Annotated in this window: 94 protein-coding genes, 3 tRNA genes and 1 riboswitch (2 of these 98 only partly in view); of the genes, 64 read left to right on the forward strand and 33 right to left on the reverse strand. The window is 72.4% G+C overall.

Going from position 1 to position 115,343, the window contains the following annotated elements; translation table 11 throughout:
- Positions 1-500: the 3' end of a penicillin acylase family protein gene (locus ACZ6JS_RS16800; RefSeq protein ID WP_469298567.1), read on the forward strand. It extends 2,365 nt beyond the left edge of the window; the window shows 500 of its 2,865 coding nt (coding positions 2,366-2,865); the start codon falls outside the window, past its left edge; the stop codon is at positions 498-500.
- Between the two features lie 6 nt (positions 501-506).
- Here ACZ6JS_RS16800 and ACZ6JS_RS16805 read toward each other — a convergent pair whose 3' ends face one another.
- Positions 507-1,121, reverse strand: coding sequence for a 5-formyltetrahydrofolate cyclo-ligase (locus ACZ6JS_RS16805; protein ID WP_469298569.1), 615 nt, complete (start codon positions 1,119-1,121; stop codon positions 507-509).
- 91 nt (positions 1,122-1,212) lie between these two features.
- Between ACZ6JS_RS16805 and galU the strand changes: the two genes are divergently transcribed.
- The 9 genes from galU to ACZ6JS_RS16850 all read left to right on the forward strand — a co-directional run bounded on the left by galU (position 1,213) and on the right by ACZ6JS_RS16850 (position 10,478).
- Positions 1,213-2,115, forward strand: coding sequence for a UTP--glucose-1-phosphate uridylyltransferase GalU (gene galU / locus ACZ6JS_RS16810; RefSeq protein WP_469298571.1), 903 nt, complete (start codon positions 1,213-1,215; stop codon positions 2,113-2,115).
- A gap of 4 nt (positions 2,116-2,119) precedes the next feature.
- Complete coding sequence (glp, locus tag ACZ6JS_RS16815; protein ID WP_469298572.1) at positions 2,120-3,490, forward strand: molybdotransferase-like divisome protein Glp; 1,371 nt, start codon at positions 2,120-2,122, stop codon at positions 3,488-3,490.
- Between the two features lie 123 nt (positions 3,491-3,613).
- Positions 3,614-4,093: a cyclic pyranopterin monophosphate synthase MoaC gene (gene moaC / locus ACZ6JS_RS16820; RefSeq protein ID WP_030662516.1), complete on the forward strand. Its 480-nt coding sequence runs from the start codon at positions 3,614-3,616 to the stop codon at positions 4,091-4,093.
- On the forward strand, positions 4,090-4,677 hold the full coding sequence (locus ACZ6JS_RS16825) for a MogA/MoaB family molybdenum cofactor biosynthesis protein (protein WP_469298574.1): 588 nt from the start codon (positions 4,090-4,092) through the stop codon (positions 4,675-4,677). The genes moaC and ACZ6JS_RS16825 overlap by 4 nt, the downstream gene beginning before the upstream one ends.
- A 17-nt stretch (positions 4,678-4,694) precedes the next feature.
- The gene (locus ACZ6JS_RS16830) at positions 4,695-5,303 is read left to right on the forward strand and encodes a GNAT family N-acetyltransferase (protein ID WP_469298576.1); all 609 of its coding nucleotides are present in this window, start codon (positions 4,695-4,697) and stop codon (positions 5,301-5,303) included.
- A 186-nt stretch (positions 5,304-5,489) separates the two neighbouring features.
- Positions 5,490-6,533 carry a divisome protein SepX/GlpR gene (gene sepX / locus ACZ6JS_RS16835; protein WP_469298578.1) on the forward strand — a complete coding sequence of 348 codons (1,044 nt, stop codon included), beginning with the start codon at positions 5,490-5,492 and terminating at the stop codon, positions 6,531-6,533.
- A 78-nt stretch (positions 6,534-6,611) separates the two neighbouring features.
- Positions 6,612-6,685: transfer RNA gene (locus ACZ6JS_RS16840), tRNA-Ala, on the forward strand.
- A gap of 733 nt (positions 6,686-7,418) precedes the next feature.
- The gene (locus ACZ6JS_RS16845; protein WP_469298580.1) at positions 7,419-8,918 is read left to right on the forward strand and encodes a tyrosinase family protein; all 1,500 of its coding nucleotides are present in this window, start codon (positions 7,419-7,421) and stop codon (positions 8,916-8,918) included.
- A gap of 81 nt (positions 8,919-8,999) precedes the next feature.
- Entirely contained in the window at positions 9,000-10,478 is a 1,479-nt protein-coding gene (locus ACZ6JS_RS16850) for a CoA transferase (protein WP_469298582.1), read from the forward strand.
- 54 nt (positions 10,479-10,532) lie between these two features.
- Here ACZ6JS_RS16850 and ACZ6JS_RS16855 read toward each other — a convergent pair whose 3' ends face one another.
- The gene (locus ACZ6JS_RS16855; RefSeq protein ID WP_469298584.1) at positions 10,533-11,051 is read right to left on the reverse strand and encodes a GNAT family N-acetyltransferase; all 519 of its coding nucleotides are present in this window, start codon (positions 11,049-11,051) and stop codon (positions 10,533-10,535) included.
- A gap of 38 nt (positions 11,052-11,089) precedes the next feature.
- Between ACZ6JS_RS16855 and ACZ6JS_RS16860 the strand changes: the two genes are divergently transcribed.
- Entirely contained in the window at positions 11,090-11,893 is an 804-nt protein-coding gene (locus ACZ6JS_RS16860) for an exodeoxyribonuclease III (RefSeq protein ID WP_469298585.1), read from the forward strand.
- Here ACZ6JS_RS16860 and ACZ6JS_RS16865 read toward each other — a convergent pair.
- Positions 11,875-12,558, reverse strand: coding sequence for a MerR family transcriptional regulator (locus ACZ6JS_RS16865; RefSeq protein ID WP_469298587.1), 684 nt, complete (start codon positions 12,556-12,558; stop codon positions 11,875-11,877). The two genes, ACZ6JS_RS16860 and ACZ6JS_RS16865, sit on opposite strands and share 19 nt — an antisense overlap.
- Before the next feature lie 165 nt (positions 12,559-12,723).
- On the opposite strand from ACZ6JS_RS16865, the gene ACZ6JS_RS16870 reads away from it, so the two are divergent.
- Genes ACZ6JS_RS16870 through ACZ6JS_RS16880 form a run of 3 tightly spaced genes read left to right on the forward strand, consistent with a single transcriptional unit; the run spans position 12,724 to position 16,165 of the window.
- Complete coding sequence (locus tag ACZ6JS_RS16870; RefSeq protein ID WP_469298588.1) at positions 12,724-14,352, forward strand: flavin-containing monooxygenase; 1,629 nt, start codon at positions 12,724-12,726, stop codon at positions 14,350-14,352.
- Positions 14,349-15,284 carry an alpha/beta fold hydrolase gene (locus ACZ6JS_RS16875; protein WP_469298590.1) on the forward strand — a complete coding sequence of 312 codons (936 nt, stop codon included), beginning with the start codon at positions 14,349-14,351 and terminating at the stop codon, positions 15,282-15,284. Before ACZ6JS_RS16870 ends, ACZ6JS_RS16875 begins: the two co-directional genes overlap by 4 nt.
- The gene (locus ACZ6JS_RS16880) at positions 15,281-16,165 is read left to right on the forward strand and encodes an SDR family oxidoreductase (protein WP_469298591.1); all 885 of its coding nucleotides are present in this window, start codon (positions 15,281-15,283) and stop codon (positions 16,163-16,165) included. The genes ACZ6JS_RS16875 and ACZ6JS_RS16880 overlap by 4 nt, the downstream gene beginning before the upstream one ends.
- A gap of 82 nt (positions 16,166-16,247) precedes the next feature.
- On the opposite strand, the gene ACZ6JS_RS16885 is transcribed toward ACZ6JS_RS16880, so the two are convergent.
- Positions 16,248-19,517 (reverse strand): S41 family peptidase, encoded by a 3,270-nt coding sequence (locus ACZ6JS_RS16885; RefSeq protein ID WP_469298593.1) that lies wholly within the window; start codon positions 19,515-19,517, stop codon positions 16,248-16,250.
- A 151-nt stretch (positions 19,518-19,668) separates the two neighbouring features.
- Here ACZ6JS_RS16885 and ACZ6JS_RS16890 point away from each other — a divergent pair, with 151 nt between their 5' ends.
- Together ACZ6JS_RS16890 and ACZ6JS_RS16895 are read left to right on the forward strand one after the other, a co-directional pair.
- Entirely contained in the window at positions 19,669-20,259 is a 591-nt protein-coding gene (locus ACZ6JS_RS16890) for a TetR/AcrR family transcriptional regulator (RefSeq protein ID WP_403228446.1), read from the forward strand.
- 150 nt (positions 20,260-20,409) lie between these two features.
- Positions 20,410-22,608, forward strand: coding sequence for an MMPL family transporter (locus tag ACZ6JS_RS16895; RefSeq protein WP_469298596.1), 2,199 nt, complete (start codon positions 20,410-20,412; stop codon positions 22,606-22,608).
- Positions 22,609-22,675: 67 nt separating this feature from the next.
- Here ACZ6JS_RS16895 and ACZ6JS_RS16900 read toward each other — a convergent pair whose 3' ends face one another.
- Positions 22,676-23,077, reverse strand: coding sequence for an SsgA family sporulation/cell division regulator (locus tag ACZ6JS_RS16900; RefSeq protein ID WP_469298598.1), 402 nt, complete (start codon positions 23,075-23,077; stop codon positions 22,676-22,678).
- 168 nt (positions 23,078-23,245) lie between these two features.
- Here ACZ6JS_RS16900 and ACZ6JS_RS16905 point away from each other — a divergent pair, with 168 nt between their 5' ends.
- Genes ACZ6JS_RS16905 through ACZ6JS_RS16920 form a run of 4 tightly spaced genes read left to right on the forward strand, consistent with a single transcriptional unit; the run spans position 23,246 to position 27,044 of the window.
- A complete protein-coding gene (locus ACZ6JS_RS16905; RefSeq protein ID WP_469298600.1) occupies positions 23,246-24,310 on the forward strand; it encodes an energy-coupling factor ABC transporter permease in 1,065 nt (354 codons plus the stop codon).
- 1 nt (position 24,311) lies between these two features.
- Positions 24,312-25,073, forward strand: coding sequence for a cobalt ECF transporter T component CbiQ (gene cbiQ, locus ACZ6JS_RS16910; protein ID WP_469298601.1), 762 nt, complete (start codon positions 24,312-24,314; stop codon positions 25,071-25,073).
- Positions 25,061-25,858, forward strand: a complete 798-nt coding sequence (locus ACZ6JS_RS16915) for an energy-coupling factor ABC transporter ATP-binding protein (protein WP_469298603.1) — start codon at positions 25,061-25,063, stop codon at positions 25,856-25,858. Before cbiQ ends, ACZ6JS_RS16915 begins: the two co-directional genes overlap by 13 nt.
- A 28-nt stretch (positions 25,859-25,886) precedes the next feature.
- The gene (locus ACZ6JS_RS16920) at positions 25,887-27,044 is read left to right on the forward strand and encodes a serine hydrolase domain-containing protein (protein WP_469298604.1); all 1,158 of its coding nucleotides are present in this window, start codon (positions 25,887-25,889) and stop codon (positions 27,042-27,044) included.
- Positions 27,045-27,261: 217 nt separating this feature from the next.
- Here the strand turns inward: ACZ6JS_RS16920 and ACZ6JS_RS16925 are convergent, their stop codons facing one another.
- A complete protein-coding gene (locus tag ACZ6JS_RS16925; protein ID WP_469298607.1) occupies positions 27,262-28,896 on the reverse strand; it encodes a penicillin-binding transpeptidase domain-containing protein in 1,635 nt (544 codons plus the stop codon).
- Between the two features lie 181 nt (positions 28,897-29,077).
- Between ACZ6JS_RS16925 and ACZ6JS_RS16930 the strand changes: the two genes are divergently transcribed.
- Positions 29,078-29,629, forward strand: coding sequence for a GNAT family N-acetyltransferase (locus ACZ6JS_RS16930; RefSeq protein ID WP_469298609.1), 552 nt, complete (start codon positions 29,078-29,080; stop codon positions 29,627-29,629).
- 188 nt (positions 29,630-29,817) lie between these two features.
- Positions 29,818-30,081 carry a hypothetical protein gene (locus ACZ6JS_RS16935; protein ID WP_469298611.1) on the forward strand — a complete coding sequence of 88 codons (264 nt, stop codon included), beginning with the start codon at positions 29,818-29,820 and terminating at the stop codon, positions 30,079-30,081.
- Between the two features lie 351 nt (positions 30,082-30,432).
- On the opposite strand, the gene ACZ6JS_RS16940 is transcribed toward ACZ6JS_RS16935, so the two are convergent.
- Positions 30,433-32,202 (reverse strand): dolichyl-phosphate-mannose--protein mannosyltransferase, encoded by a 1,770-nt coding sequence (locus tag ACZ6JS_RS16940; protein WP_469298613.1) that lies wholly within the window; start codon positions 32,200-32,202, stop codon positions 30,433-30,435.
- Between the two features lie 77 nt (positions 32,203-32,279).
- Here ACZ6JS_RS16940 and rsmI point away from each other — a divergent pair, with 77 nt between their 5' ends.
- The 13 genes from rsmI to ACZ6JS_RS17005 all read left to right on the forward strand — a co-directional run bounded on the left by rsmI (position 32,280) and on the right by ACZ6JS_RS17005 (position 48,536).
- Positions 32,280-33,176 (forward strand): 16S rRNA (cytidine(1402)-2'-O)-methyltransferase, encoded by an 897-nt coding sequence (rsmI, locus tag ACZ6JS_RS16945; RefSeq protein ID WP_469298615.1) that lies wholly within the window; start codon positions 32,280-32,282, stop codon positions 33,174-33,176.
- 161 nt (positions 33,177-33,337) lie between these two features.
- Entirely contained in the window at positions 33,338-33,835 is a 498-nt protein-coding gene (locus ACZ6JS_RS16950) for a hypothetical protein (RefSeq protein WP_469298616.1), read from the forward strand.
- A gap of 9 nt (positions 33,836-33,844) precedes the next feature.
- On the forward strand, positions 33,845-34,726 hold the full coding sequence (locus ACZ6JS_RS16955) for a TatD family hydrolase (protein ID WP_469298618.1): 882 nt from the start codon (positions 33,845-33,847) through the stop codon (positions 34,724-34,726).
- Positions 34,727-35,361: 635 nt separating this feature from the next.
- Entirely contained in the window at positions 35,362-36,633 is a 1,272-nt protein-coding gene (locus ACZ6JS_RS16960) for a ubiquitin-like domain-containing protein (RefSeq protein WP_469298792.1), read from the forward strand.
- 35 nt (positions 36,634-36,668) lie between these two features.
- The gene (gene rsmA / locus ACZ6JS_RS16965; protein WP_469298619.1) at positions 36,669-37,580 is read left to right on the forward strand and encodes a 16S rRNA (adenine(1518)-N(6)/adenine(1519)-N(6))-dimethyltransferase RsmA; all 912 of its coding nucleotides are present in this window, start codon (positions 36,669-36,671) and stop codon (positions 37,578-37,580) included.
- The gene (locus ACZ6JS_RS16970) at positions 37,577-38,506 is read left to right on the forward strand and encodes a 4-(cytidine 5'-diphospho)-2-C-methyl-D-erythritol kinase (RefSeq protein ID WP_469298621.1); all 930 of its coding nucleotides are present in this window, start codon (positions 37,577-37,579) and stop codon (positions 38,504-38,506) included. The genes rsmA and ACZ6JS_RS16970 overlap by 4 nt, the downstream gene beginning before the upstream one ends.
- A gap of 110 nt (positions 38,507-38,616) precedes the next feature.
- On the forward strand, positions 38,617-39,948 hold the full coding sequence (locus ACZ6JS_RS16975) for an acyltransferase family protein (RefSeq protein WP_469298623.1): 1,332 nt from the start codon (positions 38,617-38,619) through the stop codon (positions 39,946-39,948).
- 28 nt (positions 39,949-39,976) lie between these two features.
- The gene (locus ACZ6JS_RS16980; protein WP_469298624.1) at positions 39,977-41,782 is read left to right on the forward strand and encodes an ABC-F family ATP-binding cassette domain-containing protein; all 1,806 of its coding nucleotides are present in this window, start codon (positions 39,977-39,979) and stop codon (positions 41,780-41,782) included.
- 153 nt (positions 41,783-41,935) lie between these two features.
- Positions 41,936-43,567 carry an outer membrane protein assembly factor BamB family protein gene (locus ACZ6JS_RS16985; protein ID WP_469298626.1) on the forward strand — a complete coding sequence of 544 codons (1,632 nt, stop codon included), beginning with the start codon at positions 41,936-41,938 and terminating at the stop codon, positions 43,565-43,567.
- A 79-nt stretch (positions 43,568-43,646) separates the two neighbouring features.
- Positions 43,647-45,368, forward strand: a complete 1,722-nt coding sequence (locus ACZ6JS_RS16990; protein ID WP_469298628.1) for an outer membrane protein assembly factor BamB family protein — start codon at positions 43,647-43,649, stop codon at positions 45,366-45,368.
- 127 nt (positions 45,369-45,495) lie between these two features.
- Complete coding sequence (locus tag ACZ6JS_RS16995) at positions 45,496-46,188, forward strand: response regulator transcription factor (RefSeq protein WP_469298794.1); 693 nt, start codon at positions 45,496-45,498, stop codon at positions 46,186-46,188.
- Positions 46,189-46,302: 114 nt separating this feature from the next.
- Positions 46,303-47,262, forward strand: coding sequence for a UDP-glucose 4-epimerase GalE (galE, locus tag ACZ6JS_RS17000; protein ID WP_469298629.1), 960 nt, complete (start codon positions 46,303-46,305; stop codon positions 47,260-47,262).
- Between the two features lie 506 nt (positions 47,263-47,768).
- On the forward strand, positions 47,769-48,536 hold the full coding sequence (locus ACZ6JS_RS17005) for a LuxR C-terminal-related transcriptional regulator (RefSeq protein ID WP_469298630.1): 768 nt from the start codon (positions 47,769-47,771) through the stop codon (positions 48,534-48,536).
- Here the strand turns inward: ACZ6JS_RS17005 and ACZ6JS_RS17010 are convergent.
- Positions 48,495-48,992, reverse strand: coding sequence for a MarR family winged helix-turn-helix transcriptional regulator (locus tag ACZ6JS_RS17010; RefSeq protein WP_030855851.1), 498 nt, complete (start codon positions 48,990-48,992; stop codon positions 48,495-48,497). The two genes, ACZ6JS_RS17005 and ACZ6JS_RS17010, sit on opposite strands and share 42 nt — an antisense overlap.
- 161 nt (positions 48,993-49,153) lie before the next feature.
- Here ACZ6JS_RS17010 and ACZ6JS_RS17015 point away from each other — a divergent pair, with 161 nt between their 5' ends.
- Complete coding sequence (locus tag ACZ6JS_RS17015) at positions 49,154-50,011, forward strand: trans-aconitate 2-methyltransferase (RefSeq protein ID WP_469298632.1); 858 nt, start codon at positions 49,154-49,156, stop codon at positions 50,009-50,011.
- A gap of 2 nt (positions 50,012-50,013) precedes the next feature.
- Positions 50,014-50,403, forward strand: coding sequence for a VOC family protein (locus ACZ6JS_RS17020; RefSeq protein WP_469298634.1), 390 nt, complete (start codon positions 50,014-50,016; stop codon positions 50,401-50,403).
- Positions 50,404-50,525: 122 nt separating this feature from the next.
- Here ACZ6JS_RS17020 and ACZ6JS_RS17025 read toward each other — a convergent pair whose 3' ends face one another.
- Together ACZ6JS_RS17025 and ACZ6JS_RS17030 are read right to left on the reverse strand one after the other, a co-directional pair.
- Positions 50,526-51,194 (reverse strand): TetR family transcriptional regulator, encoded by a 669-nt coding sequence (locus tag ACZ6JS_RS17025; protein WP_469298795.1) that lies wholly within the window; start codon positions 51,192-51,194, stop codon positions 50,526-50,528.
- Entirely contained in the window at positions 51,194-52,174 is a 981-nt protein-coding gene (locus ACZ6JS_RS17030; RefSeq protein WP_469298636.1) for an acyl-CoA desaturase, read from the reverse strand. The genes ACZ6JS_RS17025 and ACZ6JS_RS17030 overlap by 1 nt, the downstream gene beginning before the upstream one ends.
- Positions 52,175-52,545: 371 nt before the next feature.
- On the opposite strand from ACZ6JS_RS17030, the gene ppc reads away from it, so the two are divergent.
- A complete protein-coding gene (gene ppc, locus ACZ6JS_RS17035) occupies positions 52,546-55,314 on the forward strand; it encodes a phosphoenolpyruvate carboxylase (protein ID WP_469298638.1) in 2,769 nt (922 codons plus the stop codon).
- A 92-nt stretch (positions 55,315-55,406) separates the two neighbouring features.
- On the opposite strand, the gene ACZ6JS_RS17040 is transcribed toward ppc, so the two are convergent.
- The 7 genes from ACZ6JS_RS17040 to ACZ6JS_RS17070 form a co-directional block, all read right to left on the reverse strand.
- Positions 55,407-56,177, reverse strand: a complete 771-nt coding sequence (locus ACZ6JS_RS17040) for an LPXTG cell wall anchor domain-containing protein (RefSeq protein ID WP_469298639.1) — start codon at positions 56,175-56,177, stop codon at positions 55,407-55,409.
- Positions 56,178-56,335: 158 nt separating this feature from the next.
- Positions 56,336-56,926 (reverse strand): aminoacyl-tRNA hydrolase, encoded by a 591-nt coding sequence (gene pth / locus ACZ6JS_RS17045; RefSeq protein WP_469298641.1) that lies wholly within the window; start codon positions 56,924-56,926, stop codon positions 56,336-56,338.
- Positions 56,927-57,025: 99 nt separating this feature from the next.
- The gene (locus ACZ6JS_RS17050) at positions 57,026-57,613 is read right to left on the reverse strand and encodes a 50S ribosomal protein L25/general stress protein Ctc (RefSeq protein WP_469298642.1); all 588 of its coding nucleotides are present in this window, start codon (positions 57,611-57,613) and stop codon (positions 57,026-57,028) included.
- A gap of 174 nt (positions 57,614-57,787) precedes the next feature.
- Positions 57,788-58,765: a ribose-phosphate diphosphokinase gene (locus ACZ6JS_RS17055; RefSeq protein ID WP_030027111.1), complete on the reverse strand. Its 978-nt coding sequence runs from the start codon at positions 58,763-58,765 to the stop codon at positions 57,788-57,790.
- Positions 58,766-58,898: 133 nt separating this feature from the next.
- On the reverse strand, positions 58,899-60,344 hold the full coding sequence (gene glmU, locus ACZ6JS_RS17060) for a bifunctional UDP-N-acetylglucosamine diphosphorylase/glucosamine-1-phosphate N-acetyltransferase GlmU (protein ID WP_469298644.1): 1,446 nt from the start codon (positions 60,342-60,344) through the stop codon (positions 58,899-58,901).
- A 109-nt stretch (positions 60,345-60,453) separates the two neighbouring features.
- Positions 60,454-60,524: transfer RNA gene (locus ACZ6JS_RS17065), tRNA-Gln, on the reverse strand.
- Positions 60,525-60,531: 7 nt separating this feature from the next.
- Positions 60,532-61,437, reverse strand: a complete 906-nt coding sequence (locus ACZ6JS_RS17070; RefSeq protein ID WP_469298646.1) for a hypothetical protein — start codon at positions 61,435-61,437, stop codon at positions 60,532-60,534.
- A 130-nt stretch (positions 61,438-61,567) separates the two neighbouring features.
- On the opposite strand from ACZ6JS_RS17070, the gene ACZ6JS_RS17075 reads away from it, so the two are divergent.
- A complete protein-coding gene (locus ACZ6JS_RS17075) occupies positions 61,568-62,839 on the forward strand; it encodes a sensor histidine kinase (protein WP_469298647.1) in 1,272 nt (423 codons plus the stop codon).
- A 166-nt stretch (positions 62,840-63,005) separates the two neighbouring features.
- On the opposite strand, the gene ACZ6JS_RS17080 is transcribed toward ACZ6JS_RS17075, so the two are convergent.
- Positions 63,006-63,518, reverse strand: coding sequence for an SUKH-3 domain-containing protein (locus ACZ6JS_RS17080; RefSeq protein WP_469298649.1), 513 nt, complete (start codon positions 63,516-63,518; stop codon positions 63,006-63,008).
- Between the two features lie 2 nt (positions 63,519-63,520).
- Positions 63,521-64,081, reverse strand: a complete 561-nt coding sequence (locus ACZ6JS_RS17085) for a YwqJ-related putative deaminase (RefSeq protein ID WP_469298651.1) — start codon at positions 64,079-64,081, stop codon at positions 63,521-63,523.
- A 230-nt stretch (positions 64,082-64,311) separates the two neighbouring features.
- On the opposite strand from ACZ6JS_RS17085, the gene ACZ6JS_RS17090 reads away from it, so the two are divergent.
- The 3 genes from ACZ6JS_RS17090 (at position 64,312) to ACZ6JS_RS17100 (ending at position 68,793) form a co-directional block, all read left to right on the forward strand.
- Complete coding sequence (locus tag ACZ6JS_RS17090) at positions 64,312-65,307, forward strand: SMI1/KNR4 family protein (protein WP_469298653.1); 996 nt, start codon at positions 64,312-64,314, stop codon at positions 65,305-65,307.
- Positions 65,308-65,314: 7 nt separating this feature from the next.
- Entirely contained in the window at positions 65,315-67,771 is a 2,457-nt protein-coding gene (locus tag ACZ6JS_RS17095; protein ID WP_469298655.1) for an SUKH-4 family immunity protein, read from the forward strand.
- Between the two features lie 149 nt (positions 67,772-67,920).
- Positions 67,921-68,793: a cellulose-binding protein gene (locus ACZ6JS_RS17100; RefSeq protein ID WP_469298657.1), complete on the forward strand. Its 873-nt coding sequence runs from the start codon at positions 67,921-67,923 to the stop codon at positions 68,791-68,793.
- A gap of 704 nt (positions 68,794-69,497) precedes the next feature.
- Here ACZ6JS_RS17100 and ACZ6JS_RS17105 read toward each other — a convergent pair.
- Both ACZ6JS_RS17105 and ACZ6JS_RS17110 read right to left on the reverse strand, forming a co-directional pair.
- Entirely contained in the window at positions 69,498-70,373 is an 876-nt protein-coding gene (locus ACZ6JS_RS17105) for a hypothetical protein (protein ID WP_469298659.1), read from the reverse strand.
- Positions 70,374-70,446: 73 nt separating this feature from the next.
- Entirely contained in the window at positions 70,447-72,063 is a 1,617-nt protein-coding gene (locus tag ACZ6JS_RS17110) for an MFS transporter (RefSeq protein ID WP_469298661.1), read from the reverse strand.
- Positions 72,064-72,400: 337 nt separating this feature from the next.
- Between ACZ6JS_RS17110 and ACZ6JS_RS17115 the strand changes: the two genes are divergently transcribed.
- Positions 72,401-73,177, forward strand: a complete 777-nt coding sequence (locus ACZ6JS_RS17115; protein ID WP_469298796.1) for an ABC transporter ATP-binding protein — start codon at positions 72,401-72,403, stop codon at positions 73,175-73,177.
- A complete protein-coding gene (locus ACZ6JS_RS17120; RefSeq protein WP_469298662.1) occupies positions 73,174-75,759 on the forward strand; it encodes an ABC transporter permease in 2,586 nt (861 codons plus the stop codon). The genes ACZ6JS_RS17115 and ACZ6JS_RS17120 overlap by 4 nt, the downstream gene beginning before the upstream one ends.
- Positions 75,760-75,857: 98 nt before the next feature.
- Here the strand turns inward: ACZ6JS_RS17120 and ACZ6JS_RS17125 are convergent, their stop codons facing one another.
- Entirely contained in the window at positions 75,858-77,273 is a 1,416-nt protein-coding gene (locus ACZ6JS_RS17125; RefSeq protein WP_469298664.1) for a DUF2079 domain-containing protein, read from the reverse strand.
- A 244-nt stretch (positions 77,274-77,517) separates the two neighbouring features.
- Between ACZ6JS_RS17125 and mfd the strand changes: the two genes are divergently transcribed.
- From mfd to ACZ6JS_RS17140, 3 genes are all read left to right on the forward strand, one after another.
- On the forward strand, positions 77,518-81,054 hold the full coding sequence (gene mfd / locus ACZ6JS_RS17130) for a transcription-repair coupling factor (protein WP_469298666.1): 3,537 nt from the start codon (positions 77,518-77,520) through the stop codon (positions 81,052-81,054).
- Between the two features lie 167 nt (positions 81,055-81,221).
- The gene (locus tag ACZ6JS_RS17135; RefSeq protein WP_076044654.1) at positions 81,222-81,851 is read left to right on the forward strand and encodes a hypothetical protein; all 630 of its coding nucleotides are present in this window, start codon (positions 81,222-81,224) and stop codon (positions 81,849-81,851) included.
- On the forward strand, positions 81,848-83,425 hold the full coding sequence (locus tag ACZ6JS_RS17140) for a protein kinase domain-containing protein (RefSeq protein WP_469298668.1): 1,578 nt from the start codon (positions 81,848-81,850) through the stop codon (positions 83,423-83,425). Before ACZ6JS_RS17135 ends, ACZ6JS_RS17140 begins: the two co-directional genes overlap by 4 nt.
- Before the next feature lie 28 nt (positions 83,426-83,453).
- Here ACZ6JS_RS17140 and ACZ6JS_RS17145 read toward each other — a convergent pair whose 3' ends face one another.
- The gene (locus ACZ6JS_RS17145) at positions 83,454-85,808 is read right to left on the reverse strand and encodes a YfhO family protein (protein ID WP_469298670.1); all 2,355 of its coding nucleotides are present in this window, start codon (positions 85,806-85,808) and stop codon (positions 83,454-83,456) included.
- Positions 85,809-86,001: 193 nt separating this feature from the next.
- On the opposite strand from ACZ6JS_RS17145, the gene ACZ6JS_RS17150 reads away from it, so the two are divergent.
- Positions 86,002-86,622 carry a SurA N-terminal domain-containing protein gene (locus tag ACZ6JS_RS17150; RefSeq protein ID WP_469298671.1) on the forward strand — a complete coding sequence of 207 codons (621 nt, stop codon included), beginning with the start codon at positions 86,002-86,004 and terminating at the stop codon, positions 86,620-86,622.
- Positions 86,623-86,650: 28 nt separating this feature from the next.
- Positions 86,651-87,709 (forward strand): nucleoside triphosphate pyrophosphohydrolase, encoded by a 1,059-nt coding sequence (locus ACZ6JS_RS17155; protein WP_469298673.1) that lies wholly within the window; start codon positions 86,651-86,653, stop codon positions 87,707-87,709.
- Between the two features lie 15 nt (positions 87,710-87,724).
- Here the strand turns inward: ACZ6JS_RS17155 and ACZ6JS_RS17160 are convergent, their stop codons facing one another.
- Positions 87,725-88,909 (reverse strand): globin domain-containing protein, encoded by a 1,185-nt coding sequence (locus tag ACZ6JS_RS17160; protein WP_469298675.1) that lies wholly within the window; start codon positions 88,907-88,909, stop codon positions 87,725-87,727.
- Between the two features lie 179 nt (positions 88,910-89,088).
- On the opposite strand from ACZ6JS_RS17160, the gene ACZ6JS_RS17165 reads away from it, so the two are divergent.
- From ACZ6JS_RS17165 to ACZ6JS_RS17205, 9 genes are all read left to right on the forward strand, one after another.
- Positions 89,089-90,366, forward strand: coding sequence for a cytochrome P450 family protein (locus ACZ6JS_RS17165; RefSeq protein ID WP_469298677.1), 1,278 nt, complete (start codon positions 89,089-89,091; stop codon positions 90,364-90,366).
- Positions 90,367-90,454: 88 nt separating this feature from the next.
- On the forward strand, positions 90,455-91,477 hold the full coding sequence (locus ACZ6JS_RS17170; protein WP_469298678.1) for a LysM peptidoglycan-binding domain-containing protein: 1,023 nt from the start codon (positions 90,455-90,457) through the stop codon (positions 91,475-91,477).
- A 279-nt stretch (positions 91,478-91,756) separates the two neighbouring features.
- A riboswitch (cyclic di-AMP (ydaO/yuaA leader) is annotated at positions 91,757-91,927 on the forward strand.
- A gap of 3 nt (positions 91,928-91,930) precedes the next feature.
- Positions 91,931-92,638, forward strand: a complete 708-nt coding sequence (locus ACZ6JS_RS17175) for a transglycosylase family protein (RefSeq protein WP_469298680.1) — start codon at positions 91,931-91,933, stop codon at positions 92,636-92,638.
- Between the two features lie 285 nt (positions 92,639-92,923).
- On the forward strand, positions 92,924-94,210 hold the full coding sequence (eno, locus tag ACZ6JS_RS17180; RefSeq protein ID WP_030028493.1) for a phosphopyruvate hydratase: 1,287 nt from the start codon (positions 92,924-92,926) through the stop codon (positions 94,208-94,210).
- Positions 94,211-94,300: 90 nt separating this feature from the next.
- Positions 94,301-94,789, forward strand: a complete 489-nt coding sequence (locus tag ACZ6JS_RS17185) for an FtsB family cell division protein (RefSeq protein ID WP_350994213.1) — start codon at positions 94,301-94,303, stop codon at positions 94,787-94,789.
- Positions 94,790-94,841: 52 nt separating this feature from the next.
- Positions 94,842-95,384, forward strand: a complete 543-nt coding sequence (locus tag ACZ6JS_RS17190; RefSeq protein WP_469298682.1) for a DUF501 domain-containing protein — start codon at positions 94,842-94,844, stop codon at positions 95,382-95,384.
- Positions 95,381-96,352 carry a Ppx/GppA phosphatase family protein gene (locus tag ACZ6JS_RS17195; protein ID WP_469298684.1) on the forward strand — a complete coding sequence of 324 codons (972 nt, stop codon included), beginning with the start codon at positions 95,381-95,383 and terminating at the stop codon, positions 96,350-96,352. Before ACZ6JS_RS17190 ends, ACZ6JS_RS17195 begins: the two co-directional genes overlap by 4 nt.
- An 815-nt stretch (positions 96,353-97,167) precedes the next feature.
- A complete protein-coding gene (locus tag ACZ6JS_RS17200; RefSeq protein ID WP_469298685.1) occupies positions 97,168-98,553 on the forward strand; it encodes an NAD(P)/FAD-dependent oxidoreductase in 1,386 nt (461 codons plus the stop codon).
- Positions 98,554-98,699: 146 nt separating this feature from the next.
- Positions 98,700-100,082, forward strand: a complete 1,383-nt coding sequence (locus tag ACZ6JS_RS17205; RefSeq protein ID WP_469298687.1) for a class I SAM-dependent methyltransferase — start codon at positions 98,700-98,702, stop codon at positions 100,080-100,082.
- Between the two features lie 90 nt (positions 100,083-100,172).
- Here the strand turns inward: ACZ6JS_RS17205 and ACZ6JS_RS17210 are convergent, their stop codons facing one another.
- A complete protein-coding gene (locus tag ACZ6JS_RS17210) occupies positions 100,173-102,725 on the reverse strand; it encodes an ABC transporter permease (protein WP_469298689.1) in 2,553 nt (850 codons plus the stop codon).
- A 59-nt stretch (positions 102,726-102,784) separates the two neighbouring features.
- Positions 102,785-103,549, reverse strand: coding sequence for an ABC transporter ATP-binding protein (locus ACZ6JS_RS17215; protein WP_107051929.1), 765 nt, complete (start codon positions 103,547-103,549; stop codon positions 102,785-102,787).
- A gap of 433 nt (positions 103,550-103,982) precedes the next feature.
- Here ACZ6JS_RS17215 and ACZ6JS_RS17220 point away from each other — a divergent pair.
- Positions 103,983-104,064, forward strand: a tRNA-Leu gene (locus ACZ6JS_RS17220).
- 169 nt (positions 104,065-104,233) lie between these two features.
- The gene (locus ACZ6JS_RS17225) at positions 104,234-105,082 is read left to right on the forward strand and encodes a Bax inhibitor-1/YccA family protein (RefSeq protein ID WP_469298691.1); all 849 of its coding nucleotides are present in this window, start codon (positions 104,234-104,236) and stop codon (positions 105,080-105,082) included.
- A gap of 119 nt (positions 105,083-105,201) precedes the next feature.
- Here ACZ6JS_RS17225 and ACZ6JS_RS17230 read toward each other — a convergent pair whose 3' ends face one another.
- Positions 105,202-105,432 carry a DUF4287 domain-containing protein gene (locus ACZ6JS_RS17230; RefSeq protein WP_030846530.1) on the reverse strand — a complete coding sequence of 77 codons (231 nt, stop codon included), beginning with the start codon at positions 105,430-105,432 and terminating at the stop codon, positions 105,202-105,204.
- 101 nt (positions 105,433-105,533) lie between these two features.
- Here ACZ6JS_RS17230 and ACZ6JS_RS17235 point away from each other — a divergent pair, with 101 nt between their 5' ends.
- Entirely contained in the window at positions 105,534-105,878 is a 345-nt protein-coding gene (locus tag ACZ6JS_RS17235) for a hypothetical protein (RefSeq protein WP_469298693.1), read from the forward strand.
- Here ACZ6JS_RS17235 and ACZ6JS_RS17240 read toward each other — a convergent pair.
- The 3 genes from ACZ6JS_RS17240 to ACZ6JS_RS17250 form a co-directional block, all read right to left on the reverse strand.
- Entirely contained in the window at positions 105,862-106,677 is an 816-nt protein-coding gene (locus ACZ6JS_RS17240) for a hypothetical protein (RefSeq protein WP_469298798.1), read from the reverse strand. The two genes, ACZ6JS_RS17235 and ACZ6JS_RS17240, sit on opposite strands and share 17 nt — an antisense overlap.
- 609 nt (positions 106,678-107,286) lie before the next feature.
- Complete coding sequence (locus ACZ6JS_RS17245; protein WP_469298695.1) at positions 107,287-108,507, reverse strand: acetyl-CoA C-acetyltransferase; 1,221 nt, start codon at positions 108,505-108,507, stop codon at positions 107,287-107,289.
- A gap of 171 nt (positions 108,508-108,678) precedes the next feature.
- The gene (locus tag ACZ6JS_RS17250; RefSeq protein ID WP_469298697.1) at positions 108,679-109,695 is read right to left on the reverse strand and encodes an SGNH/GDSL hydrolase family protein; all 1,017 of its coding nucleotides are present in this window, start codon (positions 109,693-109,695) and stop codon (positions 108,679-108,681) included.
- A gap of 128 nt (positions 109,696-109,823) precedes the next feature.
- Here ACZ6JS_RS17250 and ACZ6JS_RS17255 point away from each other — a divergent pair, with 128 nt between their 5' ends.
- Positions 109,824-111,209: a cystathionine beta-synthase gene (locus ACZ6JS_RS17255; protein WP_469298800.1), complete on the forward strand. Its 1,386-nt coding sequence runs from the start codon at positions 109,824-109,826 to the stop codon at positions 111,207-111,209.
- A 573-nt stretch (positions 111,210-111,782) separates the two neighbouring features.
- Here the strand turns inward: ACZ6JS_RS17255 and ACZ6JS_RS17260 are convergent.
- On the reverse strand, positions 111,783-112,160 hold the full coding sequence (locus ACZ6JS_RS17260) for a hypothetical protein (protein ID WP_469298699.1): 378 nt from the start codon (positions 112,158-112,160) through the stop codon (positions 111,783-111,785).
- A 142-nt stretch (positions 112,161-112,302) separates the two neighbouring features.
- On the opposite strand from ACZ6JS_RS17260, the gene ACZ6JS_RS17265 reads away from it, so the two are divergent.
- On the forward strand, positions 112,303-113,145 hold the full coding sequence (locus ACZ6JS_RS17265) for a MurR/RpiR family transcriptional regulator (RefSeq protein ID WP_469298700.1): 843 nt from the start codon (positions 112,303-112,305) through the stop codon (positions 113,143-113,145).
- A gap of 70 nt (positions 113,146-113,215) precedes the next feature.
- On the opposite strand, the gene ACZ6JS_RS17270 is transcribed toward ACZ6JS_RS17265, so the two are convergent.
- A complete protein-coding gene (locus ACZ6JS_RS17270) occupies positions 113,216-114,388 on the reverse strand; it encodes an FAD-dependent oxidoreductase (protein ID WP_469298702.1) in 1,173 nt (390 codons plus the stop codon).
- A 122-nt stretch (positions 114,389-114,510) separates the two neighbouring features.
- On the opposite strand from ACZ6JS_RS17270, the gene ACZ6JS_RS17275 reads away from it, so the two are divergent.
- Positions 114,511-115,068: a TetR/AcrR family transcriptional regulator gene (locus ACZ6JS_RS17275; RefSeq protein ID WP_469298801.1), complete on the forward strand. Its 558-nt coding sequence runs from the start codon at positions 114,511-114,513 to the stop codon at positions 115,066-115,068.
- Positions 115,069-115,126: 58 nt separating this feature from the next.
- Here ACZ6JS_RS17275 and ACZ6JS_RS17280 read toward each other — a convergent pair whose 3' ends face one another.
- Positions 115,127-115,343, reverse strand: partial view of a type III PLP-dependent enzyme domain-containing protein gene (locus ACZ6JS_RS17280; protein WP_469298704.1) — the 3' end only. Its footprint extends 1,136 nt past the window's final position; the window shows 217 of its 1,353 coding nt (coding positions 1,137-1,353); its start codon lies beyond the right edge, outside the window; it ends in the stop codon at positions 115,127-115,129.

The following is a 115,343-nucleotide window of genomic DNA, read 5'->3' on the forward strand; positions in this document are numbered from 1 at the left end:
CACCCGCCAAGGGCCTGAACAAGCCGGCCGCCACCACCCGCGACGAACTGTTCGCGCGGGCCATGGCGGACGCCCGCTGGGAGCTGACCGCCAAGCTCGGCAAGGACCAGTCCACCTGGAGCTGGGGCCGGCTGCACCAGCTGAACCTGAAGAACCAGACGATCGGCACCGAGGGCCCCGGCTTCATGCAGTGGCTCCTCAACCGCGGCCCGTGGAACGTGGGCGGCGGCGAGGCGACCGTCAACGCCACCGGCTGGAACGCCTCCAGCGGCTATGGGGTCACCTGGGTGCCGTCCATGCGGATGGTCGTCAACCTCAACGACCTCGACAAGTCCCGGTGGATCAACCTCACGGGTGCCTCGGGCCACGCGTACAACTCCCACTACACGGACCAGACGCAGATGTGGGCCAAGGGCGAACTGCTGGAGTGGCCCTTCGGCAAGGACGCCGTCGAGAAGGCCACCGTCGACACCCTGACCCTCAAGCCGGCCGGGTCGTGAGCCGGGTCACGAGCTGAAGCGGCGCACCCCCGACGGGGTGGCCACCGCCTGAACGGGGTGGTCGTGCGGTTCCTCCGGGACCCGCGCGACCACCTCGTCGTCGTAGAGGAGCACGACCAGCGCCGGATGCGCCCCGGCCCGCTCCAGCCGCTCCAGCACCCGGTCGTAACTGCCCCCGCCGCGCCCGAGCCGCATGCCGCGGCCGTCCACCGCGAGCCCGGGCAGCAGCACCGCGTCGGCCCCCGTCACCGCGTCCGGACCGAGCGCGGGGCCGGACGGCTCCAACAGCCGCATCCTGCCCGGGTGGGCGGCCTCGGCGAGGCTGCCGGGACCTTCGTACGCCGCCCAGTCGAGGTCGTCGTCGGGCATCAGGAGAGGGAGCAGCACCCGTTTGCCGGCTGCGCGCAGGGCGTCGAGGAGCCCACGGGTGCCGGGCTCGCCGCCGACCGAGACGTACGCCGCCACCGTGCGCGCACCGGCCAGTTCGGGAAGTTCGAGGGCGGTGACGGCGAGCGCCTCGGCCGCCGTGCGGCGGGCTTCGGGGGACAAGGCGCGACGGGCCGCGAGGAGTTCCCGGCGCAGCTCGGACTTCGCGGACGCGGTGGGCGTGTTCTCTGCCACGAGAATCAAATTTCCTTCGAATCAGGGCATATATGGACCTACCAACCTCGATCTCGTCGGGTGTTCGGCAGGACCCACTATCGTTCTGGCCATGACTATGTTGCACCCCGTGATCAAGAAGGCCGTCATTCCGGCCGCTGGCCTCGGTACCCGCTTCCTTCCGGCGACCAAGGCGACCCCGAAGGAAATGCTCCCGGTTGTGGACAAGCCGGCCATTCAGTACGTGGTCGAGGAGGCCGTGGCGGCCGGGCTCGACGACGTCCTCATGATCACTGGGCGTAACAAGCGAGCCTTGGAAGACCACTTCGACCGCAACTACGAGCTGGAGTCGGCCCTCATCGCCAAGGGCGACGACGACCGCCTGAAGAAGGTCCAGGAATCCAGCGACCTCGCGACCATGCACTACGTCCGCCAGGGCGACCCGAGGGGCCTGGGCCACGCGGTGCTGTGCGCCGAGCCGCACGTCGGCCGCGAGCCCTTCGCCGTCCTCCTCGGCGACGACCTGATCGACCCGCGCGACCCGCTGCTGCGTCAGATGGCGGACATCCACGCCCGCACCGGCGGCACCGTCATCGCCCTGATGGAGGTCGACCCGGCCAGCGTCCACCTCTACGGCTGCGCCGCCGTCGAGGCCACCGACGAGCAGGACGTCGTCCGCGTCACCGGCCTCGTCGAGAAGCCGGAGCCCCAGGACGCCCCCAGCAACTACGCGGTCATCGGACGCTACGTCCTCAACCCCGCGATCTTCGACATACTGCGGGAGACCGAGCCGGGCCGCGGTGGGGAGATCCAGCTCACCGACGCCCTGCAGAAGCTGGCCGCCGACGAGAGCGTGGGCGGTCCGGTGCACGGCGTGGTCTTCCGGGGCCGTCGCTACGACACCGGGGACCGCGGCGACTACCTGCGGGCCATCGTCCGCCTCGCGTGCGAGCGGGAGGACCTGGGCCCCGAGTTCCGCACCTGGCTTCACCGTTACGTCACGGAGGAGATGTAGGACCTTGAGCAGTTCCGCACCGCAGGACACCGGCCACCGTCTGTGGTCCGTGGACGAGCACCTCGCGGACGTCCTCGGGGCCGTCCGGCCGCTGGAGCCGATCGAGCTCCAGCTGCTGGACGCCCAGGGCTGTGTCCTCGTCGAGGACGTCACCGTGCCCGTCGCCCTTCCGCCCTTCGACAACAGCTCGATGGACGGCTACGCCGTCCGCACGGCCGACGTCCAGGGTGCGAGCGAGGAGTTTCCCGCGGTGCTGACGGTCGTCGGGGACGTCGCGGCGGGCAGCGGTGAGCTGCCCACCGTGGGCCCCGGCGAGGCCGCCCGGATCATGACCGGGGCCCCGCTGCCGCCCGGTGCGGAAGCCGTCGTACCCGTGGAGTGGACCGACGGCGGCACGGGAGGCGGTGCCGCAGCCGGGATGACCCCGGCCAGCGCCGCCCCCGAGCGGGCGGGCGGCGAGGTGCGCGTGCACCGCGCGGCCGAGGCGCGGGCGCACGTACGCGCCCGAGGCAGCGACGTCCAGGCGGGCGACCTCGCCCTCGCGGCCGGGACCGTCCTCGGCCCGCCCCAGATCGCCCTGCTGGCCGCCATCGGGCGCGGCACCGTGCGGGTGCGCCCGCGCCCCCGCGTGGTGGTCCTGTCCACCGGCAGCGAGCTGGTCCAGCCCGGCGAGCCGCTCACCGCAGGCACGATCTACGACTCCAACAGCTTCGCGCTGGCGGCGGCCGCGCGGGACGCCGGAGCCATCGCCTACCGGGTCGGCGCCGTCGCGGACGACGCCGACACCCTGCGCTCCACCATCGAGGACCAGCTGATCCGGGCCGACCTGCTGGTCACCACGGGCGGGGTCAGCGTCGGCGCCTACGACGTGGTCAAGGAGGCGCTCTCCTCGGTCGGCTCGGCAGCATCGTCCGGTTCCGCCGGCCCCGGCGAGGACGACGTGGACGTGGACGCGACCCGGATCGACTTCCGCAAGCTCGCCATGCAGCCCGGCAAGCCGCAGGGCTTCGGCACGATCGGCCCCGACCACACCCCGCTGCTGGCGCTGCCCGGCAACCCGGTCTCCTCGTACGTCTCCTTCGAGCTCTTCGTGCGCCCTGCGATCCGCGCCCTGATGGGGCTGCCGGAGTCCGAGGTGCGCCGGCCCAGCGTGCGTGCCGTGCTGAAGGCCGACAAGGCACTGGGATCCCCGGCCGGCCGGCGCCAGTTCCTGCGCGGCGCGTACGACGCCGAGAGCGGCACGGTCAGCCCGGTCGGCGGATCGGGCTCCCACCTGATCGCCGCACTGGCGCACGCCGACTCGCTGATCGTCGTACCGGAAGACGTCACCTCGGTGGAACCCGGTACCGAGCTGGAAGTGGTCCTGCTCGGCTGATCCGCGGCGTCCGCTCCCGCGCTCCCGGACCCGTTCCCCCGGCGCGCCCCTCCGGCGGCGCGTGCGGGTAGCGTGTGTCGCACCACACAGGCCCCCGGGGGCCCAGAGCGGAGCGGCACAGCAATGAGTACCGAGAGCAGGCTCACCCACATCGACGAGGCCGGTGCGGCCCGGATGGTCGACGTCTCCGCGAAGGACGTCACCACCCGGACGGCGCGCGCAAGTGGACGCGTACTCGTCTCCCCCCGGGTGATCGAGCTGCTGCGCGGCGAGGGTGTGCCCAAGGGGGACGCCCTCGCCACCGCGCGCATCGCCGGGATCATGGGGGCGAAGAAGACCCCGGACCTGATCCCGCTGTGCCACCCGCTGGCCGTCTCGGGCGTGAAGGTCGACCTGTCGGTCGCCGACGACGCCGTGGAGATCCTCGCCACCGTGAAGACGACCGACCGTACGGGCGTCGAGATGGAGGCGCTGACCGCCGTCGCGGTCGCCGGGCTCACCGTGATCGACATGGTGAAGGCGGTCGACAAGGGCGCCGTCATCACGGACGTCCGGGTGGAGGAGAAGACCGGCGGCAAGTCCGGCGACTGGGCCCGCTCGTGAACGCCCCGCGCGGCGGGGAGGTCCGCAGCCACCACGCGGCGGCGCCGCCGGAGGAGGCCGCTACGGCCCCGGGCGGGTCCCTCGGCAGGGCACTCGTCGTCACGGCCTCCAACCGGGCCTCGCAGGGCGTGTACGCCGACAAGGGCGGCCCGCTGCTGGCCGAGGCGCTGGAGAAGCTCGGCTTCGCGGTGGACGGCCCGCGGGTCGTCCCGGACGGCGATCCTGTCGAGGAGGCGCTGCGCGAGGGCGTGGCCGCCGCGTACGACGTCATCCTGACCACGGGCGGCACCGGGATCTCGCCGACCGACCGCACCCCGGACGCCACCGCCCGGGTGCTGGACTACGAGGTTCCGGGCATCCCGCAGGCCATCCGCGCCGAGGGCCTGGCGAAGGTGCCGACCGCGGCCCTGTCCCGGGGCCTGGCGGGCGTCGCGGGACGCACCCTGATCGTCAATCTGCCCGGTTCCACGGGCGGGGTGCGCGACGGCCTCGCCGTCCTGTCCCGCATCCTGCCGCACGCGGTGGACCAGATCCGGGGCGGCGACCACCCCAGACCGGCGGGACCCACCGGGAGCGCGAGCTGAACGGCCCCACCTGGCCGGTGGTCCTGACCGACGGCGATGTCACGCTCCGGCCGATAAAACTGCGCGACCAGAAGGACTGGCGCGAGGTCAACCGGCGCAACCGCGACTGGCTCCGGCCGTGGGAGGCGACCATTCCGCCGCCCGCGCCGTGGGGGCCGGTGGTCCAGCGGCCCACGTACCGCCAGATGGTCCGTCACCTGCGCGCGGAGGCGAACGCGGGCCGGATGCTCCCCTTCGTCATCGAGTACCAGGGGCGGCTGGTCGGCCAGCTGACGGTCGCCGGGATCACCTGGGGCTCCATGTGCGCGGCGCACGTCGGCTACTGGGTGGACCGCGACGTGGCCGGGCGCGGCGTGATGCCGACGGCGGTCGCGTTGGCGATCGACCACTGCTTCCGGAAGGTGGGCCTGCACCGGATCGAGGTGTGCATCCGCCCCGAGAACGGGCCGAGCCGGCGGGTCGTGGAGAAGCTGGGCCTGCGTGAGGAGGGACTGCGTCCGCGCTACCTCCACATCGACGGCGCCTGGCGCGACCACCTCGTGTACGCGATCACGGCGGAGGAGGTGCCGGAGGGGTTGCTGCGCCGCTGGCACCGCACGCGCCACTCGCAGTCCCCGCCGAAATAGGGGGTCCGCGGGCCTCCGCCCGCCCGGATAAACGAATATCTGTTCGAATTAATGGCCCGAGGTAACCGATTCGCCCATAACCTGATCCGAAGAATCACAAAAAAAGTCCGTGATATCAGCGAGATCGCGCGACACACCGGCCCAATTGGCCGATCCCCTCGCCCGCGCCCCTCTACGGTGTGAGGTGTGAGCAGCAGCGGCCTCATCTACGCAGTCATTGTCGGGGCCTGGGCCGCCTACTTGGTGCCCATGTGGCTCCGGAGGCAGGACGAGCTGAACGAGGCCCGTCCGACGGAACGCTTCTCCACCGCCATTCGGCTGCTTTCCGGCCGGGCGGGAATGGAGCGCCGTTACGCCAAGGGGCTGCGTGAGCGCGGTGACGAGGAGGCGGAGCCCCACGCGGACCCGGACGCCGCGACGGAGACGGTCAATTCCGTCGACGCCGACGCCCGGGCCCTCGGCGTGTCCCCGACCAGGGCGGAGCCGCGAGCGGCGGCCGCCGAGCGGGAGCAGCGCGCGGAGCGGGCCCGGCGCGAACAGCGCCTCCAGGTCCTCGCGCGCCGGCGGCGCACCACCGCACTGCTCTTCCTGGTCTTCACCGCCGGCGCCGTCGTCGCGGCGGTGGGAGGCCTGCGCTACCTGTGGGCGCCCGCCGTGCCCGCCCTCCTGCTGAGTGCGTACATCGCCCACCTGCGGGTCCAGGAGCGGCGGCGCTACGCGTTCACCATGGACCGGCGGCGCGCCGAGGCTGCCGCACGGCAGCTGCGCGAGAACCGCCCGCGCCGCCGCCATCCCGAAGAGGGCGCGGCCGCCGCGGGCGAACCGGATCCTGCCCCACCGGTCTCCCCCCAGGAGGCCGGCCGGCGCGCGCTGGTCGAGCAGACCGACCACGCCGAGTGGGTGGACCAGCAGCGCGAGCGCGAACGCGGCCCCGCCCGCGGTGACAGTTGGGAGCCGGTCCCGGTCCCGCTGCCGACGTACGTGACGGCCCCCGTCGCCCCCCGCGCCACGGGCCCCGTGGCCCCGGACGCCTGGAGCGCGACCCGCTCCAGCACGGCCGAGCCGACGGAACCCCGCCTGCGCGCCCAGCCCGCGGTCCCCGCCCCGGCCCCCGCCGAGGACGACGCGCAGGACCGGACCGCCCAGCGCCCCCGCGGTCAGGGGCGCGGCCGCACCCCGCTGTTCGACCAGTACGAGAGCGATGACCGCCCGCGCGCCGCGAACGAGTGATCGGTGACCTGCGCGGACCCTCGCGGGAACGCGTTTTGGAGCACCGGCGCAGGGGTGCTACTGTTTCACACGTCGCAAGGGCCTGTGGCGCAGTCTGGTAGCGCACCTCGTTCGCATCGAGGGGGTCTGGGGTTCAAATCCCCACAGGTCCACAGACGACAGTTCTTGAGTAGCTCTCAGGAATCGTCACGAGATCCCGTTCCGCCGGAAGGCGGGGCGGGATCTCGGCGTTTGTGGGTGCGTTCGAGGTGCTGTCCGCATGCGGGCGGGTCCTCGATCGGCTGCTCGGCCTGCGGGAGGGGTCCCCCCCCGGGTTCGTCGCCTCCGGGGCCCGCACGCGAGTCACTGCAGACGCCTGACGGGTCCGGGCTCGGCGTGCAGTCGGGCCGGGGCCGCCCAGCCCCGCTCGCTCCGGGCCGGAGCATCCCGGACCCGCGGCAACCGCGTCCGACGCGTCGGCCCCGACGGCAGGGGAGGCGCCGGGCCGTCTCGCCGCCGTCTCGGCCCTGAGCCCGCGCCGACGGGAACGCCGGACGGCCGACGGTGCAGGTTCGGCGGGCGGCGTGTTGCCCCCTGTGCGGAAGAAACCTTTCTTGATGCCTGTGACCCCGCTCGGATGCGCGAAATTCCGAGTAGCGGAGAAATGGGGAAACGATACTTCCCTTTGTGTGGCGTGCCGAATTCCCGCGATGCGCGCCCAGCGTAATTATATCGAATTCAACAATTGACCCGGGCGACCAACTCCCCGGCGGGTAGGGACTCCTGGAAGGGGGCCGCCGGCCGCCTGTGTCGATGATTCACATGCGCCGCGGCCTACCGCATACTTCTCGGCGACTACCGAACCCGGTCGTCGGTAATTCCTGTTCGGAGCGCAGTGGAGGAATCATGGTCCTGACCGAGAACGGTGTGACGGCTGAGCAAGTCATTGCAGCGCCGACTTACCTGGCGGATATTCGATTCTTCTTCCGGCCCCAGGACGTGGCGCACATGGCCGCCAAGGGGATCGAACTCGGCACGTACGACGGACTGAAGAGCAACGCGCTCTCGGTGCACGCGCAGACGGCGCCGCCCAACTCGCTGATGCCCCCGGACGCGGAGGGAAAGTGGAGCGCGGCGCGTTCCCAGACGTTCCGCAACTGGATCGTCAACGGATTCCCCCTCGGTACGGCCACGCCCGCCGAGCCGCCGACGGACGGGCCCGTCCCCACCCGGCTGCGCAAGGACGTGACGACGCTGAGCGAAGACGAGTTCGAGCTGCTGGCCACAGCGTTCAGGGGCCTCATGGACCGCGACCCGGAAGCTCCGGACAGCTACTTCGCCCTGGCCGGGCACCACGGCCTGCCGAACAGCTGGTGCTTGCACCATCAGGACCGCTACAACCCCTGGCATCGCGAGTACCTGCGCGTGTTCGAGGACGCCCTGCGCTCCGTCCCGGGCTGCGAGGAGGTGACGATCCCCTACTGGGACATCTCGACGGCGCTACCGGAGCGGCTGCAGCAGCCGCCGTTCGCCGAGTACGTGCTCCCGGCCGATCCCGGCGCCGCCGTGACGCCGCCCGTGACCGGCTTCTTCCCGTACACCACCGAGCGCTTCCCGGCCGCCGACATCGCACGGAACGTCAGGGACTACGAGGTCCTGGAGGACATCGAGACGTCGCTGACCCAGTCGCTGTGGGGCGCGTACAACGTGAACGGCTACCAGGACTTCTCGATCCAGGCGCACGACAGCGGCCACGGATCGATCGGGCCCACGATGCAGACCCCCGAAGTCGCTTCCTACGACCCGGTGTTCTGGTTCTTCCACTGCAATCTCGACCGACTTTGGCTGAGCTGGCAGACGCGGATTTCCGCGACCACGCTGACCGGATTCCGATCCACGCTGGGGGAGAACACCGACTGGCTGACGACGCCGTTCAACGCGCTGCCTCCGTACAGCACCACCGCGGACCAGACGATCGAAACCGAAGTCTCCTACGATCGGCTGGAACTCCTCAGTCCCGTGGAGGGGCCGCTGGAGAATCTTTCCGGAAGTATCGACGTCGCCCACGGATTTGCGTTCCGCAGTGCCAGTCCGGTCTCCGTTCGGGTCAAAGGGATTCACCGCCTCAACATTCCCGGATCGTTCGTCGTCAATCTGCTGGCCGATGGCGAGCCGGTCGCGAAGCGTTTCTTCTTCCAGCCGATCAATCCGCCGGGCTGCGCCAATTGCGTGGAGCACGGGATCGTCAACATCGACTTCAGGATGCCGCAGGAGCGTCTTCTCGACCGGACACTGTCCGTCCGCATCGATGTGCCCGGGCATGCCGGGGAGATCGGCGCGGCCTTCCCGCTCGCACGGGCCGGCAATCCCACGATCAACGCGCGGCTGCTGGTGGAGGAGGCGTAGGCGGGCGGGCGCAGGGGCCGCCCGGACCGCGGATCCCGCCCTTGCGGCCCTGCGGGGCGGCGGTTGGGCGAAGATGCGTTCATGGCGATCGGTTGTGGACGGGACGGCGGGACGGCCCAGGCCTGGAAGGCCGTCGGCGGCGCACCGGAGCTCGTGGAACGGGTCCGGTTCGCGGGAACCGGCGATCTCGGCGAGGGGCCGCTCCCGGTCGGGGAGTTGGCGCGCGCCACCGTCGCGGTCTGCGGACTGGCGGCGGCGGAGCTCGCCGCGGTGCGGGCCGCAGGCACGACGGGGCACCCCGGTCCCCTCGTGGTGCACGAGGGGGCGGTGGCGACGGCCTTCGTCAGCGAACGCCATCTGAGGATCGCGGGTCGGCCCGCGGTGACGTTCGCTCCGCTGTCCGGCTTCTGGCGGGCCGCGGACGGCTGGGTCCGCACGCACGCCAACTACCCGCACCACGAGGCCGCGCTCGTAGGCGCGCTGGGGCTGCCCTCCCCGACGCCGGAGGCACTGCGCGCCGCCGTCGCCGCACGGACGGCCGTCGAGGTACAGGAACTCGTGTACGGGGCCGGCGGTCTCGCCGTCGCCGTGGCACGGCGGTACGGGGAACCGCAGCCGCTGGTGGAGACCGTACGCACGACGGGGAAACGGGGACGGGTGCTCGGCGAGGCCCCGCCGGGTCGGCCCGTCACGGGGGTGCGGGTGTTGGACCTGACGCGCGTCATTGCCGGGCCCGTCGCCACGCGCACGCTCGGCCTGCTGGGCGCGGACGTGCTGCGGATCGACCCGCCGGCGCTGCCTGAGGCGGACGACGCGTACGCGGACACCGGCTTCGGGAAGCGGTCGGCGCTGCTGGACCTGGGGCGGGCCGCAAACCGTGCGGTCTTCGAGGGGCTGCTGGCCGAGGCCGACGTGGTGGTGACCGGCTACCGGCCGGGGGCGCTGGAGCGCTATGGGCTCGGGGCGCGGGACCTGCTGGAGCGGCGGCCGGGCCTGGTGGTGGCGGAGCTGTGTGCGTGGGGGTGGCGGGCGCCGCAGCCGTGGGCCGGGCGGCGGGGCTTCGACTCGCTGGTGCAGGCGGGCTACGGCATCGCCGCCGCGTGCGCGGGTCCGGACGGGACCCCCGGAGTGCTGCCGGCGCAGGCACTGGACCACGGGACGGGCTACCTGGTGGCGGCCGGTGTGATGCGGGCCTTGGCCGAGGGCGGCGGGCGGGGCCTGCGGTTCTCCCTGGCCGGGACGGGGTCGTGGCTGGTCCGCGGGCTGGCCGGGGCTCGGGCCGACGACGGTGCAGGGGCTCGGGCCGACGACGGTGCCGTGGCTCGGGGTCACGATGGTGCCGGGGCTCGGGCCGAGGACGGTGCCGGGGCTCGGGCCGAGGACGGTGCCGGGGCTCGGGTCCAGACCGGGGCCGGGGCTCGGGGGTATGAGGCGGAGCCGTGGCTCCGGGAGACCGGGTCGGGGTACGGGGCGCTGCGGCACGCCGCCAGCCCCCTCGGGGAATGGGCCGGGGGCCCGTCCCGGTGGGGGACGGACCGGCCCGTCTGGCTCCCGCGGTAGCGCGGCAGCGGCGCCGATGCCGCCCGGCCCGGCGCCGACCCGTGACCCCGCGCCTCAGACGCCGGCGGGGCTGGAGACCGGCGCCCCAAGGGGCTTGGCCATGCAGCGGCTGGAGTCGTAGAAGCGGTAGAAGCCGAACTTCGACGAGGGGATGTAGCCCTCGGACAGGTAGAGGGCGATCGCCTCCGGCTGCCGGTCGCCCGTTTCGAGGACCATCCGCAGGCGGCCGGCCGCGCGGGCGTCCGCCTCCAGGGCCGCGAGGATGCGGCGCGCCAGGCCCAGGCCGCGCGCCTCCGGCACGACGTACATCCGCTTGAGCTCGGCGTCGCCGTCCGAGTAGCCCTCGTCGTTCTGTTCCTGGGCGCGCCAGCCTCCGGTCGCCACCGGGGCGCCGGTCGTGTCGTACGCCACTATGTAAAGGCCCCTCGGCGGGGCGAACATCGCCGGGTCCAGGAAGGTGGCGTCGCCCTCGCCCTGGTACCGCTCCTTGTATTCGAGCTGTACCCGGTCGTTGAGTTCGACCGCGTCCGGGTGGTCGTACGGCACGGTGCGGAGCTCGATCCCATGAGACATCCGAACATCGTACGGAACCATCCCGCTATGGTGCTGGGATGCTCACTGTGACCTCCGTGAATGTGAATGGGATTCGGGCCGCCGCCAAGAAGGGCTTCGGGGCATGGCTCGCGGGATCCGACGCCGATGTGATCTGTCTGCAGGAGGTACGGGCCGAGGAGGCGCAGATCCCGGACGAGGCGCGCTCTCCCGAGGGCTGGCACACCGTCTTCGCGCCGGCCGCCGTGAGGGGCCGGGCCGGGGTCGCGCTGTACACGCGGCGCGCGCCGGAGCGGGTGCGGGTCGGGTTCGGCAGTGAGGAATTCGACACCGCCGGCCGGTATCTGGAGATCGACCTGCCCGGTGTGACCGTGGCCAGCCTCTACCTGCCGTCGGGCGAGGCGGGCACGGAGAAGCAGGACGAGAAGTACCGGTTCATGGGGGAGTTCCTGACCTACCTGGCGGAGCTGAAGGTGCGGGCCGCCGCCGACGGCCGCGAGGTCGTGGTCTGCGGCGACTGGAACATCTGCCACCAGGAGGCCGACCTCAAGAACTGGAGGACCAATCGCAAGAACGCCGGCTTCCTCCCCGAGGAGCGCGAGTGGCTGGGCAAGGTCTACACGGAGGCCGGCTACGTCGACGTGGTGCGCGAGCTGCACCCCGACACCGAGGGCCCGTACTCCTGGTGGTCCTACCGCGGCCGCGCCTTCGACAACGACGCCGGCTGGCGGATCGACCTCCAGGTGGCGACCCCGGGGCTGGCCGCGAAGGCCGTGAAGGCCTACGTCGAGCGGGCCGAGACGCACCCCGAGCGCTGGTCCGACCACGCGCCCGTGACCGTCGTCTACGAACTCGGCGTCTGACCGGAGGGCGGGGCGGTGGACGCCAGGAGGCGGTCCATCGCCATCGTCAGCTCGGCCTCGACCACGCTCTTGGCGAGCGGACGCAGCCGGGTGAGCGCCTCCGCTGAGATGTGGTCCGAGATCAGCTCGGTGAACAGCAGCGCCATCGCGTCAGCGTGCTCGCGGACACGGCGCCCCGTCTCCAGGACCGCGGCCAGCGGCACCCCTTCGCGGACCAGCGCCGAGGAGACGTCCAGCAGGCGGCGGCTGACGTGGACGATCGCGTCGCCGTCGACGGCGAGGTAGCCGAGGTCGAGGGAGGCCGCCAGGTTCTCCGGGGTGACCTCGCCCTCGAAGTAGTCGGCCAGTTCCTCCGGGGTGAGCCGGACGGGGGTCTCCTCCGACCAGCCGATGCCGAGCAGCTCACCGAGCTGGCCGACGTCGCGGCCGTTCTCGAAGGCCGCGGTCAGCTCGGCGATGCCGCCGAGGGTGTGGCCGCGTTCCAGCAGGCCGGCGATGGTGCGCAGCCGGGCCAGGTGGTGATCGTCGTACCAGGCGATGCGGCCCTCGCGGCGGGGCGGCGGCAGCAGTTTGCGCTCACGGTAGAAGCGCAGGGTGCGCACCGGTATGCCGGCCGCTTCGGCCAGCTCCTCGGTGCGGTACTCGCGCACCGGCTTCGCTTGCATCTCATCCTTCGCCACAGACGCAGCCTATGGCGTACCAGCGGTAACTTTCCGGGTCCGCCCCCTACCCATGAGTACGGAGCTGCTCTACCCTCCCGATTGTGCCAGTGATTGCTGGCAGTGTTTCGATGTTGTGTGCGTTGCGGCGTTGCGTGGCTGGAACTGCGGATGAGGCGGAAGGCGGCGGGCATGGGCGGCATGGGCGGGCGCGAGGAGCGCGAGCACGTACGGGTGGCGGTGATCGGGTCCGGGTTCGGCGGACTGGGAGCCGCCGTGCGGCTGCGGCGCGAGGGGATCACGGACTTCGTCGTACTGGAACGGGCCGCCTCGGTCGGCGGAACCTGGCGGGACAACAGCTATCCGGGATGCGCCTGCGACGTCCCGTCGCACCTGTACTCCTTCTCCTTCGCGCCGAACCCGGACTGGCCGCGGACCTTCTCCGGGCAGCCCGCCATCCGGGAGTACCTGGAGCACGTCGCGGACACCTTCGGGCTGCGCCGCCACATCCGGCTCGACGCCGAGGTCCTGATGATGCGCTGGGACGCGGACGAGCTGCGCTGGGAGATCGAGACCGCGCAGGGCGAGCTCACCGCCGACGTGGTGGTCTCGGCGACCGGGCCGCTGTCGGAGCCGAAGCTGCCGGAGGTGCCGGGACTCGCCGGTTTCCCCGGCAAGGTCTTCCACTCCGCGCGCTGGGACCACGAATACGACCTGGCCGGCAAGCGCGTCGCCATGATCGGTACGGGCGCCTCCGCGATCCAGATCGTGCCGGCCATCGCCCCCGACGTGGAGCGCCTGACGCTCTTCCAGCGGACCCCGCCGTGGGTGATGCCGCGCACCGACCGGGCGATCTCGGCGGTGGAGCGCTGGCTGCACCGGCAGCTCCCCTTCACCCGCGCCGCGCGCCGGGGGCTGCTGTGGGGCATCCGGGAGCTGCAGGTCAGTGCCTTCACCAAGCGGCCGAACCAGCTCGGGCTCGTCGAGGCGCTCGCGAAGGCCAACATGGCCCGGGCGATCAAGGACCCGGAGCTGCGCGCCAAGTTGACGCCCTCCTACCGGATCGGCTGCAAGCGGATCCTGCTCTCCAGCGACTACTACCCGGCGCTGGCACGGCCCAATGTGGACCTGGTGGCCTCCGGGCTGAAGGAGGTCCGGGGCTCGGTCCTGGTCGCGGCCGACGGGACCGAGACCGAGGTCGACGCGATCGTCTTCGGCACGGGGTTCCACGTCACGGACATGCCGATCGCCGACCGGGTGGTGGGCGCGGAGGGCAGGACCCTCGCCGACCAGTGGAAGGACGGGATGCAGTCGCTGCGCGGGGCGACCGCGGCCGGCTTCCCCAACTGGATGACGATCATCGGCCCGAACACCGGGCTCGGAAACAGCTCGATGATCCTCATGATCGAGTCGCAGCTGAACTACATGGCCGACTACCTGCGGCAGCTGGGCATGCTGGGTGGGAAGGTCGCGCTCGCCGCGCGCCCCTCCGCCGTGAACAAGTGGAACCGGCACGTACAGGCCCGGATGGAGCGGACGGTCTGGAACACCGGGGGCTGCACCAGCTGGTACCTGGACGCGAACGGCCGCAACACGACGGTCTGGCCCGGCACGACCGGGGAGTTCCGCCGGGAGACGCGCGGCGTCGACCTCGCGGAGTACGAGGTCGTCCGGGCGAGGGGACGGGCGCCGGTGGCCGTCGCGGCCGCCACCGCGCCGTCGCCGGCGGCGCCCCCGGATCCCCGCGCCTCGGTCGCGGGAGGGGCCGGGGCGGGCGCGCCCGCCGAGGGTGCCGCATGAGCCGGCTCACGCACGTCACCTCCGGCCCCTACGCCCCGCCCGCCGCCCGCCGCGAACTCGTCGCCGTCTCCGCCGACGGGGCCCGCCTGCACGTCGAGGTGCACGGGGACGAGGGCGCGCCGACCGTGGTGCTGGCCCACGGCTGGACCTGTTCCACGGCGTTCTGGGCCGCGCAGATACGGGCCCTGTCCGCCACCCACCGGGTCGTCGCCTACGACCAGCGCGGACACGGGCGCAGCCCCGCCGCCCGCGAGCACAGCACGACCGCGCTCGCCGACGACCTCGTGGCCGTGCTCGGCGCCGCTCTCGCCCCGGGCGAGCGCGCGGTCGTCGCCGGGCACTCCATGGGCGGCATGACGATCATGGCGGCCGCGGCCCGGCCGGAGTTCGCCGAGCACGCCGCGGCCGCACTGCTGTGCAGCACCGGCAGCTCCCGGCTGGTCGAGCGGGCCACGGTGCTGCCGGGGCGCGCCGGGCGGGTGCGGACGCGTATCACCGGCGCGGTCCTGGGATCGCGCGCCCCGCTCGGGCCGGTCACGCCCGTCGCCCGCACCGTCCTCAAGTACGCCACCATGGCCCCCGGCTCCGCGCCCGACCGGGTCGAGGCGTGCGCCCGTATCGTCCACGCCTGCCCGACCGGGGTGCGGCACGCCTGGTCCCAGGTGCTGGCCGGGCTGGACCTCGACGCCGACGTGGCGCGGCTGACCGTCCCCACCGCCGTGATCGGCGGCACCGCCGACCGGCTCACTCCGATCGTCCACGCACGCGGGCTCGCGGCGGCGCTGCCGAACTGCGTGGGCCTCACCGAGCTCACCGGCGTGGGGCACATGACCCCCGTCGAGGCTCCCGAAGCCGTCACCCGTGCCGTGAGCGAGCTGACTGCGCGTCATCTCGACGATCTCGACACCACCGAGAAGGAGAAGACACCGTGAGTGCTCGCAGGAGTCTGGAAGGCCAGGTCGCCGTCGTCACCGGGGCCGCCCGCGGGGTCGGCGAGCTGCTCGCCCGCAAGCTGTCGGCCCGCGGCGCGCGGATCGCCCTCGTCGGCCTGGAGCCGGAGGCCCTCAAGGAGGTCTCCGAGCGCCTGCACGCCGACAGCGAGCACTGGTACGCCGACGTCACCGACCACGAGGCGATGGCACGCGTGGCACAGGAGGTCAAGGAGCGCTTCGGGAAGGTCGACATCGTCGTCGCCAACGCGGGCGTCGCCGCGGGCGGCCCGTTCGCCCACTCCGACCCCGACGCCTGGCGCCGGGTGATCGAGGTGAACCTGATCGGAGGCGCCGTCACCGCCCGGGCCTTCCTGCCCGTGCTGACGGAGAGCCGCGGCTACTTCCTGCAGATCGCCTCGCTCGCCGCCATCACCCCGGCGCCGATGATGACCGCCTACTGCGCCTCCAAGTCCGGCGTCGAGGCCTTCGCCCACTGCCTGCGCGCCGAGGTGGGGTACAAGGGAGTGGGCGTCGGGGTGGGCTACCTCTCGTGGACCGACACGGACATGGTGCGCGGCGCCGACCAGGACGAGGTCATGCGGGAGTTGCGCCAACGGCTGCCGTGGCCGTCGAACCGCACCTACCCGCTGGGGCCCGCCGTCGACCGGATCGTCGCGGGCATCGAGCGGCGTTCGCCGCACGTGTACGCGCAGTGGTGGCTGCGCGGGATGCAGGGGATGCGCGGCTACCTGCCCGGCATCATCGCCACGGTCGGGCAGCGCGAGATGAAGCGCTTCGAGCCCCGGCTGTCCGGCGTCTCCAGGGGCCTCGTCGGGGCGGGCGGCGCCGCGGACGAGCAGGAGCGCGCGCGGAGCCGCTGACCGGGGCGCCCGTGCGGGGCGCGGCCGCACCGGCGGTCGCGCCCCTTCTCTTCCGGCCGCCGCCCCGCCGCCCCGCCGCCGCTCACTCCCTGGGCGGCAGCTTCGGACGGCGCCGATCCGGTACGTCCGTGTATCCGGGCGGCATCGCGGCCGGGTCCTGTTCGAGCAGCTCCAGCGCCAGGTGCACGGCGTCGTCCATCTGGGCGTGCCGGCCCTCCGCCCAGTCGAGCGGGGTACGCAGGATCTCGAAGTCCGGCTCCACGCCGTGGTTCTCCACCGACCAGCCGTACTCGGGGAACCAGGCGGCGTTCATCGGCACCGTGATCACCGTGCCGTCGCCGAGGGTGTGCCGGCCGGTCATCCCGACCACCCCGCCCCAGGTGCGCTGGCCCACCACCGGTCCCAGGCCCAGCAGTTTGAAGGCCGCCGTGATCATGTCGCCGTCCGAGGAGGTCGCCTCGTCGGCCAGCGCCACGATCGGGCCGCGGGGTGCGTTGGAGGCGTAGCTGACGGGCTGGGCGTCGCGTGTCAGGTCCCAGCCGAGGATGGAGCGGGTGAGCTTCTCCACCACCAGCTCGCTGATGTGGCCGCCGGCGTTGCCGCGTACGTCCACGATCAGCGCGGGCCGGGACATCTCCATGCGCAGGTCGCGGTTGAACTGCGCCCAGCCCGAGCCGCCCATGTCCGGGATGTGGAGGTAGCCGCACCGGCCGCCGCTCAGCTCCCGGACGACCTGCCGGCGCTTGGACACCCAGTCCTGGTAGCGCAGCGGCCTCTCGTCGATCAGCGGGACGACGGCGACCCGGCGGGGGCGGCCCGAGCCCTCCGCCGGCTGGAAGGTCAGTTCGACCGTGGTGCCGCCCGCTCCCGCCAGCAGCGGGTAGGGGCCGGCGACCGGGTCCACCGGCCGGCCGTCCACGTGGGTGAGCACCGCGCCCTCCCGGATGCCGGTTCCGGCGAGCGGGGAGCGGGCCTTGGAGTCGGAGGACTCGCCGGGCAGGATCTTGCTGACCACCCACGTCCCGTCCCGGGGGACCAGGTTGGCGCCGAGCAGGCCGATGGCCCGCTGGTAGTGCGGGGGTCCCTCGTTGCGGCGGGCGGGGGAGACGTAGGCGTGGGAGGTGCCGAGTTCGCCGAGGACCTCGCGCAGCAGGTCGGCGAACTCGTCGGGGGAGGCGACCCGTTCGACCAGGGGGCGGTACTGGCGCAGTACGCCGTCCCAGTCGATGCCGCACATGTTCGGCTCCCAGAAGTAGGCGCGGATGATCCGCCCGGCCTCCTCGAAGGACTGGCGCCACTCGGCCGCCGGGTCCACCTCGTGCAGGATGCGCCGCAGGTCCAGGTAGACCGTCGAGTCGCTGTCGCCCGACTCGGTGGCCGGGACCGCGCGCAGGTCGCCGTCGTCGTTGATCACGAGTCGGGTGCCGTCGCCGCTGACCGCGAACCAGTCCAGCCCCGAGGCCAGTTCACTCTTGCGGGCCTTGGTCAGGTCGAAGTGCTCCAGTGTGGGCCGGCCGCTGATGTCGTTGGGGTTGGCGAAGGTCTCGCCGAGCGCGCCCGAGATCGGCCAGCGCAGCCAGACCAGTCCGCCGCCGTGCACCGGGTACAGGGCGGAGTACTTGGACGCACTCACCGGGAACGGGGTGACCCGGCTCTCCAGCCCCTCCACCTCCACGGTGACGGCGCCGCCTTCGCCCGAGTTGTCCGACTCGCCCTCGACCGGGTCCAGGCCGCCCGCCGCGGGCCGCCCCTCGGCCGAGAGTGCGAACGGCGAGGGCGTCGCGGAGGACAGCGGCACCAGGTACGGGCGGCAGCCGAGCGGGAAGGACAGGTCGCCGGTGTGCACGTCGTAGACCGGGTCGAAACCGCGCCAGGACAGGAACGCCAGATAGCGCCCGTCCCGCGTGAAGACCGGGTTCTCGTCCGCGAAGCGGCCGTTGGTGACGTCGACGACGGTGCGCGCGCCGGGCCCGGAGATGCGGGCCATCTTGATCTGTCGCAGCGAGCGCCCGATGCCGGGATGCGACCAGGTCAGCCAGACCCCGTCGGGGGAGAAGGCCAGGTCGGTGACGGGACCGTTGATGGACCGGATCAGCTCGGTGACCTCGCCGTCGGACTCCTCCGACGCGTCGACGAGCAGCAGCCGCCCGTCGTTCGAGGCGATGGCGAGGCGCTCGCCGTCGGGGTCCGCGAGCAGTTCGGTCACGCGTCCCAGAGCACCCGAGGCCAGCCGGCGCGGCTGCCGCTCCCCCGAGGCCCGGGGCAGGTAGGCGATCTCGATCGCGTCCTCGCCCTCGGCGTCGGTGACGTAGGCGACCTGTCCGCCGCTGCCGAGCATCTCAGGCAGCCGCACCCGCACGCCGGGGGTGTCGGCGATGGTCCGGGCCGGCCCGTCGCGGTGGGTCAGCCAGTACAGGCTGCCGCGCACCACGACCGCGCTGGCCCGCCCGGTGGCGTCCACGGAAAGGGAGTCGACGTGGCTGGCGGCCGGCACCTGGTAGGTGCGCCGGCCCGCGCGCGGGCCCCCGAGGCGGACCTGGAGCTTGCGCGGGACGGCGTCGGGGGACAGGGACTCGACGAGCCAGAGGTCCCCGGCGCACTGGTAGACGACCCGTGAGCCGTCGCTGGAGGCGTGCCGGGCGTAGAACTCGTCGTGGTCGGTGTGGCGGCGCAGGTCGGTGCCGTCGGGGAGGCAGGAGTAGAGGTTGCCGATGCCCTCGTGGTCGGAGAGGAAGGCGATCCGGCCGCCCACGAACATAGCGGCGTCCAGGTGCCCTTCGAGGCCCTCCAGGAGCTGTCGCCCGTGCAGCCAGAGCCGGCCCATGGCGCCGCCCCGGTAGCGCTTCCACGCGGCGGGCTCGTGCGGGGGCTTGCCGGTGAGCAGCAGGCTGCGGTGCTCGCCGTCGATGTCGGCGACCTGGATGTCGGAGACGGGCCCCCAGGGCAGTCGCCCGCCCGGACTGCCGTCGGTGGGCAGTTTGTAGGCCCAGGAGAAGTAGGAGAACGGCTGCTCGTGCGAGGAGACGGCGAGGATGTTGCCGTCCGGGTCCCAGCCGCAGACGCGGGTGTCGGTGGCGCCCCAGTGGCTCAGCTGGCGTGCGGGGCCGCCGTCGACGGGCGCCAGGTGGATCTCGGGGTCGAGGCTGCGCCAGGTGGTGAAGGCGATGTGCCGGCCGTCGGGGGAGAAGCGGGGGTGGCCCACCCGGGTCCGGTCGACGGTGACCCGCCAGGCGCGCCCGGGGGTGTGGCCGTCGGGGACCAGCGGGGCGACCCAGAGGTCGTCCTCGGTGGCGAAGCACAGGAGGTCGTCGTGCAGGTGCGGGAAACGGAGGTACGCGACGTCGTGACTCACCCCCCAATGCTTTCCGTGTCAGGGGGCCCCGGCAACTCGTACTGGTGATCCACGCCACCCCCCTCAGCGAAACGGAACGGTTTCGTTTCGCTTGTGGGAGGGGTATCGTGTGAAGCGTACGGAACAGTTTCGTTCGGATGGAGGCCCGGAGATGACCGAGGCGATGGCGGCCCGGCGCAGCCGGATCACCCCCGAACGGCAGGCCGAACTGCACGAGGCGGTCCTCGACCTCCTGCGTGACGTCGGCTACGAGGCGCTGACCATGGACGCGGTCGCCGCCCGTACGAAATCCAGCAAGGCCACCCTCTACCGCCAGTGGGGGAGCAAGCCGGAGCTGGTCGCCAAGGCCCTGCGGTGTACGCAGCCCGTCTCGCTGCGCGAGATCGACACGGGCAGCCTGCGCGGGGACTTCGCGCTCATGGTGGAGCACTCGGACGACGCGCAGATGGCCAAGGACACCGCGCTGATGCGGGGCCTGGCCCATGCCGTCCACGAGAGCCCGGAGCTGCACAAGGCGCTTCGGGACCTGTTGGTCGACCCGGAGATCACCGGGCTGCAGGTGATGCTGCAGCGCGCGGTGGACCGGGGCGAGATCGCCCCGGGGTGCCCTGCCCTGGAGTTCGTACCGCACATGCTGATCGGGGCGTTCATCGCGCTCCCGCTGATCGAGGACCGGCCGGTCGACCGGGCGTTCCTCGGCGACTTCATCGACGCCGTGGTCTTCCCCGCCCTCGGCGTCTGAACCTCCCCGGTCCAGTCCCAGTCCCGTCCCCAGTCCACGGCAACGATGCCGCCCTGCTGCTCCTGACACGCCGCTCTCGTCGTCGGGCCGGCTCCCCACGCCCTGATCCCTGCGGATCCATCCCACGACCTGAACGGGAGAACCACCGACGTGGCCACCTTCCTCTACCGACTCGGCCGGGGCGCCTTCAGGCGCCGCGGCCTCGTCGCCCTCCTCTGGGTGGCGCTGCTGTTCGCCGCCGGATTCGGCGCCGCCACCGCAGCCGCCCCGACCTCCGGATCGTTCTCGATACCCGGCACGGAGGCCCAGAAGGCCTTCGACCTGCTGGACAAGAAGTTCCCCGGCATGGCCGCCGACGGCGCCACCGCGCGCATCGTCGTCAAGGCCCCGGCGGGCGCGAAGGTCACCGACCCCGGCCCCAAGGCCGAGGTCGAGAAGATCGTCAACGGGCTGAAGACCGGTCCGGGCGCGGAGCAGGTCGCCTCCGTGGCCAACCCGTACGAGGTGCAGGCGGTCAGCCAGGACGGCTCCACCACTTACGTCAGCGTCAAGTACGACGTCAGCGGGATGGAGCTGAAGGACGCCACCCGCGACGCGCTCAAGGAGTCCGGCGAGGACGCCAAGGCCGCGGGCCTGAACGTCCAGATCGGCGGTGACGCACTGATGGTGGCCCCCGAGACCGGCTCCGGCGAGATCATCGGCATCCTCGTCGCCGCGATCGTCCTCGTGATCACCTTCGGCTCGCTGGTCGCGGCCGGCCTGCCGCTGCTGACCGCGATCATCGGCGTGGGCATCGGCGTCTCCTCCATCACCGCGCTCGCCAACGTGCTGGACCTCGGCAACACCACCGCCACCCTCGCCACGATGATCGGCCTCGCGGTCGGCATCGACTACGCCCTCTTCATCGTCTCCCGCTACCGCGCGGAGCTCGCCGAGGGCCGCGACCGCGACGAGGCGGCGGGCCGGGCCACCGGAACCGCCGGCTCCGCCGTCGTGTTCGCCGGTCTGACCGTGGTCATCGCCCTCGTGGGCCTGGCCGTCGTCAACATCCCGATGCTGACCAAGATGGGCGTCGCGGCGGCGGGCACCGTGGTCATCGCCGTGCTCGTCGCGCTGACCCTGGTCCCGGCCATCCTCGGCTTCGCGGGCAAGAAGGTCCTGCCGGCGGGCGAGAAGAGCAAGCTGTTCGGCAAGGGCAGGCCCGCCTCCGAGAAGAAGGCCAACGGCGGCACCCGTTGGGCCCGCTTCGTCCTGCGCCGCCCCGTCATGGTGCTGCTGGCCGGTGTGATCGGCCTCGGCGTCATCGCCGTCCCGGCGGGCAAGCTGGAGATGGGGCTGCCGGACGACGGCGCCCAGCCGGTCTCCACCACCCAGCGCCAGGCGTACGACCTGCTCTCGGAGGGGTTCGGCCCGGGCTTCAACGGCCCCCTGATGGTGGTCGTCGACGGCGACAAGGCCCTCGCGGACTCCACCGTCGACAGGATCAAGGGCCTGGAGGGCGTCGCCGCGGTCACCCCGCCGACCCCCAACGAGGCCGGTGACACCTCGGTGATCACCGTCGTCCCGAAGGACCGCCCCTCCTCCACCCAGACCGAGGACCTGGTCCACGAGATCCGTGACGCCAGCGGCGACGACGTCCTCGTCACCGGCGCCACCGCGATGAACATCGACTTCTCGCAGAAGATGAACGACGCGCTGCTGCCCTACCTGGCACTCGTCGTCGGCCTCGCCTTCCTGCTGCTGATGATCGTCTTCCGCTCGATCCTGGTCCCGCTCAAGGCTGCCCTCGGCTTCCTGCTGTCGGTCGTCGCGGCCCTCGGCGCGGTCGTCGCCGTCTTCCAGTGGGGCTGGCTCGGCTCGATCTTCGGGGTGGAGCAGACCGGTCCGATCATGTCGATGATGCCGATCTTCATGGTCGGCGTGGTCTTCGGCCTGGCCATGGACTACGAGGTCTTCCTCGTCACCCGCATGCGCGAGGCGTACGTCCACGGCGAGCGCCCGGGCCAGGCGGTCGTGACCGGCTTCCAGTACAGCGCGCGGGTCGTCGTCGCCGCAGCCGTCATCATGATCGCGGTGTTCGCCGGCTTCATCGGGGCCAGCGAGCAGATGGTCAAGATGATCGGCTTCGGCCTGGCCGTCGCGGTCTTCTTCGACGCCTTCGTGGTCCGCATGGCCATCGTCCCGGCGGTACTCGCGCTGCTCGGCCACAAGGCCTGGTGGCTGCCCAAGTGGCTGGACCGGCTGCTGCCGAACGTGGACGTGGAGGGCGAGAGCCTGCGCAAGCACCTCGCCACCGAGTCCGCGGAGCGTGACGGTCCGGACAAGGACCGCGAGCTGGTCAACGCCTGACCGGCGCGCTGCGCACGGCCCGGCCCCGTCCCCCGACCACGGGGGACGGGGCCGGGCCCCGTTGCGCCTAGCGGGTGGTGGCGGCGGTGGTGGCGGCGTAGGTGCGCCGGAGGAAGCGGCGCAGCGCGGCGATGTCGAACTGGACCACCGCGACGCCCTCGGGGGAGTGGAACTCCACGACCGCCTGGACGCGGCCGCAGGGCCACACGCGCACGTCCCCCGTCCCCGTCGGCGCCTGGAGGCCTGCCTCCAGCAGGGCTCGGGGGAAGACCCACTCGTTGTCGGTGCCCTCGGGGGAGAGTTCGGCGGGGAAGACGATCCGCACGGCCAGCGGCTCGGCGGGCACGAAGCGCAGAGCGACGGGGATCGCCCGGTAGAGGGGGTCGTCCGTGATCACACGGGCGCGGACGCGCTCTTCGACGGGGGCCGCGGTCGCGGTCGCTGGGGGATTCTCGGCGGTGGCTGACATCGACCAGACTCCTCGAATCGGAACATATGAGTCCGCTTGCCCTCCAGCCTCGCACATTCCCACGAAAACGCGCGCCGCTATTTGTGATGCACTCGCTCTTGCCAACGGTTTGCAACTGGGCACTATTCTTGAACGGTTAAAGGCCGTATAAGAAGCGGAGCCCACTCCATGCATGTGCCCGACGGATTCATCAACGCACCCGTCTCGGTGGCCGCCGGAGTGGCGGCGGCCGCGGCGGTCGCGGTCAGCCTCCGCGGCGCCCGCCGCGAACTCGACGAGCGGACCGCGCCGCTCGCCGGGCTCGTCGCCGCCTTCATCTTCGCCGTGCAGATGCTGAACTTCCCGGTCGCCGCCGGGACCAGCGGCCACCTGATGGGCGGCGCGCTCGCGGCGATACTCGTCGGCCCCTACACCGGCGTGCTGTGCGTGTCCGTCGTCCTGCTCATGCAGGGCATCCTCTTCGCCGACGGAGGCCTGACCGCCCTCGGCGTGAACATCACCGTCATGGGCGTCGTCACCGTCGTCACCGCGCACCTGCTCTTCCGCGGCCTGCTCCGCGTCCTGCCGCCCACCCGCCGCTCTGTGACCGCGGCCGGCTTCGTGGCCGCCCTGATCTCGGTGCCCGCCGCGGCCGCCGCCTTCACCGCCGTCTACGCCGTCGGCGGCACCACCGACGTGCCCCTCGGCAAGGTGCTCACCGCCATGGTCGGCGTGCACCTCCTCATCGGCATCGGTGAGGCCCTCATCACGGCGGCGACCGTCGGCGCCGTGATCGCCGTACGCCCCGACCTGGTGCACGGGGCCCGCGGACTGGTCGCGCCGCTGAAGCTGCGCGTCGACGGCGTGCTCGTCGACGCGCCCGCTCCCGCCGCCCCGGCCGCCGTCCCCGCCGCCCCCGGCGGCCCGACGAAGAAGGTATGGGTGACCGGCCTGGTCACCGCCCTGGTCCTGGCCGGGTTCGTCTCCTTCTACGCCTCCGCCGACCCCGACGGCCTGGAGAAGGTCGCCGCCGACAAGGGCATCGACGAGAAGGTCGAGGAGCACGCCGCCGCCGGTTCGCCCCTCGCCGACTACAGCGTCGAGGACGTCGACGACGCCCGCCTGTCCGGCGGCCTCGCCGGAGTCATCGGCGTCGGCGTCACCGTCGCCGCGGGCACCGGCATCTTCTGGGCCGTGCGCCGCCGCACGTCGGACGAGCCGACCGCCGCCTCCACCTCCGCCCCGGTCGCCTGACATGGGTGCCGGCCACGCCCACAGGCTCCACCGCCCTGGCAGCTCGCCGGTCCACGCCCTGCCCCCGCACTGCAAGCTCGCCGCGACCTTCGGCTTCGTCGTGGTCGTCGTGTCCACACCGCGGGAGGCGGTGTGGGCCTTCGGCCTGTACGCACTGCTCCTCGCCGGGGTCGCGGCCGTGGCCCGGATCCCGGCCGGCTTCCTGCTGCGCAGGCTGCTGATCGAGATACCCTTCGTCGCCTTCGCCGCGCTCATGCCCTTCGTGGCGGAGGGCGAGCGGGTCGAGGTCCTCGGCATGTCGCTCAGCGTCTCGGGCCTCTGGGGCGCCTGGAACGTCCTCGCCAAAGGAACCCTCGGCGTGGCCGCGTCCGTCCTGCTCGCCTCGACCACCGAGCTGCGGGCCCTCCTGCTGGGCCTCCAGCGGCTCAAGCTGCCGCCGCTGCTCGTGCAGATCGCCTCCTTCATGATCCGCTACGGCGACGTGATCGCCGACGAGCTGCGCCGGATGTCCATCGCCCGCCGCTCGCGCGGCTTCGAAGCGAGCGGAATCCGGCACTGGGGGGTGCTCGCCAAGACGGCCGGCGCGCTGTTCATCCGCTCCTACGAACGCGGCGAGCGGGTCTACCTGGCGATGGTCAGCCGCGGCTACGCCGGCTCCATGCCGGTCATCGACGAGGTCGCGGCCACCCGGGGCCAGTGGGCGTACGCGGCCGTGCTCCCCGTGACGGCCCTCGCCGTCTGTCTGATGGGATGGACCCTGTGAACAGCACCCCCCCGCCCGCCCCGTCGTCCGCCACCCCGCCGGCTCCGTCGCTCGAAGTCGCCGGGCTCGCGTACGCCTATCCGGACGGCCACCAGGCCCTGTACGGCGTCGACCTGACCGTCGGGCGCGGCGAGCGCGTCGCCCTGCTCGGCCCCAACGGCGCCGGCAAGACCACCCTCGTGCTGCACCTCAACGGCATCCTCACCGGCGGTGTCGGCTCGGTGGCCGTGGCCGGGCTCCCGGTGCAGAAGAGGAACCTGGCCGAGATCCGGCGCCGGGTGGGAATCGTCTTCCAGGACCCCGACGACCAGCTGTTCATGCCGACCGTGCGGGAGGACGTGGCCTTCGGGCCCGCGGCCGCCGGCATGCGGGGCGCGGAACTGGAGGAGCGGGTCGCAGCCGCTCTGGAGCAGGTCGGCATGGCCGGATTCGCCGACCGGCCGCCGCACCACCTCTCCTTCGGGCAGCGCCGCCGGGTCGCCGTGGCGACCGTACTGGCCATGCGGCCGGAGATCCTGGTCCTGGACGAGCCCTCCTCCAACCTGGACCCGGCCTCCCGCCGCGAACTCGCCGACATCCTGCGCTCGCTCGACGTGACCGTGCTGATGGTGACGCACGACCTGCCGTACGCGCTGGAACTGTGCCCGCGCGCGGTGGTCCTCAGCGAAGGGGTCATCGCGGCCGACGGCCGCACGCAGGACCTGCTGTGCGACGAGCAGCTGATGCGGGCCCACCGGCTGGAACTCCCCTTCGGCTTCGACCCGCGATCGGTATCGGTGGCATAAGCACCGGTCCGCGTTTGTTGGACCGCACGTGGACATCCAGGGTGTGGTGGCGGAGGGCTTCGAGCCCGTCCGGGACGCGTTCGTACGCAACTTCGAAGTGCTCGGGGACCGGGGCGCGGCCGTCGCCGTCTACCGGGACGGCCGCAAGGTCGTCGACCTGTGGGGCGGTACCAGGGACGCCGACGGCACCGAGCCGTGGACCGAGGACACCGCGCAGATCGTCCGCTCCGCCACCAAAGGCGTGGCCGCCGCGGTCCCGCTGCTGCTGCACCAGCGCGGGCTACTCGACCTGGACGCCCCGGTCGGCGCGTACTGGCCGGAGTTCAAGGCCGGCGGCAAGGAGAAGATCCTCGTACGGGACGTGCTCGCGCACCGGGCGGGCGTCCCGGCCCTGGACCGGGGACTGACCGCTGCCGAGGCCGCGGACGGGGTGTCCGGGCCGCGCGCGGTCGCCGCGCAGCACCCCTTCTGGGAGCCCGGCGCCGGACACGGCTACCACGCCCAGACCTACAGCTGGCTGCTGTCCGAGCTGGTGCTCCGGGTGACCGGACGCACGCTGGGCTCCGTCCTGGCGGAGGACATCGCCGAGCCGCTGGGCCTGGACTTCTGGATCGGCCTGCCCGACGCCGAGGCCGGCCGGGTGGGCCGATCGGCACCCGTCGATCCGCCGGAGAGCGCGGGCATGCTGAGGACCCGCCCGCGCAGAAACGTTTCCGAGGCGTACGCCGACCCCGGCTCCCTCACCCGCCGCGCCTTCGCCGCCATCGATCCGCTGCCCGACGAGAACGCCGCCGCGTACCGGGCCGCCGAGCTCCCCGCCTCCAACGGCATCGGTACGGCCCGCGCCCTGGCCCGCTTCTACGGGGCCACCATCGGCGTGGTCGAGGACGGCGCGCGGATCTTCACCCCGGCCACCACCGGCCTCGCCGCCCGCGAACACTCCGCGGGCCCGGACCGGGTGCTCGTCGTCAACACCCGCTTCGGCGCCGGCTACATGCTGCACGGCCCGGCCTCGCCCCTGCTCTCGCCCGCCTCCTTCGGCCACCCCGGCCGCGGCGGCTCCCTGGCCTTCGCGGACCCGGACGCCGGCATCGGCTTCGGCTACGTCACCAACGCCCTGGCCAAGTCGGTCACCGCCGACCCACGGGCCCAGGCCCTGGTGAGGGCACTGAAGTCAGCCCTCTGAGGGGCGCGTGGGCCGCTCGCGCACGTCGGCCACGGTGGCCTCCGCGTGCCGGTCGAGCCCGCCCATCGGGAACACCGTGGGCGGGGCCTCGGGGCCCCGCCTTCGGGCCGGCCCGCTGGCGGGGTACCGCCCACCGCGGGCCGGATGGCGTCGGCGGGTCCGCCGGGGTCCGCCACCGCGGCCGGGTGTCGCCGGCGGGGCGGCCGGGGTCCGGCGTTCAGCCTGCGTTCAGCACCTGGGCGACGATCGGGCCGGCGGCCTCGCCGCCGTGGCCGCCGCCCTCGACCATCGCGGCCGCGGCCACGTCGCCGCTGAAGCCGGTGAACCAGCTGTCCGGGCTGTCCCCGGCGCCGCCGACCTCCGCCGAGCCGGTCTTCGCACCCTTGTCCGAGCCGCGGACCGGGGCCATGGCCTCGCGTGCGGTGCCGCTGGTCGCCGTCAGCTTCATCATGGAGACCAACTGCTGCTGCACGGAGGACTTCATCCGGCGCTGGGCCGTGGCGATCGTCCGGCCGTCCAGCTCCGGCGAGACGAGCAGCGGCTGGCGGAACACGCCGGTGCGGGCGGTCGCGGTGATGGAGGCGACGTTCAGCGGGTTCATGGTGATCTGGCCCTGCCCGATGTACGCGGCGGCCGCCGACGCGCCCGTCGCCGGCGGGACCTTGCCGTCGGTGGACCTGATGCCCGTCTTCCAGTCCAGGCCGATGCCGAAGACCTCCGTAGCCTCGTCGGGCAGGGCGGAGTCGTCGTCGACGGGCTTGATCTGCTTGATGAAGGCGGTGTTGCAGGACCGGGCGAAGGAGGTCGAGAAGTTCGTGCCGGCCGGCAGGTCGAAGTTCTTCAGGTTGTGGAAGGCCCGGCCGCCCCAGGACACCTCCTTCGGGCACTCCGCCGGCTTGTCGGCCGCGACCAGGCCGCGGTCCAGCAGCATCGCCCCGGTCACGATCTTCATCGTGGAGCCGGGCGCCCGGTTGCCCTGCATCGCTGCGTTGAAGCCGTCCTTGCGGTGGTTCGCGACGGCCAGGATGTGACCGTTGCTCGGCCTGACCGCGACCACCGAGGCCTCCGGGAACCTGGCGACCGCCTGCTCGGCCGCCGCCTGCACCTTCGCGTCCAGGTAGGTCTTGAGGGTGCTCGGCTCGCCCTCGACGAGGGTCAGCAGCGTCCGCTTCGGCGCCTCCTTCACGGCCGGCTCGATCCACACCTCGGCCCCGGCCCTGCCGCCCGCCTTGCTGCCGTAGTTCTGGCGCAGCTCGTCGAGGACCTGCCGCAGTGAGGGGAACTTCTCCGCCGTCAGCTCCTCGCCGTTGCGGTCCACCGCCTTGACGGGAGGGCTCGCGGGGGCGCCGGCGCGCAGCTTCTCGTCCTTCTGCAGCTGCGGGTGGATCACCGAGGGCTGCCAGTCGACCAGCGGCTTGCCGCTGGTCAGCCCGCGTACGACGGTCAGCTGCGAGTCGTAGGCGAGCGACTGGGTGGTGCCCTCGTAGGTGATCTCCGCCTCGACCTTGAAGGGCACCGTGTCGCCGCTCGCCGGGCCGGGGGTGATCACGGCCTTGGAGACGTACGCCTTGCTCCTGAACTCCCCGACCGCGGTCTGTGCGGCGGCGGCGTTGTTGGTCAGGTCGGCCGCCGCCCGATCGTCCCCGGACGCCCAGGCCGCCAGGAAGGCCTTGGCGGTCTTGGCCGCCTCCTTCTCGCCGACCGGTCCGCTGCCCTTGCCGGACTGGACGGTGGTGTCCGGGTCCGACCCGTCGCCGCTCTCCCCGACCAGCGAATACACCCCGTACACGGTTCCGCCGACCATTGCCAGGAACACACCGCCGATGACGGCGCCCTTTGCTGCCCCGTTCACTCTTCGTCCTCCCCCGTGACCTCGGCTCCTGAACGCGTTCAAAGAGCCCTTGGCTCCGACCTTACTCTGCGGAGTCGTTCGGTGTGCAGTTGTTACCGGACCGGAATATCCTGCGGACCGCCGGCCGGCAGCGCGCCGTAAACCGCTTGGGCCCGGCCGGACCGACCCCTAGGGTGCGCACGTGGAGCTCACCTACCGGCGGTTCGACGCCCCGAAGGCCTCCGAGGTCGAAGCCCTGGTCGCCTTCCTCACCGCGGACACCTGGCCGTTCCACGGCGCGGCCGCGGTCGACGCGCCCCAGGCCCGGCGCTGGGTGGCGGACGGCCGCTTCGACGGCCACGGCACCAGGACCTTCTGGATCACCGACGGCGGCGACGCCCTCGGGCTCATCCGCCTCATGGACCTCGGCGACAGCACGCCGGTCTTCGACCTGCGCATTCGCACCCGCTACCGGGGCCGGGGCGTCGGCGGCCACGCCCTGACCTGGCTCACGGCCTACCTGTTCGCCGAGTTCCCGGAGATCCGGCGGATCGAGGGCACCACGCGCCAGGACAACGCGGCGATGCGCCGCACCTTCCGGCGGTGCGGCTACGCCAAGGAGGCCCACTACCGCGACGGATGGCCCGCCGCCGACGGCAGCGCGGTCCACGACGCCGTCGGCTACGCGATCCTGCGGCGGGACTGGCTCACCGGTACGACCACGGCCCCCGCCTGGGACGACGAGCCCTCCTGAGCCGAGTCAACGGTCAACCGGCCGAAGTGCACGCGCCGGGGCGGTGTTCTAGCGTCGGAAGGGCGAGGGCGAGAGATGCGTCGAGCCGCGCGCCCGCCCCCGGAGTCCCCGCTCCGCGCCGCCGCCCCCGCCCGTGGTCCGGCGCATCCGCGGATCGCGTGACCGACCCAGAGAGCAGGTGCATCCGCATGCGTCCGTCGGCTCGTATCCCCAGCATCCTCGTCGGCCTGGCCCTCGCCGTCGGCAGCGCCGTCGTCGCGGCGCCGTCCGCCCAGGCGGACGTGAAGGCCTGCGAGCAGGACGTCGCCCAGCACGCCCCGAAGGCCGTGGACGGCGCCGCGGAAGCCTGCTACGAGGGGCAGATCGGCAACCGGACCAGCTGCGTCTCGAGCCTCGTCGCGGTCGGCGCGAGCAAGGACGCGGCGAACTCGGCCTGCGAAGCCTCCCGCTGACCTCTGAGGGCCGTCGGCCCGGGCTTCAAATCCTCGGCCAGCTCCAGGGCCTGCGGGAAGCCGTCGTATTCGGCGGGGCGCCGATCCGACAGCCGGGACAGCTGCCGCTCCAGGTACGGCCTTCCGGTCCTCGGCGCAGCGGGTGCTGATCTGGTGCGACCACGGCGTCCGGCCGGTCTCGTTCGGCGGCCGCATGAAAGTGATCGTGGAGGAAGCCGGCTGTGCCGGGTTGCAAGCGTCGCCCGGGCCGTCCGTGGACCGGTCGAGGGGCGGCCCAGGACGGCCGGCGGCCACCCTCAACGACTGCGACGGGCCCGGCACCTGTTGGTGCCGGGCCCGTCGTTTCGCCTGCTAGACCCAGGTGTCCAGCCACATGCGGCCGCGCCAGGAGTCCATGGGGAGGGTCTGGCCCGTGTAGATCGGCCAGAAGTAGATGAAGTTCCACACGATCAGGAGCACCAGCACGCCCGCGCCGATCGCGCCCAGGGCCCTGCGGCGTTCCGAGGAGCCCGCCGGGCCCAGTAGGGCGCCGATCATCATCGCCACCGCCAGGCACAGGTAGGGAACGAAGACCACCGCGTAGAAGTAGAAGATCGTCCGCTCCTGGTAGTTGAACCAGGGCAGCAGGCCCGCGCCCAGCGCGCACGCGATCGCGCCCGCCCGCCAGTCGCGGCGGAAGAACCACCGCCACAGCACGTACAGCAGTGCGAAGCAGCCCGCCCACCACAGCAGCGGCGTGCCCAGGGCCAAGACCTCGCGGGCGCACTTGCCGGCCGCCGTCGCCGGGCAGCCGTCGGCGCCGGGCTCCGGGGACTCGTAGAAGTACGACACGGGCCGGCCCAGCACCAGCCAGCTCCACGGATTGGACTCGTAGGTGTGCCCCGAGGTCAGGCCGACGTGGAAGCTGTAGACCTCGGTCTCGTAGTGCCACAGACTGCGCACCCACTCCGGCAGGAACGACAGCGAGCTGTTCTGGTCGTTCTTGGCCGCCCAGTCACGCAGGTAGCCGCCCTTGCCGTCGGCCGGGCTGAAGATCCAGCCCGACCAGGAGGCCACGTAAGTCACGATCGCCACCGGCACCGTCGAGACGAAGGCGGGCAGCGCGTCGCGCCGCAGCATCGCCGCGTACGGGGCGCCCGCGCCCGCGGTGCGTCGCGCGGCCGCGTCCCACAGCACCGTGAGGATGCCGAAGAAGGCCAGGACGACGAAGCCGTTCCACTTCGTGCCGGCGGCCAACCCCAGGCAGACCCCGGCCAGGATCCGGTACGGGCGCCAGCCCAGCCGCAGCGTCTCGGCGATCCTCGCGTCGGGCCGGGTGCGGCCCTCCTCGTCCACCGGCAGCGCGTCCGCGAGGCGGGCCCTGGTCCGGTCGCGGTCGATGAGCAGCGCCCCGAACGCGGCGAGCACGAAGAACATCAGTACCAGGTCGAGCAGCGCGGTGCGGCTCATCACCAAATGCAGGCCGTCCACCGCCAGCAGCGCGCCCGCCAGGCAGCCCAGGAACGTCGAGCGGAAGAGGCGCCGCCCGATGCGGCACAGCATCAGCACCGACAGGGTGCCGAGCACGGCGGTCATGAACCGCCAGCCGAAGGGGGTGAGGCCGAACATCCACTCGCCGAGCCCGATCACCCACTTGCCGACCGGCGGGTGCACCACATAGCCCGGGTCCACCGGCAGGGCGACCCCGTCCGGGTTGGCGAGGATCGACTTGTCGATGTCCTTGGGCCAGTTCGCCTCGTAGCCCTGCTTGATCGTGGCCCAGGCGTCCTTGGCGTAGTACGTCTCGTCGAATATCACCGCCTTCGGGCTGCCCAGGTGCACGAACCGCAGCACGCCCGCGACCAGCGCCACCAGCAGCGGCCCGAACCACGACATGATGCGCTGCCAGGTCCCCCACACCTGCGGTGGGAGCCCGAAGGTCATCCACAGCTGCCGGGACGGCTTCGTGTACGGGGGCACCAGGCGGGTGCGGACGTCCACGCGCGGCGCCGCGCCGGCTGCCGGCGCGTAGCCGAAACCGCGCAGGCGGCGCAGCCAGGTGGGCGGCTCTTCTGCGCCGCCCGCCGTTGCCGAGGGCAGGGCCCCCGCGGGGCTGGGCGGCGGCGTCGCGGTACTGGTCACCGGCACATCGTAGGGAAGAGATCTGTGTGTGCCCCAGTGGCGTGGGTGACAAGCCGCGGGACTGAGAGGATGGGCGGGTGACAACTGACCAGCCCCGCGTTGCCGAGCCCACCTCCACCGCCGGCGTTCTCGTTCTCGCCGGCACCCCCATCGGGGATCTCGCCGACGCCCCGCCGCGCCTGGCCGCGGAGCTGGAGCGGGCCGACGTCGTCGCCGCCGAGGACACCCGGCGGCTGCGCCGGCTGACCCAGGGGCTCGGCGTGCACACCACCGGGCGCGTCGTGTCGTACTTCGAGGGCAACGAGTCGGCCCGCACCCCTGAACTGGTCGAGGCCCTGGCCGGCGGGGCGCGCGTGCTCCTGGTGACCGACGCCGGCATGCCGTCCGTCTCCGACCCCGGCTACCGGCTGGTCGCCGCCGCCGTGGAGAAGGACATCAAGGTCACCGCGGTTCCCGGGCCGTCCGCCGTGCTCACCGCTCTCGCTCTGTCCGGGCTGCCCGTGGACCGGTTCTGCTTCGAGGGCTTCCTGCCGCGCAAGGCGGGCGAGCGCCTCGGCCGGCTGCGCGAGGTCGAGGGCGAGCGACGCACGCTCGTCTACTTCGAGGCCCCCCACCGGCTCGACGACACCCTGGCGGCCATGGCCGAGGTCTTCGGCGCCGAGCGGCGGGCCGCGGTCTGCCGCGAACTGACGAAGACCTACGAGGAGGTCAAGCGCGGCGGCCTCGGCGAGCTCGCCGCCTGGGCCGCCGAAGGGGTGCGCGGGGAGATCACCGTCGTGGTGGAGGGCGCCCCCGCGGCCGGCCCCGGCGACGTGGACGACGAGGAGCTCGTACGCCGCGTACGGGTGCGCGAGGAGGCGGGGGAGCGCCGCAAGGAGGCCATCGCAGCCGTCGCCGCCGAGGCCGGAGTACCCAAGCGCGACGTCTTCGACGCGGTCGTGGCGGCAAAGAACGCGGCACAGAAGGCGCCATGAACCGGTAAAGGGCTAACCTGAGAAGGCAAAGCTCAGACCGTGCGCCGGGCGCTTTGGGCATGACTCGCCCAAAGGCCGTCCAACACTGGACAGGACCTGATGCGCTCCCGCCCGAAGAGGCGTCCACTGGCAGAGGCCCCAGTGGAACAAGAGGAGCTGGCATGAGTGAGATCGCAGACACCCCGGTACCGGTCCGGGACGCCTCGGCATCCGCACGTTTCCCCGGCCCCGACGTGCGGACCGTGCAGGAGGCGTACTCCTTCGCGTGCATGCGCTGCGGGTACGGCTGGGAGCAGGAGTACCGGATCGAGCACCACGTCGACGGCCGCGGCGAGCCGTTCATCATGTACACGGTCGGCGGAGAGCGGGTGCCCTCCCCACTGTCCAACCCGACCTGCATGAACTGCGGCGGCCACGTCGTGCGCATCATGCGGGCGGGGCAGGTCTCCTCGGTGCTCGGGATGATCGACCACCTCTACCACCACCGCATCGCCCCCGGGATCGCCGGGCCGGTGCCCGCGGGGGCGAACGTCCCGCGTGCCCCGAAGCCCCACCGGGCCGCCGGACACCACGACGCCCCCGGACCCGTCGCCATCAGCGAGGCCGAGAAGCGCGGGGGCCTGCTCTCCCGGCTGAAGGGGTTCTTCCGCCGGTCATAGGATCGGCCCATGAGCCCTTCCACCGCCTCCAAGGACGCACCGCCGCCGCTGCCCGAACCCCTACGGGTGGCGGTGGCGGACTCGCACACCCACCTGGACATGCAGTCGGGGACGGTCGAGGAGGGCCTCGCCAAGGCCGCCTCGGTCGGCGTGACCACCGTGGTCCAGGTCGGCTGCGACGTGAAGGGCTCCCGGTGGGCCGCCGAGACCGCGGCCGCGTACGACAACGTCCACGCGGCCGTCGCCCTGCACCCCAACGAAGCGCCGCGCATCGTCCACGGCGACCCGGACGGCTGGTCCCGCCAGGGTGCCCGCTCCGGCGGCGGCGAGGCCGCCCTCGACGAGGCCCTCGCCGAGATCGAGGCACTGGCCGCCCTCGGCCACGTGAAGGCGGTCGGCGAGACCGGCCTGGACCACTTCCGCACCGGGCCGGAAGGCATGGCCGCGCAGGAGCGCTCCTTCCGCGCCCACATCGAGATCGCCAAACGGCAGGGCAAGGCACTCGTCATCCACGACCGGGACGCCCACGCCGACGTGCTGCGCGTGCTGCGCGAGGAGGGCGCCCCCGAGCGGACCGTCTTCCACTGCTACTCCGGGGACGCCGACATGGCCCGCGAGTGCGCCGCCGCCGGCTACTACATGTCCTTCGCCGGAACCGTCACCTTCAAGAACGCCGCGCCGCTGCGCGAGGCGCTGGCAGTGGCCCCCCTGGAGCTGGTCCTCGTCGAGACGGACGCGCCCTACCTGACCCCCGCGCCGTACCGCGGCCGGCCCAACGCGCCGTACCTCATTCCGCTGACGGTGCGCGCCATGGCCGCGGTCCGCGGGATCGACGAGGACGCGATGGCCACCGCGCTGGCGGCCAACACCGCCCGGGCCTTCGGCTACTGACGGCCAGCCCCCGGCGACACGAAGAGTAGTCGTACGACTTTGTTCCGTGACGTCTCCTCCGCTAGGGTGCCGTGCCCCAACCAGCGGGTGCCGGACCACCAGGGGAGCGAGCCGTCGTGAGCGATACGCAGGGCAGTCACCGCCGGGGCGCTCCCGTCCCGGAGGCGTACGGGGGCGAAGCCCCCGCCTGGCCCGCCTGGCCGACCTGGCCCGCCTGGCCCGCCGACGAGGGGCCGGCCGCCGACGGGGCCGTCGGCGCCGGCCTCCCCGGTCCCGGGTCCGCCGGCTCGGGGTCCGCCGGCTCCGGGCCGCGGGATCCCGGCCTGCTCGACCCGGGCCTGCTCGACCCGGGCCCGGTCGATTCGGGTCTGCTCCACCCCGGCCTGCTCGAGCCGGGCCCGGTCGATCCGGGGCCCTCGTCGTGGGACACCGAGCCCGCCGTCCCCCTGCCCGCCCCGCGGCCCGAGGACCGGCGGGCCGGACGCCGCCGGCGCCCCGCACACCCCGCCGCCCGCACCGACGTGGGGGACGCAGCGGACACGGCCCCGGACGGCCGACGGCCCGACCCGGCCCCCGCCCCGGGGACGGGCCGCCGCCGCGCCCCCGTACCGACCCCCACCCTCCTCGATGCCGGCGTGCCGGCCCCCGGCCGACGGGCCCGCGGCCGTACCGCCGTCGAGGAGCCCCCTCCGGGCACCGGCCGGCGCCGCGGGCCCGCCGAACCGGCCCTCCCCCTCCCCGTCCCCGCACCCGCCGGGACGGGGCACGGCCGCCGCCGCGCCGCGAACCCGGTGCTGCTCGGTCCCGCCGCCCCCGGTGGCAACTGGCGGCGGATCGTGCCGCAGGCCCTGGTCGTCGCCTTCCTCGCCGGCGGCACGACCGCGTTCGTCGCCGCCGACAAATCGGTACGCCTCACCGTGGACGGAGTCCCCCGGGAACTGCACACCTTCGCGGGCGACGTCGAGGAGCTGCTCGCCGCGGAAGGACTCGACGTCGGCCCCCACGACCTCGTCGCCCCCGCCCCGGGCGAACCCCTCGACGACGGCGAGGAGATCGTCGTCCGCTACGGCCGCCCGCTGCGCCTGACCCTCGACGGACAGCGGCGGCAGGTGTGGACCACCGCCCGCACCGTCGACGGCGCGCTGCGCCAGCTCGGCGTCCGAGCCGAGGGCGCCTACCTCTCCGCCCCGCGCACCGCGCCCGTACCGCGCGCCGGTCTGACCCTCAGCGTCCGCACCGAGCGCAGCGTCACCTTCATGGCCGACGGCCGCGAGCGCACCATCCGCACCAACGCCGCCACCGTCCAGGAGGCCCTCGACCAGGCCGGCATCACCCTGCGCGGCCAGGACACCACCTCCGTGCCGCCCACCGCCTTCCCGCGCGACGGCCAGACCGTCACCGTGCTCCGCATCACCGGCACCCGAGAGGTCCGCGAGGAGCGCATCCCCTTCGTGACCGAGAAGGTCAAGGACGGCGGGCTCTTCGCCGGAACCGAGGTCGTCGAACGCGTCGGCCGGCCCGGGGCGCGCAGGGTCACCTACAGCCTGCGCACCGTCAACGGGGTCCGGATGAGGCCGCGCGCCATCGCCGACGAGGTCGTGCGCGAGCCCGTCACCCAGCTGGTCAGGGTCGGCACCAGGCCGCTGCCGAGCTCGGTGTCCGGCGCGGACGGCCTCAACTGGGCGGCCCTCGCCCAGTGCGAGTCCGGCGGCCGGCCCTCGGCCACCGACGCCTCGGGCACGTACGGCGGCCTGTACCAGTTCGACGTCCGCACCTGGCAGGGCCTCGGCGGCACCGGCCGGCCCCAGGACGCCCCGGCCGCGGAACAGACCTACCGGGCGAAGAAGCTCTACGTGCAGCGGGGGGCGAGCCCGTGGCCGCACTGCGGCCGCAGGCTCACGTCGTAGTCGGGACCACTCGGCCGATCTGAGACGCTTTACCGGTGAGCACCGCAGAGCAGCAGCCCGATAACCCCGCGCCCAGTACCCCCGACGCCCTCCTCGGCCCCGCCGACGTCAGGGAACTCGCCGCCGCCCTCGGCGTACGCCCGACGAAGCAGAAGGGGCAGAACTTCGTCATCGACGCCAACACGGTGCGCCGGATCGTGCGCACCGCCGAGGTCCGCCCGGACGACGTGGTCGTCGAGGTCGGGCCCGGTCTGGGCTCGCTGACGCTCGCGCTGCTGGAGGCCGCGGACCGGGTCGTCGCCGTAGAGATCGACGACATCCTGGCGGCCGCCCTGCCCGCCACCATCGAGGCCCGCATGCCCGCGAAGAAGGACCGCTTCGCGCTGGTCCACTCCGACGCGATGCTGGTCACCGAGCTGCCGGGCCCGCCGCCGACCGCGCTGGTCGCCAACCTCCCGTACAACGTGGCCGTGCCCGTCCTGCTGACCATGCTCGACCGCTTCCCGAGCATCGAGCGGACCCTCGTGATGGTCCAGGCCGAGGTCGCCGACCGGCTCGCCGCCGAGCCCGGCAACAAGGTCTACGGCGTGCCCTCCGTCAAGGCCAACTGGTACGCGCACGTCAAGCGCGCCGGAGCGATCGGGCGGAAGGTCTTCTGGCCCGCGCCCAACGTCGACTCCGGGCTCGTCTCCCTCGTGCGCCGCACCGAGCCGGTCAAGACCAGTGCCACGAAGGAAGAGGTCTTCGCGGTCGTCGACGCGGCGTTCGCGCAGCGCCGCAAGACCCTGCGCGCCGCGCTGTCCGGCTGGGCCGGCTCGGCGGCCGGCGCCGAGGCCGCGCTGGTCGCCGCGGGCGTCTCCCCGCAGGCCCGCGGAGAGTCCCTGACCGTGGAGGAGTTCGCCGCGATCGCCGAGCACAAGCCCGCCCCGGAGAGGCCCGCCCTGTGAGCACGCGCCCCGAGAGCACGCGCACGACGCCCGTCACCGTACGGGTCCCCGCGAAGGTCAACGTCCAGCTGGCGGTGGGCGCGGCCCGCCCCGACGGCTTCCACGGCCTGGCCAACGTCTTCCTCGCCGTCTCCCTCTTCGACGAGGTGACGGCGACCCCGGCCGACGCGCTCACGGTGACCTGCGAGGGCCCGGACGCCGACAAGGTCCCGCTGGACCGCACCAACCTCGCGGCGCGGGCCGCCGAGATCCTCGCCGCCCGGCGCGGCCGGGACCCCCTGGTCCACCTGCACATCGCCAAGCACATCCCGGTCGCGGGCGGCATGGCCGGAGGCAGCGCCGACGGCGCGGCGGCCCTGCTCGCCTGCGACACCCTGTGGGGCCTGAACACCCCGCGCGAGGAACTCCTCGACATCTGCGCGGAGCTCGGCAGCGACGTCCCCTTCAGCCTCGTCGGCGGCGCCGCGCTCGGCACCGGCCGAGGCGAGGTCCTCACCCCGGTGCCCGCCGGCTCCTTCCACTGGGTGTTCGCGGTGGCCGACGGCGGCCTGTCCACCCCGGCCGTCTTCCGCGAGTTCGACCGCCTCACCGCCGGCGTGGCGGTCCCCGAGCCGCAGGCCTCCCCGGCCCTCCTCGCCGCCCTCGCCTCCGGCGACCCGGACGCGCTGGCCGCCACCCTGGCCAACGACCTCCAGCCGGCCGCCCTCTCGCTGCGGCCCTCGCTGCGGGAGACGCTGGACGCGGGCGTCGGCGCAGGCGCCCTGGCCGCCCTGGTCTCCGGCTCGGGCCCCACCACCGCCTTCCTCGTCGCGGACGAGGAAGCCGCCGCCAAGGTCGCCGCCGCCCTGGACGCCTCGGGTACCTGCCGCGCCACCCACACGGCCTCGTCCCCCGCCCCGGGAGCCACGGTTCTGCCGCCATCCTGACCCCGTGCGGCCCGGGGCGGAGCCGCGGACACCCGGTTCCCGCCTACTCAGGCCGGAACTGAGTATCCGCACCCTGTCCGCGGGGGCGGGGCGGCGGACACCGTAGGGCCATGACAGTCAGTGCACGCGACATGGCCGCCGCCACCCCCGCCGACCGCGACCGGTACGTCGACCTGCTGCGCGTCGCCTCGCTCGGCACCGTCATCGCCGGGCACTGGCTGATGGCCGCGGTCAGCAGCGACGGCATAGGGAACCTCCTCGCCCTCGTGCCCGCACTCCAGGTGCTCACTTGGGGGCTGCAGATCATGCCCGTCTTCTTCTTCGTCGGCGGCTTCTCGCACGCCCTCTCCTACCGCTCCCTGGCCCGCCGCCACGACGGCCCCGTCTACGCCGCCTTCCTGCGGGCCCGGCTGCGCCGACTGCTGCGCCCCACCCTCGCCTTCTTCCTGGTGTGGGCCGCCGTCGCGCTCGCCGTGCAGCTCGCCGGCCGCGGCGACGGGACACTGAGCGCCGCCGCCCTGCGCCTGGTCACCCAGCCGCTGTGGTTCATCGGGATCTACCTGGCCATGGTCGCCTTCACCCCGCCGCTGCTGAAGCTGCACGAACGCCACGGCTGGGCGGCCTTCGCCGCGCTCGCCGGCGCCGCCGCGCTGGTCGACGTACTGCGCTTCGCGCTCGGCGTCCCCCACGTGGAGTTCCTGAACTTCGCCCTCGTCTGGCTCGCCGTCCACCAGCTCGGCTTCCTGCGCGCCGACGGGCGCATCCGCCGGCCCGCCGTCCTCGCCGCCACCGGCCTCGCCGGGGCCGCGCTGCTGGTCGCCTGCGGCCCGTACCCGCTGTCCATGGTCGGGATGCCCGGAGAGAAGGTCTCCAACATGGCCCCGCCCACCCTGGCCCTCCTCTGCCACGGTCTGTGGCTCGTCGGCGCCGTGCAGCTCGCCGCCCGGCCCGTCGGCGCCTGGCTGGAGCGCCCCCGCGTGTGGCGCACGGTCGTCACCGCCAACGGCGTCGCCATGACCGCCTTCCTCTGGCACCTCACCGCGATGCTCGCCGTGTACGGGGTCCAGCTCGCCCTCGGCATGGACCTGCCCACGCCCGCAACCGCCGCCTGGTGGGCGCAGGTCCCCGTACGGATCCTGGCCGCGGCCGCGCTGACCGGCGTTTTCGTCGCCCTCCTGCGCCGCTTCGAGGCCCCCGCGCCGTCCCGTCCCGCCACCCGTGCGACAACCGCCGCCGGCCCCGTCGCCGCCCTCGGGATCACCCTGTGCCTCCTCGGCGTCCTGGGTCTGTCCATGACCGGGCTCGGCGGTCTCCTCGACGGCCACAGCGCCACCCTCATCGCCGTGCCGGTCACGGCACCGGCCGCGATCGCCATGGCACTGGGAGGCGCCTGGCTGGTGGAACGGTCCGCCCCGGCCCGGAGGGTTAGGCTGAGGGGCTGATCCACACCCTTTCCCTGGAGCGCGTCTGATGGCCGTCAATCTGGTCAATGTCGAGGCAGTCAGCAAGGTGTACGGCACACGTACCCTGCTGGACGGTATCTCCCTCGGCGTGTCCGAGGGGGACCGGATCGGCGTCGTCGGCCGCAACGGCGACGGCAAGACCACCCTCATCCGGATGCTCGCCAAGCTGGAGGAGCCCGACGGCGGACGCGTCACCCAGTCCGGCGGCCTGCGCATGGGCGTCCTCACCCAGCACGACTCCCTCGACCCCGCGGCGACCGTCCGCCACGAGATCATCGGCGACATGGCCGACCACGAGTGGGCCGGCAACTCCAAGATCCGCGACGTCCTCACCGGACTCTTCGGCGGCCTCGACCTGCCCGGCTTCAACCAGGGCCTCGACACCGTCATCGGCCCCCTCTCCGGCGGCGAGCGCCGCCGCATCGCCCTCGCCAAGCTCCTCATCGCCGACCAGGACCTGCTGATCCTCGACGAGCCCACCAACCACCTCGACGTCGAGGGCATCTCCTGGCTGGCCGGACACCTCCAGGCGCGCCGCTCCGCACTCGTCTGCGTCACCCACGACCGCTGGTTCCTCGACCAGGTCTGCACCCGCATGTGGGACGTCCAGCGCGGCGACGTCTTCGAGTACGAGGGCGGCTACAGCGACTACGTCTTCGCCCGCGCCGAGCGCGAACGCATCTCCGCCACCGAGGAGGCCAAGCGGCAGAACCTGATGCGCAAGGAGCTCGCCTGGCTGCGCCGCGGCGCCCCCGCCCGCACCTCCAAGCCGCGCTACCGCATCGAGGCCGCCAACGAGCTCATCGCCGACGTGCCGCCGCCGCGCGACAAGTCCGAGCTGATGCGCTTCGCCAACGCCCGCCTCGGCAAGACCGTCTTCGACCTCGAGGACGTCACCGTCCAGGCCGGCCCCAAGACCCTCCTCAAGCACCTCACCTGGCACCTCGGTCCGGGCGACCGCGTCGGCCTCGTCGGCGTCAACGGTGCCGGCAAGACCTCCCTGCTGCGCGCCCTCGCCGAAGCCGCCCGCACGCAGGGTGAGGCCCAGCCCGCCGCGGGCCGGGTCATCGTCGGCAAGACCGTCAAGCTGGCCTACCTCTCCCAGGAGGTCGGCGAACTCGACCCGTCCCTGCGGGTCCTGGAGGCCGTCCAGCGCGTCCGGGACCGCGTCGACCTCGGCAAGGGCCGCGAGATGACGGCGGGCCAGCTGTGCGAGCAGTTCGGCTTCACCAAGGAGAAGCAGTGGACGCCCGTCGGCGACCTCTCCGGCGGCGAGCGCCGACGCCTGCAGATCCTGCGCCTGCTGATGGACGAGCCCAACGTCCTCTTCCTCGACGAGCCCACCAACGACCTCGACATCGAGACCCTGACCCAGCTGGAGGACCTCCTCGACGGCTGGCCCGGCTCGTTGATCGTGATCTCCCACGACCGGTTCTTCATCGAGCGGACCACCGACACGGTGATGGCGCTGCTCGGCGATGCGAGCCTGCGCATGCTGCCGCGCGGACTGGACGAGTACCTGGAACGCCGTCGGCGGATGATCGAGGCGGCCGTCCCGGCGCCCGCGCCCGCCGCCGCGGCGGCGGCCAAGTCCACCTCGTCGGGCGACTCGCGTGCCGCGAAGAAGGAGCTCCAGAAGATCGAGCGGCAGCTGAACAAGCTCGCCGACCGCGAGGGGAACCTGCACGCCCAGATCGCCGAGCACTCCACCGACTACGACAAGGTGGCCAAGCTCGACGCGGAGCTGCGCGAACTTCTCGCCGACCGCGACGAATTGGAAATGCGCTGGCTGGAGCTCGCCGAGGACGCATAGGTTCCGCCGGTCGGCGGGGCCAACTGACCGGATAACGGCGGCGTCACGGGCCGGTCCTCCCTTGGGAACAGGGGGCGGACCGGTCCGTTGTATGCGCGGTGTCAGTGATAGAAAGGTCATTCTCCCCGACCCCCCGAAGCCGAAAGTGCGCTGATGACCGAGCCGCCCCAGCCGCCGAACCAGCCGCCGACACCTTCCGGTTACGGACACCTCCCCGGCCCCCCGCAGCAGGCCTACGGGTATCCGCAGCAGGGCGAGAACCCGTACGCGCAAGCGCCCGCACACCCCCAGCAGCCCGGCCCGCAGCCGCAGCCGCCCACTGTTGCGGCATACCCGGCCCACGGCCTCCAGCAGCCCGCGCCCGGCGCGCCCGGCACGCCGCCGAAGAAGAAGCTGCCCCTGCTCATCGCCGCCGCGGTCGCCTCCGCGCTCGTCCTCGGCGGCGTCGGCTACGTCGCCTTCGGCACCGGCGAGAAGGACCCCGAGCAGCCCGTCGCCCAGGAGTCCGGCGACGCGAAGCCCTCCGGCTCCCCGTCCGTGGACAACGGTGACGGCAGCGGGCCCGGCGGCAACCAGCAGACCGACCTCAACGCCGGCCGCAAGCAGGGCGAGGACAAGGTCCTCTGGCTCAAGACCACCAAGATCGACGGCCCCGGCGCGGGTGTGGCCACCCACGGCCAGTGGGTCGTGGGCGACACCGTGGCCAAGACCGTCGGCAAGACGATCAAGGGCTATGCGGCCGCCGACGGCAAAGAGAAGTGGACGATCACCTTCCCCGCCGAGATCTGCGGCATGACCAAGCGGATGACCGACGACGGCAAGACGGTCGTCCTGTACGAGGACGGTCCGTCCGAGACCGCCAACTGCAACCAGATCCGCATGGTCGACCTCAAGGCGGGCAAGGAGGGCTGGTCCAAGGAGGTGGCCAAGGAGAGCGCCTTCGACATGTTCATCGACCCCAGCCTGGCCATGACCGGGGACACCGTCACCGTCAACCGGCTCACCCGCGCCACCGCCTTCCGGATCAGCACCGGAGAGAAGCTCTTCGGCAGCCCCTCCGAGGGCTGCGTGCCCGGCGCCTACGCCGCCGGCAACGGCAAGATGATCGGCGTCGCCACCTGCAACGACCCCGACATGACCGTCGAGGTCCAGGACGCCGACCCGGTCACCGGCAAGAAGACGTGGACCTACCGGCTCCCCAAGGGCTGGAAGGTCGCCCGCGTCTACGGGGTCGACCCGATCGTCCTGCACCTCACGAACGCCACCACGAAGGAGAACTCCATCGTGGTCCTCGGGCCCGACGGCAAGCAGCGCACCACGCTCTCCGGCGAAGGCAACTTCTCGACCGAGTGCAGCATGAGCCACGACGACTCCCTCCAGGGCTGCGCCACCGCAGTCGTCGACGCGGGCACCCTCTACCTCCCCACCAAGGCGGACATCGGCAAGGCCAACGAGATCGTCGCCTTCGACCTGAACACGGGCAAGGCCAAGTGGCGTGTGCCGGCGGGCGAGGGCCGCACCCTGGAGCCGCTCAAGGCCGCGAACGGGCAGCTGATCGCCTACCGCAAGGCCGAACCCGACCGGGGCGGCGAGGTCGTCTCGATCCCCGCCGACGGCAGCACCCCGACCGCGCTCCTGCGCCACCCGTCGGGCCCCTCCGCACCGATCGAGAGCTCCTTCTACTCCCCGGACGTCGACTACTCCGACGGGCGCTTCTTCATCTCCACGACGCGCCTGCTCGCCCAGGACAAGGACGAGAAGCTCCTGATGGTCTTCGGCAAGTGAACACCCGCCCAACGAGCCCCCCAACGAGCCGCCCAACGCGTCGTCCGACGAGCCGTCCACCGAGAGGCAACAGCAACCGATGAGTACCCCGCCGCCCCCCAGCCAGCCGCCGTCCGGCGGCTTCGGAGCGCCGCAGGATCCCCCGCCGGGCGGGTTCGGAGCGCCCACGCCGCCCGCCGGACCGCCCGCAGCCGCCCCGCAGCCGCCGCCCGGACCGCCCGCCGCCGCCCCGCAGCCGCCGGCCGGGCAGGCCGCGTACGGCTACCCGCAGCCCGACCCCGGCTACGGCTACCCGCAGCCCCCCAACGTGCCCGCGCAGTACGGCGCGCCCCTGCCCGCCGCCCAGCCCCCGGCCGGCGGCGGGGACAAGCGCACCCAGCTGATGATCGTCGGCGCGGCCTTCCTGGCCATCGTCCTCATCGTCGGCGGCGGCCTCTGGTACACCTCCGGCGACGGCGACGGCGGGACCACCGCGCAGAGCGACCCCAGCGCCTCCCCGGGCGGCGACAAGAACCAGGGGTACGTGGCCGGGACCGAGAAGGTCCCCGGCAACCCCAAGTCGAAGATCCTCCACAAGCAGCAGGCTCCGGACGTCACCGACCTCGTGTCCGTCAACGGCTCCTGGCTCACCGACACCACCTACGTCAAGTCCGACGTGTCGAAGGTCGTCGGCTACAACCTCGTCGACGGCGGCAAGAAGTGGGAGATCCCGCTCCAGGGCGAGATCTGCGGCTCCACGCACCACGTCAGCGAGAACAGGACCGCGATCCTCTTCAGGCCCGCGCAGCCCACGGCCGAGAACAAGTACCCGCCGTGCACCGAGGTCGGCGTCATCGACCTGGAGGCCGGCAAGCTCGCCTGGTCCGGCAACATCAAGAGCGCCAACGGCGGTGACAAGCCGGTCCAGTTCTCCGAGATCACCCTCAGCGGCAAGACCGTCGCCGCGGCCGGCGTCTCCAGCGGCGGCGCCGCCTGGAACCTCGCCGACGGCAAGAACCTGTGGCAGCCCAAGGTCGACGGCGAAAGCTGCCGCGACACCGGCTATGCCGGCGGGGAGGCCCTCGGCGTCATCCGCAAGTGCGGCCAGCACCCCAACTACACCCTGAACGCGCAGATCCTCGACCCCGCCACCGGCGCGCCCACGGCTTCGTACAAGCTCTCCCAGGGCATCGAGTACGCGCACATCGTCTCCACCAAGCCGTTCGTCGTGGCGGCCGACGTCGGCGACAACGCCAAGGGCGGCAAGGGCGTCAGCGACCTGTTCGTCGTCGACCCCAAGGGCGAGCTGAAGGCGCGCATCCCGCTCGCCGCCGGCAGCTTCGCCGCCAAGTGCGGCTCCACCGACGTGGAGAAGTGCACGAACATGGTCGTCGGCAACGGCAAGGTCTATGTGCCCTCCGCGGAGCACCAGGGCCAGTCGCCCACCGGCCGCACCAACGAACTGCTCTCCTTCGACCTGGAGACCGGCAAGCAGACCACCGACCGCGCCGACGCGGGCGAGCGGTACACCATGTACCCCCTGCGCATGGACGGGTCGAACATCATCGCGTACAAGGTCCCCCCGTACGACAAGGGCGGCCAGATCGTCAGCATCGACAGCCGGACGATGAAGGAGACCCTCCTCATGGAGAACCCGGCCGACAAGGACGTCAAGAGCGCCGAGAGCTCCTTCTCGCCCGAATTCTCCTCCGAGCTCCGCTACCGCAACGGCAAGCTCTTCATGTCCAAGCAGAACGTCAGCAAGCCGTTCTCGGACAAGCCGGAGAAGGACCTCCTGTTCGTCTCCTTCACCGCGAGCTGACCGGCCCGCCACCCCAGGAGCCCCCGACCGGTCCGCACCGATCGGGGGCTTCTGCGCGGTATCCCCCTCGCGCCGTCGAACAAGCGTGTAGCTTGCCGGGGCAGAAGGGTGGGGGGTGGGTTCCTCGATGGGCGTACGCGTCGTGGTGGTCGACGACCACCGGCTGCTGGCCGAGGCACTGGCCTCTGCCCTGAAGCTGCGCGGCCACCGGGTACTGGCGGCCGCGGCCCCCGCCGCCGGCGCCGCCGAGCTCGTCATCAGCCGCGCCCCGGAGGTCTGCCTCCTCGGCACCGCCACCCCCGCCGGGCCCGGGGTCTTCGAGCCCGTCGTCCGCATCAAGCGGGAGCGCCCGCAGATCGCCGTGGTCGTCCTCGGCCCCGTCCCCAGCCCGCGCGGGATCGCCGCCGCCTTCGCCGCCGGCGCCTGCGGGTACGTACGCCAGGACGAGCGCATCGAGGGCGTGGAGCGGGCACTGGCCAAGGCGAGGGCGGGAGAGGTGGCGATCGCCCCGCAACTGCTGCAGGGGGCCTTCGCGGAGCTCCTGAACCCCGCCGTGCAGCCCGACGACGAAGCAGGCCGGCTGCTGCGGCTGCTCACCCCCCGTGAGGTGGAGGTGCTGGTGCGGGTCGCCGAGGGCGAGGACACCCGGCTGATCGCCGCCGGCATGGCCATCGCGCCGAGCACCGCCCGTACGCACGTGCAGCGGGTCCTGATGAAGCTGGGCGTCGGATCCCGGCTGGAGGCGGCCGCCCTGGCCGCCCGCACCGGTCTGCTCGACCGGGCCCTGCCCGGGCCGCCGTCCGCCGCCGCGCAGGGCTGACCCGGCGGCGGCAGGAGCCGCCGATTTCCCCCGCGGGCGCCGCATCGGGTAAGCCAGTGCCCAAGCACGCGCACACCCACACGCGCGTGGTCCCCCGCGAGAGGCAGTAGGCGAGTGAGCAAGTACCTGGTAACCGGTGGCGCCGGATATGTCGGCAGCGTGGTCGCGGCCCACCTCCTGGAGGCCGGCCACGAGGTCACCGTCCTCGACGACCTCAGCACCGGCTTCCGTGTCGGCGTCCCCGCCGGCGCCACGTTCGTCGAGGGCCGGATCCAGGATGCCGCCCGCCACATCGACTCCTCCTACGACGCGGTGCTGCACTTCGCCGCCTCCTCGCAGGTCGGCGAGTCCGTCGTGAACCCGGGCAAGTACTGGGAGAACAACGTCGGCGGCACCCTCGCCCTGCTGTCCGCGATGCGCGAGGCCGGCGTGCGCAGGCTCGTCTTCTCCTCCACCGCCGCCACCTACGGCGAGCCCACCGAAGGCCTGCTCACCGAGGCCTCGGTGACCGCGCCGACCAACCCTTACGGCGCCTCCAAGCTCGCCGTCGACCACATGATCGCGGGCGAGTGCGTGGCGCACGGCCTGGCCGCGGTGTCCCTGCGCTACTTCAACGTGGCGGGCGCGTACGGCGAGTTCGGCGAGCGGCACAGCCCCGAGACGCACCTGATCCCGCTGGTCCTCCAGGTCGCGCTCGGCGAACGCGAGTCGATCTCGGTGTTCGGCGAGGACTACCCGACCCCCGACGGCACCTGCGTACGCGACTACATCCACGTCGCCGACCTCGCGGAGGCCCACCTGGCCGCCCTGCGCTCCGCCACCCCCGGCGAGCACCTGATCTGCAACCTGGGCAACGGCAACGGGTTCTCGGTCCGCGAGGTCATCGAGACCGTCCGCAAGGTCACCGGTCGCGAGATCCCCCAGGTCGTCGCGCCGCGCCGGGCCGGCGACCCGGCCATGCTCGTCGCCTCCGCCCGCACGGCCCACGAGCGTCTCGGCTGGACCCCGAACCGCTCGGACCTGACCGGCATCATCCAGGACGCGTGGAACTTCGCCCGCACCCACGCCTCTTGACGGGGCGCGTTCAGCGGTCGCGCCGGGCCCCGGTCCGGTCGTCCGGCGCCGGACGCGCCCCGGGCGCCCGGCAGTAGTGTGCGCCCGGCAGGGGCGTGCGGGTTCGGGCCGTGCGCCTCGGCCGGGCGCCGCGCGCGGGCGCCCGGCGTGCACACGCCGGGTGAAACGGCCCCCCTGCAACTGCCGATGGCACGCGCCCGCGCGTAAGACGTTCCACAGCCCCCCGATTCAGGCGATTTCAAGCCACGGCTGGGCCCCTTCCGAACGCACACTCCTGAAATCCGCGGGGAAAACTTCTGCTATTCGGCCAACTGCGAGCCGCCCCCGGCCCTACGCTGATGCGTGACACCGGTGGGGGCCGGTGTTGTTTCAGGGGTCGAGACAAGTCGGGTACGGCGTCCGGTCCGGGGTAGTGCAGATATGTCTCGGCGGCGGCCGGGGGCTGCGGATCACCCGGTCCTGGCGCCGTACCCGCCGTCGTCCGTTCCCCTACCCTTGGGGGTTTTGTGGTTCGTATCCGGGTTCTCGTCGTCGACGATCACCGCATCTTCGCCGAATCGCTCGCAGCCGCGCTCGCGGCCGAGCCGGACGTGGACGTGTCCGCGGCCGGCAGCGGTCCCGCCGCGCTGCGCTGCCTCGAACGCGCGGTGGCCGAGGGCCGCCGCTTCGACGTCCTGCTGGTCGACGCCGACCTCGGCGCGGTCGCCGGGGCCGTGCCCGCCCAGCGGGAGCCGGGGGCCGGGCCGCCGCAGCCCGGCCCGGACGGGATCGCGCTCGTGGCCGGGGTGCGGGCGGCGCATCCCGGGGTCCGCACCGTCGTCCTCGCCGAGCGCGACGACCCGCGCCGGGCCGCCCTCGCCCTGCAGGCGGGGGCCTCGGGCTGGGTGGCCAAGGACTGCTCGCTCTCGCGTCTGCTGGCCGTCATCCGCGGGGTCCTGCGGGAGGAGACCCACCTCCCGCCCGCGCTGCTCACCGGGGTGTTGCGGGAGTTGACCGCGGCGCGCAAGCACCGCACCGACAGCGAACGGCTCGTGGAGTCCCTCACCCCGCGCGAACACGAGGTGCTGCGCTGCATGGTGGCGGGGCTTGGCCGCAAGGACGTGGCGGCGCGGCTGTTCCTCTCCCCGCACACGGTCCGCACCCACATGCAGAACGTGCTGGGCAAGCTCGGCGTCCACTCCACGCTGGCCGCGGTCGCGCTGGCCCGGCGGGCCGGCGTACGCCCCGCCGACCTACCCGGGGATGTTGTCGAACGGAGCGGTCAACTGGCGTAGCAGCCCGGCGAGGTCACCGCGCTGACTCTGCGAGAGCTGGGCCAGGATCGCCCGCTCCTGGGCCAGCAGCCCGGCGAGGGCCTCGTCGGCGCGGTCCCGGCCCTCGGGGGTGAGCCGCACCAGGACGCCCCGGCGGTCGCTGGGGTCGGGAAGCCGTTCGACGAGGCCCTTCTTGGCGAGCCGGTCGATGCGGTTGGTCATGGTGCCGGAGGTGACCAGGGTCTGGGTCAACAGCTGGCCGGGGGAGAGCTGGTAGGGGGCGCCGGCGCGGCGCAGCGACGTCAGGACGTCGAACTCCCAGGGCTCCAGGCCGTGCTCGGAGAAGGCCAGTCGGCGGGCGCGGTCGAGATGACGCGCGAGCCTGCTGACGCGGCTCAGCACCTCGAGCGGTTCCACGTCGAGGTCAGGGCGCTCCCGCCGCCATGCCGCCACCAGTCGGTCGACCTCGTCCTCCATGCCGATCAGTGTAAGGGGTCTGTCGACGTGAAGTCTCTTCATCCCGAGTATCTCGATGACAAGTATCTTGACATCGAGATATAAATGAAGCGAGCATGGGGCATGGAGGGGGCCGGAACAGATTCCGCTTCCGACCGCCCCGCCAGCAGGGAGGCTCGAACATGTATTCCGATACCGCGCGCGCAGGGACCCCCACGTCCACCGCGCCCTCCGCGCCCACCTGGGACCCCCAGCAGTACCTCCGGCACGCGGGCCACCGCACACGGCCCTTCCTCGACCTTCTCAACCGCATACCCGAACTCCCCACCAGCCCCGCCCGCATCGCCGACCTCGGCTGCGGCCCCGGCAACGTCACCGAGCTCCTCGCCACCCGCTGGACCGGGGCCGCCATCACCGGCTTCGACCTCTCGCCGGAGATGCTCCAGCGCGCCACCGAGCAGTACGCCGGCCCCACCGCAGGCGGCGGCAGCCTCGACTTCCGCCACGGCGACATCGCCGGCTGGCTTCCCGAGGAGCCCTACGACCTGATCGTCTCCAACGCCGCCCTCCAGTGGGTCCCCGGCCACCCGGGCTCCTTCGGCGCCTGGATCAACGGCCTGCGCCCCGGCGGCACCTTCGCCTTCCAGATCCCCGGCAACTTCACCGCTCCCAGCCACGCCCTGCTCGCGGAACTCTGCGACACCCCGCGCTGGCGCTCCCGGCTCGCCGGCCACGGCGCCCGCTACATCCACCTTCTCGAACCCGCCGAATACCTCGCCCGGTTCACCGCGCTCGGCTGCACCGCCGATGTCTGGGAGACCACCTACCACCAGCTCCTGCAAGGCCCCGACCCCGTACTCGACTGGGTCAAGGGCACCGCCCTGCGGCCCGTCCTCACCGCCCTCGGCGACGACCGCGAAGCCGTCGACGCCTTCCTCGCCGAATACCGCGACCGGCTGCGCACGGCCTACCCGAGCGGGCCGCGCGGAACCGTCTTCCCGTTCCGGAGGATCTTCGCCGTAGCCCGCAAGGAGGCCTGACCGTGCTCACCGCAGTCGACCACGTCCAACTCGCCGCGCCGCCGGACTCGGAGGACCGGCTCCGCGCCTACTACGCCGACGTCCTGGGCATGACCGAGATCCCCAAACCGCCCGTCCTCGCCGCCCGCGGAGGCTGCTGGTTCGCCGCCGGCCCCGTGCAACTGCACCTCGGCGTCGAGGACGACTTCCGGCCCGCCCGCAAGGCACACCCCGGACTGCGGGTCACCGACATCGCGGCGTACGCGCAGAGACTTCAGGAGCGGGGAGCCGAGGTCGTCTGGGACGAGAACCTCCCCGGCCACCACCGCTTCTACTCCGAGGACCCCGTGGGCAACCGGCTCGAGTTCCTGGAACCCTTCGACGCGGACGCCGCAGCCGCACCCGTCCGCTAGCCACCCCCCGTACGACACGACGGCGCCCCGCCACCGGACCACCGGTGACGGGGCACCGTCGTACCGCCCGCGGACCCCCGCCCCAGGGGCCGGCCATGATCCGCCGGACACTCCCGGACGGCTCAGCTCTTGCGGCGGCCCACCAGCTGCGGCTTCGACTCCAGGCCGTCCAGCCCGTGCCACGCAAGGTTCACCAGGTGCGCCGCCACCTCGGCCTTCTTGGGCTTGCGCACGTCCAGCCACCACTGCCCCGTCAGCGCCACCATCCCGACCAGCGCCTGCGCGTACAGCGGAGCCAGCTTCGGATCAAAACCCCGCGCCTTGAACTCCAGACCCAGGATGTCCTCCACCTGCGTGGCGATGTCACTGATCAGCGACGCGAACGTACCCGTCGACTGCGCGACCGGGGAATCCCGCACCAAAATCCGGAAACCGTCCGTGTACGACTCGATGTAGTCCAGCAGCGCGAACGCGGCCTGCTCCAGCAGCTCCCGCGGATGCCCCGCCGTCAGCGCGCCCGTCACCCCGTCCAGCAGCTGGCGCATCTCCCGGTCCACGACGACCGCATACAGCCCCTCCTTGCCGCCGAAGTGCTCGTACACCACCGGCTTGGACACCCCGGCCTTCGCCGCGATCTCCTCCACCGACGTGCCCTCGAAGCCCTTCTCCGCGAACAGGGTCCGGCCGATGTCCAGCAATTGCTGGCGCCGCTCCGCGCCCGTCATCCGGACCCGGCGGCCACGCCTGGACTTGTCGCTGCTGGAACCACCGTCGATCGCCACGCCCCCCATCATGCCGCGCTCGGCCCGTTTTCCCTGCGCCGGGCGTCGATCCGGGACGCGGACGGCCACCGCACGTCCGTGGCCCACCCCAGCTGCTCGAACCAGCGGATCAGCCGCGCACTCGAATCCACCTGCCCTCGCAGCACACCGTGCCGCGCCGACGTCGGATCCGCGTGGTGCAGGTTGTGCCACGACTCACCGCACGACAGCACCGCCAGCCACCACACGTTGCCCGACCGGTCCCGGGACTTGAACGGCCGCTTGCCCACCGCGTGACAGATCGAATTGATCGACCACGTCACATGGTGCAACAGCGCCACCCGCACCAGGGAACCCCAGAAGAACGCCGTGAACGCCCCCCACCACGACATCGTCACCAGGCCGCCCACCAGCGGCGGAACCGCCAGCGAGAAGATCGTCCACCAGATGAAGTCCCGCGAGATGCGCCGGATCGCCGGATCCTTGATCAGGTCCGGGGCGTACTTCTGCTGATCGGTCTGCTCCTCGTCGAACAGCCAGCCGATGTGCGCCCACCACAGGCCCTTCATCAGCGCCGGCACCGTCTCACCGAACCGCCACGGCGAATGCGGGTCACCCTCGTGGTCCGAGAACTTGTGATGCTTGCGGTGGTCGGCCACCCACCTCACCAGCGGACCCTCCACCGCCATCGAACCCATCACGGCGAGCACGATCCTGAGCGGCCGCTTCGCCTTGAAGGAACCGTGCGTGAAGTAGCGGTGGAAACCGATGGTGATCCCGTGGCAGGCCAGGAAGTACATGAACACCATCAGGCCCAGGTCCAGCCAGCTCACCCCCCAGCCCCAGGCCAGCGGCACCGCCGCCAGCAGCGCCACGAAGGGCACGGTGATGAACAGCAGCAGGGCGAGCTGCTCGACCGAGCGCTTGCTCTCGCCGCCCAGCGTCGCGGACGGCACAGGAGTCTCGGAGGGTGCGGAACCACCCTCGATCAGATCCGGACTGGTGGTCATGGGTGTCCCCTGGGGGGTGAGGGAAGTAGGAGGGCTCGCCGAGTCACAAACCCTACGGGCCCGTAACCTACGGCATCGTAAGTATGGCAAAGCCCGGGCCCCGGACAAGAGGAGCACGGCCACGACCACCAGCAGCCCGGCCCGCCCACCACCCGCCGCCGGAGCCCCGACGACTCGGCCTATGAGACGTTTGCCCAGGCACGGGCATCGGACACCTATCCTGTTCCCCGTCGGACAGCGCGGTCCGCACGGGCAGCCCGAGCCACGCCTCGGAAGCGGCGGTCCCCCGGACGGAGTCCGAAGGGTCCACGCCGCGCACGGCCGGGAGCCCACCGCCCAGTAGCGCTCGAACACTGCAAGGAGCCGCACCTGTGAGCAGTGCTGACAAGGCCCCCCTGGCCACCCAGCAGGCCCCCGTCACCCCGGCCGCCACCGCCAACGCGGAACTGCGCGCGGACATCCGCCGCCTCGGCGACCTCCTCGGGGAGACCCTCGTACGCCAGGAAGGCCAGGACCTGCTCGACCTCGTCGAACGCGTCCGCGCCCTCACCCGTACCGACGGCGAAGCCGCCGCCGCCCTCCTCGGCGACACCGACCTGGAGACCGCCGCCAAGCTCGTGCGGGCCTTCTCCACCTACTTCCACCTCGCCAACATCACCGAGCAGGTCCACCGCGGCAAGGAACTGCGCGCCCACCGCGCCGCCGAAGGCGGCCTCCTCGCCCGCACCGCCGACATGCTCAAGGACGCCGACCCCGAGCACCTGCGCGAGACGGTCAAGAACCTCAACGTCCGCCCCGTCTTCACCGCACACCCCACCGAGGCGGCCCGCCGCAGCGTCCTCAACAAGCTGCGCCGCATCGCGGCCCTCCTGGAAGAGCCCGTCACCGGCGCCGGCGACCGCCGCCGCCACGACCTCCGCCTCGCCGAGAACATCGACCTCGTCTGGCAGACCGACGAACTGCGCGTCGTCCGCCCCGAACCCGCCGACGAGGCCCGCAACGCCATCTACTACCTCGACGAACTCCACGCCGGCGCCGTCGGCGACGTACTCGAGGACCTCGCCGCCGAACTGCGCCGCGTCGGCATCGAACTGCCCGCCGGCACCCGCCCCCTCACCTTCGGCACCTGGATCGGCGGCGACCGCGACGGCAACCCCAACGTCACCCCCGACGTCACCCGCGACGTGCTGATCCTCCAGCACGAACACGGCATCACCGACGCCCTCGAACTCGTCGACTTCCTGCGCAGCCTCCTCTCCAACTCCATCCGCTACACCGGAGCCACCGAGGAACTCCTTGCCTCCCTCCAGGCCGACCTCGAACGCCTCCCCGAGATCAGCCCCCGCTACAAGCGGCTCAACGCCGAAGAGCCCTACCGGCTCAAGGCCACCTGCATCCGCCAGAAGCTCCTCAACACCCGCGAGCGCCTCGCCAAGGGCATCCCCCACGAGGAAGGCCGCGACTACCTCGGCACCGCCGAATTCCTCACCGACCTCACCCTCATCCAGACCTCCCTGCGCGAGCACCGCGGCGGCCTCTTCGCCGACGGCCACATGGACCGCACCATCCGCACCCTCGCCGCCTTCGGCCTGCAGCTCGCCACCATGGACGTACGCGAGCACGCCGACGCCCACCACCACGCCCTCGGCCAGCTCTTCGACCGGCTCGGCGAGGAATCCTGGCGCTACGCCGACATGCCCCGCGACTACCGGCAGAAGCTCCTGGCCAAGGAGCTCCGCTCCCGCCGCCCGCTGGCCCCCACCCCGGCCCCCCTCGACGCCGCCGGCGCCAAGACCCTCGGCGTCTTCGGCGCCGTCAAGGACGCCTTCGAGAAGTTCGGCCCCGAAGTCATCGAGTCCTACATCATCTCGATGTGCCAGGGCGCCGACGACGTCTTCGCCGCCGCCGTCCTCGCCCGCGAGGCCGGCCTCCTCGACCTCCACGCGGGCTGGGCCAAGATCGGCATCGTCCCGCTCCTGGAGACCACCGACGAGCTCCGAGCCGCCGACGTCATCCTCGACGAAATGCTCGCCGACCCCTCCTACCGGCGCCTCGTCTCCCTCCGCGGCGACGTCCAGGAGGTCATGCTCGGCTACTCCGACTCCTCCAAGTTCGGCGGCATCACCACCAGCCAGTGGGAGATCCACCGCGCCCAGCGCCGCCTGCGCGACGTCGCCCACCGCTACGGCGTCCGCCTGCGCCTCTTCCACGGCCGCGGCGGCACCGTCGGCCGCGGCGGCGGCCCCTCCCACGACGCGATCCTCGCCCAGCCCTGGGGCACCCTCGAAGGCGAGATCAAGGTCACCGAACAGGGCGAGGTCATCTCCGACAAGTACCTCGTCCCGTCGCTGGCCCGCGAGAACCTCGAACTGACCGTCGCCGCCACCCTGCAGGCCTCCGCCCTGCACACCGCGCCCCGCCAGTCCGACGAGGCCCTCGCCCGCTGGGACGCGGCCATGGACACCGTCTCCGACGCCGCCCACGCCGCCTACCGCGAACTCGTCGAAGACCCCGACCTGCCCGCCTACTTCTTCGCCGCCACCCCCGTCGACCAGCTCGCCGACCTCCACCTCGGCTCCCGGCCCTCCCGCCGCCCCGACTCCGGAGCCGGCCTCGACGGCCTGCGCGCCATCCCCTGGGTCTTCGGCTGGACCCAGTCCCGCCAGATCGTCCCCGGCTGGTACGGCGTCGGCTCCGGCCTCAAGGCCCTGCGCGAAGCCGGCCACGAGGACGCCCTCACCGAGATGGGCGAGCGCTGGCACTTCTTCCGCAACTTCCTGTCCAACGTCGAGATGACCCTGGCCAAGACCGACCTGCGGATCGCCCGCCACTACGTCGACACCCTCGTCCCCGACCACCTCAAGCACGTCTTCACCCGCATCGAGGCCGAGCACGAACTCACCGTCCGCGAGGTCCTGCGCATCACCGGAGGCGAGAAGCTCCTCGACTCCCACCCCGTCCTCCAGCAGACCTTCGCCGTACGCGACGCCTACCTCGACCCCATCTCCTACCTCCAGGTCTCCCTCCTGGCCCGCCAGCGCGCCGCCGCCGCCCGCGGCGAAGAAGCCGACCCGCTCCTCTCCAGGGCCCTGCTCCTCACCGTCAACGGCGTCGCCGCAGGCCTGCGCAACACCGGCTGACCCCGGTCGCCGCACACACCCGAAAAAAAGGGGGGTCTCCCGCGCACACCGGCGCGGGAGACCCCCCTCTTTCTTGCTGCGTACTACGGGGCTCAGCCCTCGGCGCCGGACCGGCGACGGCGGACCACCAGGAACGCACCCGCCGCGATCAGCGCCGCCGCCATCGCGGCGAGCAGCCCGACCGGAGCGTCCGAACCGGTCTTCGCCAGGTCACCACCGGTCGTACCGCCGGAAACCGACGCCGACGCGGACGGAACGGGGGAGGACACGGACGAGGAAGGCGACGTGCTCGTCGAGGACGACGGGCTCGTGCTCGTGCTCGCCGAGGTCGACGGCGAGGCCGACGTGCTGGAACTCGGCGACGTCGAAGCCGAGGTCGACGTCGACGGCACCGGCTCGGTGGAGGACTGCGAAGGCGTCGGCTCGGTCGTCGCCGTCGACGGGCAGGTGTGCGAGAGGTTGAACCACTCCAGCTTCTTGCCGCCGCCCGTGGTGCCCTCGACCAGGGCGACCGCCGAGACCAGCTTCGCGCCGGGCTCCGAAGCCGCGTACGCGTGGTTCTCGTTCGGCGGACCGAAGGTCGTGATCACCTGCTCGCCGCCCGGCTCGAACTTCACCGTCAGCTTCACGAAGGAGACCTCGTTGGGGCTGCCCGGCGCGATGAAGTGCCAGCCGTCCTTCGTGGCCGGGACGGACGCGCAGGTCTCACCGGGCTTGCCCTTGTACTGCGCCGCGTAGATCGGCAGGTCCTTCGCCTGGTGCAGCGGCACCTCGTAGGAGTCGGCGGCGAACGCCGGGCCGGCGGACGCGGAGAGGAGCAGCGCAGTGGCAACAGCCGCCCAGCGCTTGGGGGAACGGAGCATCGAGGCACCTCTGGGGAGAGCGGGAAACACGGGGCCATGGGGGGCGGCGGCGCCAGCATGCTGATGCGACACCGCCCCGGTCAAGGGCCAGACGCACATATTTGCTATGAACTGACCCGCTCCGGCCTACTTGTCCCCTGTGAAGATGCCGGAAGCCGCTACCCGTTGTACGCCGACTGCGCCCGCTCCAGACCCTCCGCGACCAGGCACTCCACCGCATCCGCCGCCCGGTCCACGAACCAGTCCAGCTCCTTGCGCTCCGTGGAGGAGAAGTCCTTCAGAACGAAGTCCGCGACCTGCATCCGGCCCGGAGGCCGCCCGATGCCGCACCGCACCCGGTGGTAGTCCGCGCCCATCGACTTCGTCATCGACTTCAGACCGTTGTGCCCGTTGTCCCCGCCGCCCAGCTTCAGCCGCAACGTCGGATAGTCGATGTCCAACTCGTCGTGCACCGCCACGATCCGCTCCAACGGCACCTTGTAGAAGTCCCGCAGAGCCGTCACCGGCCCACCCGACAGGTTCATGAACGACATCGGCTTGGCCAGCACCACCCGGCGGTTCGCCGGCCCCGGCGGCCCCATCCGGCCCTCGACCACCTGGGCCCGCGCCTTGTGTGCCTTGAACCTCCCGCCGATCCGCTCCGCCAGCAGATCGACCACCATGAACCCGATGTTGTGGCGGTTCCCGGCGTACTCCGCACCCGGATTGCCCAGGCCCACGATCAACCAGGGCGCCGCGTCGTCCGACATCAAAAGCTCCTTACCGCCTAGAACGAAGACGACCGCCGTCCCGCTCCAGTGGAGCCGGACGGCGGTCGGTCAGCAACTGCTGAGAGCAACGGGCGAGGCTCAGGCCTCGGCGCCCTCGGTCGCACCCTCGGCGGCCGGCTCCTCGGCCTGCGGGGCGACGACCTGCAGGACGGCGGTCTCACCCTCGACGGCCAGGGTGGTGCCGGCCGGAAGCTTCAGGTCGGAGGCGTGCACGGTCGCACCGGCCTCCAGACCCGCGATCGAGACGGTGATCTCGGTCGGGATGTGCGTGGCCTCGGTCTCGACGGAGATCGTGGTCAGCAGGGTCTCCAGCAGGTTGCCACCGGCGGCCAGCTCGCCCTCGGTCACGACCGGAACCTCGACGGTGACCTTCTCGCCCTTCTGGACAATGAGGAAGTCGACGTGCGAGATGGTGCGCTTCAGGGGGTGGCGCTGCACGGCCTTCGGGATGACCAGCTCGGTGCCCTTGCCCGCGATGTCCAGGGACAGCAGGACGTTCGGGGTCTTCAGCGCCATCATCAGGCCGTGGGCCTCGACGTTGACGTGCTGCGGGTCCGTGCCGTGACCGTAGATGACACCGGGGGTCAGGGCGTCGCGGCGGGCCTGGCGGGCAGAGCCCTTGCCGAAGGTGTCGCGCAGGGTGGCGGAAAGCTTGACCTCGGACATGCTCACTCCTCGTGGGGTGACGAAACGAAACGGAAGTCACCCGGCCGAAACGGCCTGCTACGAAGAGCGCGTCGATAACGGAGCACCGCACACAGAAGTGCGGCCTCCCTCGCCGAGCAACTTCATGAGTCTACCCGGCGGGGAGGCCGCACTTCAAAAGGATCTACGCAGCGACTACTGCTGCTCCTCGAACAGGCTCGTCACCGAACCGTCCTCGAAGACCTCGCGGACCGCACGCGCGATCATCGGGGCGATCGACAGCACCGTGATCTTGTCCAGCTCCAGGTCCGACGGGTCCGGCAGCGTGTTCGTGAAGACGAACTCGCTCACCTTCGAGTTCTTCAGGCGGTCGGCCGCGGGACCCGACAGGATGCCGTGCGTCGCCGTCACGATCACGTCCTCCGCACCGTGCGCGAAGAGCGCCTCGGCCGCGGCGCAGATCGTGCCACCCGTGTCGATCATGTCATCGACCAGGACGCAGACGCGCCCCTTGACCTCACCGACGACCTCGTGGACCGTCACCTGGTTGGCGACGTCCTTGTCGCGGCGCTTGTGCACGATCGCCAGCGGCGCGTCCAGCCGGTCGCACCAGCGGTCCGCCACCCGCACGCGGCCGGCGTCCGGGGACACGATCGTCAGCTTCGTGCGGTCCACCTTCGCGCCCACGTAGTCCGCAAGGACGTTCAGCGCCGAAAGGTGGTCCACCGGACCGTCGAAGAAGCCCTGGATCTGGTCCGTGTGCAGGTCGACCGTCAGGATGCGGTCCGCACCCGAGGTCTTCAGCAGGTCCGCCACCAGACGCGCCGAGATCGGCTCGCGCCCCTTGTGCTTCTTGTCCTGCCGGGCGTACCCGTAGGACGGGATGATCACGGTGATGGAACGCGCCGACGCGCGCTTCAGCGCGTCGATCATGATCAGCTGCTCCATGATCCACTTGTTGATCGGAGCCGTGTGGCTCTGGATCAAAAAGCAGTCCGCGCCGCGCGCCGACTCCTGGAAGCGAACGTAGATCTCACCGTTCGCGAAGTCGAAAGCCTTGGTCGGCACGAGGCCGACTCCCAGCTGGTGCGCGACCTCCTCGGCCAGCTCGGGGTGGGCGCGGCCGGAGAAGAGCATCAGCTTCTTCTCGCCGGTCGTCTTGATCCCGGTCACAGCACTGTCTCCTCAGACGTGTTGAAGCTGCTCGCCCCCATGTGCGTCCGTCCCGCACACGGTGAGCCAGCCGAATTGCGTGCACCTATCACGGTACGCCGTTCGAGACGTACCTGTTTCCGGTCAGTTCACCTCAAGGGCGCTCGGAATCCTCCGAGGCCGCCGACTGCGCAGCCGTGGCGGCGGCACTTCCCGGACGCTTGCGAGCCACCCAGCCCTCGATATTCCGCTGCTGGCCACGGGCCACGGCCAGCGCACCGGGCGGCACGTCCTTCGTGATCACGGACCCGGCGGCCGTGTAGGCCCCGTCCCCGATCGTGACGGGTGCCACAAACATGTTGTCCGACCCCGTCTTGCAATGCGAGCCGACGGTGGTGTGGTGCTTGTGCTCACCGTCGTAGTTCACGAAGACGCTCGCCGCGCCGATGTTCGTGTACTCGCCGATCGTCGCGTCGCCCACGTACGACAGGTGCGGCACCTTGGTGCCCTCGCCGATCGTCGCGTTCTTCATCTCGACGTACGTGCCGGCCTTGGCCTTCGCCCCGAGCGTCGTGCCCGGACGCAGATACGCGAACGGACCCACGCTCGCCTGCGGGCCCACCACCGCGCTCTCGGCCACCGTGTTGTCCACGCGCGCGCCCGCGCCCACCCGGGTGTCCCGCAGCCGGGTGTTGGGGCCCACCTCGGCGCCCTCGGCGATGTGCGTGGCGCCCAGGAGCTGCGTACCGGGGTGCACGATCGCGTCCTGGCCGAAAGTCACGGTCACGTCCACGAAGGTGCTGGCCGGGTCGACGACCGTCACGCCCGCGAGCATGGCCTGCTCCAGCAGGCGCGCGTTCAGCAGGCCGCGGGCCTCGGCGAGCTGCACGCGGTTGTTGATCCCCAGGATCTGCCGGTGGTCGCTGCCGACGGCCGCGCCGACCCGGTGACCGGCCTCGCGCAGGATGCCGAGGACGTCGGTGAGGTACTCCTCGCCCTGGCTGTTGTCGGTGCGGACCTTGCCGAGCGCGTCGGCGAGCAGGGCGCCGTCGAAGGCGAAGACGCCCGAGTTGATCTCGCGGATCGCGCGCTGGGAGTCGGTGGCGTCCTTGTGCTCGACGATCGCGGTCACAGCGCCGCCGGCGTCGCGCACGATACGTCCGTAGCCGGTGGAGTCGGGCACCTCGGCGGTGAGCACGGTGACGGCGTTGCCGTCGGCGGCGTGCGTCTGCGCGAGCCGGCCCAGGGTCTCCCCGGTCAGCAGCGGGGTGTCGCCGCAGACGACGATCACGGTCCCGTCGACGGGCCCGCCGAGCTCTTCGAGGGCCATGCGGACGGCGTGGCCGGTGCCGTTCTGCTCGTACTGGATCGCGGTGCGGACGTCGGCGTCGATGCCGGCCAGGTGCGCGGTGACCTGCTCCCGGGCGTGCCCGACGACCACGACGAGGTGTTCGGGGTCCAGCTCGCGGGAGGCGGCGACGACGTGACCGACGAGCGAGCGCCCGCAGATCTCGTGCAGAACCTTGGGTGTGGCCGACTTCATGCGGGTGCCTTCACCCGCTGCGAGTACGACGACGGCTGCCGGGCGGTTGGCGCTCACGGGTGTGCCCTTCGGCTTCGGGGGTGGACCCGTGAAGGATACCGGGGCGTTAACGCCGTGAAACGAGGCCGGGTCCCGACCGGCGGTCAGGACCCGAACATGCATGGAGCTCCCGGGGGAGGACTCGAACCCCCATGATCAGAACCAAAATCTGACGTATTGCCCTTATACGACCCGGGATGGACCGCTATGTCCGATTTCTCGGAGTGAGTTGCGATGCAGCCCCTACTATGCCGCACCACCAGCCCTCGATGCGACGGTAGAGATCGGCGCCTTGCCGCGTCCGGACGACCAGGCAACCGTGGTAGCCCTCACCGGTGTTCTTGCGGACCGTCTTCGGGTTGTGCCGCTTGAGTGACGTCTTGTGGAAGCGTTCCGCGCTGACGCCCACGAGCTGTGCCCAGTAGCGCTCCGCCATGGGGACGTCGGCGCTCTCGTGGATCACCACGCTGTACCGGATGTCGTCCGGGTCGACGCCCAGGAGGTTCAGCCACGCCAGGAACGTCAGGACCATGCCGGGGTCGCTGTTGACGAACTGGACCTTCTCGCGGCGGGCGTACGGCTTGTCCTTGCCGCCCTCGGCCCAGTAGAGGCCGACGCCGATCAGGAACAGCTCTCGCTCCGACAGGGGGCCGATGGCGTCCCTCGCGGCCTCTTTGGTCTCCTGGCGTGCGGCGTCCCGGACAGCCAGCTCGTGGTCCCAGCGTTTGCGGCTGGCGAGCCGGGCCTGGTCGGCCGCGGAGCGGCGCTCCGGCCGGGGGAGGTCGCGGACCCACAGGGAGATCGAGCTCTTCGAGCAGCCGAGCTCCAACTGGATCCGGTCGTAGGTGAGGCCCTGGAGGCGGAGCTCGCGGGCGCGGGCGCGGAGGGCGTCCTTCGCGTTGGGGCGTTTCGTCCATTCGGGTGGCGGCTCGCCCTGGAGCAGGGCGTTCAGGAGGTCGTTGTTGTGGACGGCCAGGCGGTCGCGGATCGCGCGGCGGCTCAGCCCCTCGCGGCGGAGGGCCACCGCTTGCTCGCGCAGGGATTCGAAGGTCGCGGCGCCCGTGCGGAGGCCGCCCGTCCCGTCGCCGATGCGACGTCGGATCTCGGTCATGGTGCCAATGTCGTCCGGAATGCGGGATTCAGGTCTCATGATGCGGTTGATTCACTCGTTTGTGCGAGGGCTGTCAGGTCGGGGAATTTCTGTCGGTGGTCTGTAGGGACGCCTGCGTACGCTGGACGGCATGACCAGTACGGGGGAAGTGGAAGGCAGCGCCGGGCCGCCTTGGTGGTGGGCGCGCCGACGGGACGCAGTGGTGGACGTGGCGCTGGCCGCGGTGTCCGCGGGGGAGTGCGCGTGGGAGGGGATCCGCTTCGCGCACGAGGCCGGGATACCCGTGGCCGCCGGGGTGCTGTTCGGCGCAGTGGTGGGGGCCACGCTGGTGCTGCGGCGGCGCTGGCCGATCGCCGTGGTGCTGGTGGGGATCGCCGTGGCGCCCGCCGAGATGGGGTTCCTGCTCTCGGTGGCGGGCATGTACTCGCTGGCCTCGTCCGAGGTGCCCCGGCGGATCATCGCCGCGCTGGCCTCGATGTCGCTGGTCGCGACCTTCGTCGTGATGTACCTCAAGACGCGCGGGGACGTGGAGGCCGATCCGGCACTCGTGGTCTCGCTGTCCGGGTTCGTCGCGGTGGCGCTGACCGTGCCGCCCATGCTGCTCGGGCTCTACATAGGCGCCCGGCGCCGGTTGATGGAGAGCCTGCAGGAACGGGCCGACTCGCTGGAGCGGGAGCTTTCGCTGCTGGCGGACCGGGCGGAGGAGCGGGCCGAGTGGGCCCGTACGGAGGAGCGGACCCGGATCGCGCGGGAGATGCACGACGTGGTCGCGCACCGGGTGTCGCTGATGGTCGTGCACGCCGCCGCGTTGGAGGCGGTGGCGGCCAAGGACCCGGCGCGGGCGGCGAAGAACGCCGCGCTGGTGGGGGACATGGGGCGGCAGGCCTTGACGGAGTTGCGGGAGATGCTCGGCGTGCTGCGGGCGGCGCCGCCGAAGCCGGCCGTGGCGGTGGCGGCCGCCGCCGCGGCGGTGCCGGTCGGGCCGGTCGCGCTCGTGGGCGGCGCGGACGAGGGGCCTTCGCTGCAGGAACTGGAGGCGCTGGTCGGCCAGTCACGGGCGGCCGGGATGGTCGTCGAGATGGTCGTGCAGGGCAAGGGGGCGGCGTACGCGGCGGAGGTGGAGCAGACGGCGTACCGCGTGGTGCAGGAGGCGCTCACCAACTGCCACAAGCACGCCGCGGGGGCGCGGGTCGTGGTGCGGCTGGCGCACCGGGAGGGGGAGGTGGCCATGCAGGTGGAGAACGGGCCGTGCGAGGGGCAGGCCGACGGGGTCGGCCTGCCGAGCGGTGGGAACGGGCTGGTCGGGATGCGGGAGCGGGTGCTCGGGCTGGGCGGGGTCTTCGTGTCCGGTCCGACGGACGCGGGCGGCTTCAGGGTCTCGGCGGTCCTGCCGGTCCACTAGCCGGGCCACGAGGCCGGCCCCCGCCGGGGTGGCCGCTTGCCGGAGCTTCGGCGGGTCTTGGGCTCGGCGCGGTCGGGCTGGTTCTGTGTGGGGTGGTGCCCCCCCCGGAGTGTCGCCCAGCCCCGCCCCGCCCCGCCGGGCCGGTGCCCGGCGGGGCGGGGAGGGGTTACGGGTGGGTGGTCAGGCGCGTCGGCTGGAGGCCCGTCAGGAGGAGGGTGAGGGCCTCGTCGACCGTGGAGCCGAGGTACCAGTCGCCGGTGTGGTCGATGCCGTAGACGCGGCCTTCGCGGTCGAGGGCGAGGTGGGAGCTCCCGTCGGCCTCGACCCCGAGGGGGCAGAGCTGGGTGGACAGGGCCCGCCCCAGGTCGGCGAAGGTGCGCGCCAGGTGGAGCCCGGTGAGGGGGTCGATCCGTACCGGGGTCGGGGCGATCTGGCGGCCGGGGCCGGGAGCGGTGACGGTGAGGCCGCCGAACTCCGCCCAGGCCTCGACGGCGGCGGGGAAGACCGTGTGCCGGTGGCCGGCCGGGGTCGTGTGGTCCCGGAGGGCGTCGGCCCAGTACTCGGCCTGCTTGGCGTCCCAGCGGCCGGGTTCCCAGCCTGCGGTCCGCAGCGCGGAGTCCACCGCGACCGGGAATCGGGTGGTGGAGGAGCGGTCGTAGGAGGCGGAGGTGGTGGTCATGGCTACTCGGCTGGGGTGAGGTCGACGGGGCGTACGCCGAAGTGGGCGAGGAGGGCGTCGCAGGAGCGGCAGGGGGGCGCGTAGCTGCCGTGGAGGGGGTCGCCGTCCTCGCGGATGCGCCGGGCGGTGATCTTCGCGTGTTTGAGGGAGCGGCGGGCTTCGCTGGGTGAGAGGGGCTTGCGGGAGGCGCGCCGGGAACGGGCTGCCTCGACGGCGGCCAGGTGGCGGGAGAGCAGTATCGCTTCGGGGCATCGGCCGGTGAAGCGTTCGCGCTGGCCGCTGGTGAGGGTGTCCAGGAAGTCCTGGACGAGGGGGTGGAGCGCGGGCGGCTGGTCGGCCTTGCCGGCGGTGCCGGTGAGGGTCTCGCCGCGTACGGAGAGCGCGGCGGCGACGGTGGGCAGGATGCCGTCCCGGCGGAACCGCAGGACGGGTGGGGTGGGCCGGCCGTCGCTGCTGCTCCAGCGCAGGCGGGGGTCGCCGGTGGCGGTGCCCGCTTCGGCGGGTGTGCCTGCCGCGTCGGCGGTGCCGTCGCCCGGTTCGGTACGTGTTGCCGTGTTCTGCATGGTCGCGCTTTCCCTCCCGTGGCGGCGGTGGTGACCGCTGTCGCGCACGCCCCCGTGCTGCGGGGACAGCCTGCCAAATGTCATCTGTCATACGGAAGCGGGGTCGAATTTTCGTATCAATTCGGATGTTCCTGGCCGTCGGGCTGGTGTGCGGGTCGCGGGCGGGGGAGCCTCTTGCCCCAGCGCATAGGCTGTGGTGAACCAGCCAGATCCAGCAGGGGGCTACCGCCATGACGACAGGTCGGCTCGGGCAGCAGGCCGCGCCACCCAACGCCGCTTACTCGGGGCAGGTCGTGCATTTCCCGGACCCGGTCCGGGCCGCTCGGCATCCCCACGGAGTGCGGATGGACGGTGACGGGTATCCGGACTTCTCCGCCTACGCGCGTGCAGCGGTGGAGATCGCCGAACCGCCCGAGGGTTTCGGCGTCGACGAGTTGCGGCTGACGGACTACGTGTCCGCGAACGCGGCGATGAAGGCCGCGGGGCACGAGCTGTGGGACACGGTCGGGCCGGTGGGCACCCCGCACGGCTGGACCTGGCACCACGTGGCGGGTTCGCGGCGCATGGAGCTGGTCCCGGTCGAGGTGAAGGCGCTGCTGCGGCATCACGCGGGTCTGGCGACGGCTCCGGTGGACCACGAGAAGCGTGGGACGCGGCCGTTGCAGGAGGTGCGTCCGGCGCACATCGGGCTGCCGAAGTCCGTGGTGTCCGTTTCCGAGAGCCAGGTGCAGGGCGTCGAGGAGGACCTCGGCTACCGGCTGCCGGAGGCGTACCGCTCGTTCCTGAAGGCGGCGGGCGGTTGTGCGCCCGTGGGTGCCGGCCTGGACGTTGACCTCGGCCTGCTGGTGGACCAGCCGTTCTTCACGGTGCGTGAGGAGGCGGCCGTCAACGACCTCGTCTACGTCAACAAGTGCCTGCGCGACCACCTGACGAAGGACTACCTGTGCGTGGCCTTCGCGCAGGGCGGGCTGCTCGCGCTGAAGGTGAAGGGCGAGGGCGCCGGGTCGGTGTGGTTCTCCCCGTACGACGATGCGCGTGACCAGGACGGATGGTCGGTGCAGGAGCGCGTGGAGCGGCTTTTGCTGCCGTGCGGCGGTGATTTCGACGCCTTTCTGGAGAGGTTGGCGGGCAACCCGCCGGAACTGGAGACGGTGGCCGGTCTGATGGTGGACGGCGGATTCGCACGTTCGGTTCCGGTGGCGCGTGCCGGTTCGGATGAGGGGTGACGGCGCGGTGGTGACGTTTGCGCAGGCGCAGGAGCGCGCCGAGGAGTGGATCAATGGGGACGTGCCCGCGTACCAGCACCGGGAGGTGCGGGTACGGGAGTTCGGGCTCGGGTTCGTGGTGTGGGCGGAGGACCGTGCGGCGGGTCCGGTGTCGGGGGGCGGCCGCCAGCGGCTGGTCATCGCCCGGGACAGCGGTGAGGTGACGTTGTGGCCGGGGCTGCCGGTCGGTGAGGTGATTCGCCGGTACGAGGAGGAGTACGGGGCGGTGGCTGCCAACGCGGCCTCGGAGGCTTCGGTTCCGCCTCCGCGGATCGACTCGGAGCAGACGTCGTTCATGCTGAGTCCTCCGGAGTGGTTGCAGGAGGCGGCGGACCGGGCGGGGATCCCGCCCAGGCCGGCCGCGGCTTCGGCGTCCCCGGAGCCGGCTGCCGGTTCCGGTCCCGCTTCCGGTTCCGGCTCTGGTGCCGGCCTGGGCTCCGGTTCTTCTGCGGTGTCCGCTTCGGACTCGGCTTCGGCTTCGGCTTCGGCGGAGTCCGGCCCGTCCGTGGTGCCGGGTGCTGCGGACGCGGTGCCGTTGCGGCGCGGGGGCGAGATCCCGTACGAGCCGACGGCCAACGACGGCGTTCCGGCGACGCCCGCGGCGGCGGTGCCGACCGGGGCCACACCGTGGGCTGGTACCGATGTGAACTCCGGCTCGGACGACGCGTCCGTGCCGCTGCCGGCGACCGTGTTCGCGCCGCCGCTGTCCGGGTCGGACCTGGAGGACGCGCCGTCCTCGGGGGTTGCTCCCGAGGCGAAGACGACGCTGATGCCGGGTGGCAGCCAGCTGCCGCGGACGGCCGTGGTGCCCGCGCTGGGGTCTTCGCCGCAGGAGATCGCGGACGCGCCGACGAGCAGGGCCCGGGTCTCGCGTCCGGGCGCCGAGGCGGCCCCGGGCGCGGGGCAGCCGGCGGCGCCTCCCGGTCCGCCCGGGGCACCCGGGTCGTTGGGGCGTGGGCTCGACCATGCGGCGACGATGCTGGCCGGTCCGGCGGTGACGGGTCAGCCGCCGGCGCCTCCGGGTCCGCCCGGTGCGCCCGGTGCTCCGGGTCAGCCGCCCGCGCCTCCCGGTCCGCCCGGGGCACCCGGGTCGTTGGGGCGTGGGCTCGACCATGCGGCGACGATGCTGGCCGGTCCGGCCGTGACGGGTCAGCCGCCGGCGCCCCCCGGCCCTCCCGGTGCGCCGGGGGCGGGTGCCGGTGCGCCCCAGCCTCCCGGTCCGCCCGGACCTCCCGGTGCGCCCGGCGGCGGGGCCCATCACGCCGCGACGATGCTCGCGGGTCCCGGTGTCCCGCAGCCGCCCGGCCCGCCGGGGGCTCCCGGTGCGCCCGGGGGCGGGCTCGACCATGCCGCGACGATGCTCGCGGGTCCCGGTGTCCCGCAGCCGCCCGGCCCGCCCGGCCCGCCTCCGGGCGGGCCCGCGGCCCAGCCGCAGGCCCCGACGGGGGCGCCCACGGTCGGCCCCGGCTACCAGGCCGTGCTGCGCTACCGCGCTCCCGACGGTTCCGAGCAGCAGCTCATCCGCCGCTCGGCGCCCGGTACCCCGCACCCGGAGTGGCAGATCCTCTACGAGCTGCGCGCGATGAACGTGCCGCCGCAGCAGGTGCTGGAGCTGCACACCGAGCTGGAGTCCTGTGAGCTGCCCGGCGGATACTGCGCCCGGATGATCCGGGAGACGTGGCCGCAGGTGCGGATCACCAGCGTGGCTCCGTACGGGAAGGACCACGCGGGCCGCCAGCAGGGCATGCGGCACCTGCTCACCCACCAGGGCGAGCTGCACCAGGTCGCGGACGGTCCGGCGCGCCCGGCGCCGGTGCGTGCGCCGCTTCCGCAGGTTCCGCTGCAGCCGGCGATCCCGCTGGATGCGATCGGGCAGGAGCTGGCGGCGGCGTTCGGTCCGCAGGGTGTGTTCCGCTTCGACCAGCGGGCGGTGTCCCGTCAGGGTGTGCCGGAGATCGTGGCGCAGACGTTGATGTGGGCCGGCCTGCCGGTCGATTTCGGGCCGTTCTTCTGGGCGCAGGCGGTGCCGGGGCAGCCGGTGCCGACCTTGGCCGAGCTGGCGGCGCAGCGGCAGGTGCAGCCGGCGTCGGACGCGGGCTCGTACCTCGTGATCGGCAGCGACTTCGGCAAGGCGCTGTGCGTGCAGTACGGGACCGCGCACATCGTGGCGGTGCCGGTGGAGGGCGGGCCGGGTGGCGCTCCGGTGCCGCCGCAGTTCGTGAATTCGAGCCTGCCGCAGTTCGTGCGCTCGATGGCGATGCTGGGTCACATGTGGCGGCTGCGCCAGCATCTGACGCCGGAGCAGGCGGGCCGCTGGACCGTCGATTTCCAGGCCAATCTGGCGGGGCTCGACAGTGCGGCGCTGGCGTCGCCCGAGAGCTGGTGGTCGGTGCTGCTGGAGCAGATGTGGGACGGGCTGTTGTGACGTCCGTCTGATCTCGGGGTCGCGTGGTCGCGTGATCCGTTGAGTGGCCGGGTCGGGACCCTCGGAGGGGGTCTCGGCCCGGCCATTCGGGCTTCAGGGATCAAATGGCGCATCCTTGACGGGAATCCCCGCGAGAGAGGCGCATCAGGATGAGTGCACCCATTGCGACCGTGCGCGGTCGCGGCTACCGCATGGAAGAGGTCGACCGGTATCTCGCCCGGCTCTCCGGGAGCCGTGACGAGGCCTGGGAGCGGGTGGCGCGGCTCACGGTCCTGGCCAAGCAGATGGAGGCGGAGGCGGCGCGGCTGCGGGAGGTCGTGGCCGGGCTCGCCCCGCAGACGTACGACGAGCTGGGCGAGCGCGCCCGGCGGATCCTGCTGCTGGCGGAGGAGGAGGCCGAGGCCGTGCGGATGGAGGCGCGGGCGGACGTGTCCGCGACGCTGGACGCGGCCGGGGCGCGTGCCGAGCGGGTGGCGGAACTGGCGCGCGGTGACGCGGAGGCGGTGCGCGAGCAGACCGAGGTCCGGGCGCGGCAGGGGCTGTTGCGGGCGGAACGGGAAGCGGACGACCTGCGGGCGGGGGCGCTCCAGGACGCGGCGGCGTGGCGGGCGGATGCGGCGGCGGCGCTGGCGAAGGTGCGGCGGCGGGCGGAAGCGGCGCGGGTGGAGCGTGAGCGGGAGCAGGGGGAGCGCTGGGAGGCGGTGGGGCGGGAGCTGTCGGCGCGGGAGGCGGAGGCGGACGCGCGCCACGCGGAGTCGGAGCGGTACGCGCAGGCGCGGTTGACGGAGGCGCGGCGGGGGTTCGCGGAGGCGGAGGAGGCGGCGCGGCACGGTCAGGAGGACGCGGAGGCGCGGGCCGCGGAGCTGTTGGCGCAGGCGCGGGTGGCGCAGGAGCGGATCTCTCGTGAGACGGAGCGGGTGCTGCGGGAGCACGCGGAGGCGCAGGAGGAGATGCGGGCCCATATGGCGCACGTGCGGGCCAGTTTGTCGGCGCTGACGGGGAGGGCTCCTGCGGAGGGATGAGGCCGTTGCCCTGCCCTCCCTGTCCTGCCCGGGCGGGGCGGCCGGCGGCCTCGCGGGTGCGGCCGGTGCCGGTGCCGGTGCCGGTGCCGGGGTGGGCGCCGTCCGGGACTGCAATGAGGTACGGCTCCGGGAGCGCAGTCCTTTTCGCGGGCTCCTGCCGCACGGACACATCACGTCCCGCGTCCCGGACGGCACCGACCCGTCCCCGCCCCCGCCCCCGCCCCCGGCCTGGGATGGTTCCCGGTCTCGGCCCGCGTCCGCCGTCCAGGGCGGTCCGTCGCGGCCCGGCCGCGAGAGGTGCGAGCGGGGCGGGTCGAGCAGCGGTCGAGTCCTGCGACGGTGACGAAGCGCAGGAGGGGTGGCGTCCCGCCTGGGTGGGGGCGGCCGTCTCGCAGTCGTTGCCGCGGCTGCGCGGGATCACCGTGGCCGTGCCGGCCGTCCGCCGGGCGAGGAGCGGTGGAGGCGGTGCACCGCGAGCGACAGGGTCCGTCCGTCGTCCGGGGCGAAGTGGACGTTCCGGCGGCGTCCCGGGAGGGATCTGCTCCGGGCCTGCGCCGTGAACGGCACGCCGTCGGGCCTGCCGTGGATGCCGGCGCATCCGGACCGGTGTCCCGTACCAGGGCATCGCGGCGGCACCGATCTCGACGACGTCGTCCTCCTCGGGCCGGAACTGCCGGCGTTGCCACGCCTCGGCCTTGACGCCGTCATCCGGGCCGCCCGTGGTCGCCCGCGGTGAGGTGTGCCGGGATGGCGGGGCCCTCGTAGCGGTACGGGTCGCTGCGTAGGCCGCGGGCCGTGACCACCACCGTCAGGGGAGGTTTCACCGTCGGCGGCAGGGTGGTCGTGAGGGCGCCGGTGAGGGGGTCGGGCCGTGCCTCCAGCGCCGTGTCGTCGACCGTGACGAGGGGTGGGCGGCCCGCCGGGTCGGTGGTGAAGCCCCCGCCCTCGACCGTGAGGCGGTCGCCGGAGACCGAGGCTGCGGTGATGACCGGGTTGGGGCGGGTGGCCATCTTGTTGAGGAGGTAGGCGCCTGCCGGGGCGCCCGTCAGGGCCCAGATCTCCTCGGGGAGGCGGGGGAGGCCCGCGCCCACGTCGGCGAGGAAGAAGAGGACGACGTAGAGCATCGTGACCGTGCTGAGGGTGACGTACTGGAGGTCGACGAGGTCGGTGCGTCCGCTGTCGTTCGCGATGAGTTCCCGCAGCGGGCGCCGGCCCGACTCGGTGGGCGGGGCGGCCGGTTTGGCGAGGCTGCCGCGTTCCACGCGCAGGCCGACGACCGTCTTGGCCGCGATCAGCGCCAGGTACGGGCCGCCGAGCAGGGGCAGGTACACCGTCGTCAGGGTGGACAGCGGGCCGTCGGCGCCGCGGAACCAGCTCACGCCGCCGCCCGCGGTGAGGCCGTAGCCCAGGAGGGCGAGCAGGAGCCAGACCAGGATCACCGTCCAGGCCAGGGCGATCGCGGTCGAGGTGGAGAGCCGGCCGTCGCGGCCGGTGACGAAGGCCGGGCTGGTGCGCAGCCGCAGGCAGATCGGGCCGGCCAGCGCGGCCAGTAAGAGCAGTGCGCACAGTGCGGATGCCATGGTGTCCCCCCGGATGACGGTGCTGCGTACGAGGGTCGCCCACTGCCCTGGTCATGACAAGGCGGCTCTCCGGCTACTCGTCACGCAGTTCCGGGAGGACCGGGAACCTGCGGGGTGCCACCAGGAGCAGGACGAGGAGCGCGGCCACTGCGGCGGCCGTCGCGCCGAGGAAGATGTGCTCGACGGCGGCGGCCACGGCTCCGCGCAGGTGGTCGGCGGCTGCAGGGGGGAGCAGGGCCGGGTGTTCCAGTGCCTCGGCGACGTCGTCGAGGTGGTGCGGGAGCCCCGGTGCGGGGGCGTCGGTGAGGCGGGCGGCGATGGTGGCGTTGGCGACGGCGGCGAGCAGGGCGGCGCCCACGCTCTGGCCGACCTGGCGGTAGAAGAGGACCGAGGCGGTGGTGGTGCCGCGTTCGGCCCAGCCGACGGTGGACTGGACGCCGACGATCAGCGGGAGCTGGAAGAGGCCGAGGGAGGCGCCGAGCAGCAGCATGATCAGGGCCGGCTGCCACGGCCGGGCGGGGTACGGGAGGAGGGTGAAGGAGTAGAGGACGGCCGCGGCCAGGGCGATGCCGAGGGCCGCGGTGTTGCGGAAGCCGATGCGCCGGTAGGCGTGCTGGCTGAGGGCTGCGGTGACGGGCCAGCTGAGGGTCATCACGGACATGACGAGTCCGGCGCCGACGGGCCCGAGGCCGAGTACGGACTGGGCGTACGTCGGCATGAAGACCATCGGGGCGACCATCAGCAGGCCGAGGGCGCCCATGGCCAGGTTGACGGCGGCGATGGTGCGCCGGCGCCACACCCAGCCGGGCAGGATCGGTTCCTGCGCCCGGCGTTCCACCCGGACGACCACCGCGGCCAGTACGGCGCTCGCGGCGAGCAGGCCCAGGGAGGGTGCGGACAGCCAGGGCCAGGCGACTCCGCCTTGGACGAGTGCGAAGAGGAGGACTCCGCCGCAGCAGAAGACGCCGAGGGCGCCCGCCCAGTCGACGGGGCCGCGGCGGCCTGGTGAGCGGACGGGCTCGGTCAGGTGGCGGGTGATCATCCACAGGGCGAGGGCGGCCAGCGGCAGGTTGATCAGGAAGATCCACCGCCAGTGGGCGTAGGAGGCGAGCAGCCCGCCGAGGGCGGGTCCGGCCACGGCCGAGGTGGCCCAGACGCTGGACATGCGGGCCTGGATCCGCGGGCGTTCCTTCAGCGGGTACAGGTCGGCGGCCAGGGTCTGGACGGTGCCCTGGAGGGCGCCGCCGCCGAGGCCCTGGACGATGCGGAACGCGATGAGGGCGGCCATGTTCCAGGCGGCCGCACACAGCAGCGAGCCGAGGAGGAAGAGGCCGATGCCGAAGAGCAGGACGGGCTTGCGGCCGAAGGTGTCGGACAGCCTGCCGTAGACCGGCAGGGTGACGGTGACGGCGAGCAGGTAGCCGGAGAAGAGCCAGGAGAAGACGGAGAAGCCGCCGAGGTCGCCGACGATCTGGGGGACGGCGGTGGCGACGATGGTGCTGTCGAGGGCGACGAGGGCCATGCCGAGCATCAGCGAGACGACCACGGGGGTCGGGGGGCGTCGTCCGGCCGGCCGGCCGGCTCCGTCCGCGTTCGCGTCCTTGGCCGAAACGGCGGCATCGGGGCCGGCGCCGGGACGTCCGGCGGGTATGCCGTCCGGGCCTCCGTCCGTGCTGTCCGCTGCGGGCACCGAGATTCCTTCCCCTTGCACGTAGTTGCGGGGGACACCATCTCACCGCCGCCCTGCGGGCGGTATCCCTCAGGCCGCGTCGTCCGGAGGGCGGACGACCCCTAGGGGTCTGTCCACACTACGGGCCAGGGGTGTTTCCTCCCGGCGGAGGAGGTGGAGGCGTAGGGCGTCTCCTTAACTGGAGCATACGAACCGGGGGTGCGGGTGGGGATAACCCCCGGCCGGATACGGCTACGGGCACCAGCGCGCCGTAGGCCGTGGCGCCGCAGACTTCAACACGGCGACGCACGCACGAGATGCACGCATTCGAAGAAGGAGACAGACCGTGACAACGGCAATGACCGAAACCAGGCACGGGGGTACTGGAGGGCATGCTGCCGTCGCGGCCCGGGCGCGGAAGGTCGTCAAGGCCTACGGCTCCGGCGAGACGCGTGTCGTCGCCCTCGACGAGGTGGACGTGGACATCATGCGCGGCCAGTTCACCGCGATCATGGGTCCGTCGGGTTCCGGCAAGTCCACGCTCATGCACTGCCTCGCCGGCCTGGACACGGTGACCAGCGGGCAGATCCACCTGGACGACACCGAGATCACCGGGCTGAAGGACAAGAAGCTCACGCGGCTGCGCCGCGACCGGATCGGCTTCATCTTCCAGGCCTTCAACCTGCTGCCCACGCTCAACGCCCTGGAGAACATCACGCTCCCCATGGACATCGCGGGCCGCAAGCCCGAGGCGGAGTGGCTGAACCGGGTGGTGGAGACCGTCGGCCTGGCCGGCCGGCTCAAGCACCGTCCGACCGAGCTGTCCGGCGGCCAGCAGCAGCGTGTGGCCGTGGCCCGCGCCCTCGCCGCCCGACCCGAGATCATCTTCGGTGACGAGCCGACCGGAAACCTGGACTCCCGCGCGGGCGCCGAGGTCCTCGGCTTCCTGCGCCGTTCGGTGGACGAGCTCGGCCAGACCATCGTCATGGTCACCCACGACCCCGTGGCGGCCTCCTACGCCGACCGTGTCATCTTCCTGGCCGACGGCCGGATCGTCGACGAGATGCACGCGCCCTCCGCCGAGCAGGTCCTGGACCGGATGAAGGACTTCGACGCGCGCGGGCGGACCTCATGAGCAACACGGTCCTGAAGACGTCGCGGCGCAACTTCGTCGCGCACAAGGGGCGGATGGCGCTCTCGGCCGTCGCGGTTCTGCTCTCCGTCGCCTTCGTCTGCGGCACGCTGGTGTTCACCGACACGATGAACACCACCTTCGACAAGCTGTTCGCCGTCACCAACTCCGATGTGACGGTCAGCCCCAAGGCCGCCGAGAGCGGGGACGAGACCCCCGACCGCGGCAAGCCCGAGATGCTGGCGGGCTCGGTCGTCGAGCAGGTCGGGAAGGCCGAAGGCGTCAAGGCCGCCGAGGGCGGCGTCGTCTCGACGGCCGTCACGGTGGTCAACTCCAAGAACGAGAACATGGGCTCGACCACCGGCGCCCCTACCATCGCGGGCAACTGGAGCGACAACGAGCTCAAGTCGATGAAGATCACCTCGGGTCGGGCGCCGCGCGGTCCCACCGAGGTGATGGTCGACGCCGACACCGCGAAGAAACACGAGCTGGGGCTCGGCGACGAGCTGCGCACCATCGCCGTCACCGGTGACATCCGCGCGAAGATCACGGGTATCGCCACCTTCACCGTGACCAACCCGGGCGCGGCCGTCGTCTACTTCGACACCGCCACCGCGCAGCAGGCGCTGCTCGGCTCGCCCGACTCCTTCACGCACGTCAACGTCACCGCCGAGGACGGGGTGAGCGACGAGCAGCTCAAGGCGAACATCGCGAGTGCCGTCGGCGCGGACGCCTACAAGCTGCAGACCGCCAAGGAAGCCGCGGACGCGAACCGCAAGGACGTCGGGGCCTTCCTCGACGTCATGAAGTACGTGATGCTCGGCTTCGCCGGCATCGCCTTCCTCGTCGGCATCTTCCTGATCTTCAACACGTTCTCCATGCTGGTCGCCCAGCGAACCCGCGAGATCGGCCTGATGCGCGCCATCGGCGCCGACAGCGGGCAGGTCCTCAAGTCCGTGGTCGTCGAGGCCTTCCTGCTCGGCGTGGTCGGCTCGGTCCTCGGCGTGGCAGCGGGCGTGGGCCTGGCCGTCGGCCTCATGGCGCTCATGGGCCAGATGGGCATGCACCTGTCCACCGACGACCTGACCGTCGCCTGGACCACCCCGGTCGTGGGCATCGTCCTCGGCATCGTCGTGACCGTCGTCTCCGCCTTCGTCCCGGCCCGCCGGGCCGGCAAGGTCTCCCCGATGGCCGCACTGCGCGAGTCCGGCACCCCGGGCGACAAGAGGGCCGGCCGCGTCCGGGCCGTCCTCGGCCTGGTCCTCACCGCCGTCGGCGGCGGCGCCCTCTACCTCGCCGGGGCCGCCGAGAAGGCCGGGGCCGGGTCCCTCTGGCTGGGCCTGGGCGTCGTCCTCACCCTCATCGGCTTCATCGTGATCGGCCCGCTGCTCGCCGCGGGCGTGGTGCGGGTGCTCTCCGGCGTGGTCCTGCGGCCCTTCGGGTCCGTGGGCCGGCTCGCCGAGCGCAACGCCCTGCGCAACCCGCGCCGCACCGGCGCCACCGCCGCCGCGCTGATGATCGGCCTCGCGCTGGTCGCCTGCCTGTCGGTGGTCGGCTCCTCGATGGTGGCCTCCGCGACCGACGAGCTGGACAAGTCGGTCGGCGCGGACTACATCGTCGCCTCCGAGTCCGGCCAGCCCGTCCTGCCGCAGGCCGAGCAGGCCCTGCGCGCCACCGCCGGCCTCGACCACGTCACCGCCTACCGGCAGGTCGAGGTCGAGCTGACCGCGCCCGACGGCACCACCGAAAAGACCGGACTCGGCGCGACCGACCCGACGTACGCCAAGGACATCCGGCGCAAGATGACCGCCGGCGAGCACACGGCGGCCTACGGCGCGGGCTCCATGTCGGTCGGCTCCCTCTACGCCACCAAGCACAACATCAAGCTCGGTGACGAGATGACCGTCGCCTTCACCGGCGGCAAGACGGTCAAGCTGAAGGTCGCGGCGATCACCAGCGACGAGGGCAACCTCGACAAGGGCATGGCGTACATCAGCACCGAGACCGCCCGGGCCAACGTGCCGGCGGACCGGATGCCGCTGCCCTTCATGCTCCTGGCCACCGCGCAGGACGGACAGTCCGACGCCGCCGCGTACAAGTCGGTCAAGGCGGCCCTGGGCGAGTACCCGCAGTACGTGGTGCGCAACCAGGCCGACTACAAGCAGGCGCTGAAGGACCAGGTCGGCCAGCTGCTGAACATGGTCTACGGACTCCTCGGCCTCGCGATCATCGTCGCGGTCCTGGGCGTCGTGAACACCCTGGCCCTGTCGGTGGTCGAGCGGACCCGCGAGATCGGCCTGATGCGCGCCATCGGCCTCTCCCGCCGCCAGCTGCGCCGCATGATCCGCCTGGAGTCGGTGGTCATCGCCCTCTTCGGCGCCCTGCTGGGCCTCGGGCTGGGCATGGGCTGGGGGGCCACCGCGCAGCAGCTGCTGGCGCTGGAGGGCCTGAAGGTCCTGGAGATCCCGTGGCCGACGATCGTCGGGGTGTTCGCGGCGTCGGCCTTCGTGGGCCTGTTCGCCGCACTGGTCCCGGCCTTCCGGGCAGGACGGATGAACGTCCTGAACGCGATCGCGAGCGAGTAGCCGGCGCCGCGTTCGTACGGGGGCAGGCGCAGGCCCGGGACACAACGGTCCCGGGCCTGCGCCCTTCCCGCGTCCGGCACGGGCCGGCGCCGGCCGGGTCAGCCGGCGCTGTCGCGCTGCATCAGGACGATCCCGCCGGCCTCGCCCACCAGGGTGTACCGCTCGCCGGGGTGGAGCTGGGAGGCGTAGTGGGTCGGGTCCTCCCCGGCCCACTTGTTGCCGTTGTCGATGGTGATCCAGTCGGGGACGACGCCCTTGCTGCCGCCGATCCACAGGACGCGGCAGCGGGAGGTCAGCCGGGTCAGCGGGGTGGTGTCGGCCTCCACGGTGGCCCCGTCGGGGATCCGGTCGAGGAGCTTTTCGATCGCGACGACGCGGTCGGGCTTGTCGTACGTGGACGCCTCCGTGAGCTTGGCCGTCGGCATGCTGGTCATGGCCAGGGCGAGGGCGGCGGCGAGCACCGCCGTGGGCAGCTGGAGGGCGTAGGAGCGCAGCCAGGGCCGCTCGCCGCGCCGGACGGTGTCGATGGCGTCCACGAGGGCGAGGGCCACGACGGGCATGAGCACGGCGCTGTAGTGCCAGTCGGTGGACCAGTAGTGGTCGTCCCCGGACAGGAACCGCCAGCCGAGGGTGGGTGCGGCGACGAGCAGCAGCGGCGAGCGCAGGGCGAGCAGCCCGGCGGTGGGGATCAGCACCCATCCCAGCGTGGCCAGCTTCGTACCGGTGCCGGCGAAGGGCCCCGCACCGTCGATCTTGTGCCAGTAGCCGTATCCGTCGGTCGCGAACGCCGGTATGAACACGGTGAACACCAGTACGGCGAACACGCAGGCGGCGGCGGCGAGGCCGAGCGCGGCCCAGGCGGTGCGCCGGTCGGTGGTGCGGCTGCGCCAGGCCACCACGACGGCCAGGGCGGCCAGTGTGAAGCCGAGGTCCTCCTTGACGAGGAGCAGCGGCAGCCCCCACAGCAGGGCGGCCCGCCAGCGCCGGGCCAGGACGGCCTCCAGGGCGAAGGCAAGCAGCGGCACGGCGAAGGCGATCTCGTGGAAGTCGAACTCCACCGCCCGCTGGACGCCCCAGGACAGGCCGTACGCGACGCCGACGGCGATCCCGCGGGGACGGCCGAGGAGCCGGGAGGCCGCCCGGGTCACCGGGACCGCGGAGAGCGCGAACAGCGCGGCCTGTACCACCAGCAGGGTGACGGGCCCGGGGAAGACCCGGTAGACGGGGGCGACGAGCGCGATGATCGGGCTGAAGTGGTCCCCGAGGATGTTGGCCCCAGGCCCCTTCAGGTCGGCGACGGGCGTCCGGAGGTGGGCGTAGGCGCGGATCGCCTGCTCGAAGATCCCCAGGTCCCATGAGGCCCAGTCCATGCGCCGGAACCGGCCGACGGACAGGACGAGGTAGACGAGGAACAGCCCGGAGGCCACCAGCCAGGGCCCGGCCGCGCGGGGCACGGCCGCCCTCGCAGGGGCCTGGGCCGCCGGTGCCGGGCGGGCTATTGCATCGCTCGTCACGGACTCGTGCTCCTCGGCCGTTCGGCGTGAACTCCTGCGGGTGGGGACGCGGCGAGCTCATGCGGTGGTTACCCGAACATCGTAAAGCGGGAGCAACGCCTCCAGGATGACGAGGGGCGCGCGCCCGCGTCGTGACCCGAATCCCTCGCGCGTCGCCGTGGGCGCCGTCGTAGGGTGGAACCCCCGGCCCGTACGACGTGTCGGGTCCTTCGCGTTGCCCCTTCACCGGACGGAAAGCCTCCTCATGAGCCTGCACGGACTGCTCGACGCCGTCACCCGGGACGCCGCCCTCACCGAGGCGGTCACCGCGGCCGGTGACGGCAACCGCATGCACCTGGACCTCGTCGGACCGGCCGCCGCGCGCCCCTTCGCGATCGCCGCGCTGGCGCGGCGGACCGAGCGGACCGTGCTGGCGGTCACCGCAACCGGGCGCGAGGCCGAGGACCTGGCTGCCGCGCTGCGCTCCCTGCTGCCGCCCGACGAGGTGGCCGACTACCCGTCCTGGGAGACGCTGCCGCACGAGCGGCTCAGCCCGCGCAGCGACACCATGGGCCGCCGGCTGGCCGTACTGCGCCGACTGGTGCACCCCAGCAAGGACGACCCGGCCGCGGGTCCCGTCAGCGTGATCGTCGCGCCCATCCGGTCCGTGCTCCAGCCGCAGGTCAAGGGCCTGGGCGAGCTCGTTCCGGTGAGCCTGCGGCAGGGCGGGACCGCCGACCTGGGCGAGGTCACCGAGGCGCTGGCGGCGGCCGCCTACGCACGCGTCGAGCTGGTGGAGAAGCGCGGCGAGTTCGCCGTGCGCGGCGGCATCCTGGACGTCTTCCCGCCCACCGAGGAGCACCCGCTGCGGGTGGAGTTCTGGGGCGACGAGGTCGAGGAGATCCGCTACTTCAAGGTCGCCGACCAGCGGTCCCTGGAGATCGCCGAGCACGGCCTGTGGGCGCCGCCCTGCCGTGAGCTGCTGCTGACGGACACGGTGCGGGAGCGGGCCCTGGCCCTGGCCGAGGCGCACCCCGAGCTCGGCGAGCTGCTGGGCAAGATCGCCGAGGGGATCGCCGTGGAGGGCATGGAGTCCCTCGCCCCGGTCCTGGTCGACGACATGGAGCTGCTGATCGACGTGCTGCCCGCCGGGGCGATGGCCGTGGTCTGCGACCCGGAGCGGGTACGGACCCGGGCCGCCGACCTCGTCGCGACCAGCCAGGAGTTCCTGATGGCGTCCTGGGCGGCCACCGCGGGCGGCGGGGACGCCCCCATCGACGTCGGCGCGGCCTCGCTGCGCGGTATCGCGGACGTCCGCGACCGGGCCCGGGAGCTGGGCATGATGTGGTGGTCGATCTCCCCGTTCGCCGCCGACGACACCGACCTGGCGGCCGACACGCTCAAGCTGGGCATGCACGCCCCGGAGGCCTACCGCGGCGACACCGCCCGTGCGCTGGCCGACACCAAGGGCTGGATCGCCGACGGCTGGCACACCGTGTACCTGACCGAGGGCCACGGCCCGGCCGCCCGCACCGTCGAGGTCCTCGCCGGCGAGGGGATCGCCGCCCGGCTGGAGCCGGACCTGGGCCGGCTCGAGCCGAGCCTGGTCCACGTCTCCTGCGCATCGCTCGACAACGGCTTCGTCGACCCGGTGCTGCGCCTGGCCGTGCTCACCGAGACCGACCTGACCGGGCAGCGGACCGCGACGAAGGACCTCGGCCGGATGCCGACCCGCCGCCGCAAGACGATCGACCCGCTGACCCTGGAGGCCGGCGACTACATCGTCCACGAGCAGCACGGAGTGGGCCGCTACGTCGAGATGGTCCAGCGCACCGTGCAGGGCGCCACCCGCGAATACCTGCTGGTGGAGTACGCGCCGGCCAAGCGCGGTCAGCCCGGCGACCGCCTCTACATCCCCACCGACCAGCTGGAGCAGGTCACCAAGTACGTCGGCGGCGAGTCCCCGACGCTGCACCGGCTCGGCGGCGCCGACTGGACCAAGACGAAGGCGCGCGCGAAGAAGGCCGTCAAGGAGATCGCCGGCGACCTCATCAAGCTCTACAGCGCGCGCATGGCCGCCCCCGGGCACACCTTCGGCCCCGACACACCCTGGCAGCGCGAGCTGGAGGACGCCTTCCCGTACGCGGAGACCCCCGACCAGCTCACCACGATCGCCGAGGTCAAGGAGGACATGGAGAAGTCGGTCCCCATGGACCGGCTGATCTGCGGCGACGTCGGCTACGGCAAGACCGAGATCGCGGTCCGGGCGGCCTTCAAGGCCGTCCAGGACGGCAAGCAGGTCGCCGTCCTCGTGCCCACCACCCTCCTCGTGCAGCAGCACTTCGGGACCTTCTCCGAGCGCTACAGCCAGTTCCCGGTCAACGTGAAGGCACTGTCCCGCTTCCAGAGCGAGACCGAGTCGAAGGCCACGCTGGAGGGCCTGCGGGAGGGCTCGGTGGACGTGGTCATCGGCACCCACCGGCTGTTCTCGCAGGAGACGAGGTTCAAGGACCTGGGCCTGGTCATCGTCGACGAGGAGCAGCGCTTCGGCGTCGAGCACAAGGAGCAGCTGAAGAAGCTCCGCGCCAACGTCGACGTGCTGACGATGTCCGCGACGCCGATCCCGCGCACCCTGGAGATGGCGGTGACCGGCATCCGCGAGATGTCGACGATCACCACCCCGCCGGAGGAGCGCCACCCGGTGCTCACCTTCGTCGGCCCGTACGAGGAGAAGCAGATCGGTGCGGCCATCCGCCGTGAACTGCTGCGCGAGGGCCAGTGCTTCTACATCCACAACCGGGTCGAGTCCATCGACCGGGCGGCGGCCAAGCTGCGCGAGATCGTGCCCGAGGCGCGGATCGCGACGGCGCACGGCCAGATGTCGGAGCAGGCGCTGGAGCAGGTCGTCGTCGACTTCTGGGAGAAGAAGTTCGACGTCCTCGTCTCCACGACCATCGTCGAGTCGGGCATCGACATCTCCAACGCCAACACCCTCATCGTGGAGCGCGGAGACAACTTCGGCCTCTCACAGCTGCACCAGCTGCGCGGCCGGGTCGGCCGCGGCCGCGAGCGCGGGTACGCCTACTTCCTGTACCCGCCGGAGAAGCCGCTGACGGAGACCGCGCACGAGCGGCTCGCGACGATCGCCCAGCACACCGAGATGGGCGCCGGCATGTACGTGGCGATGAAGGACCTGGAGATCCGCGGCGCGGGCAACCTGCTCGGCGGCGAGCAGTCCGGTCACATCGCGGGCGTCGGCTTCGACCTCTACATCCGCATGGTGGGCGAGGCGGTGGCCGACTACCGGGCCGCGGTGGAGAACGGCGGAGTGCAGGAGGAGCCGCCGCTGGAGGTCAAGATCGAGCTGCCGGTCGACGCGCACGTTCCGCACGACTACGCGCCGGGCGAGCGGCTGCGCCTCCAGGCGTACCGGTCCATCGCGTCGGCCGCCTCCGAGGCGGACATCAAGGCCGTGCGCGAGGAACTCACCGACCGCTACGGCAAGCTCCCGGAGCCGGTGGAGAACCTCCTGCTGGTGGCCGGGCTGCGGATGCTGGCGCGGGCCTGCGGGGTCGGCGACATCACCCTCCAGGGCAACAACGTCCGCTTCGGCCCCGTCGAGTTGCGCGAGTCGCAGGAGCTGCGCCTGAAGCGCCTCTACCCGGGGTCGGTGCTCAAGCCCGCCACCTCGCAGGTGCTCGTCCCCCGCCCCAAGGCGGGCAGGATCGGCGGCAAGCCGGTGGTCGGCCGGGAACTGCTGGCCTGGACGGGCGAGTTCCTCACCACCATCCTCGGCTCGTAGGAGCCGGCGGCCGCGGCGGGGGAGCGGGGGCTCCCCGGCCGCGGCCCCCCCACGGCGGGGCCGTGCTGCGACCCTGCAACGGTTGCGTGCATCCCCTCACTGATGGCCGGGAACGCTGTATACCCTCAGACGCGAAACCTCTTCCGCACGGCCCGTCAGGAGCAGCGATGCACGGCCCCGGCCTTCCGCCGCAGCACGCCCCCCAGTCCACCTCGGGCGGCGTGGTGACACTGCGCGTGGTGTTCATGCTGCTGCCCATCCTGAGCTGCGGCTTCCTGGCCTGGGGTGCGATGCTGCGGCTCGCGCTGGTCACCCGCAGGTCCCGGGACTGGGCGCTGCTGGTGCTCAGCGGTGTGCTCGCCGTCGTCTGGATGACGCTGATCCAGATCGACCCCACCCCCGACGTCAACGGCTGGCAGGGCAACCTCGGCGCCGGTGGCTCGATCCTCACGGGCTTCGCGGTCTGCGTGTACTTCCTCGTCGCCGACATCAAGCACCACGAGGCCCTGCGCTCTGCGGCGCCCGCGCCCTGGTACCCGGGACAGCCCGCGCCCTACAACCACCCGCAGCAGACCTCGCCCTCCTACGGCTACCCGCACGCCCAGGCCCCCACCGTGATCTCGGGCCAGACGCCGGCCGTCCCGCAGGTGCCGCCGCAGCCGACCCCGCCCCCGCGCATCGGGCAGGTCCGCGCCGAACTCGACGAGCTCAGTGAGCTGCTGCGCAAGCAGACCCCGCCGCCCGGCGGCCACCACCAGGACCCGAACCAGACCGCCTTCCGGGATCCGCAGCAGTGACCGACCGCCTCATCGGGGACCGGTACCAGCTGGCGAGCATTCTGGGACAGGGCGGCATGGGCCAGGTCTGGACGGCCTACGACCGGCGCCTGGACCGGCGGGTCGCCGTCAAGCTGCTGCGCCCCGACAAGGTCGCCGGCCCCGGCACGGTCGCCGAGGAGCTGCGCCGCCGCTTCGTGCGCGAGTGCCGGGTCACGGCGCAGGTGGACCACCCGGGGCTGGTGACCGTCCACGACGCGGGCAGCGACGGCGACGAGCTGTTCCTCGTCATGGGCTATGTCGAGGGCTCCGACCTCGCCGACCACCTCGCCGCCCACGGCCCCTACCCGTGGCAGTGGGCGGTCGCGGTCGTCGCGCAGCTGTGCTCGGTCCTGTCGGCCGTGCACGCGGTGCCGATCGTCCACCGCGACCTGAAGCCCCGCAACGTGATGGTGCGCCCGGACGGCACCGTCCTGGTCCTCGACCTCGGCGTGGCCTCGGTCATGGACACCGACACCACCCGCCTCACCAGCACCGGCACGCCGATCGGCAGTCCCGCGTACATGGCGCCCGAGCAGGCGATGAGCGGCGCGGTGGGTCCGTACACCGACCTGTACGCGCTCGGTGTGCTCCTCTACGAACTCCTCAGCGGCAACGTCCCCTTCGCCGGGTCCACCGCCCTGGGAGTGCTCCACCGCCACCTGTACGAGGCCCCGGTCCCGGTCCGTTCGCAGCGCCCGGAGGTCCCGCAGGAGCTGGAGGCGCTCCTGATGCGCCTGCTCGCCAAGGACCCGCAGGACCGGCCGTCGTCGGCGCAGGAGGTCTACGAGGCGCTCGCCCCGCTGCTGCCGGCCCGGGGCGGCCGCGGCGCGTCCGGCCCCCTCGACCCGACCCGGCCCTTCGTACGGCCGCAGGCGCCCTGGCCGGACCGGGCCGCGGCGATCCCGCCGCGGCCGACCGCACCGCCGACGTCCACGCCGACGGGGACCCCCGTGCCGTCCGCGTCCGCGCCGACCCCCACGCGGACCCCCGCGCCGGTTCCACAGAAACCCGACATCCCGGGCGCGGTGGACCAGGCCCGCACCCTCCTGGACCAGGGGCGGCTCACGCAGGCCGTGGACATCCTCGGCGGCATCCTCCCGGCGGCGGCCGCCGAGCACGGCGAGCACTCCCCGGTGGTCCGCTCCCTGCGCAAGCAGTACGCGGCCACGCTGATGGACGACGGGCAGTACCGCCGCGCCCTGCCCGAACTGCGCCGTCTCGCGGAGGAGTTCCCGCCGGGCGACCCGCAGTCGCTGCGGTTCCGCTACGACGCGGCGCAGTGCCTGGAGCAGCTCGGCGAGCCGGCCGCCGCCCTGGCCGAGTACCGCTCGCTGCTCCCGTATTTCGAGAACCGCTATGCCAACCCGGACCAGGCCCTGCCGCTGGAGATCCGCCGCCGGATCGCGCACCTGCTGCTCTCCCTCGGCGACCGTCCGGCGGCCCACGACGCCCTGGCCCGGCTGCTGTTCGACGCGGAGCGCCTGCATGGGCCGGCCCACCCCTTCCCGTCGGAGATACGCCGCACCCTGCAGTGGCTCAGCCAGGTCCGCTGACGTCCGGCCCGTCGCGGGAACAGCCCCGTCACGCCGGCCGGCCGCCGCCGCGGCGGGTGCGCAGGGCGGTGACCGGGAGGAGCGCCACGGCCGCCGCAGCGACCGACAGTCCGGGGAGCAGCCCGGGCGGGCGGAAGGAGCAGGCGACCCGCGTGGTGCCGGGGTCGAGGGGGACCGCGACCAGCCCCAGGTGGGCCGATGCGGGGCGGTCGTTGCAGGTCCAGCCGGCGATCGCGGGGACGGAGAGGACCGCCGTGCCCGTGCTGCCCGGGGGCAGGTCGGCCCGGACGCCGGAGGAGCCGACCCGGACCGAGGTCGCGGCCGTGGCGCGCAGGGCGGCCACCGCCGCGTCGAGGCGGGGGCGGTCCAGGCAGGACAGGGTCCAGCGCGGCGGCGGTGCCGCGTCGAAGACCAGCGCCGAGGAGGCGCCGCGGGAGACGCCCATGGGCTGGAGGGCCGCCCGGTTGCGGGGGGCGTTGCCGTTCAGCCGGAAGGCGGGGCCGTCGGCGAGGCGGGCCGTCGCGTTGTACTCCGGAGCCCACAGGTGGGCCTCGGTTCCCGCGCGGCAGACCCCGGGCGCGAGCGGGTCCTCGTACACGCGGGCGCCCAGCAGCAGTTCCTGGTTGGCGAAGGGGGAGTCGCCGTAGGAGAGGGGTGCTCCGGGCGGGCGGGTCGTCACCAGCGGTGGCACCTCGGCGCGCAGCACCGTACCGTCCGGCTGGAGGCGGGCGCCGACCGCGAAGACGGCGTCGGTGACCGGGTTGTCGATGCTCTGTACGTTGCGGCCGCGGGAGGTCCAGCCGGCGCCGAGCGCGACCATCGTCCGCGTGAACACCTCGGGGGTGTGGCTGCTGTAGTAGGAGCCGCCCTCTCCGCCCAGCAGCAGCGGGTCGTTGCCCGACAGGGCGGGCCGGCTGGGGTCGGTGCGGTACGCCGGCCAGCCGTCGGCGGCCGCCAGGGCGCGGGCGCGCGCGGTGTGGTCCTCACCCCAGGGCGGGTAGTCGTCGAGGCCGCCCAGTTTGCCCTTGTGGCCGAAGGCGGTGGTCGCGGCCGCCTGCGTGAGGAGGACCAGGGCCAGCAGGGCGGCCGCCGGGAGTGCCAGGCGCCGGTGGCGCAGCGCCCACCAGGCCGCGCCCGCCAGCGCCAGGCCGCCCGCGAACAGGCCGTAGCCCCAGGTCGTGGTCAGGGTGCTGCCGCGCGCCCACAGGGCGGCGGCCGCCAGGAGGCCCGCACCCGCGGCCAGCGCCGACGGCCGCGGCGGGCCGACCTCCAGCGCGGTCCAGGCGGCGATGACGGCGATCCCGGCCAGGACGAAAGTCTGCCGGTACGGGCTGCCGTTGGGGGTGGCGAACAGGTGCCAGGCCAGATGGGTCGGCGCCCACTGCAGGGAGAGCGCGACGGCCGCCGTCAGCGCCGTCCACCACAGCCGGTCGCGCAGCGGTACCGGTCGGTGGAAGGGCAGCGCGGCGACCAGCAGCAGGGTGCCGGCGGCGACGAAGACGGCGGGGGAGGAGAAGGAGTACGTGCCGGGCAGCAGCCGTGCGAAGAGGTCCGCCCAGGACACCGGCCGGAACTCCTTGACCCAGCCCGGATAGGCCCGGCCGGAGCTGAGGAACAGCGGGAGGAGGACCGGCGCCACCAGCGCGATGCCCGCCACGGTGGTCCCGGCCGCCCGCGCGACCACCGCGGTCCGGGTCCGCACGCCCTCCCGGGTCAGCACCACCCGTAGCAGCAGCACCAGCGCGGCGCCGAGCGTCGCCATGTAGGCGGTGTAGAAGTTCGCCGTCCAGCAGACGGCGACGACCGGCGGGGCGAGCAGCAGCCGCCGCCCGCGCAGGGCCCATTCACCGGTCAGGCACAGCAGGGGGAAGGCGATCAGCCCGTCCAGCCACATCGGGTTGTAGGAGGCCTCGATCACCGACCAGCCGCACAGGGCGTACGAGGCGCCGAGCAGTCCGGCCGCCCACCACGGCCCCCGGTGCAGGGTGCGCAGCAGCCAGGCCATGGCCGCGGCGGCGGCCGCCGTCCTGAGGACGGTGACGACGTACACGGCCAGGTCGATGTCGGCGCGCGGGAAGACGGCGACGAGGACGGAGAGCGGGCCGGTCAGGTAGGTGCCGAGGTCGGGCAGGAAGCTCGTGCCGTAGCCGGACTGCCAGTTGAACAGCAGTCCGCCGTGGGCGCGGCCGTGGAGGAGGTCCCACAGGTGCGCGTGGAAGGGTACGAACTGATTGCCGAGGTCGTTGACGCTGCGGTGGCGCGATCCGTACGGGAAGACGCGGGCTGCGGCGTCCCCGGCGCACACGGCCACCGCCGTGAGCAGGGCGGCGAGCGCCGAACCGGACAGACTGCGGCGGCGCGGCGAGCGGAGCGGTGTCGACATGGTGGGCCGACCCTGGCAGCACCGGGGGAAGCGGGGATGGCCGCGGAGTGGCTGCGACACGAACAGACACGTACCCCGGACACCCCGCGAATCGTTGGTCGAAGCGGTGGCCCGGGCCACCCTTACTGCATACCATCGATCACCGCACGGCCCTTGTGCATTGACGCACAATCTCCCGGCCCTGGAGGCTCCTTTGCACCGTCGCACTGCGCTCTCCGTCTCCGCCGCCCTGCTCGTGGCGGCGCCCCTGCTGTCCGCCTGCTCGGGCGAGACCCGGCCCGGCACCGCGGCCGTCGTCGGCGGTGAACGGATCACCACCTCCGCGCTCCAGGCCCAGGTGCACGATGTCCGCACCGCACAGAACCGGTCCGAGCAGGCCGCGACCCTCATCGCGAACACCCCCCAGCTGGAACGGATCAAGCTCGGCAAGATGATCCAGCTGCGGGTGCTGGAGCGGGCGGCGAAGGACGCGGGCATCTCGGTCACGACCAAGGAGATCGAGGACGCCCGCAGGGCCCAGGAGGGCGACAAGGGCGCGGCGGCGCTGGAGCAGCTGGCCCTCCAGGCCCGCGTCCCGCTGGCGCCCGGGCAGATCGACGAGGACCTTCGCTTCCGGCTGCTGCTCGACAAGCTGAGCGAGCGCTTCGGCGAGGAGCGGATCATCGAGCCGCTCACCAAGGCGGCGGAGGCCCTCGACATCGAGGTGAACCCGCGCTACGGGGCCTGGGACGCCAAGCAGGTCGGCCTCGGACCGGTGGACACCGCGTGGATCACCCAGCGGACCCGGCCCGAGCAGGAACCCGCCGGAGCCTGACGCCCCCCGGCGGAGGTAGGTTCGGAGGGTGACCGACCACACCCAGTCCACCGCCGCCGCCGAGCCCGCCGGCCGTATCGTCCTGCTGACCACCAGCCACCGGGTCGCCCCCGGGGTGCTGTCCTGGCCGGCGTGGCAGACCCTGCACGCCGCGGACCGGGTGCTGTGCGCCGATGCCGGCCACCCGCAGCTGCCGTACCTGCGGGAGGCGGGCGTCGAGGTCGAGCACGCGGCTCCGGACGCGCACGAGCTGGTGGCGGCCTGTGCGGGCGGCCGCACGGTCGTGGTGCTCCCGAGCGGCGAGGGCGACCAGCGGCTCACCGACGGCCTGGCCCGCCTGGCCGGCTCGGGCCGGGTCTCCATGCCCGACCTGGAGCTCCTTCCCGGCTCGTACGACCTGCCGGGCGCGCGCCTGCTGGACCTGGTGCAGGTGATGGACCGGGTCCGCCGCGAATGCCCGTGGACCTCCCGCCAGACCCACCGGGGCCTCGCCAAGTACGCGATCGAGGAGGCGTACGAACTCGTCGAGGCGATCGAGGCCGGGGACCGGGAGGAACTGCGCGAGGAACTCGGGGACGTCCTGCTCCAGGTCGTCTTCCACGCCCGGATCGCCGAGGAGGGCGTGCCGGACGACGCCGGGGCCGGCGAGGACGGCGAGGACGGCGAGGACGGCGACGAGGAGGCCCTCGGCGCCTTCTCCATCGACGACGTGGCCGGAGCCCTCGTGCAGAAGCTGATCCACCGCCACCCGCACGTCTTCGGGGACGCTCAGGCCGAGACCCCGGAGGACGTCCACGCGCACTGGCAGCGCACCAAGGCGGTCGAGAAGCGGCGGGAGTCGGTCACCGACGGGATCCCGGTGGGCCAGCCGGGCCTGGCACTTGCGGCCAAGCTCGCGGGCCGGGCCCGTACCGGCGGTGTCGCCGTGGAGCTGCCCCGCGGCGAGGGCGTCGGCTACGAACTGCTGGCGCTGGCGGCGCGCGCCGAGGCGGAGGGCGTCGACCCCGAGACCGCGCTGCGCGCGGCGGCCCGCGTCTACCGGGACGCGATCCGGGCGGCCGAGGGCGTGGGAGCACCCGCGCGGTAGTCCCCTCCCGGCCGTTCAGTACTCCGTGGGGCCGCGGGCCGAGGGGTTGTGCCAGTGCGGTGCCGGGCGGTTCAGGAACCATTCGCCGAAGCCCAGCGGGCGGCCCCCCGGCCCGTCGCCGGCGCCCGCGGCGGGTACGCAGTCGTGGAAGATCCGGTCGGGGCGGGCGCCGAGCCCCTTGAGCAGCCGCGCGGTCTCGTCGATGAACTGCGGCGGCCCGCTGAGGTAGACGTCCTGGTCGGGCCACAGCCCCCGGTTGCACAGCGCCGTCGCCAGCCGGTCGGTGGCCTCGTTGCGGTGCCGGCCGGGTGCGGGCGTGATGTAGGTGACGTCGAGCCAGCCGCACGAGGTGCCGTACGCGTCGATGAGCGGGCGGTCGTAGAGGTGCGCGCCGTCCCGGGCCACCACGAAGAGCCGTACGTCCTGATCGGGCGGCCGGTCCGCGAGCTCCTCCAGCATGGCCCGGATCGGGGCCCAGCCGGTGCCGGCGGCGATCAGGCTGACCGGGCGGTCCGAGCGGCGGAAGGTCAGCTGTCCGCCCGCGGCGCCGAGTTTCAGGACGTCGCCGGGCTGCGTCTCGCGGACCAGGGCGGTGCTCAGCCGCCCGCCGTCGACCCGGCTGACGTGCAGGTCGACGGTCCCGTCCGGGCGGGGGGCGTTGCCGATGGAGTAGGTGCGCCAAGTCCTGGGGACGCGTTCGCTGCTCACGCTCGTGTACTGGCCGGGGAGATACGGGAAGGGGGCGTGCGGCCGCAGGGTCAGCACGCCGATGTCCCGCCCGTACTGCAGGTGGCGCACGACCTCCGCGTCCCACCACGGCGGGTCCTCGCTCGCGTCGGCGCCGGCGAGCATGGCGTCGGCGATCAGCTGGTAGGCCTCGGTCCAGGCCTTCTCCACCTGCGGGGTCCAGGCGTCGCCGGAGGTCTCGGCGAGCGCGGCGAGCAGGCTGGAGCCGACGACCGCGTAGTGCTCGGGGCGGGCCAGGAACTTGCGGTGGTCGCGTCCCAGGTCGTGCAGGTAGGGGCCGAGGGCCTCGTCGTCGAGACGGGAGACGACGTGGGTGAGTGCGGCGAAGAGCCGGTCCCGCTGGCGTTCCATGTCCTCGGAGGAGACCGGGAAGAGGTCGCGGACTCCGGGGTTGTGCCAGAAGAGGTGGGAGTAGAAGAACTTGACCGCGTGCTCGGCCCGTCTCTCCACCACCGCGAAACTGCTTTTCAAGATCCTCACATCCACCGACCGACAGTAGGAGTGCCGGACGGGGCGAGGTCAAGTGTTGTCCGATCTGCGGACAGCCGCGACGAAGCAGTCATATGGGATGACGAATTGGCGGGTTGCGGCCCGCGCCGGTCCGCCGGCGCGCGGCGGCTACTGTCGGGGACATGCACGATCAGTCGTCCACTCCCTCCGTCGGCGCGGCGCCCGAACTCTTCACGTGGGAGTTCGCGACCGACCCCTACCCGGCCTACGCCTGGCTGCGCGAGAACGCGCCGGTGCACCGCACCAAGCTCCCCAGCGGCGTCGACGCCTGGCTGGTCACCCGGTACGCGGACGCCCGGCAGGCCCTCGCCGACCAGCGGCTCAGCAAGAATCCGGCGCACCACGCGGAGCCCGCGCACGCCAAGGGCAAGACCGGGATCCCGGGGGAGCGCAAGGCGGAGCTGATGACGCATCTGCTGAACATCGACCCGCCGGACCACACCCGGCTGCGGCGCCTGGTGTCGAAGGCGTTCACCCCGCGCCGGGTCGCGGAGTTCACCCCGCGGGTGCAGGCGCTCACCGATCACCTCATCGACCGGTTCGCGGGGAGGGGGGAGGCGGACCTCATCCACGAGTTCGCCTTCCCGCTCCCCATCTACGCCATTTGCGAGATGCTCGGAGTACCGCGCGAGGACCAGGACGACTTCCGCGACTGGGCCGGGATGATGATCCGCCACGGCGGCGGGCCGCGCGGCGGCGTCGCCCGATCGGTGAAGCAGATGCGGACCTATCTCGGCGAACTCATCCACCGCAAAAGGGATGATCTGGGAGACGACCTGATCTCCGACCTGATCCGGGCGAGCGACCACGGCGACCACCTGACCGAGGGCGAGGCCACCGCGATGGCCTTCATCCTGCTCTTCGCCGGCTTCGAGACGACCGTCAACCTCATCGGCAACGGCGTCCACTCCCTCTTCATGAACCCCGTCCAGCGCGAGCGGCTGCAGCGCTCCCTGGGCGCCGGGGAGAGCGGGCTGCTGACCACCGGTGTCGAGGAACTCCTGCGCTACGACGGCCCCGTGGAGCTGGCGACGTGGCGCTTCGCCACCGAGCCGCTGACCCTCGGCGGCGAGCGCATCGAGACCGGCGACCCGGTCCTGGTCGTCCTCGCGGCCGCCGACCGGGACCCCGAGCGGTTCGCCGACCCGGACACCCTCGACCTCTCCAGGAGTGACAACCAGCACCTCGGCTACGGACACGGCATCCACTACTGCCTGGGCGCGCCGCTCGCCCGCCTCGAGGGGCAGACCGCCCTCGCGACCCTGCTCACACGCCTGCCCGATCTGGAACTGGCCGTTCCACCCCAAGACCTGCGCTGGCGTGGGGGGTTGATCATGCGGGGGCTGCGCACTCTTCCCGTTCGCTTCACGGTTCAAAACACCTGTGCGACTTCTGATTAAAAGTCAGATTCAGCTTGAACTTGTGACAATCGTTCGAAGGCCGCTAGGTTCTGCCGTTACCCCGCTGTTATGCGAAAGGTGATCCCTCATGCTCTCCGGGAACGGCCGTCACAGACGCCCCCGCCAGGTCCCCGCGCTGGTCGTCACAGCCGGTGTCACTGGCTCTGCGCTGGCCATGCCGCTGCTGGCAGCCACCAGCGCGACCGCTGCCGACACCGCCACTTGGGACAAGGTGGCCGAGTGCGAGAGCGGCGGCTCATGGAGCGCCAACTTCGGCAGCGGCGCGTACGGCGGGCTCCAGTTCACCCAGGAGCAGTGGCAGAACGCCGGTGGTCTGGACTTCGCCGAGCGGGCCGACCTCGCGAGCCGCTCGCAGCAGATAGCCGTGGCCGAGCGCGTGTTGGCCTCCCAGGGTCCGCAGGCCTGGCCGCTGTGCGCGGCCTCCGCCGGACTGGACCAGCAGGGTCCGGCCGCCGTCGTCGACCCCGGTCTGCCCGGCAGCCCCGGCGTGGTGGGCCCCGCGCCGTCCCGCCCCGACGACACCGTGCCCTCCACCACGGGCGGCAAGCCCGCCACGGACTTCGGACTCCCGACCGCGGAGACCCCCAGCCCCTCGGGCAGCCCCTTCCTGATTCCCGACGCGCCGTCCGTCGGGCTGCCCGTCATGCCCGCGCCCGACGCCCCGACGACGCCCCCGACCACCCCGGTCGGCCCGACCGACCCGGCGACCCCGCCGGTGACGCCCGCCGACCCGACGGCCCCGACCCTGCCGACGGACCCGTCGACGCCCACGACCCCGCCGGTCGCCCCGAGTCCCTCCCCCACCGCCCCGGCGACCCCGGGGGCGCCGGCGGCCCCCGCGACCCCGGAGGCCGCTCCCGGCGAGGGGAACGGCAAGCACCGCGGTGCGCCCTCCCCCGAGGAGAGCGCCTCGTCCGATGCCGCGTCGGACCCCCTCTACACGGTGCAGGCGGGCGACAGCCTGGCGACCATCGCGGATGCCAAGGGCGTGAAGGGCGGCTGGAGCGGGCTCTACGCGGCCAATGAGCAGGTCATCGGCGGAGACGCCAACCTGATCAAGCCCGGCCAGAACCTGGATCTAACCACCTAATAAGGACAGTTGGTTCGCCCGGAAAGACCTGATTGTCTGTTTTCTGTAAGTGAGACATGCGTCTCTTCCGGTCAACTGGCGTGTCTCGCCCGGGGGCTTCCGCAAACCCCGTCCTCACCTGCGCAAACACCCCTGCGGGGAGCGCAAGTAGGGGCCGTTTCTCCCCGATGCTCCTGGTTGAGCATCGGGGAGAGACATGTCTACCTTCTGATTCGCCCGCCACCGCGGGCTCCTTCGACCGCATCGCCGAATCCTGCCGGCGGACGGGGGGAACAGTCGTCGCGTCGAGCGCCGAAGGCAGGAGCGGGGGAACCAAGGTAGGTGCCGCGAGCCGCCGTTGAGAGACGGCCGGCAAGCGGCTTGGGGTTAAGCGGGGCGCAAGGTCGCACCGCCGGGCACTCACAGGCCCGAACCCGACAGCTCACCTCGTAGGCGTCGGTGAGGAGAAACCTCATGCTGCTTTCCGGCAAGGGCAAGCACCGTCGCGGTTCCAAGGCCGTTCGCATCGTCACGCTCGCCGGTGTCGCCGGTGTGGCCGTCGCCGCCCCCCTGATGACCGCGGGCGCCGCCAGTGCCGCCACCGCGTCCGAGTGGGACAAGGTCGCGCAGTGCGAGTCCGGTGGCAACTGGTCCATCAACACGGGCAACGGCTACTACGGCGGACTGCAGTTCTCGTCCTCCACGTGGGCCTCGTTCGGCGGCAAGTCGTACGCCCCGCAGGCCAACCAGGCCTCGAAGGCGCAGCAGATAGCCGTGGCCGAGAAGGTCCTCAAGAAGCAGGGCAAGGGCGCCTGGCCGCACTGTGGCAAGGGCCTGTCGAACTCCTCCTACACCGGTGGCGGCTCCACCGAGACCCCGGCCTCCACCAAGCCGAAGGCCGAGACGAAGAAGACCGAGACCAAGAAGACCGAGACCAAGGCCGCGCCGAAGAAGGACACCAAGCGCACCGAGGTCCCGACCACCCGCTCCGAGCGCACCGAGGCTCCGGCCGCGCCGAAGACCGGCAACGGCTCGTACGAGGTCAAGCCCGGCGACACCCTGGGCACCATCGCCGAGGCCAACGGGGTCAAGGGCGGCTGGCAGCAGCTCTTCGAGCTGAACAAGGACATCGTCTCGGACGCCGACCTGATCTACCCCGGTCAGAAGCTGAAGCTCAGCTGAACGACGCGGCAGTAGCCGCAAAAGCGTACGCAACACGCAGATTTCCCACCGCCCGGCGCCCCTCCCCCCACGCGCCGGGCGGCGGTGCGTGCGGGCTCGCGCATCCCCTTCGAGGCCGATAATCAAGGGCTGTATGTCCCGGAAGAGGGGTATTCGGTCCCTTTTTCGTCCCAGGGGACGGGCGGTCGGCCGGTCGAACCCCCGAAGCCGGTTAGGCTCTAGGCGGCAAGGCCATCCCACGGCCTGACACGCCACCGCACACCCAGCGTCACATCCCAGAAGGAGATGCTCGTGCCGTCCATCGACGTCGTCGTAGCCCGGGAAATCCTGGACTCCCGAGGCAACCCCACGGTCGAGGTCGAGGTGGGCCTCGACGACGGCAGCACCGGCCGTGCTGCCGTTCCGTCCGGTGCCTCCACCGGTGCATTCGAGGCCATCGAGCTCCGTGACGGTGACCCCAACCGTTACATGGGCAAGGGTGTCGAGAAGGCCGTCCTCGCCGTCATCGAGCAGATCGGCCCGGAGCTCGTCGGCTACGACGCCACCGAGCAGCGCCTGATCGACCAGGCCATGTTCGACCTGGACGCCACCGACAACAAGGGCTCGCTCGGCGCCAACGCCATCCTCGGCGTCTCGCTCGCCGTCGCCCACGCCGCGTCCGAGGCCTCGGACCTCCCGCTCTTCCGCTACCTCGGCGGCCCGAACGCGCACCTGTTGCCCGTTCCGATGATGAACATCCTCAACGGTGGGTCGCACGCCGACTCCAACGTGGACATCCAGGAGTTCATGATCGCCCCGATCGGCGCGGAGTCCTTCTCCGAGGCACTGCGCTGGGGCGCCGAGGTCTACCACACCCTCAAGAAGGTCCTGCACACCAAGGGCCTCTCCACCGGTCTCGGTGACGAGGGCGGCTTCGCCCCGAACCTGGAGTCCAACCGCGCCGCGCTCGACCTCATCATCGAGGCCATCAAGCAGGCCGGCTACACCCCCGGCAAGGACATCGCGCTCGCGCTCGACGTCGCCGCGTCCGAGTTCTACAAGGACGGCAAGTACGAGTTCGAGGGCCAGTCCCGCTCGGCCGCCGAGATGACCGACTACTACGCCGAGCTCGTCGAGGCGTACCCGCTCGTGTCCATCGAGGACCCGCTGTTCGAGGACGACTGGGCCGGCTGGAAGACCATCACCGACCGCCTGGGCGCCAAGGTCCAGATCGTCGGCGACGACCTCTTCGTCACCAACCCCGAGCGCCTGGCCCGCGGCATCGAGGAGGGCTCCGCGAACGCCCTGCTCGTGAAGGTGAACCAGATCGGTTCGCTGACCGAGACCCTCGACGCCGTCGAGATGGCCCAGCGCAACGGCTTCAAGTGCATGATGTCGCACCGCTCCGGCGAGACCGAGGACGTCACCATCGCCGACCTCGCGGTCGCCGTGAACTGCGGTCAGATCAAGACCGGCGCCCCGGCCCGCTCGGACCGCGTCGCCAAGTACAACCAGCTGCTGCGCATCGAGGAGATCCTCGACGACGCCGCGGTGTACGCGGGCCGCAGCGCCTTCCCGCGCTTCAAGGGCTAATCACGCTCTGCCTCCGTACGTCCCCGCACTCGGTCCCGTACCGTGTGCGGGGACGTATTGCGTAGTGCGTACAAAAGGGGAGGCGGACCAATGGCCGGGAACCGGGATCGGTTCTCCACCTTCTCCACCGCGACGCGGCTCAAACAGCTCGGTGAGCGGACCGCGGCCCACGTCTACCGCTCGCAGTCGCGCCGGCAGGTGCGCCGCAGCCGCCTCACGGGCAGGGCCGCCCTCCTGGTGCTCGTGCTCTGTACCCTGGTCGTCGCCCTCGCGTATCCGATGCGCCAGTACGTCTCCCAGCGCTCGGAGATCGCGGAGCAGCAGCGGGCCGCCGCAGCCGCACGGGACCGCCTGGAGCGGCTCCGCGACGAGAAGGCCCGCTGGCAGGACGACGCCTACGCGGAGCAGCAGGCGCGCAAGCACCTGCACTTCCTGCGTCCGGGGGAGGTCGGCTACATCATGAGCGACCCCGGGTCCCGCCCGCCGGAGCCGCACCGGACCGGCCAGGCCGGCTCCGACCGCCCCTGGTACTCCAACGTCTGGGACGGCGTCGACAAGGCCGACCGCCCGGGCGACTAGCACCGCAGCACCGCAGCACCCATCCACGAGAACGAAGAGACTTCCTCCAGGCATGCAGACGCCCCCGCCCCAGACCGACCGCACCGAGCCGACCGACGCGGACATCGAGGCGTTCGAGCAGCAGCTCGGCCGCCCGCCGCGCGGGCTGCGCGCCATCGCGCACCGCTGCCCCTGCGGGCAGCCCGACGTGGTGGAGACCGCCCCGCGGCTCCCCGACGGCACCCCCTTCCCGACGCTGTACTACCTGACGTGCCCGCGCGCGGCCTCGGCCATCGGCACCCTGGAGGCCAACGGTGTGATGAAGGAGATGCAGGCGCGGCTCGCCGACGACCCGGAACTCGCCGCCGCCTACCAGGCCGCGCACGAGGACTACATCCGCCGCCGCGATGCGATCGAGGTGCTCCAGGGCTTCCCGAGCGCCGGCGGGATGCCGGACCGGGTCAAGTGCCTGCACGTGCTCGTCGGCCACTCCCTGGCCGCCGGCCCCGGCGTGAATCCGTTCGGCGACGAGGCCCTTGCGATGCTGCCCGAGTGGTGGGCCAAGGGTGCCTGCGTCACGCCGTGCGGGGAGAAGAAGGAAGAGGAGTCCGAGTGACCCGGGTCGCGGGCATCGACTGCGGTACGAACTCCATCCGGCTGCTCGTGGCGGACTGCGACCCGGCCACGGGAGAACTGGTCGAGCTGGACCGGCGGATGGTCATCGTCCGCCTCGGACAGGGCGTGGACAAGACCGGGCGCCTGGCCCCGGAGGCGCTGGAGCGCACCTTCGCCGCCTGCCGCGAGTACGCGGCGGTCATCAAGGAGTTGGGCGCGGAGCGGGTGCGCTTCGTGGCGACCTCCGCCTCCCGTGACGCCGAGAACCGCGACGACTTCGTGCGCGGCGTCGTGGAGATCCTGGGCGTCGAGCCCGAAGTGATCTCCGGGGACCAGGAGGCGGAGTTCTCCTTCACCGGCGCCACCAGGGAGCTGACCGCGCACGAGCACCTCGAGCGGCCGTTCCTGGTGGTCGACATCGGCGGCGGATCGACCGAGTTCGTGGTCGGCGACGACCACGTGCGGGCCGCCCGCTCCGTGGACGTGGGCTGCGTCCGGATGACCGAGCGCCACCTGGTGGTGGACGGTGTCGTCACCGACCCGCCGTCCGAGAAGCAGATCGCGGCCGTCCGGGCCGACATCGAGGCCGCGCTGGACCTGGCGTCCCAGACCGTCCCGCTGACCGAGGCGCGCACGCTGGTGGGCCTGGCGGGCTCGGTGACGACCGTCGCCGGGATCGCGCTGGGGCTGCCCGAGTACCGGTCGTCGGAGATCCACCACTCGCGGATCTCCTACGAGCAGGTCCGCGAGATCACCGAGCGGATGCTGACGGCCACGCACGACGAGCGCGCGGCGATCCCCGTGATGCACCCGGGCCGGGTCGACGTGATCGGCGCGGGCGCGCTCGTCCTGCTGGCCGTCATGGAGCGCACCGGCGCCTGTGAGGTCGTGGTCTCCGAGCACGACATCCTCGACGGCATTGCCTGGAAGACCGCAGAAGAGGTCCGGATGGACAAGCAGCGGTCCTGACCAGCGGAAACGCCGAACGGCGGTGCTCCGGTCCGTCGACCGGAGCGCCGCCGTTCGGCCTGGGAGCCAGATGTTGCGGCAGATGTCGCGGCGGTCGCCCACCCGGACGGCGAGGATGACGAGCTCGCCGTCCAGGCCCCGGCGCGGTCAGGGCGGCGAGGATCCGCATCGCTGCCGGCCTGTCGATTGATGGGGTCCGCAAGACAGGCGCGGGCTTCGCGCACGGTCACGGCGTTCTCGTCACTCATGAAGGCTTGCCGGTGCGCCGCGCAGAAGGGCCGGACCGCGTGTTCCAGCCCGAGGGCGGCGCCGCGGCATTGCGGGCGAGCAGCGGGTGCGGGCAACCGCACGTACGTGTGCGGTTACCGCAACGACCCGTGGTCCCACCCGGGATCACCGGCGGAATCATCTGGTCCAGCGGCCAAACGACCTTCGAACCAGGGTGTGGGGGTCCTGGAAGCCGTGATCGAGAAAAAGTTCGTGAAGTTCTTCACAAGGAAAAGGGTCCTACGGGGTCACCGGAAGGGCCCTTCGGGGTCTTCCGGTGGCTCTCGAGCCCCTTTTGTCTCGCGTTCGTGCGATCGGCGGAGGCTGCGGGTTCCGCGTCGGAGGTAAGGACGAAACCCGGTGGTCTACTCCGGTCGAGGCCTTGGAGGCCAGTTCAGGACGGGTGAACAACGACTCCCGTTACATCCTGGTTCCCGCCCGCCGCCATGACGTCCGTCACGTGGGCGGCGGAGTGTAGCAGAGGCCTTCCGAGTCCTTGTGAAGGGGCTCACGAGCAACACCCCATTGGGTGCTGGATACTCGTTCTCATGAGCACCACGGAGCGTCCCAGGATCCTCGTTGTAGGAGGTGGGTACGTAGGCCTGTACGCAGCCAAGCGCATCATGAAGAAGATGCGCTACGGCGAGGCGACCGTCACGGTCGTCGACCCGCGCTCGTACATGACCTACCAGCCCTTCCTCCCCGAAGTGGCCGCAGGCAGCATCTCGCCTCGGCACGTCGTCGTCCCGCTGCGACGCGTGCTGCCCAAGGCAGAGGTTCTCACCGGCCGGGTCACCAGCATCGACCAGGACCGCAAGGTCGCCGTCGTCACGCCGCTGGTCGGCGAGGCGTACGAGCTGCCCTTCGACTACCTGGTGATCGCGCTCGGCGCCGTCTCCCGCACCTTCCCGATCCCCGGCCTCGCAGAGCAGGGCATCGGCATGAAGGGCGTCGAGGAGGGCATCGGCCTGCGCAACCACGTCCTCGAGCAGCTCGACAAGGCCGAGTCCACGACGGACGAGAGCGTCCGCCGCAAGGCCCTCACCTTCGTCTTCGTCGGCGGCGGCTTCGCCGGCGCCGAGACGATCGGCGAGGTCGAGGACATGGCCCGCGACGCCGCGAAGTACTACTCCACGATCAAGCGCGAGGACATGCGCTTCATCCTGGTCGACGCGGCCGACAAGATCCTCCCCGAGGTCGGGCCCAAGCTCGGCACCTGGGGGAAGGAGCACCTCGAGTCCCGCGGCATCGAGATCTACCTCAACACCTCCATGGACTCCTGCGTGGACGGCCACGTGGTGCTGAAGAACGGCCTCGAGGTCGACTCCAACACCATCGTCTGGACCGCCGGCGTCAAGCCCAACCCGGTCCTGGCCCGCTACGGCCTGCCGCTCGGCCCGCGCGGCCACGTGGACGCCCAGCCGACCCTCCAGGTCACGGGCACCGACTACATCTGGACCGCCGGCGACAACGCGCAGGTTCCGGACGTCGCCGCCCGCAAGGCCGGCGTCGAGAACGCCTGGTGCCCGCCGAACGCCCAGCACGCGCTGCGCCAGGCCAAGGTCCTCGGCGACAACGTCATCTCGGGCATGCGGGGCTTCCCGCAGACCGAGTACTCGCACTCCAACAAGGGTGCCGTGGCGGGCCTCGGCCTCCACAAGGGCGTCGCGATGATCGTCATGGGCAAGACGAAGATCAAGCTCAAGGGCCGGCTCGCCTGGTACATGCACCGTGGCTACCACGGCATGGCCATGCCGACCTGGAACCGCAAGATCCGCGTCTTCGCCGACTGGACCCTCGCCATGTTCCTCAAGCGCGAGGTCGTCTCCCTCGGTGCGCTGGAGACCCCGCGCGAGGAGTTCTACGAGGCCGCCAAGCCGGCGCCGGCCCCGGCCGCCGCGGCTGCCCCGGCCGAGAAGGCCAAGGCCTCCTGACCCTGCGTCGCAAGCCCGGCCGCTGAGCCGGCCGAATGTACGACCCCGAAGGGGCCGCCCGCCATCCGTGGTGCGGGCGGCCCCTTCGGCGTACCCGGGGCCGCGGCTGGGTAGAGGGATGGGTCGGAACTTTGTGGAGGTGCGCCATGACCGACGCCGCTCCGCGGCTGGCCGCTCATGCCGAGACCCTGCTCGGCGGCCCCCTGCCCGTGCGCATCCGCGCGTGGGACGGAACCGAGGCCGGGCCGCCCGACGGCCCCGTACTCGTCGTCCGCGGCCGCCGTGCCCTGCGCCGGATCCTGTGGAAGCCCGGCGAACTGGGCCTGGCCCGTGCCTGGGTGGCCGGTGACCTGACCGTCGAGGGCGACCTGTTCGAGCTGCTGGACCGGGTGGCGGGCCTGCTCTGGCAACGGGACCGGGGGCCCGCGCCGGCCCCGTCCGCCTCCCGCCTGGGCGCGCTGCGCCCGCGCCTGCCCCGGCGGGTCTCGGCCGCCGCGGACACCGCCTCGGCCGCCGCCGCCCTGCTGGGCGACGCGGAGGCGCGGAGCGCCGTACGGGACCTCGTCGCCCTGGCCAGGCCGTGGCCGGCGCCCGCGCCGCCCGCGGAGGAGGCGGTTCGGCGCGGCGGCCCCCGGCACACCAAGGGCCGCGACCGGCAGGCCATCAGCCACCACTACGACGTCGGCAACGACTTCTACGAGCGGGTCCTGGGCCCCTCCATGGTGTACTCCTGCGCCTACTGGACCCCCGGCTCCACCCTGGAGGAGGCCCAGCACGACAAGCTCGACCTGGTCTGCCGCAAACTCGCCCTGAAGCCGGGAGACAGGCTCCTCGACGTCGGCTGCGGCTGGGGCTCCATGGCCTTGCACGCGGCCCGCGCGTACGGCGCCCGCGTCACCGGGGTCACGCTCTCGCGCGAACAGGCCGCGTACGCCCGCAAGAAGGTCGCGGACGAGGGCCTGGCCGATCTGGTCGAGATCCGGATCCAGGACTACCGGGACGTCAAGGACGGCCCGTACGACGCCATTTCCTCCATCGGGATGGCCGAACACGTCGGTGCCGAGCGCTACCGCGACTACGCGCGCACCCTGCACGCCCTGCTGCGTCCCGGCGGCCTGCTGCTCAACCACCAGATCGCCCGCCCGCCGGAGGCCGACGAAGGGGCCTACCGGGTGGACGAGTTCATCGACGCGTACGTCTTCCCCGACGGCGAGCTCTCCCCGGTCGGCACCACGGTCGGCGAGCTGGAACGGGTCGGCTTCGAGGTCCGCGACGTGGAGGCGCTGCGCGAGCACTACGCCCTGACGCTGCGGGCCTGGGTGGCGCGGCTGGAGGAGCACTGGGACGAGGCCGTGGCCCTCACCTCCGCCGGCCGGGCCCGGGTCTGGCAGCTCTACATGGCCGCCTCCGCGCTCGCCTTCGAACGGGGCCGCCTCGGGGTCAACCAGGTGCTCGCGGTGCGCTCCGCGGCGCGCGGGGAATCGGGGCTGCCGCTGCGGCTGCGGACCTGGGGCTCCCAGTCGGCGTAATCGTTCCTGCGCGGACGACGGGAAGGGCCCCGGGACGTGTCGTCCCGGGGCCCTTCGGTGTCCGCGGCCGCGGTCCGCGGTCCGTGTTCGCTACTCGGTCTTGATGGCGGTCAGCATGTTCAGGCGGGCGGCGCTGCGGGCCGGCCACATGGCGGCCAGGACGCCGACCACGGCGGCCAACAGGAGGAAGATCCCGATCCGGTCCCACGGGAGGATCAGCTCGTAGCCGGGCATGGCCTTCGCCAGCGTGGAGCCGACGGCCCAGGCGAGGAAGATGCCGATGACGACGCCGAGGGCGGCCCCGAAGAGCGAGATCACCACGGCTTCGAGGCGGATCATGTTCTTGACCCGGCTGCGGTCGAGGCCGATGGCCCGCAGCATGCCGATCTCCTGGGTCCGCTCGAAGACGGACATGGCCAGGGTGTTGACCACGCCGAGCACCGAGATGACCAGGGCCATGCCGAGCAGTCCGTACATGATGTTCAGCATGGTGTTGATCATGCCGCCCATCTCGTTGCGCATGTCCTGCTGGGTGGCGACGGTGATGGCCGGGTTCTTGCCGAGGGCGTCGACGACCTTCTGCTGGGCGGCCTTGGAGGCCCCGCCGTCGACGTTGACGTACACCTCGGGGATGTACATCTCCTCGCTGTGCTCGCTGAGGATCTTGTTGTCGATGACGTAGGGGGAGAGCAGGCCCTCCATGTCCTTGAAGATCGCACCGACCTTGACGGCCGCTTCCTGGCCGTCGTCGTACTTCAGCTTGATCGTGGCGCCGACGGTGAGGTTCTGCTTCTTGGCGGTCTTCTCGGCGACGGCGACGTCGCCCTTGCCGAGGCTGTCGAGCGAGCCGCTGAGGACCTCGACGTTCAGGAGCTGGCCGATGGTGGCGGGGTTGACACCCGAGGCGGCCCGGAAGTCGCCGTCGACCAGGAAGAAGCCGGCCGTCTGCGGGGACACCGCCTTGATGCCGGGGGCCTTGGACAGGGTCTCGGCCACGGACTTGTCGAGGCTGCCCGCGTCGGAGGACATGGAGACCCGGTAGTCGGCCTTCAGCTTCTCGGTGCTCATGCGGTCGACGACCTTGCCGACGGTGATGCCGAGGACGGACAGCGTGGTGACCAGGGTCAGGCCGATCGCCAGGGATGCGGCTGTGACGGCGGTGCGGCGCGGGTTGCGGACCGCGTTCTGGGCGGCCAGCTTGCCGGGGACGCCGAACACCTTCTGCAGCAGCGGGCGGACGGCGCCGATGACCGGCTTCGAGAGCAGCGGCAGCAGCACGATCATGCCGATCAGCATGAAGAACGCTCCGCCGCCCATGGTCATGCGGCCCGTGTCGCCGCCCGTGGACACGCCCAGGAAGACCAGCCCGATGCCGCCGAGGCTGATGATCGACCCGAGGATGTTGCGTACGAGCAGGGACTTCGAGGTGGCCGGCAGGTGGGCGCTGCCCATGGCGGCGACCGGGGCGATCCGGCCGGTGCGCCAGGCCGGCAGCACGGCGGCGACGACGGTGACGACGACGCCGATGACGAGCGCGGCGATCACGGTGCCCGGGGCGATCACGGGGGCGCCGCCCGGCAGCTTCGCGCCGAGGGAGCCGATGACGGAGCGGATCCCGATCGCCAGGCCGATGCCGCCGACCAGGCCGACGGCCGCCGACAGCACGCCGACGACGAGGGCCTCGCTGAGCACCGAGCGCATGACCTGGCCGCGGTTGGCGCCGACGGCGCGCAGCAGGGCCAGCTCCTTGGTGCGCTGGGTGACCAGCATGGTGAAGGTGTTGTAGATCAGGAAGATGCCGACGAAGAGCGAGATGCCCGCGAAGACGAGCAGCATCGTGCTGAGGTTGCTGAGGCCCTTCTCGATCTGCTTGGCCTGCTCCGCGGCGAGCGCCGCGCCGGTCTGGGCCTTGGTCGTCCTGCTGTCGAGCAGCGGCTTGATGTCGGCGAGCAGCTTGTCGGCGGAGGTGCCGTTCTTCGCGGCGACCGACAGCTCCGTGAAGTAGCCGGGCTTGAGGTAGAGCTCCTGGGCGACCTTGGTCTCGAAGAGGACCAGGCTGCCGCCGGCCTGGCCGGCGCCGTCCTCGGTGGTGAAGACGCCGGCGAGGGAGTACTCCTTGACCGGGCCGTTGGTGGCCACGCGGACCTTGTCGCCGACCTTGTAGTTGCCCTTGTCGGCGGTGGCCCGGTCGAGGGCGACCTCGTCGGCCTTGGCCGGCCCGGCGCCCTGGGCGAAGGCGTAGCGCGGGTCCTTGCCGTCCTTGACGGGCGTGAAGTTGGAGCCCTGGTTGGACCAGCCGGCGCCGATCAGCCTGCCGTTCTCGTCGCCCACTCCGGCGAAGCCCGAGACGCGGCCGGAGACGGTGTCGACGCCGGGGAGCGCCTTGATCCTGTCGAGGGTCTGCTGGCCGAGGCCGGCCTCGCCCTCCTTCTCGCCCTGCTCGTTGCGGCCCGGGCCGTACGAGGTGACGGAGACGGCGACGCCCTCGTAGCTCTTGGCGGACTGGCCGGAGAGGGATTTCTTGAGGGTGTCGGTGAAGACGAGGGTGCCGGATACGAAGGCGACGCCGAGGGTGACGGCGAGCACCGTCATCAGCAGCCGGGCCTTGTGCGCGAGGACGTTGCGCAGGGCGGTACGGAACATGGGAGGTCTCAGTCCTGGGGCTGGAAGTCTTGGAGGAAGGGCCGGGGAAGGACTCGGGATCAGCTGGTGCGGCCCTTGGCGTCGAAGGCCTTCATGCGGTCCAGCACGCCGTCGGCGGTGGGGCTGAGCATCTCGTCGACGATCCGGCCGTCGGCCAGGAAGATGACACGGTCGGCGTAGGAGGCCGCCACGGGGTCGTGGGTGACCATCACGACGGTCTGGCCGAGCTCGCGGACGGAATTGCGCAGGAAGCCGAGGACCTCGGCGCCCGAGCGGGAGTCCAGGTTTCCGGTCGGCTCGTCACCGAAGATGATCTCGGGGCGGGAGGCCAGGGCGCGGGCCACTGCCACGCGCTGCTGCTGGCCGCCGGACAGCTGGGTGGGCCGGTGGCCCAGGCGCCCGGAGAGGCCGACCATGTCCACCACGGTGTCCAGCCACTGCCGGTCGGGCTTGCGGCCGGCGATGTCCATGGGGAGCGTGATGTTCTCCAGCGCCGTCAGCGTCGGCAGCAGGTTGAACGCCTGGAAGATGAAGCCGATCTTGTCCCGGCGCAGCTGGGTGAGCTGCTTGTCCTTGAGGGAGCCCAGCTCGGTCTCGCCGATGCGGACGGAGCCCGCGGAGAAGGTGTCCAGGCCGGCGACGCAGTGCATCAGGGTGGACTTGCCGGAGCCCGAGGGGCCCATGATCGCGGTGAACTGTCCCTGGCCGAAGTCCACGGAGACGTTGTCCAGGGCGACCACCTGGGTCTCGCCCTGGCCGTACACCTTGGAGAGGCCGGTGGCTCGGGCGGCCACGGCCTGGGCGGTGTGCGGGGCGTAGTTCATGGTGGTCACGGGACGGCTCCTCGGGCTGTTGTGCGGGGACTCCCTCCATCTTCACCGCGCGCCTACCTGCCGCGGATCAGCCGCCGTGCCTGTTCCCGGGCCCACTCGAGACTGACGGCGGGCGGGCCCGCCTCCTCCTCTGGTATGACAGGAACTCCGGCAGGAGAGGGCGGGAGCCCTGGTCGGCGGGCGGTGGCCCGGGGTGGCGCGGAGGGTGGCGCGCGGGGTGGCGCGGGCCATCGAAATCCCGTCATTCCCGTACAGGTGGTGATCGACGTCCAGAACGGGCCGACCGTGCATTCTGGGGCCTGACGGACCCTCAAGCGCCAATAAAATCAGACAACATCGGATAGGCGGCCGGTCGGCGGCGAGTGTGTTCCGGATAGGCTCGGCGCAGCGTTCAAGGCTTTTTCCACGGGGGCCGCCACGCCCTGCCCGGATGGTGGAATGCAGACACGGCGAGCTTAAACCTCGCTGGCCTTCGGGCCGTGCCGGTTCAAGTCCGGCTCCGGGCACTCCGCAGCTCTGGCGAGGTCCTCCTCGCGGCTGCGGCGGGGCTCCCTCGTTTATCCCCTGCGCTTCGCCATGCCTTCTCCTAAGATCCTCCTCCAGCAGTAGGGTGCTTTCTTTGCGAGCGCATTACTCTTGTTGCAAGGCCGCGCTCGGTGGCCACGGAGGAGTGAGATGAGGAGCAGTAACCCGGTCTTCTCGCGACGGGGGTTCAGCCGCGACAACGGTGGCTACGCGGGCTTTGACGCGCAGCACCAGCAGGCCGGGGCCAACCCGTACGCGACGAACCCCTACGCGACCGACCCGGCCACGGGTATGCCGCAGGCGCCGGCGCGCACCAATGCGATGACCATGGACGACGTCGTGAGCCGTACGGCCATGACGCTCGGCACGCTCATCGTGACGGCGACCCTCTCCTGGGTGCTGCTGCCGGTCGACCCGGCGAACCTCGGCACGTCGTACGCCATCGGCATCGGCGCCGCCCTGGTCGCGTTCGTCTTCGCGATGATCCAGTCCTTCAAGAGCAAGCCCGTCCCGGGCCTGATCCTGGCCTACTCGGCGTTCGAGGGTGTCTTCCTCGGCGTCATCAGCGCGGCCGTCAGCACCTACCTCGGCCCCGGCGTGGTCATGCAGGCCGTGATGGGCACGATGTGCGTCTTCGCCGCCGTGCTCTTCGCGTACAAGATGCGCTGGATCCGCGTCACCCGCCGTTTCTACGGCTTCGTGATGGCCGCCACCCTCGGCTTCATCCTGCTCATGCTCGTGAACTCGCTGTTCGCGGTCTTCGGCGGCGGTGACGGCCTCGGCTTCCGCAGCGGCGGCCTCGGCCTGCTGTTCGGCGCCATCGGTGTCATCCTCGGCGCCTGCTTCCTCGCCCTCGACTTCAAGCAGGTCGAGGACGGCATCACCTACGGTGCCCCGCGCGAGGAGGCCTGGCTGGCGGCCTTCGCCCTCACCATGACCCTGGTGTGGATCTACGTCGAGATGCTGCGCATCTTCTCGATCCTCTCGGGCGACGACTAGCAGCACCTGCGGGCCGCCCGGCCCGCGCGGTGCGGCACACGGCACGGGGAAGGCCCCGCGAGCGACAGCTCGCGGGGCCTTCCCGCGCGTGGAGGGACTCACGGGGTCGGGGGAGGGGGTCAGCCGAACCGGCGTGCGGCTCTGCGCAGGTCGTACTCGTGGATGATCGCCTTGGCCTGGCCGTACGACAGTTCGTGCGCGCCGCGGAGCCAGCTGACCTTCTCCTCGAACCGGACGAGGGAGGGGCCTTCGTCGACGGTGCGGAGCCAGTCGGAAACCTCACGACCGGTGGTCCGGGGGATTCTGTCGATCATGTTGCGGTGGGTCTGCTCGGAGAACTCTACGGACATGGGCGCCTCCGGAAGGTTTGCCGTGCTGTTCTCTTCACGCCACCGTGCCGGAGAGTTCGCCCGTTGGCAATGGTGCCCGGGCGGCGCGTAGGGTCGGCCGGGTGCTTGATACTTCGCCTCTGAGCGCCGCCGTGGAACGTTTCGCCGACCGGCTGCGGGCCGCCCCGCAGAGCCGCCTCCAGCAGGGAGCGGCCGCCGTGGCACTGGAGCTCGCCCGCGATCTCTCCGTAAGGGCGCAGCGGCTGGAAGCGCCCGGGAAGGCGCCGCGGGAGGTACCGGACGCGGGCATCTTCGTCGTCGGGGACCAGGTGGCGGTGGCCGGGCTGGACCTCGCCGAGGCCCTGCGCGGCCGGTCGGGCGCTCCGGACGGCGCGAAGGCCCCGTCCGAGATGCTGGACGAGGCCGTTCGGCTGGTGGAGCAGGCGGAGATCAGAGCGACGCGATGACGCGGTCCGCGAGGATGTAGACGTTGCTGTCGGGGTCCTCCGAGTCGCCGCAGGAGAAGGTCAGGGCGTAGGCGCCGGAGATCCCCGAGCCGCCGAGCAGGACCGGGGCGGTGCCCGAGCGCAGTGCCTCGGCGAGGCGCTCAGCTGTCTCCCGGTGCCCCGGGGTCATGCACAGCGTCGTGCCGTCGGTGAAGACGTACACGTCGAGCGTGCCCAGCGGGCCGGGCCGGACGTCCGCGAGGGCCGTACGGGCCTCGGCGAGCTCCTCCAGGCGGTTCACGGTGCGCTCGTGGTCGGCGCCGGGGTGCGAGGCCTGTACCGGTACGAAGTCGGGGTGCGAGGGGTGGCGCCGGCGGGCGGCGGCCAGCTCGGCCGAGTCCTCCGGGTACCCGGGCAGCTCGTCCAGCACCTCCTCGCCCATGACCGGCTCCAGGCCCACCAGGTCGGCCTGCCGCGGCAGGAAGACCGGGCTGTCCTCGCCGAGCCCGGGCAGGCCGCCCAGCAGCGAAGGGGCGTCGGCGGCGTCGCGGGCCTCCTGCGCGGCCCAGAAGGCGCGCGCCTCGGCCAGCTCCCGCTCGCGCTCCTCGGCCAGGGCCTCGGCCACGGCGGCTCGTATCTCCGCGGCGGGGGACTCGGCGGCGTTGCGGGCGTGGGGGACGGTCGTGCCGCGGGCGTGGACCGGCACTGCCAGCTCACTGCGCAGGGCGGCGACCTGCTTGCGCAGACCGTGGACGGCGTGCAGAGCAGCAGCGCCCACGGCCGTGGCAGCGGCCGTGGTCAGCAGCAGGGCAAGAGACATGGCGCTCACTGACTAACTCCTGAGGTGATTCGATCCCCCGACTTCCTACATCAGAGTGTCCCGGCCTGGGAATGGCGTGCAGTGCATTACGTCACGAAATGGACAGGTCTTTCGTCACACCCTGCACCTCTGGGCAGGTTCTGACCTGCATAAACACCGATCCCCCAGGACATAGGTCACATCCTGGGGGAGATTCGGTCACAGGTAGGCCGCGACGGGATTAGAACCGGCGTCAGTACGGGCTGCGGAACCCGGCGCGCTCCAAGGGGCGTCTGGCCCCGGCCATGATCCAGTAGTCGGCATCCTACTTTCGGCTACGTACGGGCGGGGATCCGGCGCCTACGAGCCGCCTCGGCCCAGCCGCCCTTTCCGGTGGTCGCGCTGCCGCCTCGCCACCGCTGCGGGCAGGTGCCGGCCCTCGCCGCGTGGCGGGTCGGCACACCCGTACGGGCCGGGCCGACCCCTGCCCTCCGCTACGGCTCAGCTCAGCCGCCCTCTTTCCCGGTCGCGCTGCGCCTCGCCACCGCTGCGGGGCAGGTGCCGGCCCTCGCCGCGTGGCGGGGCGGCACACCCGTACGGGCCGGGCCGACCCCTGCCCTCCGCTACGGCTCAGCTCAGCCGCTCGATGACCATTGCCATGCCCTGGCCGCCGCCCACGCACATCGTCTCGAGGCCGAACTGCTTGTCGTGGAACTGCAGGCTGTTGATCAGCGTGCCGGTCAGACGGGCGCCGGTCATCCCGAAGGGGTGACCCACGGCGATGGCCCCGCCGTTGACGTTCAGCTTCTCGAGGGGGATCTCCAGATCCCGGTACGAGGGGATGACCTGGGCCGCGAAGGCCTCGTTGATCTCGAACAGGTCGATGTCGCCGACCGTCAGGCCGGCCCGCTTCAGGGCCTGCTTCGACGCCTCGACCGGGCCCAGGCCCATGATCTCCGGGGAGAGGCCGGTGACGCCGGTGGAGACGATCCGGGCCAGCGGGGTCAGGCCCAGCTCGCGTGCCTTGGTGTCGCTCATGATGACCAGCGCGGCGGCGCCGTCGTTCAGCGGGCAGCAGTTGCCGGCCGTCACCAGGCCGTCGGGGCGGAAGACGGGCTTGAGGCCCTGCACGCCCTCCAGGGTCACACCGGCGCGGGGGCCGTCGTCGGTGGAGACGACCGTGCCGTCAGGGGTGGTGATCGGGGTGATCTCGCGGGCCCAGAAGCCGTTCTTGATGGCCTCCTCGGCCAGGTTCTGGGAGCGGACGCCGAACTCGTCCATGTCCTGGCGGGTGACGCCCTTGAGTCGGGCCAGGTTCTCCGCGGTCTGCCCCATCGAGATGTACGCGTCGGGCACGAGGCCGTCCTCGCGCGGGTCGTGCCAGGACGAGCCCACACTCTCGGCGACGGCCGCCGTACGGGCCTCCGCGTCGGCGAAGAGCGGGTTGTGGGTGTCCGGCCAGGAGTCCGAGTTGCCCTTCGCGAAGCGTGACACCGTCTCCACGCCCGCGGAGATGAACACGTCGCCCTCGCCCGCCTTGATGGCGTGCAGGGCCATCCGCGAGGTCTGCAGCGAGGAGGAGCAGTAGCGGGTGATGGTCGTGCCCGGCAGGAAGTCCATGCCCATCTGCACGGCCACGATGCGGGCCAGGTTGTTGCCCTGCTCGCCGCCCGGCAGGCCGCAGCCCAGCATCAGGTCGTCGATCTCGCGCGGGTCCAGCTCGGGGACCTTCGCGAGGGCGGTCTGGATGATCGTCGCGGTCAGGTCGTCCGGGCGGACGTCCTTGAGGGATCCCTTGAAGGCGCGCCCGATGGGAGAGCGGGCGGTGGAAACGATGACGGCTTCGGGCATCGGGACTCCAAGGGGTGCGTCGTTGCGGGACCGGATGCGAAGTTACCGCCCCGTACGGTCGAGGTCACCGGCCTGGGGGTGTGATGCCGGTCGCTCCCACCGGCCCGGCCGGCCGGGGGCCACACCCCAAGGGTGCGCCACCCCGGCCGTGAGCCGCACGGACCCGCGCGGCTACGGGGCGAGCCCCGCCGCGTCCGGGGCCGCGGGGGCCGGGTCCTCGCCCGACACCCGCCGCCGCCGGCGGTGCTTGAGCAGGACCCAGGGGCCGCGGGCCGCCGTGACCTCCGTACCCGCCTGGCCCGCCGCCGCCGACGCGGCCTTCGCCACCGGCAGCATGTCCTCGTCCCGCGACACGTCCAGCCGGTCCGACTCCGGCCACAGGCCCAGCGCGGCGCACAGCGTCGGCAGCACGGCCATGGCGGCCGTCGCGTACCCCTCCGCCGACGGGTGGTAGGAGTCCGGGCCGAACATCTCGCGCGGGTTCGCGGCGAACTCGGGACCCAGCAGGTCGCCCATCGAGACCGTACGGGCGCCCAGTGCGACCACCCCTATCGTCTGCGCGGCGGCCAGCTGCCGTGACACGCGGCGTGCGAGCCAGCGCAGCGGCTGGTACACCGGCTCGATCGTGCCCAGGTCCGGGCAGGTGCCCACGACGACCTCGGAGCCCGCCAGGCGCAGCCGGCGCACGGCCGACGTCAGCAGCCGCACCGACTGGGTCGGCGGCATCCGGCGCGTCACATCGTTCGCGCCGATCATGATCACGCAGACGTCGGGCGCGGGCGCGTCCCGGTCCAGCAGCAGCCCCACCTGGCGGTCCAGGTCGTCCGACATGGCACCCGAGAGGGCCACGTTGCGCAGCTCCACCGGCCGCTCCGCGACCGCCGCGAGCCCCGAGGCGAGCAGCGCCGCCGGAGTCTGCCGGGCCCGGCGCACCCCGAGGCCGGCGGCCGTGGAGTCGCCCAGCATGCCCAGCCGCAGCGGGCCCGGGCTCTGCTCCGGGCCGCCGAACTCGCTCCCGTACAGCCCGTCCGCGCGCGGCGGCTCGCCCAGCCCGGTGCCCACCGTGCGCTTGGCGAACTGCACCTCCGCCAGTACCAGCCCGACCGCGGCGGCCCCGACGAGTCCGAGGCCGCCTCCGCCGTACGCTGCCCCCGCCGCGATCCGGCGGGCTGTTCTCGCCCTCGACATCCTTCAGGCCACCTCCTCGCGTCTCACTGACCCCTACCTGCCCCGTACGAGCGGTCGGTCAATCCCTTTCCGCATACCCTGGCCGGACCTCCCGGAGAACCCGTGGAGTCCCCTCCTTGGAGAACATGGTGCAATTCCACGACTCGATGATCAGCCTCGTCGGCAACACCCCGCTGGTGAAGCTCAACCGTGTGACCGAAGGCCTGCAGGCCACCGTCCTTGCGAAGGTCGAGTACTTCAATCCCGGTGGATCCGTGAAGGACCGGATCGCCGTACGGATGATCGAGGCCGCCGAGCAGAGCGGAGCCCTCAAGCCCGGTGGCACCATCGTGGAGCCGACCAGCGGCAACACGGGTGTAGGACTCGCCATCGTGGCCCAGCAGAAGGGCTACAAGTGCATCTTCGTCTGCCCTGACAAGGTGTCCATGGACAAGATCAACGTGCTGCGCGCGTACGGCGCCGACGTGGTCGTCTGCCCGACCGCCGTCGACCCGGAGCACCCGGACTCGTACTACAACGTGTCCGACCGCCTCGTGCGCGAGACGCCCGGTGCCTGGAAGCCCGATCAGTACAGCAACCCGAACAACCCCCGGTCGCACTACGAGACCACCGGTCCGGAGCTGTGGGAGCAGACGGACGGGAAGATCACCCACTTCGTCGCCGGCGTCGGCACGGGCGGCACGATCTCCGGGACCGGCAACTACCTCAAGGAGGTCAGCGGCGGGAAGGTCAAGGTCATCGGCGCCGACCCCGAGGGCTCGGTCTACTCCGGCGGCTCCGGCCGCCCCTACCTCGTCGAGGGCGTCGGCGAGGACTTCTGGCCGACCGCCTACGACCCGAACGTCACCGACGAGATCATCGCGGTGTCCGACAAGGACTCCTTCCAGATGACGCGCCGGCTGGCGAAGGAGGAGGGCCTCCTCGTCGGCGGTTCCTGCGGCATGGCCGTCGTGGCGGCGCTGAAGGCCGCCGAGGGCCTCGGCCCGGACGACGTCGTCGTCGTCCTGCTGCCGGACAGCGGCCGCGGCTACATGAGCAAGATCTTCAGCGACGAGTGGATGGCGGGACACGGCTTCCTGGAGGAGGCCGGGCCGTCCGCCCGCATCGGCGACGTGCTGGCCGACAAGGAGGGCGGCATCCCCTCCCTCGTCCACATGCACCCCGAGGAGACCGTCGGCGAGGCCATCGAGGTGCTGCGCGAGTACGGCGTCTCCCAGATGCCGATCGTCAAGCCCGGCGCCGGCCACCCCGACGTCATGGCCGCCGAGGTCATCGGCTCCGTGGTCGAGAAGGAACTGCTCGCGGCGCTGTTCGCGCAGCGCGCCTCGCTCTCCGACCCGCTGGAGAAGCACATGAGTTCGCCGCTGCCGCAGGTCGGCTCCGGCGAGCCGGTGTCCGAGCTGATGACGGTGCTCGGCGAGGCCGACGCGGCGATCGTGCTGGTCGAGGGCAAGCCCACCGGTGTGGTGAGCCGCCAGGACCTCCTCGCCTTCCTGGCGAAGACCGCGAAGTAGCCCGCCGCCCGCCCGGGGACGGGGCGCGGGCCCACGGCCCGCCGCCCGGCCCCGGGCACCCGCGTTTTCCGGCCGTCGCGCAAACGGTACGGGCCGGACACGTGACAGCAGCACGGCCTTAACACGGCTCCGGCACAGTGGTGGTTGTCGGCAGGGAGCCCGGGAGACCGGACCAGGCCGGCACCACCGACGGTGTTCGCACACCTCCGGAGCGGCTCCCGGACACGCGAACGCCACGGACGCGGACGGCCCTGACCCGGCCGTGTCCACCGCGGGGACCGCCGTCGTCCCGCCCCTCGCCCGCGAGGGTGCGGCGGTCCCCGCGCACATCCCCGTGCTCCGGGCTCGGTCCGCCTCATGCCGGCTCGCTCCGCCTCCGGGCGCCTCGTGCCGGATCGTGACGGCGTACGTGCCCGACACCGGCTCGCGCCTCCGCGTCCGCCCCGAGCGCTCGACCGCATTCCCCGGCGCGCCCCTTCGGTTCACCCGCCGCAGATCCGGCGCGGCGGCGGCCTCGGGCGCGGGGCCCGCTTCACAGCCCCGCGGAGGCGCGACGCACCCCGGGCGTGACGGTCAGCCGACGGAATCCGGCCGGGCGCGCCGCAGACGGGCCGCGTGGATGAGGTTCACCCCCACGATCCCGGCCCAGGCCACTACCAGCCCCTTGAAGCCCGCCTGTGTGGAGGCGATGGCCGACAGGGGGACCGCCAGGACAAGGGTGATGATGGCGAAGCCGAAGCGTTCGCCGAAGTTCCCGTCGGCCGCGCCGGCGTACGGGCTCTCGCCGCGGGCCGCGGCCAGGCGTTCCTCGGCGAGCCGGCGCCGGACCTGGGTGTCGACCTTCTCGACGAACGATTCCACCAGCGCGGCCTCGTACTCCGGGCCCAGATCCCGCCGGGCCTTCAGTGTCGCGTCGAATTCCTTCTTCAGCTCTTGGGTGTGCGCGTCCATGCCCCCACCGTAGGAAGCGACGCAGGCTCGGGCACTGGGGCCAGCCCCCGTATCCGCATCGCGGGCACCGGCTTGCCCCGCTGCATAACCGCATGCAGAGTGCTCCGTGACTGAATAGGACACCGGGACGGAGGGGGACGGCATGAGCGACAGCCCGGCGGCGCGGCTCCAGGCGCTGTTCGAGGGGCACCGGCTGACGCCGACCCAGCGGCGGATCGCGCACTGCATGGTGCGCGGGGCGGCGGAGGTGCCGTTCCTGTCGAGCGTCGAGCTCGCCGAGCTGGCCGGGGTGAGCCAGCCGTCGGTGACCCGGTTCGCCGTGGCGCTCGGCTTCGACGGCTATCCCGCGCTGCGCAAGCACCTGCGCGAGGTGGCTCCGGCCGAGCGGGCCGCCGCGGTCCGGGAGGACTCGTACAACGAGTACCAGCAGGCGGTCCTGGGCGAGATCGAGAACCTGCGGCAGCTCGCGGAGATGCTCGCCGACCCCGCGCCGGTCGAGGAGGCGGGGCGGCTGCTCGCCGCCTCGACCCCGCTGCCGGTGCTCGGGCTGCGGGCGGCTTCCTCGCAGGCGCGCGGCTTCGCGTACTTCGCCGCCAAGGTCCATCCGGACGTACGGCTCCTCGACGAGGGCGGCTCGATGATGGAGGACCGCATCGACGCGGCCCTCTACGAGGGCGCCACCGCCTTGCTGTGCTTCGCGCTGCCCCGGCACCCCCGGGAGGTCGTGGACACCCTCGAGCGCGCCCGGAAGGCCGGCCTGACCGTGGTGACGGTCGCGGACTCCGCCTTCGCCCCCGTGGCCCGCCACTCGGACCTCCTGATCCCCGCCCCGGTCGGCACCGGCCTCGCCTTCGACACGGCCTGCGCGCCGATGCTGCTGGGCCGGGTGCTGCTGGAGGCGATGGCGGACGCCCTCCCGGACGCGCAGGCCCGTCTGGAGGCCTTCGACACCCGGGCGGCGGCCCGCGGGCTCTTCGTGGAGTGACGCCGCCGACCCGCGCCGTGTCGTGCGGGGCGGGCCGGACGCCGCGGGTTCGGCCCGCTCCCCAGGAGACCTAGCGGTAGTCGAGCTCCGCCAGCTCGGTGGCGAGGCGCATGCGCAACGCCGGGATGCGGGCGAGGACGGGCAGCAGGGTGTTGCGCACGGCGCGGAGCGCCGGCTTCCGGGTGGTCGCGACCCGGGTCATCCGGTCGGTGAGGGCCACCACGCGCAGGGCGACGGGGCGGCGGGCGGCCTCGTAGCCGTCGAGGTCGCCGGCGGCCAGGGCGCGGCCGAGGGCGTAGCCGTCCTGGATGCCGGTGTTCATGCCCTGCCCGCCGGCCGGGCTGTGCACGTGGGCGGCGTCCCCGGCGAGCAGGAGGCGGCCGGCGCGGTAGCGGTCGGCGACGCGGTGGTGGACCCGGAACCGGGAGGACCAGACGAGCTCGCGGACGGCCGCCTGGCCCGGTACGCGTTCGTCCAGCAGGCCCCGGACGAAGGCGAGGTCAGGTTCGGCGGGCGCTTCGGCGACGGTGGCGACGATCCGGTAGCGCCCGGAGGCGCCGGGGGTGTCCCCGGGCAGCGGGGCGATCACCATGAGCCCGGCGGCGCCGAAGACGAGGGACACCTCGCGCGGGCCCGGGGTCCAGTCCATGACCACGTCGGCCAGGACGAAGGACTCGCCGTACGCGCCGCCCTCGAAGGCGATGCCGGCGGCGGTGCGGACCGCGCTGTGCATCCCGTCGGCGCCCACGACGTGCGTGGCGCGCAGGGTCTCGCCGGTGGCCGTGGTGAGGGTGGCCCCGTCCGCGTCCTGGACGACGCCGGTTACCTCGTACGGGCGGTGGACGTCGCCGCCGAGCGCCCGCAGGCGGCCCAGGAGGACGGCCTCGGTCTCGTACTGGGGGACCATCAGCGCGTACGGGTGGGCCGTGGGAAGGCGGTCGAAGTCCACGGCCGCGAGCGGGCGGGCGCCGTCGCGGATCCGGAACCGGGAGACGGGGACGCCGCGGCCGACGAGGTCGGCGGTCAGTGCGCCGCTCGGGTCGAGCTCGTCGAGGACCTCCAGGGTGCGGGCGTGGACGACGGCGGCGCGGGAGGTGTTGGCGCCCTCGGCCTGCCGGTCGAGGAGCACGAAGTCGATGCCGGCCACCGCCAGGGTCACGGCGAGGGCGAGGCCGGTGGGGCCGGCGCCGACGACGGCGACCTCGGTGCGGGCGGGAAGCGGGAGTGCGGCGGTGCTGGTCATGGAGACCTCCTCCGGCGTGCCAACGTTTGTTGGCCAACGACTGTTGACATCAGGATGCGCCCGCCCCGCGGCCGTGTCAACAGTTGTGGGCACACGTTCGTTGGCCTACGGTTGTTGGCATGATGACGGAACGACGTTCATCCGACCGGACCAGGGCCGTGATCCTGCGCGCCGCGCGCGAGCGGTTCGCCGCCCAGGGCTACGAGCGCACGACGATCCGGGCGGTCGCCGCGGACGCGGCGATCGATCCGTCGATGGTCATGCGGTACTTCGGCAGCAAGGAGCAGCTCTTCGACGCCGCCCTGACGGTCGACCTTCGCCTGCCCGACCTGGGCGCCGTGCCGGCCGGGGAGGTTCCCGCCGCCCTCGTGCGCCACTTCGTGGAGCGGTGGGAGGGCGATCCGGCCGACGACGCCCTGCTGGTGCTGCTGCGCTCCGCGGTCACCAACGAGCAGGCCGCGGACCGGATGCGGGAGGTGTTCGCGGCCCAGGTCGCCCCGGCACTGGCGGCGGCCCTCGGCCCCGAGCGGGCGGCCCGCGCGGCCGGCCTGGTCTCCACCCAGCTGCTGGGCCTGGCCCTGACCCGGTACCTGCTGCGGCTGCCCGCGGTCACCGCGCTGAGCCCGGACGACCTGGTGGCGGGCCTGGCCCCGGCGCTGGCGGCCACCCTGGCCGACTGAGCCCGGACGGGCGCGGCGGTCCGCAGCGGCGGCCCGCGGGGCAACGCGCGGCGGCGCGCTACAGCAGCGCGTCCCCGAAGGCGCCGCCCGCCTCCGCCACGATGTCCGCGGCGGACTGCGCGGGCCGGGCAAGGCTGAAGCGGACGCGGCCCCGCGGGGTCACCGCGAAGCCGTGCACCGCCGGGCGCGGCAGGCTGTTGTAGCCGTAGTGGGCCGTGAAGAAGTACGCGCCGGTGTCCGGTACGCCGATCAGGTCGCCGGGGGCGAGCAGCGGC

Source organism: Streptomyces sp. NPDC046349 (genome assembly GCF_055587885.1).

Coding starts and splice junctions, on each gene's coding strand:
- galU (WP_469298571.1), top strand. CDS start 1,213: ATGACTATGTTGCACCCCGTGATCAAGAAGGCCGTCATTCCGGCCGCT.
- moaC (WP_030662516.1), top strand. CDS start 3,614: ATGAGTACCGAGAGCAGGCTCACCCACATCGACGAGGCCGGTGCGGCC.
- ACZ6JS_RS16845 (WP_469298580.1), top strand. CDS start 7,419: ATGGTCCTGACCGAGAACGGTGTGACGGCTGAGCAAGTCATTGCAGCG.
- ACZ6JS_RS16850 (WP_469298582.1), top strand. CDS start 9,000: ATGGCGATCGGTTGTGGACGGGACGGCGGGACGGCCCAGGCCTGGAAG.
- ACZ6JS_RS16855 (WP_469298584.1), bottom strand. CDS start 11,051: ATGTCTCATGGGATCGAGCTCCGCACCGTGCCGTACGACCACCCGGAC.
- ACZ6JS_RS16860 (WP_469298585.1), top strand. CDS start 11,090: ATGCTCACTGTGACCTCCGTGAATGTGAATGGGATTCGGGCCGCCGCC.
- ACZ6JS_RS16865 (WP_469298587.1), bottom strand. CDS start 12,558: ATGCAAGCGAAGCCGGTGCGCGAGTACCGCACCGAGGAGCTGGCCGAA.
- ACZ6JS_RS16870 (WP_469298588.1), top strand. CDS start 12,724: ATGAGGCGGAAGGCGGCGGGCATGGGCGGCATGGGCGGGCGCGAGGAG.
- ACZ6JS_RS16875 (WP_469298590.1), top strand. CDS start 14,349: ATGAGCCGGCTCACGCACGTCACCTCCGGCCCCTACGCCCCGCCCGCC.
- ACZ6JS_RS16890 (WP_403228446.1), top strand. CDS start 19,669: ATGACCGAGGCGATGGCGGCCCGGCGCAGCCGGATCACCCCCGAACGG.
- ACZ6JS_RS16900 (WP_469298598.1), bottom strand. CDS start 23,077: ATGTCAGCCACCGCCGAGAATCCCCCAGCGACCGCGACCGCGGCCCCC.
- ACZ6JS_RS16905 (WP_469298600.1), top strand. CDS start 23,246: ATGCATGTGCCCGACGGATTCATCAACGCACCCGTCTCGGTGGCCGCC.
- cbiQ (WP_469298601.1), top strand. CDS start 24,312: ATGGGTGCCGGCCACGCCCACAGGCTCCACCGCCCTGGCAGCTCGCCG.
- ACZ6JS_RS16915 (WP_469298603.1), top strand. CDS start 25,061: ATGGACCCTGTGAACAGCACCCCCCCGCCCGCCCCGTCGTCCGCCACC.
- ACZ6JS_RS16935 (WP_469298611.1), top strand. CDS start 29,818: ATGCGTCCGTCGGCTCGTATCCCCAGCATCCTCGTCGGCCTGGCCCTC.
- ACZ6JS_RS16950 (WP_469298616.1), top strand. CDS start 33,338: ATGAGTGAGATCGCAGACACCCCGGTACCGGTCCGGGACGCCTCGGCA.
- ACZ6JS_RS16955 (WP_469298618.1), top strand. CDS start 33,845: ATGAGCCCTTCCACCGCCTCCAAGGACGCACCGCCGCCGCTGCCCGAA.
- ACZ6JS_RS16975 (WP_469298623.1), top strand. CDS start 38,617: ATGACAGTCAGTGCACGCGACATGGCCGCCGCCACCCCCGCCGACCGC.
- ACZ6JS_RS16980 (WP_469298624.1), top strand. CDS start 39,977: ATGGCCGTCAATCTGGTCAATGTCGAGGCAGTCAGCAAGGTGTACGGC.
- ACZ6JS_RS16985 (WP_469298626.1), top strand. CDS start 41,936: ATGACCGAGCCGCCCCAGCCGCCGAACCAGCCGCCGACACCTTCCGGT.
- ACZ6JS_RS16990 (WP_469298628.1), top strand. CDS start 43,647: ATGAGTACCCCGCCGCCCCCCAGCCAGCCGCCGTCCGGCGGCTTCGGA.
- ACZ6JS_RS16995 (WP_469298794.1), top strand. CDS start 45,496: ATGGGCGTACGCGTCGTGGTGGTCGACGACCACCGGCTGCTGGCCGAG.
- ACZ6JS_RS17010 (WP_030855851.1), bottom strand. CDS start 48,992: ATGGAGGACGAGGTCGACCGACTGGTGGCGGCATGGCGGCGGGAGCGC.
- ACZ6JS_RS17015 (WP_469298632.1), top strand. CDS start 49,154: ATGTATTCCGATACCGCGCGCGCAGGGACCCCCACGTCCACCGCGCCC.
- ACZ6JS_RS17025 (WP_469298795.1), bottom strand. CDS start 51,194: ATGGGGGGCGTGGCGATCGACGGTGGTTCCAGCAGCGACAAGTCCAGG.
- ACZ6JS_RS17030 (WP_469298636.1), bottom strand. CDS start 52,174: ATGACCACCAGTCCGGATCTGATCGAGGGTGGTTCCGCACCCTCCGAG.
- ACZ6JS_RS17040 (WP_469298639.1), bottom strand. CDS start 56,177: ATGCTCCGTTCCCCCAAGCGCTGGGCGGCTGTTGCCACTGCGCTGCTC.
- pth (WP_469298641.1), bottom strand. CDS start 56,926: ATGTCGGACGACGCGGCGCCCTGGTTGATCGTGGGCCTGGGCAATCCG.
- ACZ6JS_RS17050 (WP_469298642.1), bottom strand. CDS start 57,613: ATGTCCGAGGTCAAGCTTTCCGCCACCCTGCGCGACACCTTCGGCAAG.
- ACZ6JS_RS17070 (WP_469298646.1), bottom strand. CDS start 61,437: ATGACCGAGATCCGACGTCGCATCGGCGACGGGACGGGCGGCCTCCGC.
- ACZ6JS_RS17075 (WP_469298647.1), top strand. CDS start 61,568: ATGACCAGTACGGGGGAAGTGGAAGGCAGCGCCGGGCCGCCTTGGTGG.
- ACZ6JS_RS17080 (WP_469298649.1), bottom strand. CDS start 63,518: ATGACCACCACCTCCGCCTCCTACGACCGCTCCTCCACCACCCGATTC.
- ACZ6JS_RS17085 (WP_469298651.1), bottom strand. CDS start 64,081: ATGCAGAACACGGCAACACGTACCGAACCGGGCGACGGCACCGCCGAC.
- ACZ6JS_RS17090 (WP_469298653.1), top strand. CDS start 64,312: ATGACGACAGGTCGGCTCGGGCAGCAGGCCGCGCCACCCAACGCCGCT.
- ACZ6JS_RS17100 (WP_469298657.1), top strand. CDS start 67,921: ATGAGTGCACCCATTGCGACCGTGCGCGGTCGCGGCTACCGCATGGAA.
- ACZ6JS_RS17105 (WP_469298659.1), bottom strand. CDS start 70,373: ATGGCATCCGCACTGTGCGCACTGCTCTTACTGGCCGCGCTGGCCGGC.
- ACZ6JS_RS17115 (WP_469298796.1), top strand. CDS start 72,401: ATGACCGAAACCAGGCACGGGGGTACTGGAGGGCATGCTGCCGTCGCG.
- ACZ6JS_RS17120 (WP_469298662.1), top strand. CDS start 73,174: ATGAGCAACACGGTCCTGAAGACGTCGCGGCGCAACTTCGTCGCGCAC.
- mfd (WP_469298666.1), top strand. CDS start 77,518: ATGAGCCTGCACGGACTGCTCGACGCCGTCACCCGGGACGCCGCCCTC.
- ACZ6JS_RS17135 (WP_076044654.1), top strand. CDS start 81,222: ATGCACGGCCCCGGCCTTCCGCCGCAGCACGCCCCCCAGTCCACCTCG.
- ACZ6JS_RS17145 (WP_469298670.1), bottom strand. CDS start 85,808: ATGTCGACACCGCTCCGCTCGCCGCGCCGCCGCAGTCTGTCCGGTTCG.
- ACZ6JS_RS17165 (WP_469298677.1), top strand. CDS start 89,089: ATGCACGATCAGTCGTCCACTCCCTCCGTCGGCGCGGCGCCCGAACTC.
- ACZ6JS_RS17170 (WP_469298678.1), top strand. CDS start 90,455: ATGCTCTCCGGGAACGGCCGTCACAGACGCCCCCGCCAGGTCCCCGCG.
- ACZ6JS_RS17175 (WP_469298680.1), top strand. CDS start 91,931: ATGCTGCTTTCCGGCAAGGGCAAGCACCGTCGCGGTTCCAAGGCCGTT.
- eno (WP_030028493.1), top strand. CDS start 92,924: ATGCTCGTGCCGTCCATCGACGTCGTCGTAGCCCGGGAAATCCTGGAC.
- ACZ6JS_RS17185 (WP_350994213.1), top strand. CDS start 94,301: ATGGCCGGGAACCGGGATCGGTTCTCCACCTTCTCCACCGCGACGCGG.
- ACZ6JS_RS17190 (WP_469298682.1), top strand. CDS start 94,842: ATGCAGACGCCCCCGCCCCAGACCGACCGCACCGAGCCGACCGACGCG.
- ACZ6JS_RS17200 (WP_469298685.1), top strand. CDS start 97,168: ATGAGCACCACGGAGCGTCCCAGGATCCTCGTTGTAGGAGGTGGGTAC.
- ACZ6JS_RS17205 (WP_469298687.1), top strand. CDS start 98,700: ATGACCGACGCCGCTCCGCGGCTGGCCGCTCATGCCGAGACCCTGCTC.
- ACZ6JS_RS17210 (WP_469298689.1), bottom strand. CDS start 102,725: ATGTTCCGTACCGCCCTGCGCAACGTCCTCGCGCACAAGGCCCGGCTG.
- ACZ6JS_RS17215 (WP_107051929.1), bottom strand. CDS start 103,549: ATGAACTACGCCCCGCACACCGCCCAGGCCGTGGCCGCCCGAGCCACC.
- ACZ6JS_RS17225 (WP_469298691.1), top strand. CDS start 104,234: ATGAGGAGCAGTAACCCGGTCTTCTCGCGACGGGGGTTCAGCCGCGAC.
- ACZ6JS_RS17230 (WP_030846530.1), bottom strand. CDS start 105,432: ATGTCCGTAGAGTTCTCCGAGCAGACCCACCGCAACATGATCGACAGA.
- ACZ6JS_RS17240 (WP_469298798.1), bottom strand. CDS start 106,677: ATGTCTCTTGCCCTGCTGCTGACCACGGCCGCTGCCACGGCCGTGGGC.
- ACZ6JS_RS17245 (WP_469298695.1), bottom strand. CDS start 108,507: ATGCCCGAAGCCGTCATCGTTTCCACCGCCCGCTCTCCCATCGGGCGC.
- ACZ6JS_RS17250 (WP_469298697.1), bottom strand. CDS start 109,695: ATGTCGAGGGCGAGAACAGCCCGCCGGATCGCGGCGGGGGCAGCGTAC.
- ACZ6JS_RS17260 (WP_469298699.1), bottom strand. CDS start 112,160: ATGGACGCGCACACCCAAGAGCTGAAGAAGGAATTCGACGCGACACTG.
- ACZ6JS_RS17265 (WP_469298700.1), top strand. CDS start 112,303: ATGAGCGACAGCCCGGCGGCGCGGCTCCAGGCGCTGTTCGAGGGGCAC.
- ACZ6JS_RS17270 (WP_469298702.1), bottom strand. CDS start 114,388: ATGACCAGCACCGCCGCACTCCCGCTTCCCGCCCGCACCGAGGTCGCC.
- ACZ6JS_RS17275 (WP_469298801.1), top strand. CDS start 114,511: ATGACGGAACGACGTTCATCCGACCGGACCAGGGCCGTGATCCTGCGC.